Annotated in this window: 104 protein-coding genes and 7 tRNA genes (1 of these 111 cut by a window edge); 36 read left to right on the forward strand and 75 right to left on the reverse strand. The window is 57.1% G+C overall.

Annotation, left to right across the window (positions count from 1 at the left end):
• Positions 1-35 precede the first annotated feature (35 nt).
• Entirely contained in the window at positions 36-1,604 is a 1,569-nt protein-coding gene (locus tag B498_RS13085; RefSeq protein ID WP_008500967.1) for an ABC transporter substrate-binding protein, read from the reverse strand.
• A 201-nt stretch (positions 1,605-1,805) separates the two neighbouring features.
• Here B498_RS13085 and B498_RS13080 point away from each other — a divergent pair, with 201 nt between their 5' ends.
• Entirely contained in the window at positions 1,806-2,504 is a 699-nt protein-coding gene (locus B498_RS13080; protein WP_008500968.1) for a GNAT family N-acetyltransferase, read from the forward strand.
• A gap of 33 nt (positions 2,505-2,537) precedes the next feature.
• On the opposite strand, the gene B498_RS13075 is transcribed toward B498_RS13080, so the two are convergent.
• The 8 genes from B498_RS13075 to betI all read right to left on the reverse strand — a co-directional run bounded on the left by B498_RS13075 (position 2,538) and on the right by betI (position 10,982).
• Entirely contained in the window at positions 2,538-4,232 is a 1,695-nt protein-coding gene (locus B498_RS13075) for a thiamine pyrophosphate-binding protein (RefSeq protein ID WP_008500969.1), read from the reverse strand.
• Positions 4,233-4,265: 33 nt separating this feature from the next.
• Positions 4,266-5,006 (reverse strand): SDR family oxidoreductase, encoded by a 741-nt coding sequence (locus tag B498_RS13070; RefSeq protein WP_008500970.1) that lies wholly within the window; start codon positions 5,004-5,006, stop codon positions 4,266-4,268.
• Positions 5,007-5,281: 275 nt separating this feature from the next.
• On the reverse strand, positions 5,282-5,929 hold the full coding sequence (locus B498_RS13065; RefSeq protein WP_008500971.1) for an anti-sigma factor domain-containing protein: 648 nt from the start codon (positions 5,927-5,929) through the stop codon (positions 5,282-5,284).
• A complete protein-coding gene (locus B498_RS13060) occupies positions 5,926-6,480 on the reverse strand; it encodes an RNA polymerase sigma factor (protein WP_008500972.1) in 555 nt (184 codons plus the stop codon). The genes B498_RS13065 and B498_RS13060 overlap by 4 nt, the downstream gene beginning before the upstream one ends.
• A gap of 43 nt (positions 6,481-6,523) precedes the next feature.
• Positions 6,524-7,087, reverse strand: a complete 564-nt coding sequence (locus B498_RS13055; RefSeq protein WP_008500973.1) for a fasciclin domain-containing protein — start codon at positions 7,085-7,087, stop codon at positions 6,524-6,526.
• A 143-nt stretch (positions 7,088-7,230) separates the two neighbouring features.
• Entirely contained in the window at positions 7,231-8,895 is a 1,665-nt protein-coding gene (betA, locus tag B498_RS13050) for a choline dehydrogenase (protein ID WP_008500974.1), read from the reverse strand.
• 13 nt (positions 8,896-8,908) lie between these two features.
• Entirely contained in the window at positions 8,909-10,381 is a 1,473-nt protein-coding gene (betB, locus tag B498_RS13045; protein WP_008500976.1) for a betaine-aldehyde dehydrogenase, read from the reverse strand.
• A 13-nt stretch (positions 10,382-10,394) separates the two neighbouring features.
• Positions 10,395-10,982: a transcriptional regulator BetI gene (gene betI / locus B498_RS13040; RefSeq protein ID WP_008500977.1), complete on the reverse strand. Its 588-nt coding sequence runs from the start codon at positions 10,980-10,982 to the stop codon at positions 10,395-10,397.
• Positions 10,983-11,110: 128 nt separating this feature from the next.
• Between betI and betT the strand changes: the two genes are divergently transcribed.
• Positions 11,111-13,144, forward strand: a complete 2,034-nt coding sequence (gene betT, locus B498_RS13035; RefSeq protein WP_008500978.1) for a choline BCCT transporter BetT — start codon at positions 11,111-11,113, stop codon at positions 13,142-13,144.
• A 46-nt stretch (positions 13,145-13,190) separates the two neighbouring features.
• Here the strand turns inward: betT and B498_RS0121410 are convergent, their stop codons facing one another.
• The 3 genes from B498_RS0121410 to B498_RS13025 all read right to left on the reverse strand — a co-directional run bounded on the left by B498_RS0121410 (position 13,191) and on the right by B498_RS13025 (position 18,607).
• Positions 13,191-15,296: a prolyl oligopeptidase family serine peptidase gene (locus tag B498_RS0121410; protein WP_071530959.1), complete on the reverse strand. Its 2,106-nt coding sequence runs from the start codon at positions 15,294-15,296 to the stop codon at positions 13,191-13,193.
• Positions 15,297-15,618: 322 nt separating this feature from the next.
• On the reverse strand, positions 15,619-16,272 hold the full coding sequence (gene entD, locus B498_RS13030; RefSeq protein WP_008500980.1) for an enterobactin synthase subunit EntD: 654 nt from the start codon (positions 16,270-16,272) through the stop codon (positions 15,619-15,621).
• Between the two features lie 85 nt (positions 16,273-16,357).
• Positions 16,358-18,607, reverse strand: coding sequence for a TonB-dependent siderophore receptor (locus tag B498_RS13025; RefSeq protein WP_008500981.1), 2,250 nt, complete (start codon positions 18,605-18,607; stop codon positions 16,358-16,360).
• Positions 18,608-18,751: 144 nt separating this feature from the next.
• Between B498_RS13025 and fes the strand changes: the two genes are divergently transcribed.
• Genes fes through entF form a run of 3 tightly spaced genes read left to right on the forward strand, consistent with a single transcriptional unit; the run spans position 18,752 to position 24,028 of the window.
• Positions 18,752-19,951: an enterochelin esterase gene (gene fes / locus B498_RS13020; RefSeq protein ID WP_008500982.1), complete on the forward strand. Its 1,200-nt coding sequence runs from the start codon at positions 18,752-18,754 to the stop codon at positions 19,949-19,951.
• Positions 19,952-19,961: 10 nt separating this feature from the next.
• Positions 19,962-20,174 carry an MbtH family protein gene (locus B498_RS13015; protein ID WP_008500983.1) on the forward strand — a complete coding sequence of 71 codons (213 nt, stop codon included), beginning with the start codon at positions 19,962-19,964 and terminating at the stop codon, positions 20,172-20,174.
• Positions 20,171-24,028 carry an enterobactin non-ribosomal peptide synthetase EntF gene (entF, locus tag B498_RS13010; RefSeq protein WP_008500984.1) on the forward strand — a complete coding sequence of 1,286 codons (3,858 nt, stop codon included), beginning with the start codon at positions 20,171-20,173 and terminating at the stop codon, positions 24,026-24,028. The genes B498_RS13015 and entF overlap by 4 nt, the downstream gene beginning before the upstream one ends.
• 86 nt (positions 24,029-24,114) lie before the next feature.
• Here the strand turns inward: entF and fepC are convergent, their stop codons facing one another.
• From fepC to fepD, 3 genes are read right to left on the reverse strand one after another with little or no spacing between them, the layout of a single operon-like run.
• Positions 24,115-24,909 (reverse strand): iron-enterobactin ABC transporter ATP-binding protein, encoded by a 795-nt coding sequence (fepC, locus tag B498_RS13005; protein WP_008500985.1) that lies wholly within the window; start codon positions 24,907-24,909, stop codon positions 24,115-24,117.
• Positions 24,906-25,898, reverse strand: coding sequence for an iron-enterobactin ABC transporter permease (fepG, locus tag B498_RS13000; RefSeq protein WP_008500987.1), 993 nt, complete (start codon positions 25,896-25,898; stop codon positions 24,906-24,908). Before fepG ends, fepC begins: the two co-directional genes overlap by 4 nt.
• Entirely contained in the window at positions 25,895-26,899 is a 1,005-nt protein-coding gene (gene fepD, locus B498_RS12995; RefSeq protein ID WP_008500988.1) for a Fe(3+)-siderophore ABC transporter permease, read from the reverse strand. Before fepD ends, fepG begins: the two co-directional genes overlap by 4 nt.
• Before the next feature lie 108 nt (positions 26,900-27,007).
• Between fepD and entS the strand changes: the two genes are divergently transcribed.
• Positions 27,008-28,246 (forward strand): enterobactin transporter EntS, encoded by a 1,239-nt coding sequence (gene entS, locus B498_RS12990; RefSeq protein WP_008500989.1) that lies wholly within the window; start codon positions 27,008-27,010, stop codon positions 28,244-28,246.
• Positions 28,247-28,323: 77 nt separating this feature from the next.
• Here entS and fepB read toward each other — a convergent pair whose 3' ends face one another.
• The gene (gene fepB / locus B498_RS12985) at positions 28,324-29,283 is read right to left on the reverse strand and encodes a Fe2+-enterobactin ABC transporter substrate-binding protein (protein WP_008500990.1); all 960 of its coding nucleotides are present in this window, start codon (positions 29,281-29,283) and stop codon (positions 28,324-28,326) included.
• Positions 29,284-29,471: 188 nt separating this feature from the next.
• Here fepB and entC point away from each other — a divergent pair, with 188 nt between their 5' ends.
• From entC to B498_RS12950, 7 genes are all read left to right on the forward strand, one after another.
• On the forward strand, positions 29,472-30,647 hold the full coding sequence (gene entC / locus B498_RS12980; RefSeq protein WP_008500991.1) for an isochorismate synthase EntC: 1,176 nt from the start codon (positions 29,472-29,474) through the stop codon (positions 30,645-30,647).
• Between the two features lie 9 nt (positions 30,648-30,656).
• Positions 30,657-32,267, forward strand: coding sequence for a (2,3-dihydroxybenzoyl)adenylate synthase EntE (gene entE, locus B498_RS12975; RefSeq protein ID WP_008500992.1), 1,611 nt, complete (start codon positions 30,657-30,659; stop codon positions 32,265-32,267).
• Between the two features lie 10 nt (positions 32,268-32,277).
• Complete coding sequence (locus B498_RS12970; RefSeq protein WP_008500993.1) at positions 32,278-33,132, forward strand: isochorismatase; 855 nt, start codon at positions 32,278-32,280, stop codon at positions 33,130-33,132.
• Positions 33,132-33,884: a 2,3-dihydro-2,3-dihydroxybenzoate dehydrogenase EntA gene (gene entA / locus B498_RS12965; protein WP_008500994.1), complete on the forward strand. Its 753-nt coding sequence runs from the start codon at positions 33,132-33,134 to the stop codon at positions 33,882-33,884. Before B498_RS12970 ends, entA begins: the two co-directional genes overlap by 1 nt.
• On the forward strand, positions 33,885-34,298 hold the full coding sequence (entH, locus tag B498_RS12960) for a proofreading thioesterase EntH (protein ID WP_008500995.1): 414 nt from the start codon (positions 33,885-33,887) through the stop codon (positions 34,296-34,298).
• A gap of 145 nt (positions 34,299-34,443) precedes the next feature.
• Complete coding sequence (gene cstA, locus B498_RS12955) at positions 34,444-36,549, forward strand: pyruvate/proton symporter CstA (protein WP_008500996.1); 2,106 nt, start codon at positions 34,444-34,446, stop codon at positions 36,547-36,549.
• Between the two features lie 60 nt (positions 36,550-36,609).
• A complete protein-coding gene (locus B498_RS12950) occupies positions 36,610-36,807 on the forward strand; it encodes a YbdD/YjiX family protein (RefSeq protein WP_006809671.1) in 198 nt (65 codons plus the stop codon).
• Here the strand turns inward: B498_RS12950 and B498_RS12945 are convergent.
• From B498_RS12945 to B498_RS12930, 4 genes are all read right to left on the reverse strand, one after another.
• The gene (locus tag B498_RS12945; RefSeq protein WP_008500997.1) at positions 36,804-37,208 is read right to left on the reverse strand and encodes a helix-turn-helix domain-containing protein; all 405 of its coding nucleotides are present in this window, start codon (positions 37,206-37,208) and stop codon (positions 36,804-36,806) included. The two genes, B498_RS12950 and B498_RS12945, sit on opposite strands and share 4 nt — an antisense overlap.
• Positions 37,189-37,485 (reverse strand): type II toxin-antitoxin system RelE family toxin, encoded by a 297-nt coding sequence (locus B498_RS12940; RefSeq protein ID WP_008500998.1) that lies wholly within the window; start codon positions 37,483-37,485, stop codon positions 37,189-37,191. Before B498_RS12940 ends, B498_RS12945 begins: the two co-directional genes overlap by 20 nt.
• Before the next feature lie 183 nt (positions 37,486-37,668).
• Positions 37,669-38,412, reverse strand: coding sequence for an SDR family NAD(P)-dependent oxidoreductase (locus B498_RS12935; RefSeq protein WP_008500999.1), 744 nt, complete (start codon positions 38,410-38,412; stop codon positions 37,669-37,671).
• 57 nt (positions 38,413-38,469) lie between these two features.
• Positions 38,470-39,558, reverse strand: a complete 1,089-nt coding sequence (locus B498_RS12930) for an oxidoreductase (RefSeq protein ID WP_008501000.1) — start codon at positions 39,556-39,558, stop codon at positions 38,470-38,472.
• 159 nt (positions 39,559-39,717) lie between these two features.
• Between B498_RS12930 and B498_RS12925 the strand changes: the two genes are divergently transcribed.
• The 4 genes from B498_RS12925 to B498_RS12910 all read left to right on the forward strand — a co-directional run bounded on the left by B498_RS12925 (position 39,718) and on the right by B498_RS12910 (position 44,621).
• Positions 39,718-41,220, forward strand: a complete 1,503-nt coding sequence (locus B498_RS12925) for a sugar ABC transporter ATP-binding protein (RefSeq protein ID WP_008501001.1) — start codon at positions 39,718-39,720, stop codon at positions 41,218-41,220.
• Positions 41,217-42,212 carry an ABC transporter permease gene (locus tag B498_RS12920; protein ID WP_008501002.1) on the forward strand — a complete coding sequence of 332 codons (996 nt, stop codon included), beginning with the start codon at positions 41,217-41,219 and terminating at the stop codon, positions 42,210-42,212. The genes B498_RS12925 and B498_RS12920 overlap by 4 nt, the downstream gene beginning before the upstream one ends.
• A 19-nt stretch (positions 42,213-42,231) precedes the next feature.
• Positions 42,232-43,296: a sugar ABC transporter substrate-binding protein gene (locus B498_RS12915; RefSeq protein ID WP_008501003.1), complete on the forward strand. Its 1,065-nt coding sequence runs from the start codon at positions 42,232-42,234 to the stop codon at positions 43,294-43,296.
• Positions 43,297-43,379: 83 nt separating this feature from the next.
• On the forward strand, positions 43,380-44,621 hold the full coding sequence (locus tag B498_RS12910) for an LVIVD repeat-containing protein (protein WP_008501004.1): 1,242 nt from the start codon (positions 43,380-43,382) through the stop codon (positions 44,619-44,621).
• Positions 44,622-44,707: 86 nt separating this feature from the next.
• Here the strand turns inward: B498_RS12910 and mtnK are convergent, their stop codons facing one another.
• Positions 44,708-45,907, reverse strand: coding sequence for an S-methyl-5-thioribose kinase (gene mtnK / locus B498_RS12905; protein WP_008501005.1), 1,200 nt, complete (start codon positions 45,905-45,907; stop codon positions 44,708-44,710).
• Between the two features lie 104 nt (positions 45,908-46,011).
• Here mtnK and mtnA point away from each other — a divergent pair, with 104 nt between their 5' ends.
• Together mtnA and B498_RS12895 are read left to right on the forward strand one after the other, a co-directional pair.
• A complete protein-coding gene (gene mtnA / locus B498_RS12900) occupies positions 46,012-47,028 on the forward strand; it encodes an S-methyl-5-thioribose-1-phosphate isomerase (RefSeq protein ID WP_008501006.1) in 1,017 nt (338 codons plus the stop codon).
• A gap of 42 nt (positions 47,029-47,070) precedes the next feature.
• Positions 47,071-47,541 (forward strand): SRPBCC family protein, encoded by a 471-nt coding sequence (locus B498_RS12895; RefSeq protein ID WP_008501007.1) that lies wholly within the window; start codon positions 47,071-47,073, stop codon positions 47,539-47,541.
• Between the two features lie 53 nt (positions 47,542-47,594).
• Here B498_RS12895 and B498_RS12890 read toward each other — a convergent pair whose 3' ends face one another.
• The 3 genes from B498_RS12890 to B498_RS12880 are packed head-to-tail and all read right to left on the reverse strand — an operon-like array spanning position 47,595 to position 49,434.
• Positions 47,595-48,137, reverse strand: a complete 543-nt coding sequence (locus B498_RS12890; RefSeq protein ID WP_008501008.1) for a 1,2-dihydroxy-3-keto-5-methylthiopentene dioxygenase — start codon at positions 48,135-48,137, stop codon at positions 47,595-47,597.
• On the reverse strand, positions 48,134-48,823 hold the full coding sequence (mtnC, locus tag B498_RS12885) for an acireductone synthase (protein WP_008501009.1): 690 nt from the start codon (positions 48,821-48,823) through the stop codon (positions 48,134-48,136). Before mtnC ends, B498_RS12890 begins: the two co-directional genes overlap by 4 nt.
• Positions 48,820-49,434 carry a methylthioribulose 1-phosphate dehydratase gene (locus B498_RS12880; protein WP_008501010.1) on the reverse strand — a complete coding sequence of 205 codons (615 nt, stop codon included), beginning with the start codon at positions 49,432-49,434 and terminating at the stop codon, positions 48,820-48,822. The genes mtnC and B498_RS12880 overlap by 4 nt, the downstream gene beginning before the upstream one ends.
• A 123-nt stretch (positions 49,435-49,557) precedes the next feature.
• Between B498_RS12880 and B498_RS12875 the strand changes: the two genes are divergently transcribed.
• Positions 49,558-50,718, forward strand: coding sequence for a pyridoxal phosphate-dependent aminotransferase (locus tag B498_RS12875; RefSeq protein WP_008501011.1), 1,161 nt, complete (start codon positions 49,558-49,560; stop codon positions 50,716-50,718).
• On the opposite strand, the gene B498_RS12870 is transcribed toward B498_RS12875, so the two are convergent.
• The 3 genes from B498_RS12870 to citR form a co-directional block, all read right to left on the reverse strand.
• Positions 50,719-51,345, reverse strand: coding sequence for an IbrB-like domain-containing protein (locus B498_RS12870; RefSeq protein WP_008501012.1), 627 nt, complete (start codon positions 51,343-51,345; stop codon positions 50,719-50,721).
• On the reverse strand, positions 51,330-52,553 hold the full coding sequence (locus tag B498_RS12865) for a phosphoadenosine phosphosulfate reductase (protein WP_008501013.1): 1,224 nt from the start codon (positions 52,551-52,553) through the stop codon (positions 51,330-51,332). The genes B498_RS12870 and B498_RS12865 overlap by 16 nt, the downstream gene beginning before the upstream one ends.
• Before the next feature lie 157 nt (positions 52,554-52,710).
• Positions 52,711-53,610 (reverse strand): DNA-binding transcriptional repressor CitR, encoded by a 900-nt coding sequence (citR, locus tag B498_RS12860; protein WP_008501014.1) that lies wholly within the window; start codon positions 53,608-53,610, stop codon positions 52,711-52,713.
• Positions 53,611-54,285: 675 nt separating this feature from the next.
• Here citR and ahpC point away from each other — a divergent pair.
• Positions 54,286-54,849 (forward strand): alkyl hydroperoxide reductase subunit C, encoded by a 564-nt coding sequence (gene ahpC, locus B498_RS12855; protein ID WP_008501015.1) that lies wholly within the window; start codon positions 54,286-54,288, stop codon positions 54,847-54,849.
• Between the two features lie 187 nt (positions 54,850-55,036).
• The gene (gene ahpF / locus B498_RS12850; protein ID WP_008501016.1) at positions 55,037-56,602 is read left to right on the forward strand and encodes an alkyl hydroperoxide reductase subunit F; all 1,566 of its coding nucleotides are present in this window, start codon (positions 55,037-55,039) and stop codon (positions 56,600-56,602) included.
• 61 nt (positions 56,603-56,663) lie between these two features.
• On the opposite strand, the gene uspG is transcribed toward ahpF, so the two are convergent.
• On the reverse strand, positions 56,664-57,092 hold the full coding sequence (gene uspG, locus B498_RS12845; RefSeq protein WP_008501017.1) for a universal stress protein UspG: 429 nt from the start codon (positions 57,090-57,092) through the stop codon (positions 56,664-56,666).
• A 179-nt stretch (positions 57,093-57,271) separates the two neighbouring features.
• Between uspG and B498_RS12840 the strand changes: the two genes are divergently transcribed.
• The gene (locus B498_RS12840) at positions 57,272-58,510 is read left to right on the forward strand and encodes a zinc-dependent alcohol dehydrogenase (RefSeq protein WP_008501018.1); all 1,239 of its coding nucleotides are present in this window, start codon (positions 57,272-57,274) and stop codon (positions 58,508-58,510) included.
• Positions 58,511-58,520: 10 nt separating this feature from the next.
• Here the strand turns inward: B498_RS12840 and yldA are convergent, their stop codons facing one another.
• Both yldA and rnk read right to left on the reverse strand, forming a co-directional pair.
• Positions 58,521-58,610 (reverse strand): small membrane protein YldA, encoded by a 90-nt coding sequence (gene yldA, locus B498_RS23505; protein ID WP_008501020.1) that lies wholly within the window; start codon positions 58,608-58,610, stop codon positions 58,521-58,523.
• 139 nt (positions 58,611-58,749) lie between these two features.
• Positions 58,750-59,160: a nucleoside diphosphate kinase regulator gene (gene rnk / locus B498_RS12835; protein WP_008501021.1), complete on the reverse strand. Its 411-nt coding sequence runs from the start codon at positions 59,158-59,160 to the stop codon at positions 58,750-58,752.
• Positions 59,161-59,406: 246 nt separating this feature from the next.
• On the opposite strand from rnk, the gene B498_RS12830 reads away from it, so the two are divergent.
• Positions 59,407-60,024 carry a flavin reductase family protein gene (locus B498_RS12830; RefSeq protein WP_008501022.1) on the forward strand — a complete coding sequence of 206 codons (618 nt, stop codon included), beginning with the start codon at positions 59,407-59,409 and terminating at the stop codon, positions 60,022-60,024.
• On the opposite strand, the gene rna is transcribed toward B498_RS12830, so the two are convergent.
• Both rna and dcuC read right to left on the reverse strand, forming a co-directional pair.
• Positions 60,018-60,827: a ribonuclease I gene (gene rna / locus B498_RS12825; protein WP_008501023.1), complete on the reverse strand. Its 810-nt coding sequence runs from the start codon at positions 60,825-60,827 to the stop codon at positions 60,018-60,020. The two genes, B498_RS12830 and rna, sit on opposite strands and share 7 nt — an antisense overlap.
• Before the next feature lie 94 nt (positions 60,828-60,921).
• On the reverse strand, positions 60,922-62,289 hold the full coding sequence (gene dcuC, locus B498_RS12820) for an anaerobic C4-dicarboxylate transporter DcuC (RefSeq protein WP_008501024.1): 1,368 nt from the start codon (positions 62,287-62,289) through the stop codon (positions 60,922-60,924).
• A 394-nt stretch (positions 62,290-62,683) separates the two neighbouring features.
• On the opposite strand from dcuC, the gene pagP reads away from it, so the two are divergent.
• Positions 62,684-63,301 (forward strand): lipid IV(A) palmitoyltransferase PagP, encoded by a 618-nt coding sequence (gene pagP, locus B498_RS12815; protein WP_008501026.1) that lies wholly within the window; start codon positions 62,684-62,686, stop codon positions 63,299-63,301.
• Positions 63,302-63,491: 190 nt separating this feature from the next.
• Positions 63,492-63,701 carry a transcription antiterminator/RNA stability regulator CspE gene (gene cspE / locus B498_RS12810; RefSeq protein WP_002439184.1) on the forward strand — a complete coding sequence of 70 codons (210 nt, stop codon included), beginning with the start codon at positions 63,492-63,494 and terminating at the stop codon, positions 63,699-63,701.
• 219 nt (positions 63,702-63,920) lie between these two features.
• On the opposite strand, the gene crcB is transcribed toward cspE, so the two are convergent.
• On the reverse strand, positions 63,921-64,304 hold the full coding sequence (crcB, locus tag B498_RS12805; protein WP_008501029.1) for a fluoride efflux transporter CrcB: 384 nt from the start codon (positions 64,302-64,304) through the stop codon (positions 63,921-63,923).
• Positions 64,305-64,371: 67 nt separating this feature from the next.
• On the opposite strand from crcB, the gene B498_RS12800 reads away from it, so the two are divergent.
• Positions 64,372-65,160: a deaminated glutathione amidase gene (locus tag B498_RS12800; protein ID WP_008501030.1), complete on the forward strand. Its 789-nt coding sequence runs from the start codon at positions 64,372-64,374 to the stop codon at positions 65,158-65,160.
• Positions 65,161-65,285: 125 nt separating this feature from the next.
• The gene (tatE, locus tag B498_RS12795; protein WP_008501031.1) at positions 65,286-65,489 is read left to right on the forward strand and encodes a twin-arginine translocase subunit TatE; all 204 of its coding nucleotides are present in this window, start codon (positions 65,286-65,288) and stop codon (positions 65,487-65,489) included.
• 81 nt (positions 65,490-65,570) lie between these two features.
• Here the strand turns inward: tatE and lipA are convergent, their stop codons facing one another.
• The 14 genes from lipA to leuS all read right to left on the reverse strand — a co-directional run bounded on the left by lipA (position 65,571) and on the right by leuS (position 80,533).
• Complete coding sequence (lipA, locus tag B498_RS12790) at positions 65,571-66,536, reverse strand: lipoyl synthase (protein ID WP_008501032.1); 966 nt, start codon at positions 66,534-66,536, stop codon at positions 65,571-65,573.
• Between the two features lie 207 nt (positions 66,537-66,743).
• Positions 66,744-67,697 (reverse strand): YbeF family transcriptional regulator, encoded by a 954-nt coding sequence (locus tag B498_RS12785; RefSeq protein ID WP_008501033.1) that lies wholly within the window; start codon positions 67,695-67,697, stop codon positions 66,744-66,746.
• Positions 67,698-67,988: 291 nt separating this feature from the next.
• Entirely contained in the window at positions 67,989-68,630 is a 642-nt protein-coding gene (lipB, locus tag B498_RS12780) for a lipoyl(octanoyl) transferase LipB (protein WP_008501034.1), read from the reverse strand.
• 94 nt (positions 68,631-68,724) lie between these two features.
• Positions 68,725-68,988, reverse strand: coding sequence for a DUF493 family protein YbeD (gene ybeD / locus B498_RS12775; RefSeq protein WP_003858718.1), 264 nt, complete (start codon positions 68,986-68,988; stop codon positions 68,725-68,727).
• A gap of 106 nt (positions 68,989-69,094) precedes the next feature.
• Positions 69,095-70,306 carry a D-alanyl-D-alanine carboxypeptidase DacA gene (gene dacA, locus B498_RS12770; RefSeq protein ID WP_008501035.1) on the reverse strand — a complete coding sequence of 404 codons (1,212 nt, stop codon included), beginning with the start codon at positions 70,304-70,306 and terminating at the stop codon, positions 69,095-69,097.
• 139 nt (positions 70,307-70,445) lie between these two features.
• Positions 70,446-71,558: an endolytic peptidoglycan transglycosylase RlpA gene (gene rlpA / locus B498_RS12765; RefSeq protein WP_008501036.1), complete on the reverse strand. Its 1,113-nt coding sequence runs from the start codon at positions 71,556-71,558 to the stop codon at positions 70,446-70,448.
• A 16-nt stretch (positions 71,559-71,574) separates the two neighbouring features.
• Positions 71,575-72,687: a peptidoglycan glycosyltransferase MrdB gene (mrdB, locus tag B498_RS12760; RefSeq protein WP_008501037.1), complete on the reverse strand. Its 1,113-nt coding sequence runs from the start codon at positions 72,685-72,687 to the stop codon at positions 71,575-71,577.
• Positions 72,688-72,689: 2 nt separating this feature from the next.
• On the reverse strand, positions 72,690-74,591 hold the full coding sequence (gene mrdA / locus B498_RS12755) for a peptidoglycan DD-transpeptidase MrdA (protein ID WP_008501038.1): 1,902 nt from the start codon (positions 74,589-74,591) through the stop codon (positions 72,690-72,692).
• A 28-nt stretch (positions 74,592-74,619) separates the two neighbouring features.
• Positions 74,620-75,087, reverse strand: a complete 468-nt coding sequence (gene rlmH, locus B498_RS12750; protein ID WP_003858701.1) for a 23S rRNA (pseudouridine(1915)-N(3))-methyltransferase RlmH — start codon at positions 75,085-75,087, stop codon at positions 74,620-74,622.
• A gap of 3 nt (positions 75,088-75,090) precedes the next feature.
• Positions 75,091-75,408, reverse strand: a complete 318-nt coding sequence (gene rsfS, locus B498_RS0121415; RefSeq protein ID WP_003858696.1) for a ribosome silencing factor — start codon at positions 75,406-75,408, stop codon at positions 75,091-75,093.
• Between the two features lie 269 nt (positions 75,409-75,677).
• On the reverse strand, positions 75,678-76,343 hold the full coding sequence (gene nadD, locus B498_RS12745; protein WP_032622886.1) for a nicotinate-nucleotide adenylyltransferase: 666 nt from the start codon (positions 76,341-76,343) through the stop codon (positions 75,678-75,680).
• Complete coding sequence (holA, locus tag B498_RS12740) at positions 76,336-77,367, reverse strand: DNA polymerase III subunit delta (RefSeq protein ID WP_032622888.1); 1,032 nt, start codon at positions 77,365-77,367, stop codon at positions 76,336-76,338. The genes nadD and holA overlap by 8 nt, the downstream gene beginning before the upstream one ends.
• Positions 77,367-77,936: an LPS assembly lipoprotein LptE gene (gene lptE / locus B498_RS12735; RefSeq protein ID WP_008501042.1), complete on the reverse strand. Its 570-nt coding sequence runs from the start codon at positions 77,934-77,936 to the stop codon at positions 77,367-77,369. The genes holA and lptE overlap by 1 nt, the downstream gene beginning before the upstream one ends.
• Before the next feature lie 14 nt (positions 77,937-77,950).
• On the reverse strand, positions 77,951-80,533 hold the full coding sequence (gene leuS / locus B498_RS12730) for a leucine--tRNA ligase (RefSeq protein ID WP_008501043.1): 2,583 nt from the start codon (positions 80,531-80,533) through the stop codon (positions 77,951-77,953).
• A 214-nt stretch (positions 80,534-80,747) separates the two neighbouring features.
• Here leuS and B498_RS12725 point away from each other — a divergent pair, with 214 nt between their 5' ends.
• Positions 80,748-81,230 (forward strand): zinc ribbon-containing protein, encoded by a 483-nt coding sequence (locus B498_RS12725; RefSeq protein WP_023617134.1) that lies wholly within the window; start codon positions 80,748-80,750, stop codon positions 81,228-81,230.
• A 64-nt stretch (positions 81,231-81,294) separates the two neighbouring features.
• Here B498_RS12725 and rihA read toward each other — a convergent pair whose 3' ends face one another.
• The 10 genes from rihA to miaB all read right to left on the reverse strand — a co-directional run bounded on the left by rihA (position 81,295) and on the right by miaB (position 91,565).
• On the reverse strand, positions 81,295-82,233 hold the full coding sequence (gene rihA / locus B498_RS12720) for a pyrimidine-specific ribonucleoside hydrolase RihA (RefSeq protein WP_008501045.1): 939 nt from the start codon (positions 82,231-82,233) through the stop codon (positions 81,295-81,297).
• A 120-nt stretch (positions 82,234-82,353) separates the two neighbouring features.
• Entirely contained in the window at positions 82,354-83,079 is a 726-nt protein-coding gene (locus B498_RS12715) for an amino acid ABC transporter ATP-binding protein (RefSeq protein ID WP_008501046.1), read from the reverse strand.
• Positions 83,076-83,753, reverse strand: a complete 678-nt coding sequence (gene gltK, locus B498_RS12710) for a glutamate/aspartate ABC transporter permease GltK (RefSeq protein ID WP_008501047.1) — start codon at positions 83,751-83,753, stop codon at positions 83,076-83,078. Before gltK ends, B498_RS12715 begins: the two co-directional genes overlap by 4 nt.
• A complete protein-coding gene (gltJ, locus tag B498_RS12705) occupies positions 83,753-84,493 on the reverse strand; it encodes a glutamate/aspartate ABC transporter permease GltJ (RefSeq protein WP_008501048.1) in 741 nt (246 codons plus the stop codon). The genes gltK and gltJ overlap by 1 nt, the downstream gene beginning before the upstream one ends.
• 155 nt (positions 84,494-84,648) lie before the next feature.
• A complete protein-coding gene (locus B498_RS12700; protein WP_008501049.1) occupies positions 84,649-85,554 on the reverse strand; it encodes an amino acid ABC transporter substrate-binding protein in 906 nt (301 codons plus the stop codon).
• Between the two features lie 400 nt (positions 85,555-85,954).
• Complete coding sequence (lnt, locus tag B498_RS12695) at positions 85,955-87,493, reverse strand: apolipoprotein N-acyltransferase (RefSeq protein WP_008501050.1); 1,539 nt, start codon at positions 87,491-87,493, stop codon at positions 85,955-85,957.
• 5 nt (positions 87,494-87,498) lie between these two features.
• Positions 87,499-88,377, reverse strand: coding sequence for a CNNM family magnesium/cobalt transport protein CorC (corC, locus tag B498_RS12690; RefSeq protein WP_021242574.1), 879 nt, complete (start codon positions 88,375-88,377; stop codon positions 87,499-87,501).
• 89 nt (positions 88,378-88,466) lie between these two features.
• A complete protein-coding gene (gene ybeY, locus B498_RS12685) occupies positions 88,467-88,934 on the reverse strand; it encodes an rRNA maturation RNase YbeY (protein WP_008501052.1) in 468 nt (155 codons plus the stop codon).
• Entirely contained in the window at positions 88,931-89,977 is a 1,047-nt protein-coding gene (locus B498_RS12680; RefSeq protein ID WP_008501053.1) for a PhoH family protein, read from the reverse strand. Before B498_RS12680 ends, ybeY begins: the two co-directional genes overlap by 4 nt.
• 163 nt (positions 89,978-90,140) lie before the next feature.
• Positions 90,141-91,565: a tRNA (N6-isopentenyl adenosine(37)-C2)-methylthiotransferase MiaB gene (gene miaB, locus B498_RS12675; protein ID WP_008501054.1), complete on the reverse strand. Its 1,425-nt coding sequence runs from the start codon at positions 91,563-91,565 to the stop codon at positions 90,141-90,143.
• A gap of 135 nt (positions 91,566-91,700) precedes the next feature.
• On the opposite strand from miaB, the gene ubiF reads away from it, so the two are divergent.
• Positions 91,701-92,876: a 3-demethoxyubiquinol 3-hydroxylase gene (ubiF, locus tag B498_RS12670; protein ID WP_008501055.1), complete on the forward strand. Its 1,176-nt coding sequence runs from the start codon at positions 91,701-91,703 to the stop codon at positions 92,874-92,876.
• Between the two features lie 104 nt (positions 92,877-92,980).
• On the opposite strand, the gene B498_RS12665 is transcribed toward ubiF, so the two are convergent.
• From B498_RS12665 to nagB, 12 genes are all read right to left on the reverse strand, one after another.
• Positions 92,981-93,055, reverse strand: a tRNA-Gln gene (locus tag B498_RS12665).
• Between the two features lie 36 nt (positions 93,056-93,091).
• A tRNA-Gln gene (locus B498_RS12660) sits at positions 93,092-93,166 on the reverse strand.
• A gap of 41 nt (positions 93,167-93,207) precedes the next feature.
• A tRNA-Met gene (locus tag B498_RS12655) sits at positions 93,208-93,284 on the reverse strand.
• A 17-nt stretch (positions 93,285-93,301) separates the two neighbouring features.
• Positions 93,302-93,376 (reverse strand) — tRNA-Gln (locus B498_RS12650).
• 32 nt (positions 93,377-93,408) lie between these two features.
• Positions 93,409-93,483: transfer RNA gene (locus B498_RS12645), tRNA-Gln, on the reverse strand.
• 23 nt (positions 93,484-93,506) lie between these two features.
• A tRNA-Leu gene (locus B498_RS12640) sits at positions 93,507-93,591 on the reverse strand.
• A gap of 9 nt (positions 93,592-93,600) precedes the next feature.
• A tRNA-Met gene (locus B498_RS12635) sits at positions 93,601-93,677 on the reverse strand.
• Between the two features lie 227 nt (positions 93,678-93,904).
• Entirely contained in the window at positions 93,905-95,569 is a 1,665-nt protein-coding gene (gene asnB / locus B498_RS12630; RefSeq protein ID WP_008501056.1) for an asparagine synthase B, read from the reverse strand.
• Between the two features lie 249 nt (positions 95,570-95,818).
• Positions 95,819-96,571: a ribonucleotide monophosphatase NagD gene (gene nagD, locus B498_RS12625; protein WP_008501057.1), complete on the reverse strand. Its 753-nt coding sequence runs from the start codon at positions 96,569-96,571 to the stop codon at positions 95,819-95,821.
• 46 nt (positions 96,572-96,617) lie between these two features.
• A complete protein-coding gene (nagC, locus tag B498_RS12620; protein ID WP_008501058.1) occupies positions 96,618-97,838 on the reverse strand; it encodes a DNA-binding transcriptional regulator NagC in 1,221 nt (406 codons plus the stop codon).
• Between the two features lie 8 nt (positions 97,839-97,846).
• Positions 97,847-98,995 carry an N-acetylglucosamine-6-phosphate deacetylase gene (gene nagA / locus B498_RS12615; protein ID WP_008501059.1) on the reverse strand — a complete coding sequence of 383 codons (1,149 nt, stop codon included), beginning with the start codon at positions 98,993-98,995 and terminating at the stop codon, positions 97,847-97,849.
• Between the two features lie 55 nt (positions 98,996-99,050).
• Positions 99,051-99,851 (reverse strand): glucosamine-6-phosphate deaminase, encoded by an 801-nt coding sequence (nagB, locus tag B498_RS12610; RefSeq protein WP_008501061.1) that lies wholly within the window; start codon positions 99,849-99,851, stop codon positions 99,051-99,053.
• Between the two features lie 326 nt (positions 99,852-100,177).
• Between nagB and nagE the strand changes: the two genes are divergently transcribed.
• From nagE to chiQ, 4 genes are all read left to right on the forward strand, one after another.
• Positions 100,178-102,130, forward strand: coding sequence for a PTS N-acetyl glucosamine transporter subunit IIABC (gene nagE / locus B498_RS12605; RefSeq protein WP_008501062.1), 1,953 nt, complete (start codon positions 100,178-100,180; stop codon positions 102,128-102,130).
• A 179-nt stretch (positions 102,131-102,309) separates the two neighbouring features.
• Positions 102,310-103,977, forward strand: a complete 1,668-nt coding sequence (gene glnS, locus B498_RS12600; RefSeq protein WP_008501063.1) for a glutamine--tRNA ligase — start codon at positions 102,310-102,312, stop codon at positions 103,975-103,977.
• A gap of 446 nt (positions 103,978-104,423) precedes the next feature.
• Entirely contained in the window at positions 104,424-105,821 is a 1,398-nt protein-coding gene (gene chiP / locus B498_RS12595) for a chitoporin ChiP (protein WP_008501064.1), read from the forward strand.
• Positions 105,822-105,868: 47 nt separating this feature from the next.
• Positions 105,869-106,195 (forward strand): ChiQ/YbfN family lipoprotein, encoded by a 327-nt coding sequence (gene chiQ, locus B498_RS12590; RefSeq protein ID WP_025912725.1) that lies wholly within the window; start codon positions 105,869-105,871, stop codon positions 106,193-106,195.
• A 91-nt stretch (positions 106,196-106,286) separates the two neighbouring features.
• On the opposite strand, the gene fur is transcribed toward chiQ, so the two are convergent.
• The 4 genes from fur to ybfF all read right to left on the reverse strand — a co-directional run bounded on the left by fur (position 106,287) and on the right by ybfF (position 108,900).
• Positions 106,287-106,733 (reverse strand): ferric iron uptake transcriptional regulator, encoded by a 447-nt coding sequence (gene fur, locus B498_RS12585; protein ID WP_008501066.1) that lies wholly within the window; start codon positions 106,731-106,733, stop codon positions 106,287-106,289.
• Between the two features lie 291 nt (positions 106,734-107,024).
• Complete coding sequence (fldA, locus tag B498_RS12580) at positions 107,025-107,555, reverse strand: flavodoxin FldA (protein ID WP_008501067.1); 531 nt, start codon at positions 107,553-107,555, stop codon at positions 107,025-107,027.
• Positions 107,556-107,710: 155 nt separating this feature from the next.
• A complete protein-coding gene (gene ybfE / locus B498_RS12575) occupies positions 107,711-107,998 on the reverse strand; it encodes a LexA regulated protein (RefSeq protein ID WP_008501068.1) in 288 nt (95 codons plus the stop codon).
• A 128-nt stretch (positions 107,999-108,126) separates the two neighbouring features.
• The gene (ybfF, locus tag B498_RS12570) at positions 108,127-108,900 is read right to left on the reverse strand and encodes an esterase (protein WP_008501069.1); all 774 of its coding nucleotides are present in this window, start codon (positions 108,898-108,900) and stop codon (positions 108,127-108,129) included.
• Between the two features lie 183 nt (positions 108,901-109,083).
• On the opposite strand from ybfF, the gene seqA reads away from it, so the two are divergent.
• Both seqA and pgm read left to right on the forward strand, forming a co-directional pair.
• Positions 109,084-109,632, forward strand: a complete 549-nt coding sequence (gene seqA / locus B498_RS12565; protein ID WP_008501070.1) for a replication initiation negative regulator SeqA — start codon at positions 109,084-109,086, stop codon at positions 109,630-109,632.
• Between the two features lie 24 nt (positions 109,633-109,656).
• On the forward strand, positions 109,657-111,297 hold the full coding sequence (pgm, locus tag B498_RS12560; RefSeq protein WP_008501071.1) for a phosphoglucomutase (alpha-D-glucose-1,6-bisphosphate-dependent): 1,641 nt from the start codon (positions 109,657-109,659) through the stop codon (positions 111,295-111,297).
• Positions 111,298-111,387: 90 nt separating this feature from the next.
• Here pgm and potE read toward each other — a convergent pair whose 3' ends face one another.
• Positions 111,388-112,701, reverse strand: coding sequence for a putrescine-ornithine antiporter (gene potE, locus B498_RS12555; RefSeq protein ID WP_008501072.1), 1,314 nt, complete (start codon positions 112,699-112,701; stop codon positions 111,388-111,390).
• Positions 112,698-114,877 carry the 3' portion of an ornithine decarboxylase SpeF gene (gene speF / locus B498_RS12550; RefSeq protein ID WP_008501073.1) on the reverse strand. The gene runs 19 nt beyond the window's last position, so the window shows 2,180 of its 2,199 coding nt (coding positions 20-2,199); the start codon falls outside the window, past its right edge — the gene reads right to left on this strand; the stop codon is at positions 112,698-112,700. The genes potE and speF overlap by 4 nt, the downstream gene beginning before the upstream one ends.

The raw sequence follows: 114,877 nt of genomic DNA on the forward strand, positions 1-114,877 counted from the left end.
GGCCGGGTAAGCGCAGCGCCTCCCGGCAACAAGGGCTACTTCGTGACGCGATCGTACCAGACCATATCCGCGTTCAGCCCCTGCTGATACCCCTTCACGTTATCGCGCACCACGATCTGGGTTTTGCCCTGATCGACGAAGACGTACGGCGAGCTTTGCTGCAGCTGTTCCTGCATTTTCTTGTACAGATCCAGACGCTTCGCCGGATCCGGCTCGGCTACCGCCGCCAGCGTGGCCTTGTTCAGCTCCGGGATTTTCCAGCCGTTCAGACCGGCCACGGTGCTGGACTTCCCGTCGTTCCACGCGAAGGCGCTGGCGTTGGAGTGCGCATCGAAGTAGTCCGGGATCCACAGACGGATCGCCGCCTGATGCTGCTTCGCGCGCACGCGGGCATAGACCTGGCTCCCGGCGGCAGGCAGCAGATCCACCTTCACGCCACCCTGCGCAAAGCTCGCCTGCATCGACTGGGCAATCGTGATAAACGGCGGCTTGTTCTCCACGTCCAGCGTGAAGTGCGCGTCCTTAATGCCCGCTTTGGCAAGAATGGCTTTCGCTTTTGCCGGGTCAAATTTAAACGGATTGTCTTCCAGCGCGCCCGGCAGGCCGACCGGCAGGAAGCTCTGGTGAACAAAATACTGGCCTTTCAGCAGGTTCTTCGTGATGCCGTCATAGTCGACCAGCCAGCGCGACGCTTCCCAGAACGCCGGGTTGTTCAGCAGCGGATTGGCGCTGTTGCCGGTGTTAAACACCAGGTAATTCTGCTCGGCGGACGGAATGCTCAGCACCTTCACGCCCGGCTTGCCGTCCAGGGCGCTAATCTGGTCTGCACCCAGATCGCGCGCCACGTCCGCATCCCCCTGCTGGATCAGCAGGCGGCGTGAAGCCGGATCGGGGACGTTTTTAATGATGATGCTTTTGAGCTTCGGCGCGCCGCCGGGGGCGGAATCGTTGGCTTCCAGCACGATGGCCTGGTGCGGCTGATAGACGCGCATTTTGAACGCGCCGCTGCCCGCCGAGTGCATTTTCAGCCAGGCGTTACCGAAGTCATTATCCTTGACGTTCGCGGCGACCTCTTTTTCATCGACGATAGAGGCAATCGGCGTGGAGAGAATATTCAGCGCCACCGACGGGCTGACGTCCGCCGTCCAGTGAAGCTGGAGGGTATGATCGTCCACCTTTTTCAGCTGGCTGGCGATGTTGCTCGCGTCCCAGCCCAGCACGTTGAGGATAAAGGCCGGGGATTTGTTCAGCGTCACGGCGCGGGTATAAGAGAAGATCACGTCTTCCGGGCGCAGCGGGTTGCCGGAGGCGAATGTCGCATCGGGTTTAAGCTTGATGGTCAGGGTTTTTGCTGCCGCGTCCGCGTCCCAGCTTTCTGCCAGAATCGGCGTGATTTTTTCCGGATTATCGCGGTCCGGCTGCACCAGACGCTGGTACAGGCTCGGCACGGTCTGGATGCTGGAGAGCTCGTTGGCTTCGGCCGGGTCGAGGCTCACGATGTCATCAAGCCCCTGGGCAACCACCAGCGTGTTGGGCGGCGTAGCGGCGTGAGCGGCGCCTGAGAGCGCAGCCAGCACCAGTAACGGCAACAGTTTTTTTGTCATAGCGATCCCTGAGAAGAATATATTGTGATTGTTTTATGCTCCGCTACGTTAGGGCGACTGTGACATTCCACAAAGTCGAAATTCAGCTTTACTTATGCCTTCCGGGAATATCGCATGCGCTCGGGCTATTAAAACACGCGGCTTTTCGCCTGCTTTTTAACCTGCTATAACAAATGCCTTACCTTTCAGGGAGTCACCGCCGTGCCCGAAATCAATCAACATGGTCAAACCGTTAACGATATCGTTCCCGACTGGAAGGGCGCGCGCGCGTTAACCCGCACGCCGCTGTTCGGCCAGTATTGTCGCCTGGAGCCGCTGGACGCCGATCGCCACGCGGCCGATCTCTTTGAGGCCTACGCGCTGGGAGACGACAGCGACTGGACGTGGCTTGCCAGCACGCAGCCCACGAGCGTGGAAGCCACCGCGCACTGGATCATGGCGAAGGTCATGGACGATGAGCTGGTGCCGTTTGCCGTCATTGACTTACGCACCGAACGAGCGGTGGGGCTGGTGAGCTATATGGCCAACGAGCGGCTGCTGGGGTCGGTGGAAATTGGTCACGTCACCTGGTCGCGCAAAATGAAAGGTTCCCGCATCGGCACCGAAACGGTGTGGCTGCTGCTGAAAAATGCGTTTGAGCACGGCTACCGGCGCCTCGAGTGGAAGTGCGATTCCATGAACGTGGCGTCGCGCAGGGCGGCGGAGCGGCTGGGGTTTGTCTGGGAGGGACGCCTGCGCCAGAAGCTGGTGCGTAAAGGGCGCAACCGCGACAGCGATATGCTTTCTATTATTGACGGCGAATGGCCGCAAAGAGACGCGGAGCTGCGCGCCTGGCTGGCGGCAGAGAATTTTGACGAGGAAGGGCGGCAGATAAAGCGGCTTGAGGCGTTTCGGTTATAAGTTTTTTATGTAGGGTACAGCGTAAACGCGCGGTTAATCCGCGGAAATCGCGATTTCAATCAGGTTGGTTTTTCCTGACTGCAGGCCGCGCGTTACCGCTTCGGCGATATCCGCAGCCTCGGTCACCCGGCAGCAGTGGACGCCCATGGCGGTGGCCAGCGACTGAAAATCGATATGCGGGTTCACCAGGTCCATCCCGATAAAACGCCCCAGCCGCGTTGAGCTGTAGTCAGCCTGGCTCTTCATAAAGTTTTTCAGGATGTTGTACTCCCTGTTATTCATGACGATAAAGGTGACCGGCAGATTTTCGTGTGCCGCCGTCCAGAGCGCCTGCGGCGAGTAGAGGGAGGCTCCGTCTCCAACTAAACACACTACCGGCTCGCGGCCCAGCCCCAGCGAGTGACCTACTGCTGCGGGCATCCCCCAGCCCAGTCCGCCGCCGCGCATAAAGTAGTAGCGCTGGTGCTGCTGGTCAGAGATGAACCGGCGGACATGCCTGGCGGTCGCTATCGCCTCATCCACGATGGTGGTACCCGCCGGAATGGATCGGATGACTTCCCAGGCTGCGACCATCGGCGAAAGGGCCGGGCGTAGCCGCTCGGCGGCGAGACGTTCTTCCTGCTGCTGCCACTCCTTCTCTCGTTCGTCGCGGGCCGCCACCAGCAGCCGCTGGTGGGCCAGCGTGCTGGCGATCAGGCGCTGCTTAAGCTTTGGCAGCAGTTCGTGCAGGGACAGTTTGATATCCCCCATCACCGAAAGGCGAGTGGCATAGGTGCGGCCAAGCTCGTGCATATCCGCCGAGAGCTGGTACACCGCGCAGGTCGCCGGAATGGCCTCGCCCTCGCTGTACAAAATGGTGATCAGGCTTCTGCCGCCGATGATGAATACGGCATCGTAGGCATTGATGATGCTGGCGATTTCGCTGGCGGTGGTGGGCATATTGCCCCGCCAGAGCGCGTGCTGAGTGGGAAAAGGCAAATTCAGCGGCCAGGAGGAGCCGTAGACGTGGGCGCTGAGCGCTTCCGCCAGCTCGACAATCTCCTGCGTCGAGCCGCTAGAGTGCACCTCATCGCCCGCCACAATCATGATCCTGCCCGGCGCGATCTCGCTGAGCGCCTCCGCCAGCTCGTCCAGCGAGCCCGCCACGGTGTGGTAGTTTACTCTCGACGCCGTCTGTATTCCGGCGTCGCTCAGCTCTTCCATCACGTTCATCGGCAGGGAGAGCAGCACCGGGCCGCCAGGAGGATAGCTGGCAGCGTGAAACGCGCGGCGCACCAGCACCGGGAGCTGGTCGGCGCTGGTGACCTCCTGCGCCCACTTCATGACCGGAGAGCCGATGGACACAATATCATCATACAGCAGCGGGTCGCGGACGTAGTGCCGCGTATCCTGCTGTCCAACGGTCACCACCAGCGGGGTTTTCATGATCCGCGAATTAATGAGATTCCCCATGCCGTGCCCCAGGCCGCTCGCGGTATGCAAATTGATAAAGCCCGTTTTGCCGGAGGCTTTCGCATAGCCGTCGGCAATCGCCACCACGGTGCTCTCCTGAAGCGCCAGAATATAGTGAATATTTTCATGGCGAAGCAGGGCATCAATCAGAGGAAGCTCGGTGGTGCCGGGGTTGCCAAAAATATATTCCACGCCTTCACTCTCCAGCACTTCAAGAAGAATATCGGCACCCGTTCGCATATTGAGATCTGATAAGGACGTTAATGATTTAATCATACTGACACCTCATTCAGTATTATTTAACCCAGGCTAAAATTCTTCCTGCGTCGGACGAACAACAATTTCATTAATATCAACGTCGCCAGGCTGTTCTATGGCAAATAAAACCGCGCGGGCAATTGCGTCAGCCGGAATAGCCTGCTTATAAAACTCATGGAGAAATTTTTTGCTCTCTTCGTCAGAACTGCCGAATTGCAGTTCGCTCTCGACGGCGCCGGGTGAAATAAGCGTCGTGCGGAGGGTTCTACCCGCCTCCTGACGTAAGCCTTCACTCAGCGCGCGGACGGCGAATTTCGTGGCGCTGTACACCACGCCGCCAGGCGCCAGCACCTTGATGCCCGCGACGGAGGCAACGTTAATAAAATGCCCGCTGCCCTGACGCTGGAACACCGGGAAAGCGGCAGCGATGCCGTACAGTACCCCTTTCAGATTGGTGTCAATCATCTTGTCCCATTCGTCGGTTTTCAGCTCGCTCAAGGGGGCGATAGCCATAAAGCCCGCGTTGTTGATTAGCACATCCACGCGCTGGTAGGCGGCAACGGCAGCGTCAATGGCGCGCTGAACCTCTTCCTGACGGGTGACATCGGCCTTCACGGCTATCGCCTTGCCGCCTTGCTGAATAATCTGATCCACCAGAGCATTAATTCTGTCCAAACGGCGCGCCACCAGCACCAGCGAAAACGCGTTATTCGCTAAATGGAGGGCAATCGCCTGACCAATACCGCTGCTGGCACCGGTAATGACAACAACCTTGTTTGCACTATTATTCATGATCTTATCTCGCTATTGAGTGATGCAAAAAATAAAAGGCAGAGAAGCATATAATGAATAATGAGAAATTCATTAATGCGGTTTTTTGATATATTGTGTATCGGAAATAAAATGATGTTCGTTTAAAACTTAATGGAGTACGCAAGAGTCTGTCAATGTCGTTTTTTAATAATTAAATTAATTACAGGCTTAATATTTAATTCTTATAGGTAACCGAGAATAGTATTTAAATGAAATGGGGTCACGATAGCGGCCCTGCGAACAGGGCCTGAGAATTACAATTTGCCACTGTAAAGGACCGGGCCTGTGGGGAGTCCAGTGGGCGATCCGCCCGCTGGTTCAAGGCTTATGGCTATCGTGGCGTCAGGAGGGAGCGTTGTGTTCCTGAGGGTGACGCGTGTCGGTATGTCGTTATGCAGCAGCCCCATGGAGACCGGCGCCTGCCCGCCTGGGATCAGCCAAAGCTGGAGGCTGTGTTGCGCCGCGACGGCCGTCGGCCGAAGAGGAGCAATGCTCAAGTGCTGGCGGCTGGCATCCGCGCTGACGACCCATTCCCCGTGCTGTTGGGCATCGTTGAGGACGATCAGCGGAACGAGTTCCGGTGTACGGGTGGCATACCAGGCAACGACCGACAGGGCGGCGAGGGAGGCCGCAACCATCCAGCCGAGATAAGGCCGACTTTGGCGTAAAGGCTTTTTGGGCGGCAGGTCGAGGGTGATTCTTTTCCACACCGTCTCGGGTGGAGGGACGGGCACAAGATGACTATCCAGCGTGCTGAACATGTCCTGCCAGTACGCCAGGCGGGCGGCCAGAGCGGGTTCACGGAGGACCCTTTTCTGGAACTGAAGCCGCGCCCCTCCGCGCAGGGTGCCGAGGGCATATTCCGCAGCCAGCATGTCGTCGCGTTTTTCTGCGTCATTCATAGCCCCACGCACTCCCGAAGATGATCCATTGCCCGACGTATCCAGCTTTTCACCGAGCCTACAGGCTGCTGGAGCCAGTCGGCAATGTCGCTGTGAGACATGCCTTGATAGTAGGCGAGCGTAATGCTCTGGCGCTGCTCGCTGCTCAAATGTTCGAGACAATGCCTGAGCCGCTCTGCCTGCGCATCGTCGTGCCAGTTATTCTGCTCATCGCTTTCGCTCAGCAGAATATCTTCCGAATACGACTCTTCACGGGCTGCAGCCCGGGTTTGCCCGCTGCGCAGCCAGTCAATACAGCGGTTGCGAACAATATGCGTAAGCCAGGTCATCGGGGAGCTCAGGGTAGCGTTATAGGTTTCGGCTTTACTCCAGACGGTGACAAAACAGTCGTGCAGGATCTCTTCTGCCCAGGCGCGGTCGCGCAGCATGCGCAGCGCAACGGCAAACAGGTGAGGCGATGTGAGTTGGTAAAGCTGTTCAAATGCGCGGCGATCGCCGTTAGCGATCGCCTGCATTAATTTCAACTGCTGTTCAGCCAGCGCGTTATCCATGTTTTTCCCGGAAGGCAACGTCACACTTCCGAAGTATAGACAACTACTTAGGCATCAGGACGGTATCAATCACATCGATCACGCCATTTTTCTGATGGACGTCGTAGGTGCTGATGTTCGCCACGTTACCTTTACCGTCCTTGAGCTGAATATTGTGCGGGCCGTTACTCATGATCCACAGCGGTTGACCGTTAACGGTCTTCAGCTCCGCGTGACCGCCGCCCTGTTTAATTTTCTGCTCCAGCGCTTTCATATCGTAATTACCGGCGACCACGTGATAGGTCAGAATGCTGGTGAGCGTGGCTTTGTTTTCGGGTTTGACCAGGTTCTCGACCGTGCCGGCAGGCAATTTCGCAAACGCCGCGTCGGTCGGCGCAAAGACGGTGAAGGGCCCTTTGCTCTGAAGCGTATCCACCAGCCCGGCCGCTTTGACGGCGGCCACCAGCGTAGTGTGATCTTTCGAGTTCACGGCGTTTTCAACGATATTTTTGCTCGGGAACATCGCCGCTCCGCCCACCATCACGGTGTCTGACGTCATGGCTGCTGATGCGCCTGCACAGAAGAGTATCGCGCTGGATACGAATGCAACACTGAGTAGCTTTTTCATCATTTATCCTCGGATTAAGGAGCAAAGGCGTTGCTCACATACTCATATACGAGGGGCGGGGGGAAACTGGATGCAGGGAAATGAAAATAAATTTGTGGCGGGGAAGTGAATTCCCTCTCCCCGGTGGGGAGAGGGCAAATGACTTAGCGTCTCACCGGTGCCCCGTTCGCCACATAATACGCCGCCGTGCTCTTCGCCAGCGGCTCGCGACCGCGAATGGCATCGGCAATCTTCTCGCCAATCATAATGGTGGTGGCGTTCAGGTTGCCGGTGATGATCTGCGGCATAATCGACGCATCCACCACGCGCAGCCCTTCCAGCCCGTGAACGCGGCCTTCACCGTCGACCACCGCCATCTCGTCATAGCCCATCTTGCAGGTGCCGCACGGGTGGAAGGCGGTTTCCGCGTGGTTGCGCACGAACTCGTCCAGCTGCTCGTCGGTCTGGCAGTCAATACCCGGACTGATTTCGCGGCCGCGGTACTTGTCCAGCGCGGGCTGGTGCATGATCTCGCGGGTGATGCGGATCGCGTCGCGAAATTCCTGCCAGTCCTGCTCGTGGGACATATAGTTGAACAGGATCGCCGGATGCTGGTGCGGATCGCGCGACTGGATGCGCACGTGTCCACGGCTCGGGGAGCGCATGGAGCCGACGTGGCACTGGAAGCCGTGCTCTTTCACCGCGTTCGAGCCGTTGTAGTTAATCGCCACCGGCAGGAAGTGGTACTGAATGTTTGGCCACTCAAACTCCTCGCGGCTGCGGATAAACCCGCCCGCTTCGAAGTGGTTGCTCGCGCCCACGCCGGTACCGCCAAACAGCCACTCGGCACCAATCTTCGGCTGGTTCCACCACTGCAGGGCAGGGTAGAGGGAGACCGGCTCTTTGCATTCGTACTGGAGGTACATCTCCAGGTGATCCTGCAGGTTTTCCCCCACGCCGGGCAGATCGTGCACCAGCGGGATATCGAACTGCTTCAGCAGGTCAGCGTTGCCCACGCCGGAGCGCTGGAGGATCTGCGGGGAGGCAATCGCCCCGGCGCTCAGCAGCACTTCTTTTTTTGCCGTCGCTTTGGAGGGGATGGTGCTTTCACCCTCCAGCCACTCGACGCCCACCGCGCGCTTGCCCTCAAAGAGGATGCGATCGGTCATGGCGTGGGTGCGGATGGTCAGGTTCGGACGCGGTTTCGCCTGATCCAGATAGCCGCGCGCGGTGCTGGCGCGTCGGCCCTGCGGCGTGACCGTGCGGTCCATCGGGCCGAAGCCCTCCTGCTGATAGCCGTTGAGATCGTCGGTGCGCGGATAGCCCGCCTGTACGCCCGCCTCCACCATCGCCTCGAACAGCGGGTTCACGCCCGGTTTCGAGGTGGTGACGCTCACCGGGCCGTCGCCGCCGTGGTAGTCGTTCGGCCCCACGTCGCGGGTCTCTGCCTTGCGGTAGTAGGGCAGGCAGTTGAGGTAGCTCCAGTGCTCCAGGCCCGGCTCTTTCGCCCAGTGGTCGAGGTCCATCGCGTTACCGCGGATGTAGCACATGCCGTTGATCAATGACGAGCCGCCCAGCCCTTTGCCGCGTCCACACTCCATGCGGCGGTTGTTCATGAAGGGCTCTGGCTCGGTTTCGTACGCCCAGTTGTAGCGCTTGCCCTGCAGCGGGAACGCCAGCGCGGCGGGCATCTGGGTGCGGAAGTCAAATCGGTAATCCGGTCCGCCTGCTTCAAGCAGCAGGACGGTGGTGTTCGGATCTTCAGTCAGTCGTGTAGCCAGCACGTTGCCGGCAGAGCCGGCCCCGATAATGATGTAGTCAAATTGCAAATAAACCTCCCGGTTAAAATATGGACTGGAATTTACCCATCTCAACCTGGATGGACTTCACCTGGGTGTAGCTCTGCAGCGTCATCACGCCGTTCTCGCGGCCAATGCCGGAGTGCTTGTAGCCGCCGACCGGCATCTCTGCGGCGGATTCACCCCAGGTGTTGATCCAGCAGATGCCCGCTTCGAGCTGATGAATGGCGCCGTGGGCGCGGTTCAGGTCGGCCGTGACGATGCCTGCCGCCAGCCCGTAGTCGGTGTCGTTGGCGCGGCGAATCGCTTCCTCAATGGACTCATAGGTGAGGATGGACATCACCGGGCCGAAGATCTCTTCGCGCACGATGGCCATTTCGTCAGTGCAGTCGGTGAACACGGTTGGGGCCACCCACGCGCCGTTATCGAAGCCTTCGCCCTTCAGCACGTCGCCGCCGCACAGCACGCGCGCGCCTTCCTCTTTGCCTTTGGCGATGTAGCGCATCACGCTGTCGCGGTGCGGGAAGCTGACCATCGGGCCAAAGTTGGTGCTTTCATCGAACAGATCGCCCGCGCGGATGCGGCCCACGCGCTCGACGATTTTCTGCTCAAACGCTGCTTTAAATTTCGCGGGCACGAACACGCGGGTGCCGTTGGTGCACACCTGGCCGGAGCTGAAGAAGTTGGCCATCATGGCGATGTCCGCCGCGAGATCCAGATCCGCATCGTCGAAAATAATCAGCGGCGATTTACCGCCCAGCTCCATCGTCACCTCTTTCAGGGACGAGGCCGCCGAGTTGGCCATCACTTTTTTGCCGCTGGCGACGCCGCCGGTAAAGGAGACTTTGGCGATGCCCGGATGCTCGGTCAGGTACTGGCCGGTCTCCGCGCCCACGCCCGGCAGGACGTTAAACACGCCGTCCGGCAGGCCCGCTTCGGTGTAGATCTCGGCAAGCTTCAGGGCGGTAAGCGGCGTCACTTCGCTCGGCTTGAAGATCATCGCGTTGCCCGCCGCCAGCGCCGGGGCCGATTTCCACAGGGCGATCTGGATCGGGTAGTTCCACGCGCCGATGCCCGCCACCACGCCCAGCGGCTCGCGGCGGGTGTAGACGAATGAGGTCTCACGCAGCGGGATCTGGCTGCCTTCCAGCGCCGGGATCAGCCCCGCGTAGTACTCCAGCACGTCCGCACCGGTGACGATATCCACGGTTGAGGTTTCGGAATACGCTTTACCGGTGTCGAGGGTTTCCAGCTTTGCCAGCTCGTCGTTGCGCTCGCGCAGGATGTCGACGGCGCGACGCAGAACGCGGGAGCGCTCCATGGCGGTCATCGCCGCCCAGATTTTTTGCCCGCGTTTTGCGCTTTCCACGGCGCGGTCGACGTCTTCACGCCCGGCGGCCTGTACGGTCGCCAGAACGTCACCGTTGGCCGGGTTGATGGTCTCGAAGGTGCGACCGCTGGTGGCCGATGTATAACCACCATTGATATAAAGCTGCTGTTCTGCCATTCGGGACATAAATTCTCCTCGGTTAGTCGGTCGGTAAATGCTGGCTGATAAAGTGGCTGGTGAGCGACTGCGCCAGGGTCTTATCCAGCGGCTTGCCGCTCAGCGCGGCGCGCAGCCACAGCCCGTCGATCAGCGCCGCCAGCCCGTAGCCCGCCTCCTGGGCCTGCTCGCGCGGAAGCTCGCGGCGGAACTCGTACACCAGGTTCGACAGCAGGCGGCGGCTACTCACCTGCTGCAGGCGGTAGAGCATGGGCTGATGCATGCTGCTTGCCCAGAAGGCCAGCCAGGCCTTCATCGCCGCGCTGCTCACCTGGGTTTCATCAAAGTTACCGCCGACAATCGCCTGCAGACGCTGCTCCGCGCTGCCGTTCGGCAGGGCGTGCAGGCGGCTTAATACCGCATCGCGCAGCTGGCCGGTGATGTCGCGCATGGTCGCTTCCAGCAGACCATTTTTGTCTTTGAAATAGTGACTGATGATCCCCGTGGAAACGCCCGCCCGACGGGCGATCTGCGCGATCGTCGCGTCATGCATTCCCACTTCATTTATTGCTTCCAGCGTGGCGTCGATAAGCTGCCTGCGCCGGATCGGCTGCATCCCCACTTTGGGCATTATTGCCACTCCATTCATCAGCGTTGGTTAACCATTAAAGCGGTTTTTGATTGGACGTTCAATATAAAATGTGTCTTAATTGTTGCAGATTTGGATTTTAATAGTTACAAAAACAGTGAGGATACTGGATGACAGACCTTTCACAGGACAGAGAAAAAGACAAAATCAACCCGGTCGTTTTTTATACGTCCGCCGGGCTGATTTTGTTGTTTTCCCTGACAACGATCTTCTTTCGCGATTTTTCTGCCGAGTGGATTGGGCGCACCCTGAACTGGGTGTCAAAGACCTTCGGCTGGTACTACCTGCTGGCGGCGACGCTCTATATCGTCTTTGTGGTCTGCATTGCCTGCTCGCGCTTCGGCTCCGTTAAGCTCGGTCCCGAGCAGTCCAAGCCCGAGTTCAGCCTGCTGAGCTGGGCCGCGATGCTGTTTGCCGCGGGCATCGGCATCGACCTGATGTTCTTCTCCGTGGCCGAACCGGTCACGCAGTATATGCAGCCCCCGGAAGGGGCAGGGCAGACAATGGAGGCCGCGCGCCAGGCGATGGTCTGGACGCTGTTCCACTACGGCCTGACCGGCTGGTCAATGTACGCCCTGATGGGGATGGCGCTGGGATACTTTAGCTATCGTTATAATTTGCCCCTCACCATCCGCTCCGCGCTGTACCCGATTTTCGGTAAAAAGATCAACGGCCCGATTGGCCACAGCGTCGACATTGCGGCGGTGATCGGCACCATCTTCGGTATCGCGACAACGCTCGGGATTGGCGTGGTGCAGCTCAACTACGGGCTGAGCGTGCTGTTTGAGATTCCGGATTCGATGGCGGCGAAAGCGGCGCTGATTGCGCTCTCCGTCATTATTGCCACCATTTCGGTGACGTCAGGCGTCGATAAAGGCATCCGCGTGCTCTCCGAACTGAACGTGGCGCTGGCGCTGGGCCTCATCCTGTTCGTGCTGTTTATGGGCGATACCTCGTTCCTGCTCAATGCGTTAGTGCTCAACGTGGGCGACTACGTGAACCGCTTTATGGGCATGACGCTGAACAGCTTCGCCTTTGACCGCCCGGTGGAGTGGATGAACAGCTGGACCCTGTTCTTCTGGGCGTGGTGGGTCGCATGGTCGCCGTTTGTTGGCCTGTTCCTGGCGCGTATTTCGCGCGGGCGCACCATCCGCCAGTTTGTGATGGGCACGCTGATTATCCCGTTCACCTTTACCCTGCTGTGGCTGTCGGTGTTCGGCAACAGCGCGCTGCATGAGATTATCCACGGCAACGCGACCTTTGCACAGGACGCGATGGCGCACCCGGAGCGCGGCTTCTACAGCCTGCTGGCGCAGTACCCGGCGTTTACCTTTAGCGCCTCCGTGGCGACCATTACCGGCCTGCTGTTTTACGTCACCTCGGCGGATTCCGGCGCGCTGGTGCTGGGTAACTTCACCTCGAAGCTGAAGGATATCAACAGCGATGCCCCGAACTGGCTGCGCATCTTCTGGTCCGTCGCCATTGGCCTGCTGACGCTCGGCATGCTGATGACCAACGGCATCTCGGCGCTACAGAACACCACGGTGATCATGGGGCTGCCGTTCAGCTTCGTTATCTTCTTTGTGATGGCCGGGCTGTATAAATCGCTCAAGGTGGAAGATTACCGCCGCGTCAGCGCCAGCCGCGATACCGCACCGCGTCCGATGGGCGCGCAGGACAGGCTGAGCTGGAAGAAACGCCTGTCGCGCCTGATGAACTACCCGGGCACGCGCTACACCAAACAGATGATGGAGACGGTCTGCTTCCCGGCAATGGAAGAGGTGGCGCAGGAGCTGAAGCTGCGCGGCGCCTACGTGGAGCTGAAAAACCTGCCGCCAGAGGAGGGTGAAACCCTGGGTCACCTGGATCTGCTGGTGCACATGGGCGACGAGCAGAACTTTGTCTACCAGATCTGGCCGCAGCAGTACTCGGTCCCCGGCTTTACCTACCGGGCGCGCAGCGGGAAATCGACCTACTACCGGCTGGAAACCTTCCTGCTTGAAGGAAGCCAGGGGAATGATTTGATGGACTACAGCAAGGAGCAGGTGATTACGGATATTCTGGACCAGTATGAACGGCACCTGAACTTTATCCATCTGCACAGGGAAGCGCCGGGGAATAGCGTGATGTTCCCGGATGTTTGAACCATTTCGTGTATGAATGACAGGGCACCCGTAACGGGTGCCGCTTTCACCTGTCCTGAACGTGAAGACCGGTTTTCCAGATAAAGAAACTTACCGTGTCGACTAATTTTGAATCGGCCTCGGCATAGGTTGCCGCACTGTGTCCTCCCTGACGGTAAGCCAGAACCAGCACGCTTCGCGGCGAGCCTGCCTCCTCTAACCGGGCGGCGAATTTTGCTGTTTGCCACGGGGAAACGCGCTGGTCATGCAGGCCCACGGTTAACAGAACGGGAGGATAACGTTTTTCAGGTACCAGATGTTGGTAGGCATCTATTTTCAATAAGTTTAGCCTGCCAGACGGCGTCAGCGGTGAACCCAGTTCGTCATAGTTCATCACGCCTATCGGAATGTTATCCAGTCGGCTGGTATTCAGTATCCCGGCGTCTATGGCCACTGCGGAAAACAGTTCCGGGCGACGGGTCATCGCCATACCCACGATAATTCCCCCCGCGCTTTCCCCCCCGATTGCCAGTTTTGACGGTGAGGTGTAGCGACTGTCGATAAGATATTCCGCGCAACGAATAAAATCGGTAATGGAATTTTCTTTCTTATCCGCTCTTCCTGCCTCGTGCCATTCAGGGCCCATTTCACCGCCTCCGCGTACATGCGCGATAGCGAGAATACCGCCTTGTTCCAGCCAGAGCAGACGGGTCAGATCGAATGAAGGAAACGTACTCACGCCGTACGCGCCATAAGCTGTCAACCAGGTAGGGACCGAACCATCGCGCGCAATGCCTTTACGGTATATGAGAGTCAGTGGGACGCGAACATTCTCAGCTGTAGTGACCCATTTTTCTTCCGTCACATAGTCTGTAAGGGGCTGGCTTAACGGCGGTATTAACTCTGTTTTCTGGATAATGTTATCCGCAGGTTGATAATGATAAATGACGGGGGGATGAAGCCAGCCCTGACGGGTGAAGAGAATGTCCTGACTATCGCTGCTGGCAAATATCGCACTCACGTCTTCATCTGCAGGGACCGGAATTGCCTGGTGGTTACGGATATCAGCAAACGGAATACGTATGAATTTACTGCTTCCGGCGTCATGATAAGCCACATAAAGTGAATCCCTACTCAGGCTTAATTGTGTTAATTCTCCGTTCGACCAGCTCATCACGGGTTCTTTGGTGGAGGCAGGAGCGGCCAGATTGATACGTGAAATATCGTAGCCTGAGGAGGCGTTATAGCTCGCCAGATAAATCCACTCCCCGGAATAAACAAAGGCAGAAACATTTTTATCGGTATCAACAATTTTGTTCCAGATGAGTGTGCCGTTGTCATCCGGGTCTTTTTTGGCGGCAAAAAGGTAGCCTCCATAACCACTGATAGATTTTGAAACGTTAACAATCAGATATTCAGAATCAGGAGTGGTGTACAGATTAACGTTTTCACAGGCTTTTTGTGCGAGTTCAGGGAGCGTGCGCCAGTCAAACGTCATAACGTCTCTGTCGTGCCCTATACGATGGAGGTAGACCTTGCCGCAGGTTTGTCGTCCTGAATCCTGAGTGATGGCATTGAGGCTATAATAAAAGGACTGGTTATCCGCGGCCCAGACAACGCTGGGATAGCGAACGTCGGGTATATGCGAATCTAATACGACATTATCCACAACCCGGATAACGGTAATTCTCGTGCTTTCAGTCCCGTTTCTTGAGAGCCCAAAAGCCACGTAGCGACCATCATGTGAAGGGCTAAAAAAATTAATCCCATAACCAACAGGCGGATCAATGAGCACCCGTTCCGGTTTTCCCTTCTGTCTTACAAACAGCCGCAGGTAGGGGTGTTCAACCGTTGAGCGTAGATAAAAGCGATTTTGTCCCGCATCATAAATATCAGAAATAGTGGGGGCCGTATTCTCCAGTTCGCTTAACCTTTTCGCCAGCGCGTTTCTCCATGGAAGGGCGTGGAGTGTCTTAACCGTCTGGTTTGAGCGTTGATTTAACCAGCGAGCAGTCTGTTGGGGGTGTGTTTCCATCCAATGATAAGGATCCATGCCATCCTCATAGGGATTTTCGTTAGCATGAGCAAAAAAGAGACAGCCGAAAAATGCGAGGATAGTAATAATTATCTGCTTGCTGATAGGTTTTATTCTCGGTATCAGGCAATGTTTCATTTCTGGCTGGGCTCATGTTGTTCTGTTAGTGGCGTTAGTTGAGTACGTTATGTTTCCTTAGTCACATCGAGATAATATAAAACAGCGAAGGCATAATGTTCCTGAAATTATAAAATTGAAATAATTTATTTTGTATTTATTGATTTTTTATTCTCGTGTTTTTGATCTGGTTCGAGGTTTTATGACTGAATTCTGTTATGAAAAAACTCGCCCGAATACTTTTAAATGCTTCAGGAAGATTTTGGTGGCTATTATAAATGGTAGGAAGCGAGAGTTTCGTTATTTTTAGTCTTTAATTGCTGGAGCAATAAACAGGGCAGCATTATTCCTGATCGACAATCAAGGTATATACCTCCCCATTAACCTGTTGCCAGGCGAGGCTATAGCATTTTCCCTGCTGATAACGGCCCGCCGGATGGCTGAGCGTCAATGCGATAGTTTTCTGATTCAATGCCGTGACCCGCGAAAAATCGAATCCCATGTAGCGCCTTGCCGTAGGGAACAGGGCTTTAAACAAACTTTCCTTTGCGCTGAATGCAAGCGTCAACGCCAGCGCAAAGGGGTAGCCCGAGCGCGTCAGGCACATCGCTTCCTGTGCATTAATGATGCCGTCCTGGATTTCTCGGGCTTCACGGTCAGGAAGAATGGCTTCGCAATCAATACCCACAAGCGCGTCTGGATAACGGACGGCAACCGCCATCGCCTGCGTGCCGCTGTGGGTGATGCTTCCTGAAACGCCTTCCGGCCAGAGCGGTTCACCGCTGGGGCCGATGCCGGGCACAGTGTGGTCAGGTAAGGCATGCGCGGCGGCGATGCGGCCTGCCAGATGCTCGGCTTTGCGTTTGCGCCCGGCGTTTGCAAGCTCAGCGTGGTGGGGGAGCCAGAGGAGATCGGCGTCGGTGAAGGTCGTAGGGTCGAAGGTGACGTGGTGTACGGTATGGCCGGCGAGAATGAACGTGCGGTGGGTGGTGTGCATGGTTTCCCCTCTATCAATAAATAGTCCGGCCTGATGCCCTCACCCAGCCCTCTCCCACAGGGAGAGGGCGGCGTTGTTGCCTTTATCAGAATCGCGTATTCACGCTCATATACCACGTGCGGCCTGGCTCATTATAGGTATAAGCCCCCGCGCCGTACATATACGCGCCGGTGGTGGCGTTCCCGGTCGTCTGGGCATTACCCGCACGCCACTGGCGCTTGTCGAAGACGTTATCCACGCCGCCGGTCAGGCTGACGTTTTTGGTCATGTCCCAGGTCGCGCTCAGGCCAACGATGCTGTACGGGCTGACCTCGTCTTTTTCAGACCCGGTCACAGGCTGACCTTTGTAGTTGTACTTCTTCGGCTGCTGCTTGCCGTACCAGGTAAAGGTCGACTGGAGCGACACGTCCTGATGAACCTGCCAGCTCAGTGTCGAGTTCAGCGTGTACTCCGGAATGATCGACAGACGGTCGCCGGTCTCCTTGTTCTTGCTCTGCAGCATGTAGGTGATGTTGTTGGTCCAGTTAATGGTGTCGCTGACCGGCACGTTCAGGGAGCCTTCCAGCCCTTCAACCACCGCTTTCGGCACGTTTTCCCACTGGTAGATATCCGTCTGCACTTTACCGGACGAGGTGTGGCCGATCGGCGCGTAGCCCGCTTCGATCTTGTTGCGGTAGTCGTTGCGGAACCAGGTCACGCCCGCCAGCCAGCCGTCGCGCTTCCACTCCAGACCAATCTCTTTGTTGATGCTGGTTTCGGCCTTAAGATCGTCGTTACCCATCATATAGCAGCCTACGCCGTCGGAGCTGGCGTAGCAGCCCTGACCTTTGCTGTAGAGCAGGTAGTTCGGGTTGGTCTGATACAGGCTTGGCGCCTTATAGGCGCGGGCGATACCCATCTTCAGCGTGAAGTCATCCCCCAGACCCTGCGACAGGTTCAGGGACGGGCTCCAGTTGTTGCCGACGATGGTGTGGTGGTCGAAGCGCAGGGCAGGGGTCAGCATGGTGCTGTCGGTCAGCTCCATGTTGTTTTCGGCGAACAGGGAGAAAATCTCTGCCGACGTGTACGGGCTCCGATCGTTACTCATGCCCGGAATAGTGCCGCCCTGCAGGGTTTGCGTGAAGGAGGTGGAATCTTTCATGCGCTGCTGGTTCCACTCGGTACCCAGCGTCAGGTTCTGGTTAACGAGGAAATCAATCGGCAGGTTGATTTCGCTGTGCAGCATCACGTCGGCCAGATCGGTGTCGGTGAATTTATTGCTGTTGAACAAGCCTTCCGTACCGCCCGCCAGCCCTTCACCCAGACGGGAGTTGCGGGTGTGCTCGTACTGCGCCCAGTTGCTGGTGGTAATGCCGTTATCCCAGCCGCCGTTCCAGGTCACCGCGAAGTTCTGGCGATAGATACGGTTGGTCTCTTTGCCGTAGTTCTTTTTCACCAGGCCGCTGGAGCTGTTGTCGTTGTTGGTGTTCTGGGTATCACCGGCGTAGAGGTTGTTCTGGCGGCTGTAGCCCGCCTCAAATTCCAGAGACTGCATCGGCGCAAAGTCCCAGCGCACCACGCCGTTAATGTCTTTATTTTCTACACCCTCGCGGCCAGCAGGCAGCGTGTCGGCGTAGGCGCCGGTACGGTCAGACTGGTGACCCTGGTTGATGTCCCACGCGTCGGCCTGGGTTTTGTCCAGGTTACCGAACATGCGGAAGCTGAAGTCGCCGCCCAGCGGGCCGCTCAGGCTGAAGTTGGTGCGTTTGGTGGAACCTTCATCCTTGTGCTCAGGCGCATTCAGGTAGGTGTTCCAGGAGCCGTGCCACTGGTCGTCGAATTTTTTGGTGATGATGTTCACCACGCCGCCTGCCGCGCCGTTGCCGTAGCGCGCGGCGGCAGGACCGCGGATCACTTCGATGCGCTCGATCATCTCCGGCGGCACCCAGCCGGTATCGCCGCGGGTGTCACGCTCGCCGCGCCAGCCCAGACGGATGGAGTTACGGCTGGTCACCGGCTTGCCGTCGATCAGGATCAGGGTGTTTTCTGGCCCCATGCCGCGGATATCAATCTGACGGTTATTCCCGCGCTGGCCGCTGGTGGAGTTACCGGTCAGGTTAACGCCCGGCATGGTGCGGATGATTTCCGCCACGTCGCGCGCGGGCGGGTTTTTCCGGATCTCATCGGCGGTGATGGTCGATACCCCCGGCGCCTGCAGATTCTGCTCGGCGGCGGTGATCACCATCGTGTCTTCGTGCTGCGCAGAGGCGGTGTTGTCGTCTGCCAGAGCAGGCAGCGCGACGCCATAAATCCCTAAATTGACCAGCAAGGCCAGAGAGTGAATCTTCTTATTCATTGTACGTCCTGCTTTTGTGGTTGTTTTATGAGCGCTTCCCACAGCGCGGGCACTACGCTATTGCAAATGCAAATAGTTATCAATAATATTATCAATAAAATTTGCTCTGAAACAAAAAAGACTGTTAAACATGAGGTTATAAGGGTGACGGCGTTAACAACGGGAAGTGAAGCGTGGTGGCAGTCGAAAAACGGGCCTGAATGGACGCCGGAAAAGGGAAACTATCGCGTCACGTTCTGGTGGCGTGACCCGGCAGGAACGCAAAGAACGTCACCGATCAAACGCGTCTGGCTCTACGTCACCGGCGTGACCGATCACCACCAAAATGCCCGCCCGCAGTCCCTCGAACGCATTCCCGATACCGACGTCTGGCAGTGGCAGGGCGAGTTCAGCCCCGAGTGGCGCGGAAGCTACTGTTTTATCCCTTCCGTGAATGAAAACGATTTTGCCAGCGTCGTGTTTGAAGGCGAGCAGCCGGAACGCATGGCGCTGCGTGAAGGCTGGCGCAAGCTGCTGCCGCACGCAGTTTCAGACCCGCTGAACCCGCAAAGCTGGCGCGGCGGGCGCGGCCATGCCGTCTCGGCGTTGGAAATGCCGGAAGCACCCGTTCAGCCGGGGTGGAATCATCCCGATACGCCGTATCAGCCGCCAGTCTGCATTGAGTGGGAAAGCGCGCGCCTGAAAAATCGCCGTCGCATCTGGATTTTCACCACCGGGAGCGACGACTCGGAACGCCCGCTGGCGGTCCTGCTCGACGGGCAGTTCTGGGCCGAAAGCATGCCGGTCTGGCCTGCGCTGGCGTCGCTCACCGCCGTGCGCAAATTACCGCCTGCGGTCTACGTCTTAATCGATGTTATCGACATGGCGCATCGCAACCGCGAGCTGCCGTGCAATCCCGACTTCTGGCTGGCGGTGCAGGAAGAACTTCTCCCCCTTGTTAAAAAACGCGCGCCGTTCAGCGACCGCGCCGACCGTACGGTGGTCGCAGGGCAAAGCTTTGGCGGTCTATCATCCCTTTATGCCGCACTGCACTGGCCGCAGCGTTTTGGCTGCGTGCTTAGCCAGTCCGGCTCCTACTGGTGGCCACACCGCGGCGGCCAGCAGGACGGGCTGTTAATCGAGCAACTTAAAACCGGCGAAATATCCCCTCGCGGGTTACGCATCCTTCTTGAGGCCGGGCGCAACGAGCCGCTCATCTTCCGCGCGAATCAGGCGATTTATGCCGAACTGCACACACACCAACCGGTTATCTGGCGTCAGGTTGACGGCGGACACGATGCGCTTTGCTGGCGCGGTGGGCTGACGCAGGGGCTTATCACCCTCTGGCAGCCGCTTATTCACTAACGGAGTCTGTATGGAATTCAGCAATCCTTTCGATAATCCGCTGGGACAGTTCGCCATTTTGCAAAACGACCAGGGGCAGTACAGCCTCTGGCCACAGCAGTGCGAACTGCCGGCAGGGTGGGGCGTGGTGTGCGAAGCACAGTCTCAGGAGGCGTGCCAGCAGTGGCTGGCGGAACGCTGGCAGACGCTTGAGCCATCTTATTTCGCGGGGGAGAACGCATGAACCGTCTTCCTCTCGTCGCCGCCCAGCCGGGTATCTGGATGGCGGAACAGCTGTCCACGCTGCCAAACGCCTGGAGCGTGGCGCACTACACCGAGCTGAAAGGCGATATCGATGCGCCGCTGCTGGCAAAAGCCGTTGCCGCGGGCATGATGCAGGCCGATACCCTGCGCATGCGCTTTGTGGAAGACAACGGTGAGGTGTGGCAGTGGGTGGATGACACCTTCATTCTGCCGGAACCGTCCATCGTTCGCGTTGATTCCCACGCCGCCGCCGTGGCGCTGATGGACGCCGATCTTAACCAGAACCTGCGCGTCGACAGCGGTCAGCCGCTCGCTTTCCATCAACTGATTCAGGTCGGTGAAAACCATTGGTACTGGTATCAGCGCTATCACCATCTGGTGGTGGATGGCTTCAGCTTCCCGGCCATAACCCGCCAGATCGCCGCGATTTATGCCGCGTGGAAAAAGGGCGAACCCACGCCGGAATCCCCGTTTACGCCATTCGCAGAGGTGGTGGACGAGTATCAGCGCTATCGCGACAGCGAGGCGTACCGGCGCGACGGCGCCTTCTGGGCCGGGCAGCGCAAAGAGCTGCCTTCTCCGGTCTCGCTCTCCTCCGCGCCGCTGCCGGGCCGCGCCGCCACGACCGACATTCTGCGTCTGAAAATTACCGCCGACGGCCGCGCTTTCAGCAAGCTTGCACAGGCGGCAGGGCAGGTACAGCGCACCGACCTGGCGCTTGCGCTGGTGGCGCTGTGGCTGGGGCGCCTCACCGGACGGCTGGACTACGCCGCCGGGTTTATCTTTATGCGCCGGATGGGATCCGCGGCGCTCACCGCGACCGGGCCGGTGCTTAACGTCCTGCCGCTGGCGGTCAATATCGATCCCCAGGAGAGCCTGCCCTCGCTGGCGCTGCGCCTGGCGAACCAGCTGAAAAAAATGCGCCGCCACCAGCGCTACGACGCCGAGCAGATCGTGCGCGACAGCGGGAAAGCGGCGGGTGATGAAGCGCTGTTTGGCCCGGTGCTGAACGTTAAAGTGTTCGACTACCAGCTGGATATCGACGGCGTGGAGGCCATCACCCACACGCTGGCGACCGGCCCGGTGAACGATCTGGAGCTGGCGCTGTTCCCGGACGAGCAGGGCGGGCTGAGCATGGAGATCCTCGCCAATAAGCAGCGCTACGATGAGGCGACGCTGACGCGTCACGTCGCGCGCCTGAACGCGATGCTGGTGCAGTTTGCGGCCAACCCGGACCTGCGCTGCGGCGAGGTGGAAACCGTTTCAGAGCAGGAATACGCAAAGCTCGCGCGCATCAACGATACCGGGCTGGCGCTGCCGTCCACCACGCTCGCGGATCTGGTGGCGGAACAGGCGAGCAAAACGCCGGATGCCCCGGCGCTGGTGGATGCGCACGTTGAACTCAGCTATCGTCAGATGCGCGAGCAGGTCGTCACGCTGGCAAACCTGCTGCGCGCGCGCGGTGTGAAGCCGGGCGACAGCGTGGCGGTGGCCCTGCCGCGCTCGGTATTCCTGACGTTAGCCTTGCACGGCATTGTGGAGGCGGGCGCCGCGTGGCTGCCGCTCGACACCGGCTATCCGGACGATCGCCTGCGGATGATGCTCGAGGACGCGAAACCGTCCCTGCTCATTACCACCGACGAACAGCTTCCGCGTTTTAGCGATCTGTCCGTCGAGACGTTTAGTTACAACACACTTTTACCGGCCACCGATGCTGAGCCGCTGCGTCTGGCAAAGCCGGAGCAGACGGCGTACATCATCTTTACCTCCGGCTCGACAGGGCGTCCAAAAGGGGTCATGGTCGGCCATACCGCCATCGTTAACCGCCTGAAGTGGATGCAGGACCATTATCTGCTGGGCGCGAACGATGTGGTGGCGCAGAAAACGCCGTGCAGCTTTGACGTGTCGGTGTGGGAGTTCTGGTGGCCGTTTATCGCCGGGGCGAAGCTGGTGATGGCGGAGCCGGACGCGCACCGCGACCCGCAAGCAATGCAGAGCTTCTTCGCGCACTACGGCGTGACCACTACCCACTTCGTGCCGTCGATGCTGGCGGCGTTTGTTGCCTCGCTGACGCCGGAAAATGTCGACTGCTGCAAAACGCTTAAGCAGGTGTTCTGCAGCGGCGAAGCGCTGCCGACGGCGCTGTGCCGCGAGTGGGAACAGCTGACGCACGTGCCGCTGCATAACCTTTACGGCCCGACGGAAGCGGCGGTGGATGTCAGCTGGTATCCGGCTTTTGGGCCCGAGCTGGCGGCGGTGGAAGGCAACAGCGTGCCGATCGGTTTCCCGGTGTGGAATACGGGGCTGCGCATTCTGGATGCGATGATGCGCCCGGTACCGTTCGGCGTGGCAGGGGATCTCTACCTCACCGGCATCCAGCTGGCGCAGGGGTATCTGGGACGCCCCGATCTCACCGCCAGCCGCTTTATCGCCGACCCGTTCGCGCCGGGCGAGCGGATGTACCGCACCGGAGACGTTGCCCGTTGGCTGGACAACGGCGCGGTGGAATATCTGGGCCGCAGCGACGACCAGCTGAAAATCCGCGGCCAGCGCATCGAGCTGGGTGAAATCGACCGGGCGATGCTGTCGCTGCCGGACGTGGCCCAGGCCGTGGCGCACGCCTGCGTGTTCAACCAGGCGGCGGCGACGGGCGGCGATGCGCGCCAGCTGGTGGGGTACGTGGTTTCTGAATCCGGCTTACCGCTGGACCGCGACGCGCTGCTGGACTCGCTCAGGGCACAGTTGCCGCCGCATATGGTGCCGGTGGTGCTGCTGCAAATCAGCGCGCTGCCGCTGAGCGCCAACGGCAAGCTGGATCGCAAGGCGCTGCCGCTGCCGGAGCTGACCGGTAAAACCTCCGGTCGCGCGCCGGAAAGCGAAACTGAAATCGCCGTGGCGCAGGCGTTTGCCGCGCTGCTGGGCTGTGAGATCAGCGACATTGAAGCGGATTTCTTCGCCCTCGGCGGCCACTCGCTGCTGGCGATGCGCCTCGCGGCGCAGCTCAGCCGTGCGTTTAGCCGCAAGGTCACGCCGGGGCAGATTATGGTCGCCTCCACGGTGAGTAAGCTTAGCGCGCTGCTGGACTCGCAAATGAGCGACGAGCAGGCGCAGCGTCTGGGGTTTGAAACGCTTCTGCCGCTGCGTGAGGGCGACGGCCCGACGCTATTCTGCTTCCATCCGGCGTCCGGCTTTGCCTGGCAGTTTAGCGTCCTGGCGCGCTATCTCAGCCCGCGCTGGTCAATCGTCGGCATTCAGTCGCCGCGCCCGGACGGCCCGATGCAGCAGTGCGCGGATCTCGATGGGGTGATCGATCATCACCTGAAAACGTTGCGTAAGCAGCAGCCGCAGGGGCCGTATTACCTGTTCGGCTATTCCCTCGGCGGCACGCTGGCGCAGGGCATTGCGGCCCGCCTGCGCGAGCAGGGTGAAGCGGTGGCGTTCCTCGGCCTGCTGGATACCTGGCCGCCGGAAACCCAGAACTGGGCGGAGAAAGAGGCCAACGGCCTCGACCCGGCGGTGCTGGCGGAGATCGAGCGCGAGCGTCAGGCGTTTATCGCCGCCCAGCAGGGACAGGGCTCCAGCGAGCTGTTTAACGCTATCGAAGGCAACTACGCCGATGCGGTGCGGCTGCTCACCACGGCGCACAGTTCACGCTTTGACGGTAAGGCGACGCTGTTTGTTGCCGAACGCACGCGCATGATGGATCCGCAGGCCGCCTGGGCACCGTGGGTGGGGGAACTGGAGGTGTACAGCCAGGACTGCGCCCACGTGGATATCATTTCACCGCAGGCGTTTGAGAAAATTGGGCCAGTGTTGAGGGAGATTTTGGGGTAACGTCAAAAGCGCCGGGTGGGGGCTACGCCTTACCCGGCCTACGGGAGCCGAGTGTAGGCCGGGTAAGGCGTGCCGCCACCCGGCAATTACCGCCGACCTAACGGCACCACCAGCGGCGTTCCCGCCACCGGATCGTCAATAATCATGCAGCGCATACCGTAGATCCGCGCGATCAGCTCCGGCGTGACAATCTCCTTCGGCGCACCCTGCGCCACAATCTCCCCGTCGCGCAAGGCAATCAGGTGCGTGGCGTAACGGCACGCCTGGTTTAAATCGTGCAGCACCGCCGCCAGAGTATAGCCCTGCGTGCGGTTCAGCTCGCTCAGCAGCTCCAGCAGATCAATCTGGTGGCTGATGTCCAGCCAGGTTGTCGGCTCGTCCAGCAGCATGATCGACGTTTCCTGCGCCAGCACCATCGCAATCCACGCCCGCTGACGCTGGCCGCCGGAGAGGGTGTCCACGCTCTGCTGGGCGAGATCGGTGATGCCCGTCGCCTGCATCGCGCGGTTCACCGCCTCGTCATCTTCCTTGCGCCAGCGGGTAAACAGCGGCTGGTGCGGGTAGCGCCCGCGCGAGACCAGCTCCTGCACCGTGATGTCCCCCGGCGTGGTGGCGTTTTGCGCCAGCAGCCCGATGCGCCTGGCCACCTCTTTGCTGGCGAAGCGCTGGATCTGCTCGCCGTCGAGAAGTACGCTCCCCGAAACCGGCGTCATCAGGCGGCTCAGGGTGCGCAGCAGAGTCGATTTCCCGCAGCCGTTCGGGCCGATAATCGCCGTGAAGTGGCCGTCCGGAATGGCGACGGATAAATCGCGGGCAACGATTTTGTTGCCGTAGCCGAGGGTGAGATGTTCGCCGCGCAAGCGGGTGGTTGTGTCTGTCATTTCTTGCGTGACTCCTGAACGAGCAAGACGATGAGGTAAATGCCGCCGAGGCTGACGGTCACCACGCCCACCGGCAGTTGATAAGGCATAAACAGCCGCTGGGCGCAGAGGTCGGCGGCCAGCAGCAGCATCGCACCGCACAGCGCCGCCTGGGTTAATCCCCAGCGCGCCGTCCCGCTAAGGCGGCGGGCGATATGCGGCGCGACAAGGGCGATAAACGAGATCGGCCCGGCGATGGCGGTGGAGGCTGCGGTCAGCAGTACCGCTACCAGCATCAGCATCAGGCGCGAGCGCTCGACGCTCACGCCCAGCGCGCAGGCGCTGTCGTCGCCCATCTCCAGCAGCCGCATGCGCCTGACCAGCAGCAACGCGCCGATAAACATCAGGATAATCAGCGGCGCGGCGGGCCAGGTTTTGCCCCACGTCAGGCCGTTGAGAGAACCTGCGTACCACAGCCCGGCGGAAAGCGCCGTTTCCAGCGAGGCCTGCAGCAGCAGCCAGGTATTGAAGGCCATCAGCATCGCACGGATGCCGATACCGATAATGATCAGCCGGAAGGTGTCGATGCCGTTGCGCCAGGCCAACAGCCAGATAACCAGCGACGTCAGAATGCCGCCCGCCATCGCCGTGAAGGTAATGGCCGTCAGGTGCTGGCCGAACAGCACCATCGCCACCAGCACGCCGCTCCAGGCCCCGGTATTGAGGCCCATCACGTCCGGGCTGCCGAGCGGGTTGCGCATCAGCGACTGGAATATCGCGCCGCTGACGCCGAGCGCCGCGCCGACCAGGATTGCCATCGCCACGCGCGGCAGCCGCCATTCGGTGACCACCATGGTGATGTTACGCGGCGCGTTGCCGGTGAGAGCGTGAAATACCTGCGCGAAATCAAGCGTTACGGCACCGCTTTGCAGGCTCCAGACCGCCAGCAGCAGACTGGCGACGACCAGCAGGGAGACGCTGGTGACTAAACGCCGGGACGGGGCCCTCATGCGCCACCTCCGCGTTTACGGCGCACCAGGAAAATCAGCACCGGCGCGCCGATAAAGGCGCTGACCACCGAGACGCGCAGTTCACCCGGCACCAGCAGGCGGCCCAGCACGTCGGCAAACAGCAGCAGGGCAGGCGTCGCCAGCAGCGTGACCGGCAGAGACCAGCGGTGATCCGCCCCTACCAGCCAGCGCGCCATGTGCGGCATCATCAGGCCGATAAAGGCGATTGGCCCGACCACGGCGGTCGCGCTGCCGCACAGGACGGTGATGGCCAGCAGGCCAGTCAGCTGCGTGCGCGCGACGCGGTTGCCGAGCGCGGTGGCGGTGTCGCTGCCGAGGCTCAGGCTGTTCAGCGCCCGGCTTAACGACAGCGCTACGGCGGCGGCAATCATCACCGGGATCGCCACCACTTTCAGCGTTTCAAGAGTGCGGATATCCAGCGAACCGGCCTGCCAGAAGCGCAGCTGGTCGTAAACGTCCGGGTTGAGCAGGGCGATGCCGTTGGACAAGCCTTCCAGCACCGCGGCAAGCGCCACGCCCGCCAGCGTCAGGCGTACCGGGCTCAGCTGTCCGCCGCCCTGGCTGCCGGTAAACGCGACCACCAGCGAGGCGGCCAGCGCGCCGCAGAAGGCCATTACCAGCTGCTCAGACGGAGAGGTGAAGCCGAACAGCGCCGCGCCCAGCACGATGGCAAAGCTGGCGCCAGAGTTAACGCCGAGAATGCCGGGGTCCGCCAGCGGGTTGCGGGTGAGGGTTTGCATCAGGGCACCGGCAAGACCGAGCGCGCCGCCGGCCAGCAGTCCAGCAAGGGTGCGGGGCAGGCGGGCGTCGAGCACGATAGTGCAGTCGGCGCTCTGACAGGTGCCGGAGAACGCATCGACAATAACGGACGCAGGCAGCGGCCTGGCGCCGACCAGCAGGCTGAGTGCAATCGCCAGGCTCAATAGCAGCAATAAAACGGGCAAGGCAACGGCGCGCACCGAAGAAGAGGAAAACGACATAGCAACATCCATGATTTGATAATGATAGTGATTATCGTTATCTATCTTGTTTGGCTATGTTAGCATGTGCGCCCATGGAATGGGTAGAATTACACTCAAGGCTTTGTCATGAATCAAAAATCCTGGCTGCTCAACCTCAGCCTGCTTAAAACGCACCCGGCGTATCGCGCCGTGTTTATTGCCCGCTTTATCTCCATTTTATCCCTCGGCCTGCTCGGCGTGGCCGTACCGGTCCAGATCCAGACGATGACCCACTCCAGCTGGCTGGTGGGGTTATCGGTGACGTTAACCGGCGGGGCGATGTTTATCGGTCTGATGGTCGGCGGCGTGCTGGCGGACCGCTACGAGCGCAAAAAGCTGATCCTGCTGGCGCGCGGCACCTGCGGCGTGGGCTTTATCGGGCTGTGTCTGAACGCCATGCTGCCGGAGCCGTCGCTGATCGCCATTTATGCCCTGGGACTGTGGGACGGTTTCTTCGCCTCGTTAGGCGTGACGGCGCTGCTGGCGGCGACGCCCGCGCTGGTCGGGCGCGAGAACCTGATGCAGGCGGGGGCGATCACCATGCTCACCGTGCGCCTCGGCTCGGTGATTTCGCCGATGGTGGGCGGCCTGCTGCTGGCAACCGGCAACGTGGCGTGGAACTACGGCCTGGCCGCGGCGGGGACCTTTATCACCACGCTGACGCTGCTGCGCCTGCCGCTGCTGCCTCCTCCGCCGCAGCCGCGCGAGCATCCGCTGAAATCGCTGATGGCCGCGATTCGTTTCCTGTTCAGCAACCCGCTGATTGGCGGGATTGCGCTGCTCGGCGGCCTGCTGACGATGGCGAGCGCCGTGCGCGTGCTCTACCCGGCGCTGGCGGGCGAGTGGCAGATGAGCGCCTCGGAAATAGGCATTCTCTACGCCGCCATTCCGCTCGGCGCGGCGTGCGGGGCGCTGACCAGCGGCAACCTGGCACAGAGCGCGCGGCCGGGGTTGATTATGCTGCTTGCCACGCTGGCCTCGTTTATCGCTATCGGCTTCTTTAGCCTGATGCCGGTCTGGGCGCTGGGGGTGATGTGTCTGGTGATCTTCGGCTGGCTGAGCGCCATCAGCTCGCTGCTGCAGTACACCCTGATCCAGACCCAGACGCCGGAAGGAATGCTCGGGCGCATTAACGGCCTGTGGACCGCGCAGAACGTCACGGGCGATGCCATTGGCGCGGCGATCCTCGGCGGGTTGGGGGCGATAATGAGCCCGGCGGCGTCCGCGAGCAGCAGCGGGTTTGTACTTGCGATAGTTGGCGGGATTTTGTTGATGGTATTAGCGGAATTGCGGCGGTTCAGGCAGGAGAGAGTGTTGACCCTGTAGGTCGGGTAAGGCGGAGCCGCCACCCGACAAAACGCCCGGCGGCGCTGCGCTTACCGGGCCTACGGGGAACGTGCCTCTTATTTAAACATCGCATTCAAACGCTGCAACACCAGCATCGCGCTGTAATAATCCAGGCGGAACGTCTCGGTTCCCAACGCCCACACGCGCTTGTTTTTCACCGACGGCAGGTGCGCCAGCAGCGGGTTAGCGTAAATCGCCGCCACGTCTTTCTCGTCACCGGCAAACACAAACAGCCCTTCGCCGTTCAGCCCCGTCGCCAGGTTTTCACCGCCCAGCTGGATAATGTCGTGGCGCTTGCCCTGGCTTGTTGAGGTCTGCAACCCGGCAGGCAGGTCCGCCAGCGTAAAGCCCAGCTGGTGCAGCAGCTTGCCCTGTGCCGATTCGGCGGTCCACAGGTTGGCGGAATGCGCGGCGGCGGTGTAGACGATGGCGTTCACCGGCTGCGGCGGCAGCGTCATCTTCTGTTTCACCTGCGCGAGCTGTTTATCAAACGCGGCAATGCGCTCTGCGGCCTGCTTTTCGTGTCCGGTGATCGCGCCCAGCTGAGTCAGCAGCGCCTGCCAGCTCTTGTCGTCGTAGTTGATGATAAGCGTCGGCGCAATGCCGGAAAGCTGATCGTACAGCGCCAGCGCGGAATCCCCGCCGGTGGCGCTGATCAAAATCAGGTCAGGCATTTGCGCGGCCACCGCTTCAGCGCTGGGCTCGCCGATATACAGCCGGGCAACTTTGCGCTGCTTCGCGATATCGCCCCACTGGCGCAGGAAACCCTGTCCATCCGCCACGCGGTTGTTCGGCGTGGTCGCGCCGCTGGCGACGACCGGTGCGTCAATGGTCAGCAGGGAGCCGGTTAAGGTCACGCTGGTGGAGACAATGCGCGTCGGTTTGCTCTCAAGCGTGTGAACGCCGCGGCTGTCGGTCACCTGACGGGGCCAGTCGGCGGCGGCAGCTGAGGTAAGTCCTAAAACAAAAAGTGATAATAAAAGCAGGGGATTACGGAAAACGGCAGGGAATTTCACAGCGCGGGATCCTGTTTTTGTTGGAGATAATGCTTCTCATTTTCATATTTGCCGCACCGGGATGCAAGCTTTTGTCGCACAAGTTATTTGCCCGACGGTTGACAGCGAAGCGATGTGGGATTAGGTTAGCCGACGAAAATATAAATGATAATCATTATTGCTTCTTTTATCATTTTGAGGAGGATGATATGGATACGTCCCTGGCTGAGGAAGTTCAGCACGCCGCAACCACGCTGGAATCAGACCGTTTTTTCTTTATGTCGCCTTACCGCAGCTTTACCACGTCCGGCTGCTTTGCCCGCTTCAGTGAACCCGCCGTCGGCGGTGACGATCCGGCGGGTCGCTTCCAGCAAAAATTAGCCCAGGCCTTCCGCACGGCAAAAGCCAGCGGTATTGCTCACCCGGTGATGGTGGGGGCGATCCCGTTCGACACCCGCAAGCCCTCGTCGCTGTTTATTCCGCAACGCTGGGAGACCTTTTCCCGTCCCGCACGTCAGCAGTCCGCACGCTATTTTTCCGGCGCGCAGGCCCTGAAGGTGGCACAACGCGCCGAGATCCCGCCGCAGCCCGTCTTCGAAGAGATGGTCGCTCGCGCCGCGTCGCTGACCGCGACGCCGCAGGTGAACAAGGTGGTCCTGTCGCGCCTGATTGATATCGCGACCGACAAACGCCTGGACAGCGGCGCCCTGATGGAGCGCCTGATCGCCCAGAACCCGGCGAGCTTCAACTTCCACGTGCCGCTGGAAGACGGCGGCGTGCTGCTGGGCGCCAGCCCGGAGCTGCTGCTGCGCAAAGAGGGGGCGTACTTTAGTTCGCTGCCGCTGGCGGGCTCCGCGCGCCGTCAGCCTGACGACGTGCTGGATCGCGAGGCGGGCAACAAGCTGCTGGCCTCCGAAAAGGACCGTCACGAGCACGATCTGGTCACCCAGGCGATGAAGACCATTCTGGCACCGCGCAGCCACCATCTCAGCATGCCTGATTCTCCTCAGCTGATTACCACGCCGACGCTGTGGCATCTGGCAACGCCGGTAGAAGGCGAGGCGCGTGAAAACGAGAACGCCCTGACGCTGGCCTGCCTGCTGCACCCGACCCCGGCGCTGAGCGGCTTCCCGCATCAGGCGGCGAAAGAGCTGATTGCCGAGCTGGAGCCGTTCGACCGCGAGCTGTTCGGCGGCATCGTTGGCTGGTGCGACAGCGAAGGCAACGGCGAGTGGGTGGTGACCATCCGCTGCGCGCGTCTTCGCGAAAATACCGTTCGCCTGTTTGCCGGTGCGGGCATTGTGCCTGCCTCCTCCCCGGTGGGCGAGTGGCGCGAGACGGGCGTGAAGCTCTCCACCATGCTTAACGTTTTTGGTTTGCACTAAGGAAGACTCATGACCATTCCCTTTACCCGCTGGCCTGAGGATTTTGCCCGCCGCTACCGTGAAAAAGGCTACTGGCAGGATCTGCCGTTGACCCACATCCTGACGGATCGGGCGGACAGCGATGCGGTGGCGATTATCGATGGCGATCGCCGCATTACCTACCGCGCGCTGAATCAGGCCGTAAGCAACCTGGCCTCAGCCCTTCAGGCGCGAGGATTGCAGCGCGGCGAGACGGCGCTGGTGCAGCTTGGCAACGTGGCCGAGTTCTACATGACCTTTTTCGCGCTGCTGCAAATCGGCGTCGCGCCGGTGAACGCGCTCTTTAGCCATCAGCGTAGCGAACTCAACGCCTACGCGGCGCAGATCAAACCCGCCGTGCTGATCGCCGATCGCGACCACGCGCTGTTTGCGGGCGATGACTTCCTCAACGCTTTCGTGGGGGAACACCGTTCGGTACGCGTCGTGCTGCTGTGCGGCGATAAGGGTGAACATGCCCTGGACGCGGCGATTGCGCGTCCCGCGGACAACTTCATCCCGAACCCGACGCCCGCCGACGAAGTGGCGTTCTTCCAGCTCTCCGGCGGCAGCACCGGCACGCCGAAGCTGATCCCGCGAACGCACAACGACTATGACTACAGCATTCGTCGCAGCAACGAGATCTGCGGCATTACCGCCGAAACGCGTTACCTGAACGCGCTCCCTGCGGCGCACAACTACGCCATGAGCTCGCCGGGGTCGTTAGGCGTCTTTACCGCGGGCGGCTGCGTGGTGCTGGCGAACGATCCGAGCGCCACGCTCTGCTTCCCGCTGATTGGACAGCATCAGGTTAACGTCACCTCGCTGGTGCCGCCTGCCGTCAGCCTCTGGCTTCAGGCGATTGCCGACGGGGCGGACAGCGCGCAGCTTAAATCACTGAAGCTGCTGCAGGTGGGCGGCGCGCGCCTTTCCGCCACGCTCGCGGCGCGTATTCCGGCAGAAATTGGCTGCCAGCTGCAGCAGGTGTTCGGCATGGCGGAAGGGCTGGTGAACTACACCGCGCTTGACGACGCCCCGGAACGCATCATCAACACCCAGGGCCGCCCGATGTGCCCGGACGACGAAGTGTGGGTGGCGGACGAGCACGGCAATCCGCTGCCGCGTGGGGAGGTCGGACGCCTGATGACGCGCGGCCCGTACACCTTCCGCGGCTATTTCAACAGCCCGGAACACAACGCCAGCGCCTTCGACGCCGACGGCTTTTACTGCTCCGGGGATCTGATCGCCATTGACGATCAGGGCTACATCACCGTGCAGGGGCGTGAGAAAGATCAGATCAACCGCGGCGGCGAGAAGATCGCCGCCGAGGAGATCGAGAACCTGCTGCTGCGCCATGAGTCGGTGATCCACGCCGCGCTGGTGAGCATGGAGGACAGCCTGCTGGGCGAGAAGAGCTGCGCGTATCTGGTGGTGAAACAGCCCCTGCGCGCGGTCGAGGTGCGTCGCTTCCTGCGCGAGCAGGGCGTCGCCGAATTTAAGCTGCCGGACCGCGTGGAGAGCGTGGATGCGCTCCCGCTGACGCCGGTCGGCAAAGTTGATAAGAAACAGTTGCGCCTGTGGCTTGCTGAACGCGCCCGGGGCTGAGGAAAAGAGTATGGCCATTCCAAAATTAACCGCTTACGCGCTGCCGACCGCCGCAGAGCTGCCGACCAGCAAGGTGAACTGGGCGTTTGAACCGGAGCGCGCGGCGCTGTTGATCCACGATATGCAGGAGTACTTCCTGAACTTCTGGGGCGAAAATAGCGACATGATGCAGCAGGTAGTCGCGAACATCGCCAGACTGCGCGCGTACTGCAAAGAACACAATATCCCGGTGTACTACACCGCGCAGCCGAAAGAGCAGAGCGATGAAGACCGCGCCCTGCTGAACGACATGTGGGGGCCGGGCCTGACCCGCTCGCCGGAGCAGCAGCGCATCGTGGCTGAACTGACGCCGGACGAAGCGGACACCGTGCTGGTGAAGTGGCGCTACAGCGCGTTTCACCGCTCGCCGCTGGAGCAGATGCTGAAAGAGACCGGCCGCAACCAGCTGCTGATTACCGGCGTTTACGCCCACATCGGCTGCATGACCACCGCCACAGATGCCTTTATGCGCGACATCAAGCCGTTCTTTATTGCCGATGCGCTGGCGGATTTCACCCGCGACGAGCACCTGATGTCGCTGAACTACGTGGCAGGACGCTCGGGCCGCGTGGTGATGACCGACGAGCTGTTGCCGTCCGTTCCGACCTCGAAGGCCGCGCTGCGCGCGCTGATCCTGCCGCTGCTGGACGAGTCCGACGAGCCGATGGATGACGAAAACTTGATCGACTACGGCCTGGATTCAGTGCGCATGATGGCGCTGGCCGCCCGCTGGCGCAAAGTACACGGCGATATCGATTTCGTGATGCTGGCAAAAAATCCGACCCTCGACGCCTGGTGGGCGCTGCTCTCCCGCGAGGTGAAGTGATGGTGTTTGATTTCACCGGCAAAACCGTCTGGGTCACGGGCGCGGGGAAGGGGATTGGCTACGCGACCGCACTGGCGTTTGCCGAAGCCGGCGCGCAGGTGACCGGCTTCGATCTGGCCTTCCCGCAGAATGACTATCCGTTTGCCACCGAAACGCTGGACGTGGCGGATGCCGGGCAGGTGCAGGAGGTGTGCGGGCGCGTGCTGGCATCGCTCGACCGCCTTGACGTGCTGGTCAACGCGGCGGGCATTCTGCGCATGGGGGCAACTGACCAGCTCTCGCAGGAAGACTGGCAGGATACCTTCGCGGTCAACGTCGGCGGCGCGTTCAATCTGTTCCAGCAGACCATGGGCCAGTTCCGCCTTCAGCAGGGCGGGGCGATTGTTACCGTGGCGTCCGACGCTGCGCACGCGCCGCGCATCGGCATGAGCGCCTACGGCGCATCGAAAGCGGCGCTGAAAAGCCTGGCCCTGACCGTCGGGCTGGAGCTGGCGGGCAGCGGCGTACGCTGTAACCTGGTGTCGCCGGGCTCAACGGACACCGACATGCAGCGCACCCTGTGGACCAGCGACGACGCGGAACAGCAGCGTATTCGCGGCTTTGGCGAGCAGTTCAAGCTCGGCATTCCGCTGGGCAAAATCGCCCGCCCGCAGGAGATAGCTGCGACCGTGCTGTTCCTTGCCTCCGATGCCGCCAGCCACATCACCCTGCAGGATATCGTGGTGGACGGCGGCTCCACGCTGGGGGCGTAAATGATCTGGAAACGTCATTTATCGCTTGAGGAGCTGAACGCCACCAGCGTGAATACCCTGGTGGCGAACCTGGGCATCGTCTATACCCGCCTCGGGGACGACGCGCTGGAAGCGGAGATGCCGGTGGATGCGCGTACCCATCAGCCGTTTGGCCTGCTGCACGGCGGGGCGTCGGCGGCGCTGGCGGAAACGCTCGGCTCAATGGCCGGATTTCTGATGACCCGCGACGGGCAGAGCGTGGTGGGCACGGAGCTGAACGCCACGCATCATCGGGCGGTATCCCACGGCAAGGTTCGCGGCGTGTGTCAGCCGCTGCATCTTGGGCGTTCGAGCCAGAGCTGGGAGATTGGGGTCTTCGACGAGCAGGGGCGGCGGTGCTGTACCTGCCGGTTAAGCACGATGGTGCTGGGCTAACTCAGATCAAAGTGATCGGCTTAACACTGTGGTGAAAATCTCTGGTTTGACCACGCATTATTGCGTTTCAAAGTTGTTAAATTTTTCCGGTTGTTCTAGAAACAAAATGTAACATCTCACTGTTTCACGACAACGGACAACAACTATGAACAACTCAGGGAAATACCTTACATGGGCAGGGCTCTCCGTTGTGGGAGCTTTTGCCCTGGGCTATATCGCCCTCAACCGGGGAGAGCAGATCAACGCGCTCTGGATCGTCGTTGCCTCGGTCTGCGTTTACCTGATCGCCTATCGTTTTTATGGCCGCTATATCGCCAAGAACGTCCTGGGCGTTGATGCAACGCGCATGACGCCTGCCGTCCGCCATAACGACGGTCTGGACTATGTGCCGACCGACAAGAAAGTGCTGTTCGGTCACCATTTTGCGGCGATTGCCGGGGCAGGCCCGCTGGTGGGGCCGGTGCTGGCGGCGCAGATGGGTTACCTGCCGGGTATGATCTGGATCCTCGCGGGCGTGGTGCTGGCGGGGGCGGTGCAGGACTTTATGGTGCTGTTCGTCTCTACCCGCCGCGACGGACGTTCGCTGGGTGAGCTGGTGAAAGAGGAGATGGGGGCCACTGCCGGGGTGATTGCGCTGGTGGCGACCTTTATGATCATGGTGATCATCCTCGCGGTGCTGGCGATGATTGTGGTGAAAGCGCTGACCCACAGCCCGTGGGGGACGTACACCGTTGCCTTTACCATTCCGCTGGCGCTGTTCATGGGGATCTACATCCGCTACCTGCGTCCGGGCCGCATTGGTGAAGTGTCGGTGATTGGCCTGGTATTCCTGGTGTTCGCCATTATCTCCGGCGGCTGGGTGGCGGAAAGCCCGACCTGGGCGCCGTTCTTTGACTTTACCGGCGTACAGCTGACCTGGATGCTGGTGGGCTACGGCTTTGTGGCGGCGGTGCTGCCGGTATGGCTCCTGCTGGCCCCGCGTGACTACCTCTCTACCTTCCTGAAAATCGGCACCATTGTCGGGCTGGCAATCGGTATTCTGATTATGCGCCCAACGCTGACCATGCCGGCGTTAACCAAATTTATCGACGGTACCGGCCCGGTCTGGACCGGCAATCTGTTCCCGTTCCTGTTTATTACCATCGCCTGCGGTGCGGTGTCGGGCTTCCACGCGCTGATCGCCTCCGGGACGACGCCGAAGATGCTGGCGAATGAAAATCAGGCCTGCCTGATTGGCTACGGCGGCATGCTGATGGAGTCCTTCGTGGCGATTATGGCGCTGGTATCCGCCTGTATTATCGACCCGGGCGTGTATTTCGCGATGAACAGCCCGATGGCGGTGCTGGCGCCTGCCGGAACCGTTGACGTGGTGGCATCCGCCGCGCAGGTGGTGAGCGGCTGGGGCTTTGCGATTACGCCTGAAACGTTGACGAGCATCGCCAGCGAAGTGGGCGAGCAGTCGATTATCTCCCGCGCGGGCGGGGCGCCGACGCTGGCGGTCGGCATGGCGTATATTCTCCACGGCGCGCTGGGCGGGCTGATGGACGTGTCGTTCTGGTATCACTTCGCCATTCTGTTCGAGGCGCTGTTTATCCTGACGGCGGTGGATGCAGGAACCCGTGCGGCGCGCTTTATGCTGCAGGATCTGCTGGGCGTCATCTCCCCGAACCTGAAGCGGACCGATTCGCTCCCGGCTAACCTGCTGGCGACGGCGCTGTGCGTGCTGGCGTGGGGCTATTTCCTGCATCAGGGCGTGGTCGATCCGCTGGGCGGGATCAACACCCTGTGGCCGCTGTTCGGCATCGCCAACCAGATGCTGGCGGGCATGGCGCTGATGCTCTGCGCGGTGGTGCTGTTCAAGATGAAGCGCCAGCGCTATGCGTGGGTGGCGCTGGTGCCGACCGCGTGGCTGCTGATCTGTACCCTGACGGCGGGCTGGCAGAAGGCCTTCAGCCCGGATAACAAGGTGGGCTTCCTGGCGATCGCCAACAAGTTCCAGGCGATGATCGACAGCGGCAAGATCCCGGCGCAGTACACCGAATCGCAGCTGTCGCAGCTGGTGTTTAACAACCGTCTGGACGCCGGGCTGACCATCTTCTTTATGGTGGTGGTCGTGGTGCTGGCGTTGTATTCTCTCAGGACCGCGCTGGCGGCATTGAAAGTCGACGCGCCAACGGCGAAAGAGACGCCGTATGAACCCATGCCTGAAAACCTGGAAGAGATTGTGACCCAGGCGAAAGGGGCGCACTAACCTTTGTGCCGGGTGGCGGCTTCGCCTTACCCGGCCTACATTCCCTGTGAGACCAAAACAATGTTCGACACCCTTTCCAAAGCAGGTAAGTACCTGGGCCAGGCCGCCAAAATGATGATTGGCGTGCCGGACTACGACAACTACGTCGAGCATATGCGCGTCAACCATCCGGACCAGACGCCAATGACCTACGAAGAATTTTTCCGTGACCGCCAGGACGCCCGCTACGGCGGCAAGGGCGGGGCGAAGTGCTGTTAACCCTCTTTCGGTAAATAGAGGCTGATTTGCTCCTGCTTGCAGCCATAAATTGCCGCCAGCTTTTCGCGGGTGCGCTTTTGCGGACGGGAGTCCAGCGCTTCAAGCTGTGATACGGCGGACTGGCTGATGCCGAGTTTCTCCGCCACCTCCTGCTGGGATAGCCCGCGCAGGATACGCCACGCGGCCTGCAGGCTGACGTTCTGCCAGGTCATGATGCTGCACACGTCTCCGGGCAACTCCACGTCATCCAGACTATCGTGTTCGACCTCAATATCCTCCAGATCGTCATCGGTTTCGTCGTCGATCTCTGCCATCTGTGAGCACATGCGGAAGTATTCGTGATAAGGAATAACCACATACTGCGTTTTACCGTTATCGTCCTTAATTAGCTGAACAGCCATAGGTGGCTTTCTCCTCATGCAGGTAAGTCGTTGAAGTTCTGCGCTTGATGGCTAAAACATAACAATGGTTATCGGGATCGTCCCGAAGCGTATAGATGATGCGGTAATCGCCAACGCGTAGCCGGAAATGATTTTCTGTCGCCGATATTTTTTTGATATCGGGCCGGGGTGCCGAGCGGTCATCCAGTTCGGCAAGCTTTACCTCAATGCGGCGTTGATACCGCTCGTCAATTCTGGAAAAAGCCTTTTTTGCACCATTAGACCAGACAATCTTCATCCGTACCTCCACTGTACGCCCGCACAAATTATAAGGAAATAATAAGACTATTAGATAAATTCCGAATTTCTTATGAGGTACTGTAGAGCGGACATAAAACGGAAGTAAGCGGTAAAAAGCGAAACATCGAGGCGGCTCGACAAGACCTCTGCCGGGCGACAGAGGCTTGCAGAAAAGGTGCGATCAGGCGTTCAACCCGCCGTCGACATCCAGCCCTGTGCCGGAGATCTGCCCGGCCGCCGGGCTGGCGAGGAAGGTGACCGCCGCCGCGATGTCTTCCGGCTGGCCGTAGTGGCCTACCGCGATCATCTGGCGCTGGGCTTCCGCCTGTTCGCCGTCCTCCGGGTTCATATCGCTGTTGGTCGGTCCGGGATGCACCAGGTTAACGGTTATGCCGCGCGGGCCCAGATCGCGCGCCAGGCCGCGGGTGAGGGAGTTAAGGGCAGACTTGGTCATCGAGTAAACGGCAATGCCCGGCATCGCCACGCGGTTTGCCAGACAGCTGCCGATGTTGATGATGCGCCCGCCGTCGGACATGTGCACCAGCGCTTCCTGAATGGCGATCACTACGCCGCGAATGTTGACGTTGATCAGCGCGTCGATGTCCGCCAGGGTCATGGACTCCAGCGGGCCGCCGCGCGCGATACCCGCGTTGTTGACCAGAATGTCCAGCCCGCCAAGGGAACGCGCTGCATGGGTGACGGCATCCTGAATCGCCTGCGCGCTGGCGCTGTCGGCCTGAATCGCTTCGCCGTGCCGCCCAAGCGCCTTAATTTCATCGGCGACCGCCTGGGCTTTATCGGCGGATTTTTCATACGTAATAACCACATCGGCACCGGCGCGTGCCAGCGACAGCGCGATAGCCCGACCCAATCCACGGCTGGCGCCGGTAACCAGCGCCTTTTTACCTGTTAAATCGATCTGCATGATGACCTCGTGACGAGAGTGGTGAGAATCATCATTAGGTATAGCCTGTCGGCGCGATTAACGGCTGAAGGATTCCACCTTCTCAAACGCGGCGCGCAGAACGTCGGGCGTTAACGTCACCGGCAGAGAGTGAATTGACTCCACCGGACGCAGGGTGTGGGCTATTACCTTATCCAGCTCGTCGCGGTTGTGAATATCGACGTCCAGCGCGCGAAGCGTGGTCGGCAGGTTAAAGCGCCGGTACGCCGCCACCAGCTGCGCCAGCACGTCGTCCTGGCCGAGCAGGGCGCTCTGAACCAGAATGCCGTAGGCCACCTTGGTGCCGTGCAGGTATTTTTCCGTCTGCGGCAGCACGGTTAAACCGTTGTGCACCGCATGCGCCGCCGCCACGCGGGTATAGCGCTCGCCCAGACCGCCGACCATCCCGCCGCCGGCGATAATCGCGTCCACCACGTCCCGGAACGCCTGCGTCTGTTCGCCGCGCTGCTGGTCGGCCAGCGCTTCCTCACTGTGCTCCAGCAGCACGTCGCGGATCGCCAGCGCGCCGTTAAGGCCAAGCCGCACGGTCAGCGGCAGGTTTTCAGGCTGCGGAGCAAGCACCACCGCTTCGTACCACTTCGCCAGCGTATCGCCGATACCCGCCAGCAGGTATTCCGCCGGGGCGTTGAGAACGATCTGCGGCTCCACCAGCACCAGGAAGTTGGCGTCATCGAAGATCTCAAACTGCAGCGCCTGACCGGCATCGTTGTACCAGACGGAGAGTGGCGTCCACGCCGCGCAGGTGGCGGCAATGGTGGGGATGCCCACGAACGGCACCCCCAGACGACGCGCCACGGCCTTGACCGTATCCAGCACCGCGCCGCCGCCGACGCCAATCACCACGCTGGCGTCGCTGCCGGATTCGTCCACCAGATGGGTGACGTCGCGCTCGCTGCAGTGGCCTTTAAAAAGCAGGCGTTTCGCCCCCGGCGCGTGAAAGCTCTCCGGCAGGAACGGGCGCGCGCCGTCGATAGCGCGCTCGCCGTAAATCCACACCGCGCGGGAAAGCTGCTCCGGGGTAAAGAAGTCATTCAGACGCGCAAGGCTTCCGGAATGGGAGAAGTAGTTCGCCGGGCCAGGCACGACGCGGATATCGGTGTTGCTCATGGTGTTGTCCTTTTTTAGCAAGCGCTAACCCGATGTTATGTCTGGACATCCGGATGGCTAATAATATTTCGCTTTAACTTATGCCTTTTCCGTCGTTGTCAGTCAACCGGAGCTGTGAAAAATTCGATAAATCAGAAGAGTTATGAAGGATTTACGCGGATGGTTTCCAGTCGCCTTGAGATGCGCGGTATCAGCCTGGCCTTTTCCGGCTTTCAGGCGCTGTCGCGCGTGAACTTCACCTTAACCGGCGGATCGGTACATGCGCTGACCGGCGCCAACGGCGCGGGGAAATCGACGCTGATGGCGGTGCTGTGCGGAACGCACGACCACTATGAGGGCGAAATCTGCATTAATAACCAGCCGGTAAGCATCCGCGAGCCGCTGGACGCCAAACGGCTGGGCATCCACCTCGTGCAGCAGGAGGTGGACGTGGCCCTGATCCCGGGATTAAGCATCGCCGAGAACATCATGCTCGACCAGCTGGCGCAGCCGGGGCATCGCTTCAGCTGGCGCGCCGTCCGCCAGCAGGCGAGACAGGCGCTGGCGCAGCTGGATGTTTCTCTGGACGTTCGCCGCTCCATCGACAGCTGCACGCTTGCCGAAAAGCAGCAGATTTTGCTGGCGCGCGCCCTGTCACACCACTGCCGTTTTCTCATTCTTGATGAGCCCACCGCGCCGCTGGACGCGCACGAGAGCGAGCGCCTGTTTGCGGTGGTGAGACGGTTAAAGCAGCAGGGCATCGGCGTGGTGTTTATCTCCCACCGCATTCACGAGCTGAAGGCCATCTGCGACACCCTGACGGTGCTCCGCGACGGCAAGCTGATTGAGTCCGGCCCGATGGCCGATCTGAGCGGCGAAGCGATCGTCGAGAAGATGCTCGGCCACGTGCTGAGCGATATCTATCCGCCCGCGCGGCCGCCGCACGGCGACGAAACGCTGCTGCGGGTAGAAGGGCTGCACGACGACGCGCTGCTGAAAGATATCTCTCTGCACCTGCGCAAGGGCGAAATTCTCGGCATTGCCGGGCTGGCGGGCGCGGGCAAAACAGAACTCTGTAAGGCGCTGTTTGGCGCCAGTAAAAGCCGCGTCGCGCGCGGTGAGCTGAATCAACAGCCCTGGCAGCCGCGCGACCCGGCGGACTCGGTGCTGCGCGGCCTGGCGCTGGTGCCGGAAGAGCGGCGCAAAGAGGGCATTTTTATCGACGAGCCGGTGAGCATGAACCTTGCCGTGTGCGCCGATAGCAGCTTCTCGCGCTGGAGCCTGTTCGGCCATCGTCAGGCGTGGCGCTGGGCGGAGGAGGTGATCGCTCGCGTCGGCGTGCGCGCCCGCGGACCCGGGCAGGTTTTGCGACGTCTCTCCGGCGGCAATCAGCAGAAGATCGCCATCGGCAAGTGGCTGCGAAATGACGCGAGCGTGCTGATCTTCGACGAGCCGACCAAAGGCGTGGACGTGAAGGCCAAAACCGATCTGTTCCAGCTGATCGACGGCCTGGCGCGCGAGGGCAAAGGGGTGATTTACGCCTCGGGCGAATTTGCCGAACTGGTCGGGCTGTGCGACCGCATCTGCGTCCTGTGGGACGGGCGCATCGTGGCGGAAATCGCCGGGGCCGAGGCCCGTGAAGAGACACTACTTTATTATTCAACCGGAGGAACGGCGTCGTGAGCAAGGCCCTTTCAGTAAACGCGACGGCGTCTGGCCGTCAGCAGATTTTCGATTTTCTCTACAAGTGGGGCATGTTGCTGACCGTCGTCGCGCTGGTGGCCGTCTTTGGCCTGGCGTCGGACAGCTTCCTCGATCCCAACAACATCATCAATATCCTGCGCTCGATTGCCATCGTGACGGTGATTGCCATCGGCGTGTCGATATCGCTGACCATTGGCGGGTTCGATCTCTCCGTAGGATCGACCGCGTCGCTGGCGAACGCGCTGGTGATTTCGCTTTTCGTCTGGCACGGCTTCGGCACCACCGAGTCGATTCTTATCACCCTTGCGCTCTGCACGCTGGTGGGGCTGTTTAACGCCTTTCTGATCGTTATCCTGCGCATTCCGGACATGCTCGCGACGCTGGCCAGCCTGTTTGTGATCCAGGGCGTGGCGATGACCTACAGCTACGGCGGGTCGATTACCGAGAACATGGTGCTGCCGAGCGGCGACATGGCGGAAGGCACCATCCCTGCGGCGTTCAGCCTGCTGGGGCAGGTGCCGACTATCGTGATCGTCATGCTGGTGGTGACGGTTCTGGCGCAGCTGGGGCTGTCGCTCACCACTCACGGTCGTCGGATGTACGCCATTGGCGGTAACCCGGAAGCGGCGCGCCTCTCGGGGATTCGCACCACCCGCTACAAGGTGGCGGCCTACGTGATTGCCTCCCTGCTGGCGGGACTGGGCGGGATTTTGCTGGCCTCGCGCATTGGCTCGTCGCAGGTGAACGCGGGCGGCGGTTATCTGATGGATGCGGTGGCGGCGGCGTGGATCGGCTTCTCGCTGGCCGGGTCCGGCAAGCCGAATGCGCTGGGGACCCTGGTCGGGGCGGTGATTCTCGGCGTGCTGTCGAACGGGCTGGTGATGCTCTCCGTGCCGTATTACGCCATGGACATTATAAAAGGGCTGGTGCTCGCGGTAGCGCTGGCGATTACCTACATACAAAAACGCTGACAACACAACGGGATAAAAAATGAAAAAGATTGCACTCTCTTTGGTGGCATTAGGGTTATTCACCGCTCTGCCTGGCTTCGCGGCCACGCCCGCACCGCTCCCGGCGGCCATTGCCAACCACGACGGCCCCATTCGCATCGCGGTGATCCGTAACCTCGGCTCAGACGACAACACCACGCAGTTTATTGCCGGGGCCATTCAGGAAGGGAAGAAGCTTGGCTTTAAGGTCAGCACCTTTTTAAGCAACGGGGACGACGCCAAATTCCAGGACTTCGTGAACCAGGCCATCAGCCAGAAGTACGACGGGATAATCCTGTCTCAGGGCCGCGATCCGTACTCCACCGCGCTGGTGAAGAAGGCGGTGGACGCCGGAATTAAGGTTGCCGTGTTTGATACCGCCGTCAACGGCGAGATTCCAGGCGTGACCGTTACCCAACAGGACGATGCCTCTCTGACGAATCTCTCCTTCGGCCAGCTGGCGAAAGATTTCAACGGCAAGGCCCATATCGTCAAGCTGTGGGTAGCGGGCTTCCCGCCGATGGAGCGTCGTCAGGCGGCGTATAAAGAGCTGCAAAAACAGTACCCGGACATCAAAGAACTGGAGTCTATCGGCGCGGTCTCCTCTGACGTGCAGGGCGACACCGCCAACAAGGTGGGGGCGATCCTGGCGAAATACCCGAAAGGTAAAATCGACGCCATCTGGGGAACCTGGGACGCCTTCAGCCAGGGCGCGTATAAGGCGCTGAAAGAGAACGGCCGTACCGAGATCAAGCTCTACAGCATCGACATCTCCAACCAGGATCTGCAGCTGATGCGCGAGCCGGGCAGCCCATGGAAGGTGAGTGTGGCGGTGGATACGAAGCTGATTGGCGCGACCAACGTGCGTCTGGTGGCGAACAAGATTGCCGGGGAAGCCACGCCTGCGACCTACGATTTTAAGGCTGCCGCTATTCCGCAGGCGCTGCTGACCGCCCAGCCGGGTGCGGTGAACGTGGCGTCGCTGGGGAAAATCATTCCGGGTTGGGGCCAGACGGAAGATTTTATCGCGCCGTGGTTTGCGACGCTGGAAGCCAGGTCAAAATAATGCCCGGTGGCGCTTCGCTTACCGGGCCTACGGTTTGGTAGGCCGGGTAAGGCGCAGCCGCCACCCGGCGAAAGGAGCTCAAGGTGACTCATTTACCCCCTCCCGAATACAGCCGCAACATGCGGCTGATTGGCCATAGCGATCAGGGTGGTCGCCCGGACGGCGTGCAACTGATGGTGCACCGCGGTTTCGCTTATATCGGCCATATGGTGTCGCAGGGCTTTTCGATTGTCGACGTGCGCGATCCGAAAAACCCGAAAGCGGCGGGCTACGTGCCCGCGCCGCCCGGCACCTGGAACGTGCATCTGCAGGCGCATGATGACCTGCTGCTGGTCATCAACGCCAGGGATCTTTTTGCCGATGCCCGCTTTGCCGACGAGAAGGTCTACTACACCCGCCAGGTGGGCGAGACTGTCCGCGACGTGCAGGACAAAGGCTGGAGCGCCGGGCTGCGCGTGTTTGATATCTCCACGCCGGACAGGCCGCGCGAAATCGGCTTTCTGTCGCTGAGCGGGATTGGCATTCACCGCATCTGGTACGTCGGTGGCCGCTGGGCGTACGTGTCGGCGCTGATCGACGGTTTTACCGACTACATCTTTCTGACGATTGATCTGGCCGACCCGCGTAAGCCTGAGGTGGCAGGGCGCTGGTGGCTGCCGGGGATGAACCAGGCCGAAGGTGAACAGCCGAACTGGCCGGAAGGGAAACGCTACGCGCTCCACCATGCGATTATTGCCGGCGATACCGCGTACGGCAGCTGGCGCGACGGCGGCCTGACGCTGCTGGACGTGAAGGATCGTACCCGTCCTAAGCTCATTAGCCACCGTAACTGGAGTCCGCCGTTTGGCGGCGGCACGCACACCGCGCTGCCGCTGCCGGACCGCGATCTGCTGGTGGTGCTGGATGAAGCGGTGCTCGACAACCAGGAGGACGGGGAGAAGCTCATCTGGCTGTTTGATATCCGCGAGCCGTCGAACCCGGTAAGCATCTCTACCTTCCCACAGCCGGACGAAACTGACTACGTGGCGAAAGGGGCGCATTTCGGGCCGCACAACCTGCACGAGAACCGGCCGGGGAGCTTTGTCAGCTCCACGCTGATTTTTGCCACGTATCAGAATGCGGGCGTGCGCGCGTATGACATTTCCAATCCGTATCGTCCGGTTGAAACGGGGGCGCTGGTGCCTGCCGCGCCGGCGAAAATGATGGATACCCGCCCGAATCGCCCGCAGGTGATCCAGTCGTGTGACGTGTTTGTGGATGCGCAGGGAATTATTTACAGCACGGACTATAACGGTGGGCTGTCGGTGATTGAGTATTTGGGGTGAGTTTTGCCGGGTGGCGGCTTCGCCTTACCCGGCCTACATTTTGCAGCCGTAGGCCCGGTAAGCGCAGCGCCACCGGGCAAACGTTCTCAACTGTACTGCCGCACCCGCGCCACCAGATCTTCCGCGCTGTCGATACGGTCGGCAATCACGATCAGCGCCTTGCCGAGCATTATCGCGTGGCGAAGGCATTCGTGGCGCATCGCCTCGTCCTGAATGGTGTCGATATCCGCGACGTGGGAAAGCCCAACGCTGCGGCGAATGAGTTCGGTGCCGCAGAAGCCGATGGCGTCATGCCAGACCTTTTTCAGGAACGCGGAGGCATAGCCCGGCGCGCTGAGCGCCGCGTCGCGCGTTTTCTCGTGCGCCAGCGCCTGGAAGCGTTCCGCGAAGGTGTTCCACAGCTCCTGAATATCGGTCAGGCGCTGCTCGCGCGCGGCGGCGGCATCGCGAATGCCCAGGTGCCCCGGCAGGCCGCAGAAGTTGAGCAGCAGGTTGCCGATGGCGGTGCCGATATCAAATCCCATCGGGCCAAAATAGCCGAACTCGGCGTCGATGGCCTTCAGGCTGCCGTCGGCCACAAAAATCGAGCCGCTGTGAATGTCTCCGTGCAGCAGGGCTTCAGCCTGAGAAAAGAAACGGTGCTTGAGGGCGGCCACGGCAATTTTCAGCTGGGCGTCGTCGCGCAGCGCGGCGACGTCATTTTCCAGCTCGGCAGGGTAGTTATTGCGCTCATGAACCTGGTACGGATCGTTGAAGAACAGATCTTCGGTGATCTCGCACATCTCCGGGTTGATAAATTTCGCCACCTGCGCTTTTTTCTCGTGCGGGTGCAGGTAGAAATCGCTGGTGTGGAACAGCGCGTGCGCGAGGTATTCACCCAGCTGACGCGCCGCCTGCTGGTAATAATTATTTTTGATCAGCTCGCCGCGCCAGATGCGATGGCTGGAGAGATCTTCCATCACCATTACCGCCAGTTCCGGGTCAAAGTGGTGGATTTTCACGGTGTGCTGCGGGCTGTGCCGGTAGTGCTCGACCAGCGTTTGCGCCTCCAGACGGGCGCGGTCCAGCGTCAGCGGCCAGGACTCGCCGACGCAGCGCACGTAGGGCAGCGCCTGCTTGACGATGATGCGGCTCACGCCCGCGCTGTCGAAAATTTTAAACACCAGATTGAGGTTGCCGTCGCCTACCTCCTGCGCCTCCACCAGCGATGAAGGATCGTCAAGGCCGCCAAACTGCCTGGCATATTCCACGGCGTCCTGAGCGGTAAAGGTTCGGTATTGCGACATGGCCTGCTCCTCACGGGTTTGCTAATAAAGACATGTAGACGTCTATACATCTGGATTTCATCCTGACACAATGTGCTACAACAACGCAACAGGGAATTAACGACATGCAGACATTACAGACGACCAGCCTGCGGGTAGCGGATAATCAGCTCTTTATTCTCGACCAGCAGGCCCTTCCGCAGGAGAAACGCTGGCTGGATGCCTCAACGGTAGAGGCGCTGGTGGGGCATATTCACGCCCTGCGGGTGCGCGGCGCGCCGCTGATCGGTCTCTCTGCAAGCCTGCTGCTGGCGCTGCTGGCCGAAAACGGCAAAAGCCGTGACGAGCTGGCGGTTGCGCTGGAAACCCTGCGCGCCTCCCGGCCGACGGCGGTGAACCTGATGAACAACCTCGACCGCATGAAGCGGGCGCTGTGGCAGGAAGATTTTGTTCCGGCGCTGGTGGCCGAAGCGCTGCGCCTGATTGACGAAGACAAACGACTTTGCGATGCGATTGCCAGCGCGGGCAGCGCGCTGGTGAAGCCCGGCAGCCGTCTGCTGACCCACTGCAACACCGGCGGGCTGGCAACGGCGGGGGTCGGTACGGCGCTGGGCGTGATTGCACGCGCGCACCAGGAAGGCAACGTCAGCAACGTCTGGGTGGATGAAACCCGTCCGCTGCTGCAGGGAGGCAGGCTGACCGCATGGGAACTTGGCGAACTGGGCGTGCCGTATCAGCTGATTACCGATTCCATGGCCGCCAGCCTGATGGCGAAAGGGCAGGTGGACGCCGTGTGGGTGGGCGCAGACCGCATTGCGGCCAACGGTGACGTGGCGAACAAAATCGGCACCTACTCTCTGGCGGTGCTGGCAAAATTCCACGGCATTCCGTTCTACGTGGCCGCCCCGCAAACGACCCTCGACCCGGACTGCCCGAACGGCGACGCGATCCCGATTGAGCAGCGCGCCGCCAGCGAGGTGACGGGCGTCGCCGGAAGCTTTGGCGCGGTGCAGTGGGCGCCGGAAAACGCGCAGGTCTATAATCCGGCGTTTGACGTGACCCCAGCCTCGCTGATTAGCGGCTGGGTGCTGGATACGGGAGTGGTCACGCCGGAAGAGGTTGCGGAAGGGAAATTTGCCTGAGTCCGGCTATCCTTTAAGGGGCTCCCTTAAGAGGACAACACCGTGACGCTCGACCCTGAAACAGACTTAAAACTGGAGCGCGTAGTGGACGCACCGCGCGACCTCCTGTGGCTCTGCTGGACTACGCCCGAACACATCAAACACTTCTTCATCCCTGCACCGCATAAGGTGCTCGACTGCGATCTCGATCTGCGCGTGGGCGGGCGGTTCAACACCGTGTTTGAGGTGGACGGCCAGCGGATGGATAACCGGGGCGTGTTTCTTGAAATCGACCCGGCGAAAAAGCTGGTCTTTACCGACGGCTATACCGAAGGCTGGAAACCGGCCGAGAAGCCGTTTATGACGGCAATTTTGCTGCTGGAAGACGTCGGGGAGGGCAAAACCCGCTATACGGCGATTGCGCGCCACCCCACGAAGGAAATCCGCGAGCAGCATGAACAGATGGGATTTCACGAAGGGTGGGGGATTGTGCTGGATCAGCTGGTGGGTTATGTGAAAAGGCTTAACGCTTAGTGCGGGCTGGTGCCCTCACCCCGACCCTCTCCCACAGGGAGAGGGAGAAAAGATCAGGCCAGGCGTGGATACGCATCCGCTATTGCGTCACCGGTAAACTGGGCCACCCAGCCTTCCGGGTTATCGAAAATACGAATGGCGGTAAAGTTCGGCTCTGAGCCCATATCAAACCAGTGCGGCGTGCCCGCGGGCACGGAGATCAGGTCGTTTTTCTCGCACAAGACCTGATATACCTCATCGCCGATGTGCAGGCAGAACAAGCCCGCGCCTTCCACGAAAAAGCGTACTTCGTCTTCGCCGTGGGTGTGTTCGTTCAGGAACTTCGCGCGCAGCGCGTCTTTCTGCGGATTGTCGGCGCGCAGGCTGATCACGTCCCAGCTCTGGTAACCCTTCTCTGCGACCAGCTTGTCGATCGCATGTTGATACGCCGCGATCACGGCTTCAGGTGCGGGATCGTGTCCTAAATCGCGATCCGCCGCCCAGCGTTCAAACCGTACGCCTTTCGCGTTGAGCTGTTGGGCGATCTCGGCGGCGTCGGTGCTGTGCCACTGGTGTTGACTGGCGTCTTTGTCGGAATAAATGGTCAATGCGCTCATGAAGGGATCTGCTCCGGGTTAATCTCGTCAAACTGGTGGACCTGATGGTGGTGGCTTGCGCCGTCATCATCGCCGCGAATCAGCTGCAGGGTACGAAAGCCTGCCTGTTCAGCCGCGTCCAGCTCCTGATGAATATCGGAGAGGAACAGGATCTGCGACGGGGCGATGCCCGTTTGTGCCGCAATGTTCTGATAAGACTGCACCTCGCGCTTGGCGCCGATGTGGGTGTCGAAATAGCCGCTGAACAGATGAGTAATATCACCTTCGTCGCTGTAGCCAAATAACAGTTTCTGCGCGGCGACGGAGCCAGAGGAATAAACATAGAGATCAATCCCTTGCGCTTTCCATTTTTCCAGCGCCGGGAGCACGTCCGGGTAGAGATGGCCGGTAAAGTCGCCGTTAACGTAGCCGTCGTGCCAGATGATCCCCTGCAGCGCTTTAAGTGCCGTGGATTTACGGTCTTCATCCATAAAGGCAAACAGGGCGTCGATAAGTTCGCTGACGCTGGCGTGTGGGTTAGCGATTTCATCACGCAGGTTGTCCAGAATGGATTTCACCGGCTCGGCGTACTGCTGCGCGGTCACGAAGGCCGCCAGCCGCTCACGCGCGTAGGGGAACAAAACATCATGGACAAAACGAATATCGCTGGTGGTCCCTTCAATATCCGTCACAATCGCGCGAATCATACTCTCTCCAGTTGTCGTAAACGCATTTCGCATTCAAATAAGAACTCTAATCCTTCCAGATGACGCCGGGCTTCGGCCACGTCGCGTCCCCAGCAGGTTAAGCCATGACCGCGCAGAAGAAAACCATAATTAAGCGGCCGTTCCTGGGCGTAATGAGCGATTCGTGAGGCGAGGGCGTCGATATCCTGGTCGTTATCAAAGACCGGGATTGCCACCGTATCCAGATGCGTGGTTTGTCCGGTGAGGGATTTTTGCATCTCAAAGCCGCTGATGGTGAGCTCGGCCTCTTTGACCAGACGCGACAGCACCGTGGCGTTAACCGTGTGAACGTGCAGCACGGCGTTGGCTTCCGGGAACAGGCGATAAATCAGCGTGTGCAGACCGGTCTCCGCCGACGGTTTGCGACCGGACGGCGCGCGGTTGGTGGCGATCTCCACCTGCAGAAAGTCATCGGTTGTGAGGCTACCTTTGTCTTTGCCGGATTCGCTGAGCCAGCAGAGATGTTCGTCCTGACGCACCGACATGTTACCGCCGGTAGCGGGCGCCCAGCCTTTGGCACCGATCCAGCGGCAGGCGTCGACCAGATGCGTGAGTTGCAGGTTGTCTGTCATTTTCCTTTTACCCTCTCGGCCAGGAATATTCATATGGTTTAGACGTCTAAGCGTCTTGATTGCCAAAGACTAACATCGTGTTATAGTGGCAGCAACATAAGTATTACAAGCAGGCACAACACAATGAGCATTAACGCCTTGATTCCGCGAAGTAAACTTCCTAACCTCGGTACTACCATCTTTACGCAGATGAGCGCCCTGGCGCAGCAGCACAACGCCATTAACCTTTCTCAGGGGTTCCCGGATTTCGACGGCCCGGCTTATCTGCAGGCGCGTCTGGCGTATCACGTGGCGCAGGGGGCGAATCAGTATGCGCCGATGACGGGCGTGCAGGCGCTGCGGGAAGCGATTGCCGACAAAACGGCGGAACTGTATGGCCATAAGCCCGATGCGAACACCGACATAACGGTGACGGCAGGGGCAACCGAAGCGCTGTATGCGGCCATCACCGCACTGGTGCGCGCGGGGGATGAAGTCATCTGCTTTGATCCGAGCTACGACAGCTATGCGCCTGCGGTTGAACTCTCCGGCGGCGTGATGAAACGCGTGGCGCTCCAGCCGCCGCATTTCCGCCCTGACTGGCAGGCGTTTGCTGCGCTGCTGAGTGACAAAACCCGTCTGGTGATCCTGAATACGCCGCATAACCCGTCGGCGACGGTGTGGCAAAAAGCCGATTTTGCCGCGCTGTGGCAGGCTATCGCCGAACGGGAAATTTACGTCCTGAGCGATGAAGTCTACGAGCACATCTGCTTTGCTGAGGAAGGGCATGTCAGCGTGCTGGCCCATCCGCAGCTTCGCGAGCGTGCAATCGCCGTCTCTTCGTTTGGTAAGACCTACCATATGACCGGCTGGAAGGTAGGGTACTGCGTGGCCCCGGCGGCCATCAGCGCTGAGCTGCGCAAAGTGCATCAGTACCTGACGTTTGCCGTGAACACGCCAGCTCAGCTGGCGCTGGCGGATATGCTGCGCGCGGAACCCGCGCATTACCGCGAGCTGCCGCACTTCTATCGTGAACGTCGGGATCTGTTTGTGGCGGCGCTGAGCCAAAGCCGCCTGGAAATTTTGCCGTCTGAAGGAACCTATTTCCTGCTCGCCGACTACAGCGCGATTTCCGATCTGGACGACGTTAGCTTTTGCCAGTGGCTGACGAAAGAGGTCGGCGTGGCCGCCATTCCATTGTCGGTGTTCTGCGCCGATCCCTTCCCGCACAAGCTGATCCGCCTGTGCTTTGCGAAGCAGGAATCGACGCTGCTGGCGGCGGCGGAGCGTTTGAACATGCTCTGATTATTTCACCGTCCACGCTTCTGAGTAACGGCGGTCTGCAAACAGCTCCAGCAGACCGTTGATTTGCTTGAGGCGCAGCACCTCATCGCTGTCCATGCCCAGCTCTTTGCCTATTCGCTCATCATTCCAGCCGAGCTGTGCCAGTTCGCGCACGATATCTGACATGGCGTTGATTTGATGCCGACCCCGCGCCCGATTGTGGCGAATCGTGGCGGCCATACGGTCATGTTTATCCTGCCGGTGCTGGCGCAGGCAGGTGACGGGGAGATATCCCCTGAGCTGACGCTTTAACGCCGCCCGACTTTTGCCGATTTCGTGGCGATGAAAGCCATCCACAATTTCGTAGTGATGGGCTTCACTTTCCGTCACAACAATAGGTTGGGTGAATCCATCGAGTTCGAGCGACTTGCTGAGCAGCCGTTTTTCCGGAGGGGCAACGTTATTGGGGTTGTAGTCGTTAGCGATAATCGCGTCCTGTTTGATCCAGAGAACGCAGTCTATCGGTTGCTCGCGAAAAGGGCTGTTTTTATGGATCGCTTCGCGAAAGGCATTGATGGCGTTAATCCTATCCTCCTCGGAAAGTGACTGAAGGTACGTTTCGATATCGGTAATTATTCTTTGTCGCATAAAATGCCCCACTCCTTGCGCTTCGCCTTCACTCGTTCGCTGTAGCGCTGATAATGTTTAGGTTTATTCGGGCTGAACGACAGCGCCCTGCACCAGTAGTCATTATTAAGTAAAACCTTACAAATACGGCGCCATGAGGGGATGTCTTTGGCGCCGATATCGCCGTCCTGCGTCTCGGGGATATCCGGCATGCCTCTCTTCTGATACCAGTGCAGATAGATCGCGATTTTATTGCGGTAATGCTCAGCCGTGTTTTGCGGCATGCTGTTCAGCAGGAGCATGGCGTAGTCGCGCCAGCCGAGGTGATCGGGTTTGAGGATTTTCCGGTGGCCATAAAAGTGGTTGTCCTGCCCGGCGTAGAAGCCGCCGCTGCGCACGCCGCTGACGCGCTCGCACATGGCGGCCCAGCGCTCGGGCTCGAGAACGTGATAGAGCCAGAGTCCCTGGCGCTGTTCCGGGCCGAAGGGCTCGCAGATGCGCATATAGCGCGGCGGGACGCCCGCCTGAAACATGAGGTTGTAGAGCGGGTTATAGCTGCTTCCGGATTTTGCAAACCATGTCCAGATGTCTGCGGTTTTCCAGTCGTAAAGAGGATAGACGTACCACGCGTGCCCGCCGGGCGCGGTGGTTGTCCAGGGCTTATCATCCGCGAAGCGATGCTTGCGGTTGTTGGCGATGGTCAAAAATCGGTTATAGGATTCATCGGCGCGAATGCCCACCAGCATGGCTGCCGGACGGTGCAGGGCAAACCAGTCGGAAAACGAGCGGACAAAGGCTTCAAAGGTCATTCCCGTCTGGTAAAAATCAAAATAATCCGCAGCGGTGATGGCGCCTTCCGGCGGCTGGCGCACCCAGCGCACGTCCGGCGCCCAGCATTGCCATTCAGGCTGATACTGTGAGAGGGAATTTTGCGTGGTTAGCGGAAGCGCCACCCAGTAAAAGTGCTCGATGACGTCCCGGTAGCCTTCGCGCAGCGCATTAACGTGCTCAATGGTGCAGGAGAACTGTGCTTCCCAGTCAATAAAAAGCACGCTGATTTTTCGTTTTTGCGCCCGGGCCATTTGCGCGGTGAGATGCAGCATGACGGTGGAGTTTTTGCCACCGGAGAAGGAGACGCAGATGCGGGAAAAGGTGGCGAACGTCCAGGCGATGCGCTCCTGCGCGGCCTCCAGCACGTTAAGCTGCAGGGGATATTTATACAGTGACATGTTCAATCTCTTCCTGAGTATGACTGTCGGGGGCTTTTATTTACGCTGATAAACCATGAATAGTAAAGATATTAAGGAGAAACCGGAAGAATAAGATCTTCCATTAAAGGATTTGTTGCCCGAATGTAATTAAAAAGTATTCAGGCGATATCGCAAGTTATTCCACTTCGATTTTTTCAATGAATTGCGTAAACACGCTGCTGTTTAACGCCGAGCGATTGTAAAGCATGTAAACATCTACTTGAGGAATCGCAAAAGGCAAGGAAATGCTCTTCAGGTTGAGATGGTCTTTATATCGTTCAAACAATATTGTTGGTACAAAGCCTATTAAATCACTCACGCCAATAATATTCATAATCGAAAGCAGTGAGTCACTGCGGAAACAGACGTTGCGTTCCGGAAGGAGAATGTTTGACTGCAGCTGGAACTCTTTTATGCCATTCTCCTGACTGCGCATCAGCGTGAATTTTTCCTGGCTGAGTTCCTCAATCGTTGCGCTATCGCCGAGGCGGGGGTGATCTTTGCTGCACGCCAACAGCATTGCTAACTTCATAAAGCGGGTACAGACGATAGAGCGACTGTTAACGGGAGCAAAGCTAAACACCAGGTCGGCCTTGCGGTAGGCGAGCAAATCCTCGGCTGACTCAGGAGATAAGAGCACATCATTATGTTCTATGTCGTAATTTTCGTCTGCAAGCAGAGAGCTTAGCAGGCTGCCGAAGCGCCCATGGGCCACAATCTGCGGGCAGTAGATGACAAAGCTCTTTTTGATCTGCGCGTTATTCAGGATATTAATGGTTTGCTCAATGCTATTAAGGTTTTCTTCCAGATGGTGATGCAAATTGATCCCCACCGTCGTCGGGGTAATGCCTTTACCCGAACGAATAAAAAGCGGGTCATTCAGTTGCGCGCGCAGGCGTTGCAGGGACTGGCTCACTGCTGAGGGCGTGATATAGAGTGTTTCCGCTGCCTTGCTAATGCTAAGGTGCTGATAAATGCACTCAAAAATGACTAACAGATTAAGATCGAATTTTTTAAGGTCGTAAAGATTTGCCATAAATCATCCTGAGTGTGTTGTTGTCATCACATTACTGATAACTATAGTTCGAAGTTAATCATTTACAATCCTTGTGATTAACCTACTTAATTTGTTTTAAATACGAGCTTAATATATCACGAGGCTGGATTATTGAAATAGAACTTCAGCCGTTATTAAGATATTTTTATCTTTAAAACTTGCGGCGTTGTTCTCAAATAACCATTATTGGTTATACATTCGCTGTGACTCATTATTGTCACTTTCGTTCTGGCCACCAGGCAGACCACTTATTGCAACTCATTCTCATTATTAAGCCTCTCGTTGAGTCAGGCAGACACGGAGGCTATTCGGTAAAACCTATCACAGCCATAGGGCGGAATGCCGGCGTGACGCATTGCCCAAACTGAAAACCGGTGCTGTAATCAAACCGCTGTTACGGCCTGAAATAAGGTATGTAGAGCGCAACGCAACGCCAGCCCAGGCTGGCACTGAAAGTTCCTGTGGAAAGTTCAGGTATCAGGGCCGCCCACCAGGGCGGCCTTTTTACGTTCAGGCTTTCCGTTAGTTCCGTTCACAAGGTTGTCTTGTTGGCGTTGTAAGGTTTGGCTGATTGATTTGATAAAGCATACGCATTAGCCCCGATGGATAAAGTTGGTTACCTTACATCTCAACGAAAACACGGAGGAAGTACAGATGTCTTTGATTAACACTAAAATTAAACCTTTCAAAAACCAGGCGTTCAAAAACGGTGAGTTCATCGAAGTAACCGAGAAAGATACCGAAGGTCGCTGGAGCGTCTTCTTCTTCTATCCGGCTGACTTCACCTTCGTTTGCCCGACCGAACTGGGCGACGTGGCTGACCATTACGACGAACTGCAGAAGCTGGGCGTAGACGTTTACTCTGTGTCTACCGATACCCACTTCACCCACAAAGCATGGCACAGCAGCTCTGAAACCATCGCCAAAATCAAATACGCGATGATCGGTGACCCGACTGGCGCCCTGACCCGTAACTTCGACAACATGCGTGAAGATGAAGGCCTGGCTGACCGTGCGACCTTCGTTGTTGATCCGCAGGGCATTATCCAGGCTATCGAAGTTACCGCTGAAGGTATCGGCCGTGATGCGTCTGACCTGCTGCGTAAAGTAAAAGCAGCGCAGTATGTTGCTTCTCACCCAGGCGAAGTGTGCCCGGCTAAATGGAAAGAAGGCGAAGCAACGCTGGCGCCATCTTTAGACCTGGTCGGCAAGATCTAAGTCTGTAAAGCCTGGCGGCGCTGCGTTTGCACGGGCCTACAGTATCGTAGGCCGGGTAAACGACGTGCCACCCGGCAATCAATGGGCGCACCCGCGCCCATTTCATTCCAGCACCATGATGCAAGTTGCATTCAGGCCGCCCGTATAAGGCAGCTTGCATGATGACGTTTTAAGAGAGGGAAGAACCATGCTCGACACCACGATGAAAACCCAGCTCAAGGCCTACCTTGAGAAACTGACCAAACCCGTTGAGCTGATTGCCACGCTGGACGACAGCGCGAAATCGGCAGAGATCAAGGAACTGCTGGCAGAGATCGCTGAACTGTCACCAAAAGTGACCTTCAAAGAGGATAACTCGCTTAACGTCCGTAAGCCGTCTTTCCTGATCACTAACCCAGGCTCTGAGCTGGGGCCGCGTTTTGCCGGCTCACCGCTGGGGCACGAGTTTACCTCGCTGGTGCTGGCGCTGCTGTGGACCGGCGGTCATCCGTCGAAAGAGGCGCAGGCGCTGCTGGAGCAGATCCGCGATATCGACGGTGATTTTGAGTTTGAAACCTATTACTCGCTCTCCTGCCACAACTGTCCTGACGTGGTGCAGGCGCTGAACCTGATGTCGGTCCTCAACCCGCGCATCAAACACACGGCAATTGATGGCGGTACCTTCCAGAATGAAATCACCGATCGCAACGTGATGGGCGTTCCGGCGGTGTATCTGAACGGTCAGGAATTCGGCCAGGGCCGTATGACGCTGACGGAAATCGTCGCCAAAGTGGATACCGGTGCCGAAAAACGTGCCGCAGAAGCGCTGAACAAACGCGATGCTTACGACGTGCTGATTGTCGGTTCCGGCCCTGCGGGGGCGGCGGCGGCAGTATACTCCGCACGTAAAGGTATCCGTACCGGCCTGATGGGTGAACGTTTTGGTGGCCAGGTACTGGATACCGTGGACATTGAAAACTATATCTCCGTGCCGAAAACCGAAGGCCAGAAGCTGGCCGGCGCGCTGAAGGCGCACGTCAGCGATTACGACGTGGATGTGATCGACAGCCAGAGCGCCAGCAGGCTGGTACCTGCTGCGGTTGAGGGTGGTTTACACCAGATTGAAACCGCCTCCGGCGCGGTGCTGAAAGCGCGCAGCATCATCATTGCCACCGGTGCGAAATGGCGCAACATGAACGTGCCGGGCGAAGATCAGTATCGCACCAAAGGCGTGACCTATTGCCCGCACTGCGACGGCCCGCTGTTTAAAGGTAAGCGCGTGGCGGTGATCGGCGGCGGAAACTCCGGCGTGGAAGCGGCGATCGACCTGGCGGGGATTGTTGAACACGTAACCCTGCTGGAGTTCGCGCCAGACATGAAGGCCGACCAGGTTCTGCAGGATAAAGTGCGCAGCCTGAAAAACGTCGACATCGTGCTGAACGCGCAGACCACGGAAGTGAAGGGCGACGGCAGCAAGGTCACCGGTCTGGAATACCGCGACCGCGTGAGCGGCGACGTGCACAGCGTGCAGCTTTCAGGGATCTTCGTGCAGATTGGTCTGCTGCCAAATACCACCTGGCTGGAAGGGGCGATTGAGCGCAACCGCATGGGCGAAATCATCATCGATGCCAAGTGTGAAACCAGCGTGAAAGGCGTGTTTGCGGCCGGCGACTGCACCACCGTGCCGTACAAACAGATTATTATCGCCACGGGCGAAGGGGCGAAGGCGTCTCTGAGTTCGTTCGACTACCTGATTCGCACCAAAACCGCATAAGAAAAGAAAGTAAGGCTACACCTGCAATAGCGAGAGGCCACCGAAAGGTGGCCTCTTTTTTTTATCTGACGACCATCACCGGTATATGGGTGTGGCGGATGACGCTGGAGGCGTTAGAGCCCAGCAGATGCGTGGTAATGGACGGGTTACGCGAACCGATAACCACCACGTCTGCCTTCAGTTCGGTCGCCAGTTCATTTACCGCATCGCGTACGCTGCCGAATCTGACGTGTGTTTTGATCCGTGAAGGGTCGATGCTGAAGTGGCTGACCATGGTTTGCAGGCGATTTTCCGCTTCGTGCTGCAAATGTTCCTCGAAGCGACGCACATCGGCGGCAAAGCGGTGCAGGCTCAGGCTGGCGGAGCCTGGCAGCACGTGTAGCAGATGGATGACACCGTCCTGCTGCGCCAGAAACTCCGCGTGGCGTACGGCCTTGTCGCTCAGCTCCATTTCAAAAACATCAACCGGCATAATGATTCTCTGATACATACCCGTTTCTCCTTGTTTATAACGCTGTACTCATTCAACCACAAAATAGTCATGGTTTCTGTAAGCGCTCCGTCAGTTTTCTTATCTTGCCAGGATAAATCTCAAAAGACCCGTATTCACAGGCAGACCTTCAGGGGTAGCTACCCTTATACACTTACCCGGAACCTTTCGGAGGTCGCATGAAAGCACTTACGTATCACGGTCCACACCATGTTCGCGTCGAGAATGTCCCCGACCCCATCATCGAACAGCCCGACGATATTATTCTGCGCGTCACGGCCACGGCTATCTGCGGCTCCGATTTGCATCTCTACCGCGGAAAGATACCGAAGGTGCAGCACGGCGATATTTTTGGCCATGAGTTTATGGGGGAAATCGTCGAGTGCGGCGCAGAGGTGAAGAATTTGCAAAAGGGCGATCGCGTGGTGATCCCCTTTGTTATCGCCTGCGGGGACTGTTTCTTCTGTCGCCTCCAGCAGTATGCGGCCTGTGAGAATACCAACGCCGGGCAGGGTGCCGCACTGAACAAAAAGCAAATTCCCGCACCTGCGGCGCTGTTTGGCTATAGCCACCTCTACGGCGGCGTGCCGGGCGGGCAGGCGGAATACGTTCGCGTGCCGAAGGGTAACGTCGGACCGTTTAAAGTCCCGCAGCTTCTTTCTGATGATAAAGCGCTGTTCCTGTCCGACATTTTGCCCACGGCCTGGCAGGCGGCAAAAAATGCGCAGATTGAAAAAGGCTCAAGCGTAGCCGTTTTCGGCGCCGGGCCGGTGGGGCTACTGACCATTGCCTGTGCGCGGCTGCTGGGGGCTGAGCAGATTTTTGTTATCGATCACCATCCCTACCGGTTGCGATTTGCCGAGGCGCGCTATGGCGCTATCCCCATCAACTTTGATGATGACAACGACGCGGCGGAAAAAATCATCGAACAGACCGCGGGCCAGCGCGGCGTTGACGCCGTGATTGATGCGGTCGGGTTTGAAGCGAAAGGCAGCACCACGGAAACGATCCTCAGCAATCTTAAAATCGAAGGCAGCAGCGGCAAAGCGTTGCGTCAGTGCATTGCTGCCGTGCGTCGCGGCGGGGTGGTCAGCGTACCCGGCGTATACGCAGGGTTTATCCATGGCTTCCTGTTTGGCGATGCCTTTGATAAGGGGCTGACGTTTAAGATGGGCCAGACGCACGTCCATGCCTGGCTGGGTGAACTGTTACCGCTGATCGAAAAAGGGCTGCTTACGCCGGAAGAGATCGTGACCCATTATCTCCCCCTTGCGGATGCGGAACGCGCCTATAAGATTTTCGAAAAACGGGAGGAGGAGTGCCGGAAGGTGATTCTGGTCCCGGGCGCAGAGACCCCCGAAGCCGCAGAGCAGACCGTTAAAGGGCTGGTGAATGCCTTCCCGGGCGGGGTTGCCTGAGAATATTCGCTTACCAGTGGCGTTCAAGATAGAGCACGGCCGTGACTATAATCGCCACAAAAATCAGAAAGATAAGTGTGATAACGCCTATCTCACTCATGACCGTCCCCGCGGCACCAAAACAGGTTAAGCGTGGATTAAGGCCATTTTGCGCGGTATAGGAAAATTGGGTGAATTTGCGGAAAGAGGATGCGGCTGCATCCTCTGTGCAAAGCGGGTAGGCGCTTATTCAGAAGAGATTAACGCAGGTAATCGCCCGCGGCTTCTGGCTGGTAGAGCAGCTCCAGCACTTCCAGATGGGTCGAGGCGCCACCCGGTAATTCCCAGTGGATCGTATCCCCCGTACGCAGTCCCAGCAGTGCGGCACCCACAGGGGCCAGAACAGAAAGCTGTGTGCTGCTGTCGGTCATCTGAGCCGGGTATACCAGCGTACGGGTCAACTCTTCACCGGTGGTCAGGTTGCGGAATTTCACCTGGCTGTTCATGGTGACCACGTCATGTGGCATTGTCTCAGGCGTGCACATCTGTGCCCGGTCGAGCTCCTCATTCAGGGCGTCGGCCACGGGGAGCGAGGCAAATTCCGCTTTTTCCAGCAGCCTGTCGATACGTTCTGCGTCGAGCTCATTGATGATAATGGTAGGTCTGGACATTTTTTACTCCATGTCGTTAATGCTGCGTCTAACGCAGAAACTGATCCAAAAGAAAACCCTCGCCGTCTGGCAGCGAGGGTTTAACTCTCCCGATGATACTGGCTGAGCGCGCAAGTTTGAAGTGATGAAAGTCACATTCATGGGCCATATGAATTTTCGCTGAAATTTATTCAGTCTTCATTCCTGACGGAATACGTTACGCTGAGTGTCCTGAACCCGGGCGTTGCCCACCAACGAGAGAGAATTATGTACTTCTATCAACCGTCTCAGGGGCACGGCCTGCCGCATGACCCGCTGAACGCCATTATTGGTCCACGTCCGATAGGCTGGATCTCCTCTTGCGACAAGGCCGGTCAGCTGAACCTTGCACCGTACAGTTTCTTCAACTGCTTTAACTACCGCCCGCCGATCATCGGCTTTTCCAGCAACGGCTGGAAGGACAGCGTGCGTAATATTACGGAAACCGGGGAGTTTGTCTGGAACCTGGCAACGCGCGATCTCGCACAGGCGATGAATCAAACCTCCGCGATGCTTCCCCACGATCGGGATGAATTTAGCTTTGCCGGACTCACGCCAGCGGCCAGCCAGCTGGTTAACGCCCCCCGCGTTGCAGAAAGCCCGGTGAATTTTGAATGTCGACTGTCCCAGTGCATTCAGCTTACCGGAGCCGACGGTACGCCGGTGGACACGTGGCTGGTGCTGGGGGAAGTGGTCGGTATCCATATTGCCGAAACGCTGCTGGAAGAGGGGATATACCAGACGGCGAAAGCGCAGCCCATCCTGCGTGCGGGTGGGCCGACGGCATACTATGGCATCAGCGATGAAAACCGGTTTGATATGGTGCGCCCGGGCGCGGATCAGTAACCGGCTTTATCAATCACGAATTGTTTTCCGCAGTTACCCGGATGTGGCTGCGGGGCAAATGAGGCCGCAGAAAGCGGGTTGTTAATGGCGTCAGCCTTCAGCGAAATCTGCATCTCGGTCAGATAAGCCGGATTGCCGTTGCAGGTCAGCTTGAACGCTCTGACGTTCTCCTTGCCCCAGCTTTTGGCTACGGCACTGTCAAAGTCGCTGCGATTGACGGGTTTTCCGTAGTTATTGGCAAGGAATTTACCGACCGCACTGTTTTTAACTTCCTGATTCATCCGCACCATCGTGCCGAAATAGGCATCCGGATCGAAACCAAAGCAGACGCCATGTTTGGCGTATTCGTAGCGTTCCAGGCAGGAATTACCGCCCGCACCCGGCATCACGTCGTTGAGCTTTGCGGCAGCGGAAAGCGACAGTCCGGTTTCGGCGGCATCGCATTTGCGGCTGGCCTTCACTTCCGGCATGTTCGGAATGGGGCGCGTGGCGCAGCCAAAACGCATCCATCGACGTTCATCCACCCCGCGTGCGGCAATGGATTTCGGCAGGCCGGGCCATAGCCCGTGAACGGTCAGAAAATCGGCTTTATTTTCGCGCTCTTTTTGCAGGCGACATTCGTCAGGTTCATTGCGGTTGCGCTCGACCATGCTCTGGCAAAACCCGGTTTGCCAGGACAGAGCCAAAACATAGCGATCGAAATCGCCATACTGGGTTGCCTTGAGCGGTTCTGCCTGTGTGGAGAAAACACAGAGGGCAAGCGCGATTGCCCCAGACGGGATAACGATATCCTTCCTGAACATATGATTTCCTGATCGAATGAGCGTGATTGATTTCTGGGGGTTATTAAAGCACAAAAAGCGCCCGCAGGCGCTTTCTGGATATCAGGAATTTAGCTTAGGCTGCGCCGGGCACCAGCACTTCCGTGGCGATAATCACGATAATCAGCCCAACCATAACGGGCACTGAGGTGCGTTTTACCACTTCAAATGGCGAGATTTTTGCCATCCCGGCAACGGCGACGACCACGCCCGATACCGGGGAAATGGTACGGCCCAGGTTTGACGCCTGCAGCATGGGAATGGATAGATAGGCCGGGTTAATACCGGAGGAGTGGGCCAGTTTCGGGATCATCTCCACGAAAGCGTAGAAAGGCGCATTGCCGGAACCGGTGGTCATGGCCGCCAGCATGGTGAGTACCACCAGGACCAGCATCAGGATAATACTGGCCGAGCCGAACGAGGTGGCGATAGAGATCAGGCTCTGGATAAAGCCGATGGTGCTCAGACCCTGAGCAAAAACGCCCGCTGCCACCAGCAGCATCACCACGCCAGCGAAGGCATCCGCCATACCGCGATAGGCGACTTCCAGACCCGAGAACACCTTTTGCGTGTTGAAACCGCGCACAAACTCCAGCACGGCAGCCAGCAGCATGCAGATCACCAGAATGGTGATGATGTGCAGCTGCGGGCCCCATTTGCCGTCAAAAATCAGCACTCCGATAATCGGCGTGAAGGGCAGAATGGCATAAAACGCGGGGGCGGTGGTGGTGATCTCACTCACGTCCATCATCTCGTGACTGATGTTTTCTTTCTTATCCAGATAGCGCTGCCAGAAGAAATGCGCGATTCCCATTCCCACAATGGCGACAATAGAGATTGGCAGCGTGGTTTTAAAGGCGAAGTCGATGAGCGACATCTCCGCAGCCTTTGCCGCCAGCACAACGTCGCCGGAGGTCGGGGAGAGAATAATGGCTGCCGGAGACGCGCAAATGGCTGCTGCCGCGCCGCGGCTGATACCGACGTTCACCATGACCGGGAACAGCGTGGCCATGAGCAGTACGCCAAGTCCGGTTGCCGACGACACGGCCAGCGACATCAGGCAGGCGAGGAAATAGGCGGCGACCATCAGCAGATAGGGTGAGTTGATGTATTGCAGCGGTTTTGAGGCAAGCTTAACGACCATGTCGTTGGCACCGATATGGGTCATGTAGGCGGCAAAACCGCACAGCATCATGATCATCATACCCAGGTCGCCGCCGCGGCTCATGAGTAATATCTTAATGTATTCAACAATATCAGTGGCGGTGTAACCCGTAGTGGTTGCACTGGCAGGTAATACCTGATGTCCCATTATGGCGCTGATAATCAGCAGCGTTAAACCGCCGACAAATAATACGCCCGTGGCCGAATAGCCTTTAATGATGTAGCGTGCGACACCGACAATGACTACGACCCCAATAAGGAGTTCGAATAACGTAAGCATGATTTCCCCTGTATCTCTGTTGCAATGGAGCACAAAAAATCAATAAAAATAAGAAGGATGAAAATGTGCCGAATAAATGGCCTGTTCTTGCTGATTAAAATCAATAAACAGACGACTAGAGAGCAGAACAACCGTGTTTTTGCCATGGCTCTTACATTTACGCCATGAGAGTCTTGACCGTCAGAAATAGCGCAATATGTCCTTACAATGATAACAGATTGTTAATATTTTGTGTAATTCAGCATGTTGCTGATATAGAAGGCTAAACAGGTTAAAGGCTCACTCTGAATGTGCTTATTCAAACTTGCGGTCCAGTTTATTGAGAATATTCCCGGAAAAAAGCCGAATAATTAGGAATAACGCTGATGTCGTTAAGCCTTGATTCAACTACTTTATGGTAAACTTTGCCTCGAATACTAAGAATGGTAATTGCATTGTGATCGTACGTAATACATTTTTCTCAATTTTATTGTTTATTTTTGGGCAGTTAACGTTTTCTTCTGTTGCACAGGCAGAGGACAACGCGACGGATAAAGGGTGGTTCTCAACCTTTACGGATAATGTCTCTCAGACCTGGACGGCGCCCGAACATTATGATCTCTATGTTCCGGCAATAACGTGGCATGCGCGTTTTGCTTACGACAAAGAGAAAACCGATAAATATAACGAGCGTCCGTGGGGCGCTGGTTTCGGTCAGTCGCGCTGGGATGATAAGGGAAACTGGCATGGCATCTATCTGATGGCCTTTAAAGACTCCTTTAATAAATGGGAGCCGATTGGGGGCTACGGCTGGGAGAAAACCTGGCGCCCGCTAGCCGACGAGAACTTCCATGTCGGGTTGGGCTATACCGCGGGGGTCACCGCGCGTGACAACTGGAACTACATTCCGATCCCGGTACTGCTGCCGTTGGCCTCTATCGGTTACGGCCCCGCAACGTTCCAGATGACCTACATCCCGGGCACGTACAACAACGGTAACGTTTACTTCGCCTGGATGCGTTTTCAGTTTTAACTGAAAAAACGTTACCTGTTGGTGATAAAACGCGCAGCCGTTGATTCATAAACGATAAAAATCTGCCAGTGAAAATTAACGCGACTTTAGTCACTTTTTATCAAAGATCCGCTGGACAAAAGGTCTCACAATTGATGTACTGGTAACCGACACAGCATTTGTGTCGTTTTTTAATGTAAAGGTAATTTTGATGTCTAAGATTAAAGGTAACGTTAAGTGGTTTAATGAGTCCAAAGGATTCGGTTTCATTACTCCTGAAGATGGCAGCAAAGACGTGTTCGTACACTTCTCTGCAATCCAGTCTAATGGTTTCAAAACTCTGGCTGAAGGTCAGCGTGTAGAGTTCGAAATCACTAACGGTGCCAAAGGCCCTTCTGCTGCTAACGTAATCGCTCTGTAATCCAGACGCGTCAGCAAGAATTTCAAAACCCGCTCACTGAGCGGGTTTTTTTCGTTTTGAATCAGCCAAGCAGATACATTTTCAGGAAGCTGGCCACGATCAGCACGCTTAACAACACCATGCCTGCGCTCATCAGACTCTGTTTCATTCTGTCACCCTCGTTCAGTACTGCATCCAGAGTGACAGAGAAAAATTAAGCCAACATTAACGGTTCGGCTGTTAATGCGCGCTTGCGGAAGAAAATAGCCAAAATGCGATCCCCGTCATCGCAAAGGAGCCGAGCATATTGATCGCCATATTCATCAGCGCCCAGCCGATACGGCCTTCCTGAAAGAGAAAAACCGTTTCCGCAGAAAAGGTTGAGAAGGTGGTTAACCCGCCGCAGAATCCGGTGGTAATCAGGACTTTCCACATTGGGTCAATGTGTGTCATTCGGTTAAACCAGGCCAATCCCATGCCAATGATAAAGGCACCTATCAGGTTTGCAGCCAGCGTCCCCATGGGAATCGCCTGATGCAGGGGGTTAAACCGCATACTGAGAAACCATCGCGCAACGCTACCCGTTCCCCCACCAATAAAAACGGCTAAAAGTAGTTGTAACACGCTAAATACCTGCTATTTGATGTGTAAGAGAAGCGAGTTTAACGCCGTTTATGATGAGGGGACAAATATGTATGTTGCGGTAGGGCAATTTGCGGTCACGCCTGACTGGCAGGCTAACGCGATAAAATGCGTCAATCTGATGATGCAGGCCCAACAGAAAGGCGCGTCGCTGCTGGTGCTTCCTGAGGCGCTGCTGGCAAGGGATGATAATGACCCGGATTTATCCGTGAAGTCCGCGCAGCCGCTGGACGGTGAATTTTTACAGCAATTGCTCGCCCAGAGCGTGGGCAATACGATGACGACGATCTTAACAATCCATTTTCCCTCTACGCCGGGTCGGGCGGTGAATACGCTGGTGGCGATTCGCGGCGGAGCCATAGTCGCACGTTACGCCAAGCTTCATCTTTATGATGCCTTCAGCATTCAGGAATCACGGCGCGTCGACCCAGGAGACCGTGTTCCGCCGCTGCTGGAGATTGACGGATTAAAGGTTGGGCTGATGACCTGCTATGACCTGCGTTTTCCGGAGCTGGCACTCCATCTGGCGCTACAGGGGGCGGACGTGCTGGTTCTGCCTGCCGCGTGGGTTAAAGGGCCGTTAAAAGAACATCACTGGGCAACGCTGCTGGCGGCACGCGCGCTGGATACCACCTGCTATGTCGTTGCTGCAGGAGAATGCGGAACGAAGAACATCGGGCAAAGCAGGGTGGTCGATCCGCTGGGTGTGACGATTGCCGCCGCTGCGGAAGCCCCGGATTTGCTGGTGGCGGAGATAAACATAGACAGAATTGCGCTTGCACGTCAGCAATTACCCGTTCTTCGCAATCGTCGGTTTGCGCCACCGCAATTATTGTGATGTTTTTTTCAACAATGCTTGATTCACCTTGTTACAGATTGCTATTGTGTGCACGCGCTAAATGACCGTTAATACAGTCAGGTTTTGGCGCTGAATGCAGCCTGTTTTAAGTAAAGAAGGTATCTATGGGTGAGATTAGTATTACCAAACTGCTGGTGGTTGCCGCACTGGTCGTCCTGCTGTTTGGTACCAAGAAGTTACGCACGCTGGGTGGTGACCTGGGGGCTGCCATCAAAGGCTTTAAGAAAGCGATGAACGACGATGATACAGCCGCGAAGAAAAGCGCTGAGGATGACGTCCCGGCAGACAAGCTTTCTCACAAAGAGTGACGGCAACGCCTGAGGGCTTGCGAAAAAAAACCGGCTCATGAGGCCGGTTTTTTTGTATTACTGTAAATGAATATTACAGCATTATTTAACTTCTTCGCCTTTTGCCTGCATATCTGCATGGTAGGAGGAGCGAACAAACGGGCCGCATGCGGCGTGAGTAAAGCCCATCGCCAGCGCTTCGGCTTTCATTTCATCAAACTCGTCCGGGCTCACGTAGCGCTGTACCGGCAGGTGGTGACGGCTTGGCTGCAGATACTGGCCCAGAGTCAGCATGGTTACACCGTGGCGGCGAAGATCGCGCATCACCTCGATGATTTCATCGTTAGTTTCACCCAGACCTACCATCAGACCTGACTTGGTCGGAATATGCGGATGCGCTTCTTTGAAGCGTTCCAGCAGTTTCAGAGACCAGTTATAGTCAGCGCCCGGGCGGACCTGACGATAGAGACGCGGTACGTTTTCCAGGTTGTGGTTAAACACATCTGGCGGCGTCGCGGTCAGGATATCCAGCGCGCGGTCCATACGGCCGCGGAAGTCTGGCACCAGCGTCTCGATTTTGATGTTTGGGCTTTTCTCGCGAATGGCCGTAATACAGTCAGCGAAGTGCTGCGCTCCGCCGTCGCGCAGATCGTCACGGTCAACGGACGTGATAACCACATAGCGCAGCGCCATGTCGGCGATGGTCTGCGCCAGCTTCTGGGGTTCGTTAGCATCAGGTGCGACCGGACGGCCATGAGCAACATCGCAGAACGGGCAGCGGCGGGTACAGATAGCACCCAGAATCATAAACGTCGCGGTACCGTGATTGAAACATTCAGCAAGGTTCGGACAAGAGGCTTCTTCACAAACGGAGTGAAGGCCATTCTTGCGCATCGCCGCTTTGATCCCCTGGATACGCGAAGAGTCGGCCGGAAGTTTGATTTTCATCCATTCCGGTTTTCTTAACAGCGCCTCGCGCTCTGTAGCCACGTTTTTAACCGGGATAAGGGCCATTTTATCGGCATCGCGGTATTTAACACCGCGTTCCATCACAATGGGTTTACTCATAGCGTGCGTGTTCCAGTTGCGAATATCGAAGGAAAGCGTTTCAATTCAAGGGAATGTTGTATTTATCAACTATTTTTGAACGAACGACAGGCAGTATATCATTGAAACGGTCGTTAAAGCAGCCTGCCAGATCGCCAATTTGTAAAATAGTTGTTGTTTTGTGCCTTTTGCCCTGCCTGTCGCAGGGGCTTATGCTGGCTCAACCTGTCAGAAGGCCTGACGGATAATGCGGATGACGTTTTCCAGAACCGGATCGCGCAAGCTCAGCTTGTTGTAATGCAGTGAAATTTCAACAGATTCCGCATTAAGCTGGCTGAGGGGGATACTGTCCAGCGGCCAGCATTTCCGGAGCAGGCTGTACAGGCGCGATGGCATGATGCACAGCATATCGCTGCTGCCTATCAGGGATGCGGTGGTGAACATATTGTAACTGCTGAAGCTGATCTGACGTTCCGGGAAAATTTCATCAATACGCTGACGAAGGCCATGGTTGGACTGCCCTTCGGTCATGAAAGACGAGTGGTCGTAGTTGCGCAGGTTTTCGATGGTCAGCGGCTCGCTGAGGGCAGGATGCTGCTGACGGCAAACCAGCACCAGGTTATCCGCATAGAGCACATTTTGCCCCAGCGCTCTGGCACTGAAGCTGCCGCTTTCAATAATCAGGTCCGTCTGGAACTGGGCAAGCTGAACGTCAGGTTCATGGAGAGGCACATTGCGAAGCAGGAGCTGCGGAGCATGCTCTTTTACGGCCTGGAAGATCGCTGGCATCACCAGCACACCCACAGAAGGAGAACAGCCGATGGTGATGGTTCTCTGCTTATCATAGCTCCCGGTTAAATCCAGTGCGCCCAGAATCGACTCCAGCCCCTGGCTGATGTACTCATGAAGATGCGTGGCGTAAGCCGTCGGCGTTACCCCCTGGCCCTTACGGATAAATAACGGGTCAGGAAATATAGCGCGTAGCTTTTGGATGGACTGGCTTATTGCTGATGGCGTGAGATTAAGAATTTTCGCAGCGTTAACGATACCCTTATGGACATATACTGCCTCAAAAATAGTCAGTAAATTGAGATCAATATTACGTAAAGTCCGAAAAATTTGCGGCTTGTCTTCGCCACCAGGTTCATTCAGTCGTTTGGCTGGTAAATTATTATACTCCACGCTTTCACTCCGTATACATTCACAATATGAATGATAGTTGAATTTATTTATTATGCTTGTAGAGATTCGTAAAGTGTTGGTTTTGTTTCATTTGTTTATCAAAAGCAAACACTTGTGTGATAATTGCTCACGTTACTTATGCCGTGTTTGCCGTGCATGCTGGAGGCTAAATAATATGTAGCGGTAATATTCGGGCGCTTCGAAAATATAGAATCTATGGATTATTGTAAAGTGCAAAAACGGTAAATAGACAGTGGCCCGTCAAATTAGCGAGCCCTGTTGTACGATATATTAAGCAGGGATATATTCGTGCGGGGGATTGTTAAGTAGTGCTAACACGTTCTTCAAAAGCACGGGACGAATCGTGTCTGGCGTAGCGGTTTCTACCCACTGGCGCATTTGCGTCATTTCCATGCCGGCGTAGCCGCAGGGGTTTATGCGCTGGAAAGGCGCGAGATCCATATTAATATTCAAGGCCAGGCCATGGAATGAGCAGCCTTTACGAATACGCAGCCCCAGAGAGCAGATCTTCATTTCCCCAACGTAGACCCCAGGCGCATCGGCCCGCGGATGCGCGTCAATCCCGTATTCCGCCAGCGTATTGACGACTGTCTGTTCCAGTAAGGTAACCAGTTCACGCACGCCGAGCTTTCTGCGCTTCAGATTGAGCAGGACGTACATTACCTGCTGCCCGGGACCATGGTACGTGACCTGACCGCCGCGATCGCTCTGGATAACCGGAATATCGCCCGTCATTAATAAATGTTCTGCTTTTCCCGCCTGACCCTGCGTAAAGACCGGCAGGTGTTCGACCAGCCAGATCTCATCGGGGGTTGTGTCATCGCGTGAATCGGTGAAGTCATGCATAGCCTGGGAGACAGGCTCGTAAGGTTGCAGCCCGAGGTGACGGACCAGAATTTTATCCTGATACAAAACTGCGTCTCCGAAGACGAGGGACAAAAGGTATGCGGGAGTATATCACAGTGGGGAGAAGGGTTACCCGGCAAACCGGGTAACCGCAAAGGGACTACAGCACCATACGAACGATTTCGATATTGCCGAGCTCTTCGTACAGCGTCTCAACCTGCTCAATGTGTGTCGCAGTGATGGTAATAGAAACCGAGTGGTAGTTGCCCTTGCTGCTTGGTTTTACTGACGGAGAGTAGTCACCCGGCGCATGGCGCTGTACCACTTCAACCACCTGATCAACCAGCTCAGGTTTCGCCAGACCCATTACTTTGTAGGTAAATGGGGTAGGGAATTCAAGCAGTTCGTTAAGTTTGGTTTTCATGTCAGCTCCGGCGTAACGTCAAAAAATAATAACTCCCACGTCAGGTGGGAGTTATCAGGATACTTAGTATATGGGGATCAAAATCACACTTTCAAGTGTTCGATTTTTAACCAAACCAGTGGTGGAACATCAATTTAATATAATCAATGATTTTGCCGAAGAAATTGCCTTCAGGAATTTCTTGCAGGACCACCAGCGGGCGCTGATCGATCGTTTTGCCATCCAGCTGGAAGTTGATTGTGCCCACGACCTGATTTTTCTGCAGCGGGGCGTGCAGCTCGGTGCTGTTCAGGACGTAGCTGGCTTTCAGATCCTTCATACGACCGCGCGGAATGGTCAGGTAGAGGTCTTTATCAACGCCGAGAGAAGCACGGTCGTTGTCGCCGAACCAGACCGGTTCAGACGCAAACTCTTTGCCTGCTTTCAGTGGATTCACGGTTTCGAAGAAACGGAAGCCCCAGGTCAGCAGCTTCTTGCTTTCTGTTTCACGGCCTTTAAAGGTGCGGCCACCCATCACGGCAGAGATCAGACGCATCTGGCCTTCAGTGGCGGAGGCGACCAGGTTGTAGCCCGCTTTGTCGGTGTGACCGGTTTTGATGCCGTCAACGTTCAGGCTGTTATCCCACAGCAGGCCGTTACGGTTGGTCTGACGGATACCGTTGAAGGTGAACTCTTTCTCTTTATAGATAGAGTACTCATTAGGAACATCGCGGATCAGCGCCTGACCAATCAACGCCATGTCACGTGCCGAGCTGTACTGACCGTCTGCGTCCAGGCCGTGTACGGTCTGGAAATGGCTGTTTTTCAGACCCAGCGCGTTCACGTAGCTGTTCATCAGGCCTACGAAGGCATCCTGGCTACCGGCGGCGAAATCGGCCATCGCTACGCAGGCATCGTTACCCGACTGCAGGTTGATACCGCGAATCAGCTGGGAAACAGGAACCTGCATACCCGGTTTCAGGAACATCAGAGAGGAGCCCTTAAAGACCGGGTTCCCGGTTGCCCACGCATCGTTACCGATGGTGACCAGATCCGTTTCTTTGAATTTACCTGCCTTCATCGCCTGGCCGATAACGTAGCTGGTCATCATTTTGGTCAGGCTGGCCGGGTCACGGCGGGCATCGGCATTCTGTTCTGCCAGCACTTTGCCAGAGTTGTAATCGATCAGGATGTAGGATTCCGCGTCGATTTGCGGAACGCCAGGGATCATGGTCTTGATATTCAGGTCATCGGCGTGAGCTGCAGAGAGCGCAGCCGCGCAAAGGGCCGTGGTCAGCGCCATGCGCTGCACAAAACGAGCAGAAAAAGTGGTCTTCATGGTCAGAACTACGACATCCGTGATGGAATTAAAAAAAGTGCCTTACTATAGCAAATGCTATTCAGGCAGGCATCCGACTTTAAGCATGAGTTTGTGAATGTGTTTTACACAAACTGACAATTCGGATACCGCCGGTTAATTATTTCGCAACAGCGATAAATGACTGAAGCTGAGCTTCATTCTGCAGACGCTGCTGCAGGGAGGCTGCCTGCGATTTGCTGGCAAACGGCCCCATCTGAATGCGCCAGACCGCACCGTTCTGCTCAACGCGTCCTGGTACGCCAAACTGCTGGCTCAGGCGCTGCTGATACTGTTTAGCCCGGGCCTGATCGCTCACAGCACCGACCTGAACCACATAGCTGCCGCTGGCCGCTGTTGGAGCCGCCACCGCGGCACTTTGCGTGGCCGCGGGCGCCGTTACGGGAGCTTGCTGGGTCGCTGGTGCAGCAACGGGAGCGGGGGCTGGGGTAGGTTCACTGCCTTCCAGCACGCCCGAGGCTAAGGTCGTCGGTGCGCCAAGAAAACCGCTGCTCTTTACCGGTGCGCCCGTTGAATCGTCGCTTTGCAGCGTGTCGTTGCTGATTGGGCGTATTTCTCCCCCCGGCTGAGCAGGCTCGGCCGGAGAAGAGACGCTGCCCATTCCGCCGTCAAGATTGGGGCGGTCGGGCAGGGCATAGGTCTGTTTCGCCACCGTCGTACACGCGGTACCTGGCCCGGAGAGGGAGCCATCCTGCGCCACAATAATCGGGTCAATACGGACTTTGGTGTTGTTCGAGGTATTCAGGCGATCGGCAGACGCGCGCGACAGGGAGATCACCCGGTCATTTCCGTAAGGGCCGCGGTCGTTGATACGCACGACAATCATACGGCCGTTTGCCTGGTTGGTGATACGGGCGTAGCTCGGGATCGGCAGCGTTGGGTGTGCTGCCGTCAGCTGCATCGGGTCGAACGTCTCCCCGGAGGCCGTCAGGTTACTGCCTGGCTCGGCATCGTAAATGGCGGCAAAGCCCGCCTGACTGAAACGGGAAGGATCCTGAACAATTTTATAGCTTTTGCCGTCGCGCTCGTAATCCTGATTGGCACTGGCATTCAGCGGTTCATAAACGGGATCGGCACCGCTGATTTCAACGATTGGGCCATTACACACCGCAGGCTGCGGCGGCGCGACGGTTGCCTGTTGCTGACCATCATCACTTGTGCAGGCCGCAAGTAAACTTGCCGCAATGCAGATCCCCAGCCACTGCTTACGCATTCCGATCCCCTTATTTTTATACGCTTTTTGACAACATTTTTCTGTGGGTATGGATCGACATCACGATACCAAACCCGGCCATCAACACGATCAGTGCCGAGCCCCCGTAACTCACCAGCGGCAGCGGTACGCCTACCACCGGCAGAATACCACTCACCATACCAATATTTACGAAGACATAAACGAATAAAATCAGCATCAACCCGCCAGCCATGACGCGACCAAAGGTCGTTTGCGCGCGTGCTGCAATCCACAATCCCCGCATGATCAGCAGAACGTATAGCGCCAGGAGTATTAAGATGCCCACCAGCCCCAGCTCTTCCGCGAGTACCGCAAAGATAAAGTCGGTGTGGCGTTCCGGTAAAAATTCCAGCTGCGACTGCGTACCGTGCAGCCAGCCTTTCCCGCGCAGGCCGCCGGAGCCAATCGCAATCTTGGACTGAATAATATGATAGCCCGCGCCTAGCGGATCGGTTTCCGGATCGAGCAGCATCATGACGCGCTGGCGCTGGTAATCGTGCATCAGGAAGAACCAGAGAATAGGGATGAACGCCGCTATCAGCACCACCGCGATACCAATCAGGCGCCAGCTCAGGCCCGACAGAAAGAGGACAAACAGACCGGAGAGCGCGATAAGGATTGAGGTGCCAAGGTCAGGCTGTGCCGCAACCAGCAGCGTTGGCAGGAAAATCAGCACCAGCGCGATGGCGGTATTCTTCAGAGACGGCGGACAGACGTCGCGGTTGATAAAGCGTGCCACCATCAGTGGCACGGCGATTTTGGCAATCTCCGAGGGCTGGAAGCGGACAATACCCAAATCCAGCCAGCGCTGCGCCCCTTTTGAAATGGCGCCAAACGCATCGACCGCAACCAGCAAAATAATACAGAAGATGTAGAGATAGGGCGCCCAGCCTTCGTAAACGCGCGGCGGGATCTGCGCCATCACCACCATAATGATCAGGCCCATGGCGATCTGGCCGATTTTGCGCTCCATCATCCCGATGTCCTGGCCGCTGGCGCTCCAGATAACAAGCGCACTGTAAACCAGCAGAGCCAGTAGGATCAGCAGCATGGCTGGGTCGATGTGGATTTTGTCCCACAGCGATTTTTTATTTGGATTATCCGTCATGATTATTGGTCCTCCGCCGCAGCGGCGGCCGGGTTTTCAGCCGGCAGTTCGGTGTTGTTATCACCCAGCATGATGTGGTCAAGGATCTGGCGCATGATGGTCCCTACTGCAGGCCCGGCACCGCCGTTCTCCAGAATCATTGCCACCGCGACCTGCGGGTTGTCATAAGGGGCAAACGCCGTCATCAGCTTATGGTCACGCAGACGTTCGGCAATGCGGTGCGCGTTATAGGTTTCGTTGGCTTTCAGACCAAATACCTGCGCAGTACCGGACTTCGCCGCCACTTTGTACGGCGTCCCGGCGAAATACTTATGTGCGGTACCGTTCGGGCGGTTTGCCACGCCGTACATACCGTCTTTCGCGATTTCCCAGAAGCCGGAATGAATGTCACCCACCGGGGCTTCGTGCGGCTGGTTCCACGGCACTTTTTTGCCGTCTTCAACCGTACTCTGCAGCAGATGCGGCACTTTCACCACGCCGTCATTGATGAGGATCATCATGGCTTTGTTCATCTGAAGCGGCGTTGCCGTCCAGTAGCCCTGACCGATACCCACCGGAATGGTGTCGCCCTGATACCACGGCTTTTTAAAGCGCTTCAGCTTCCATTCGCGCGTCGGCATGTTGCCGGAGCGTTCCTCCGCAAGGTCAACGCCGGTGTAGTGTCCGTAGCCGAATTTGCTCATCCACTCTGACAGGCGGTCGATCCCCATGTCATAGGCCACCTGATAGAAGAAGGTATCCGCAGACTCCTCCAGCGATTTGGTGACGTTCAGATGACCGTGACCCCATTTTTTCCAGTCGCGATAGCGCTTATCTGAACCCGGCAGCTGCCACCAGCCCGGGTCAAACAGGCTGGTATTGCGGTTGATGACGCCAGCACTCAGAGCAGAGACCGCCACGTACGGTTTAACCGTTGATGCCGGTGGGTAAACCCCTTGCGTCGCGCGGTTCACCAGCGGCGTGTTGGGGTCATTCAGCAGACCGGAGTAGTCTTTACTGGAAATGCCGTCAACAAACAGGTTCGGGTCATAGCTTGGCATTGACACCATCGCCAGGATGCCGCCGGTTCGAGGATCGGTGACCACAACGGCTGCACGACTGCCCGCCAGCAGGGTTTCAATATACTGCTGTAGCTTAAGGTCGAGGGTCAGATAGACGTCATGCCCGGCCTGAGGCGGCACTTCTTTAAGCTGGCGAATCACGCGGCCGCGGTTGTTAACCTCCACCTCTTCATAGCCGGTTTGCCCGTGCAGGACATCTTCGTAGTAGCGTTCAATGCCCAGCTTACCGATGTCGTGCGTTGCGGCGTAGTTCGCCAGCTTGCCGTCTTTATCAAGGCGGTCGACGTCTTTGTCGTTAATCTTGGAGACGTAGCCAATCACATGCGTCAGCGCGGAGCCGTAAGGGTAGTAGCGACGCTTGTAGCCCTTTACTTCCACGCCGGGGAAACGGTACTGGTTCACCGCAAAGCGGGCCACCTGGACTTCCGTCAGGTTGGTTTTAACCGGGATGGAGGTGAATCGGTGTGAGCGGGCGCGCTCTTTTTTGAAGGCGGCGATATCGTCGTCGTTAAGGTCGACAACGCTTTTCAGCGCTTCCAGCGTATCCTGAACATTATCGACTTTTTCCGGCATCATCTCGATTTGATAGATGGTGCGGTTTAACGCCAGCGGGGTGCCGTTGCGATCGTAAATAATGCCGCGGCTGGGCGCGATAGGCACCAGCTTGATACGGTTTTCGTTGGAACGCGTCTGGTAGTCGGTAAAACGGACAATTTGCAGATTATAAAGGTTGGCGATCAGCACGCCGGTAAGCAGCAAAATCCCGGTGAAGGCGACCAGCGCCCGGCGCACAAACAGCGCGGACTCAGCCGTATAGTCGCGAAAAGAATTCTGTAGTTTCATCCGCTGCTTAATCTACCCTGGTCAGTCATTACTCGCGGTGATAGGGGTGGTTGGTAGTAATGCTCCACGCGCGATACAGGCTTTCTGCCACCAGTACCCGAACGAGCGGGTGGGGAAGCGTCAGCGCGGAGAGGGACCAACTTTGTTCTGCTGCCGCTTTGCAGGCAGGGGATAACCCTTCGGGTCCGCCAATCAACAGACTGACGTCACGGCCATCCTGCTTCCAGCGCTCCAGTTCGTGCGCCAGCTGCGGCGTATCCCAGGGTTTTCCTGGAATATCGAGGGTGACGATGCGGTTTTTGCCAGCGGCAGCCAGCATCAGTTCGCCCTCTTTATCGAGAATACGTTTGATATCGGCGTTCTTGCCGCGCTTACCGGCGGGGATTTCCACCAGTTCGAACGGCATGTCTTTTGGAAAACGACGCAGATATTCAGTAAAACCGGTTTGTACCCAGTCCGGCATTTTGGTGCCGACGGCGACCAGCTGCAACTTCACGCATTAACCCCAGAGTTTTTCCAGCTCATACAGGCGACGGCTCTCTTCCTGCATGACGTGGACAATCACATCGCCGAGATCGACAACCACCCAGTCAGCCGTCGCTTCACCTTCAACGCCGAGCGGCAACAGCCCTGCAGCACGTGATTCCTGTACCACGTGATCGGCAATTGAAACAACATGACGTGTGGACGTACCGGTGCAGATGATCATGCAGTCGGTAATACTGGATTTACCCTTAACGTCGATAGCGATGATGTCCTGACCTTTCAGGTCATCAATTTTGTCAATAACAAAATCCTGGAGTGCTTTACCCTGCAAGTTTTCCCCCTGGGGTGAATGAGATTGTAAAACGTTGAATTCGTAGCCAGACAGTATACCTGAACTCATGCCTGTGTCGGGACAAAAGTCTCCGGTCGGGCTTTTGAAGGCGGGTATCATCCCACCCTCTGCCTGAGATTGCATCGCCATTTTTGTAAAACAATTTCTGTAAAGCAATCATCGGCGGGAAAGTCTGGCAGCGGAGAATAACAGTATGGCTTACCCTGTCAAGGCAGGATAAACAATAAGCCGCTTTTTATGCCCTCCGGCTATTCATCTGCGCTTTTCTGATACAAACCATGCGTATGGATATAGGCCAGCACCGGTGCGGGGAGCAGATCGTCACACGCTAAACCCTGCTGTAAGCGCTCGCGAATGAGGGTTGCAGAGATATCGAACCACGGCGTTTCGGCCAGATAAATCTTCCCGGCAGGCTGAGTGTGAAGATCTTCAACATTGGCGGTGAGATGATCTTCCAGCCACTGCTGGTACTGCGCTTCGCGCATGGTCAGCGGATAGCCAGGACGGCGGCAGACGAGCAGGTGGCTGTTCTCCAGGATGGTTTCATATTTATGCCATGTGGGGAAGTTCAGCAGGGAGTCCTGTCCGATGATAAAAGCCAGCGGCTGGTCTGGACCTTGTTCTGTGCGCCACTCCTGAAGCGTCTGTGAGGTCCAGGAGGGTGTGTCGCGACGCAGCTCACGCTCGTCAAGCCGGAAGAGCGGCTTATCTGCGATGGCCAGGGCAAGCATCTCTTTTCGCTGCTCGCTGGTCGCCTCAGGCTGTGGACGATGGGGCGGGACATTATTGGGCATGATGGTGACGCGCTGAAGGCCGATCAGATTCGCCAGAATTTCAACCGGCTTCAGATGCCCGTAGTGTACCGGGTCGAAGGTGCCGCCATACAGGGCCTGTAAAGAGTGCATACTATCCATCAATAAAAACGTCTGCCAGCGCCTTGTGGCAGAGCAGCAGGGAAAGGCTTTCCAGCTCCGCCCAGACCGACTGGCCGTAATCTTGCTTTAGCGTAAGCTCGGCGCGCATCAGAAGCTGTACCGCCTGGCGAAGCTGTTCATGACTCAGGCGGTTGATGGCCTCGGTGGTCAAAGCCCGGCGATTTTGCCACACCCGGTGTTTATCAAACAGCGAACGCAAAGGCGTATGGGCAGACTGACGCTTGAGCGTAATCAGCAGCAGCAGTTCGCGCTGCAGGGTTCGCAGCAGAATAACCGGTTCGCTGCCTTCGAGGCGCAGCTGCTGCAGAATATGCAGGGCGCGTTTACTTTTTGCCGACAGCAGCGCGTCCACCCAGTGGAACGGCGTGAAGTGCGCCGCGTCGTTAACGGCCTGCTCGACGCGCGGCAAGGTCAGCTTGCCGTCCGGCCAGAGCAGGGAGAGTCTGTCCAGCGCCTGCGCCAGGGCCAGCAGGTTACCTTCATAGCAGTAGCAGAGCAGCTGGTTCGCCGCGTCATCCAGCTGAAGGTTGTGCTGCTTCGCTCTCGCGGCGACCCATTTAGGCAGATGCGCCTGCTCAGGCGTCTGACAGGTGACCAACACCGCGTGGGGCGCGAGTTGGGTAAACCATGCCGCGTTTTCCTGCGCTTTGGTCAGCTTGTTGCCACGCACAATCAGGATCAGATCGCTGTGTAAGAGGCTGACCAGCGTAGCGAGCTGCTCGTTCATCGCCGCGTTAGGCCCGTTTTCCGGCAGCAGGATCTGAATCGTCTGGCGCGATGCGAACAGGCTCATCGCCTGACAGAGCGAGAAGAGGGCGTTCCAGTCGGTATTGTTATCCAACTGGACGGTGTGGTGTTCATCAAAGCCCTGCTCGGCGGCGGCATGCCGCACGGCATCCAGGCTTTCCTGAAGTAATAACGGATCGTTTCCAAGAAGCAGATACGCCGCGCGCAGCCCTTCATTGAGCTGCGCGCGGAGTTGTTCAGGATACAGCCTGATCATCATTTACCCAGAGAGTTAGCAGCAGGAAGCGTGCCATCAACCGGTTTATCAACAATGTCAGATCCTTGTTTGGTTGACGCTGCAATACTTGGCAGTTTACGGATCAGCTGTTCCGCCGCCTTGTCGTACATTTCGTTGATGATAATCTGCTGTTCGGCATCTTTTGCCAGCGCCGTCTGCGGGTTATCGAAGAACGAACGGTACACTTTCGTGCTGATCGGATAGATGTCTTTACCCGGGATCAGAACTGCCGCGTTGACCGTCAACACCATTTGATACTCTGCGGTACGGCCATCCTGGAAGATAGACGCAGTGTCTCTCGACAGACCACTTCCTGTCACACGCAGAGACGGTACATCCTGACGCAGCGTCTGTTTCTCAACAAGCTCAACGCCGTTCAGACGCAGCTGATTGCGAATTGCCCGGCTGAGTGGACCGTTCGGATCTCCGGAATCAAAGATCATGGTTTTCATCTGAGCAGGCACCGCCGTGGTATTGCGCAGGTGCCAGCCGCAGCCAGCGGTGACAAGCACCGCCAGAGATAAGAGTATTGTTGCCAGTTGTCGCACGTTTCCTCCCGCGCTTAGCCAACGACCAGATTCAGCAGTTTACCAGGTACGTAGATCACTTTACGTACGGTAACGCCCTCAAGATATTTAGCGACCAGTGGTTCCTGGCCCGCGCGCTCGCGAACCTGTTCTTCGGTTGCATCGACCGCCACGGTAATTTTACCGCGGACTTTACCGTTCACCTGGACCACGACCAGCGTGGTGTTTTCCACCATCGCGGCTTCGTCAGCCTGCGGCCACGGCGCGTTGTCGATATCGCCTTCGCCTTTCAGCTCCTGCCACAGGGTAAAGCTAACGTGCGGCGTGAACGGGTTCAGCATGCGAACGACGGCCAGCAGCGCTTCACGCATTAAGGCACGATCCTGCTCGCCGTCCTGCGGGGCTTTCGCCAGCTTGTTCATCAGTTCCATAATAGCCGCAATTGCGGTATTGAAGGTCTGACGACGACCAATATCATCGGTCACTTTCGCAATGGTTTTATGAACATCACGACGCAGCGCCTGCTGTTCTTCAGTCAGGGCAGCAGCGTTCAGCGCCGGGGCATCGCCCAGTGAGGTGTGCTCGTAAACCAGCTTCCAGACGCGTTTCAGGAAGCGGTTTGCGCCTTCCACGCCAGACTCCTGCCATTCCAGCGTCATGTCTGCCGGAGAGGCAAACATCATGAACAGACGCACGGTATCCGCACCATAACGCTCAACCATCACCTGCGGGTCGATACCGTTGTTTTTCGACTTGGACATTTTGCTCATGCCGGTGTAGACCAGCTCGTGACCTTCAGCGTCTTTCGCCTTCACGATACGGCCCTTCTCGTCGCGCTCAACGATCGCGTCAACCGGAGATACCCAGTTACGCTCGCCGTTTGCCCCGACGTAATAGAAGGCATCCGCCAGCACCATGCCCTGACACAGCAGCTGTTTTGCAGGTTCGTCAGAGTTCACCATGCCCGCATCGCGCATCAGCTTGTGGAAGAAGCGGAAGTAGAGCAGGTGCATGATGGCGTGTTCGATACCACCGATGTAGATATCTACCGGCAGCCAGTAGTTCGCTGCTTTGGAATCCAGCATGCCGTCCTGATACTGAGGACAGGTGTAGCGAGCATAGTACCAGGATGACTCCATAAAGGTGTCAAAGGTGTCGGTTTCGCGCAGCGCGGGCTGACCGTTGACGGTGGTTTTTGCCCACTCAGGATCGGCTTTGATCGGGCTGGTGATACCGTCCATGACCACGTCTTCCGGCAGGATCACCGGCAGCTGATCTTCCGGCGTTGGCATCACGGTGCCATCTTCCAGCGTCACCATTGGAATTGGCGCACCCCAGTAACGCTGACGGGAAACGCCCCAGTCGCGCAGACGGAAGTTAACTTTACGCTCGCCCACGCCAAGGGAGGCCAGCTTGTCGGCGATAGCGTTGAAGCCCTCTTCGAAGCTCAGACCGTTGAACTCGCCGGAGTTGAACAAGGTCCCTTTTTCGGTCAGCGCTTGTTCGGACAGGTCTGGTTCAGAACCGTCAGCCGTCAGAATAACAGGCTTGATGGTCAGGCCATATTTAGTGGCAAATTCATAGTCGCGCTGGTCGTGACCCGGAACGGCCATCACGGCGCCTGTGCCGTATTCCATCAGTACGAAGTTGGCGGCCCAGACAGGGATCGCTTCGCCCGTCAGCGGGTGAATGGCTTTAAAGCCGGTATCAACCCCTTTTTTCTCCATCGTTGCCATATCGGCTTCGGCCACTTTCGTGTTGCGGCACTCGTCGATGAAGGTAGCCAGTTCGGGATTGTTCTCTGCCGCTTTCTGCGCCAGCGGGTGACCTGCGGCCACGGCCAGGTAGGTCGCGCCCATGAAGGTGTCCGGACGGGTGGTGTAGACGGTCAGGGTCTGGTCGTAGTTCTCAACGTTGAAGGTAATTTCCACGCCTTCAGAACGGCCGATCCAGTTGCGCTGCATGGTCTTAACGGTATCTGGCCAGTGGTCCAGATTATCCAGATCGTTCAGCAGCTCATCAGCGTAAGCGGTGATTTTAATAAACCACTGCGGGATCTCTTTACGCTCTACTTTAGTATCACAGCGCCAGCAGCAGCCATCGATAACCTGTTCGTTCGCGAGAACGGTCTGGTCATTCGGGCACCAGTTAACGGCAGAGGTCTTCTTGTACACCAGGCCTTTTTTGTACAGCTCAGTGAAGAATTTCTGTTCCCAGCGGTAGTATTCCGGGGTACAGGTTGCCAGCTCGCGGCTCCAGTCATAGCCAAAGCCCAGCATTTTGAGCTGGTTTTTCATGTACGCGATGTTGTCGTACGTCCACGGTGCCGGCGCCGTATTGTTTTTGACCGCCGCGCCTTCCGCAGGCAGACCGAACGCATCCCAACCGATGGGTTGCAGAACGTTTTTGCCCAGCATGCGCTGGTAGCGCGCAATCACATCACCAATGGTGTAGTTACGCACGTGGCCCATGTGTAGTCGACCAGAAGGATAGGGAAGCATCGACAGGCAGTAATACTTCTCTTTGCTCTCGTCTTCGGTTACTTCAAAGGTGCGCTTCTCGTCCCAGTGTTGCTGGACTTTTGATTCTATCTCTTCCGGGCGGTATTGCTCTTGCATGGCAGCCAGTGGTCCTGTGTTCAATACAGCTACAAATGTAGCCAATGGATGTGGTAATTCAGATCCGCATAGCATAGCCCAAACGCCCGCGTCAAAACAGCCTTTCGCACAAATGCGCTTTGCAGGAATTTACCGGGTCTGTGCTTCACCTGACAAAGCGGCGCTGAAATAAGGTCTATTATTAGAAATAGTTACTGACCCGGGAGGCAAAATGATGAACAAGGTTGCTCAATTTTACCGCGAACTGGTGGCGACACTGACGGAACGGCTGCGTAACGGCGAGCGTGATATCGACGCGCTGGTGGAGCAGGCGCGTGCCCGCGTGTCGCAAACGGGTGAGTTAACGCGAACCGAAGTGGAAGAGGTGACCCGCGCCGTTCGTCGCGATCTGGAAGAGTTCGCGCGCAGCTACCAGGAAAGCCAGGAGGAGGTCACGGACAGCGTTTTCATGCGGGTGATCAAAGAGAGCCTGTGGCAGGAGCTGGCCGATATCACGGATAAAACGCAGCTGGAGTGGCGTGAAGTCTTTCAGGATTTAAACCACCACGGTGTGTACCACAGCGGTGAAGTGGTCGGGCTGGGAAATCTGGTGTGCGAGAATTGCCACCATCATATTGCGGTGTATACGCCGGAGGTCCTGTCGCTGTGTCCGAAATGCGGCCACGATCAGTTCCAGCGTCGGCCATTTGAGCCCTAGGTAAAAGCGCAGGTTTGCGCCCTCTCCCCGTGGGAGAGGGCCGGGGTGAGGGCATCAGGCCGCACTACGCACTATAGTAAGCCAGTCTCTCCGCCAGCAAATCCACAAACGCCTCACGGTCAATATCCACCATCACCGTGGTATTCGGTTTATTCCCCGTCAGCGAGTAGTAGTCCACCACCGTCATCCCCTGGGTGTATTTCCCCTGAGTTTCGACGCCAACCCACCTGTGGACTGTGGTAAACATCTCCGGTTTTAACAGCCAGGCAATGGTGCACGGATCGTGCAGCGGCGCGCCGTGGAATCCCCATTTCTCGGCTTTGTGATACTCCATAAAGAAGTCGAGCAGCTCAGCCACGGTTGTCGCGACCGGATTGCCCACGGAGCGGAAGCGCTCAATGTCGTCTGCCATAATCTGCGCGCGATGCGTCACATCCAGCCCTGCCATCACAACTGGCAGGCCCGACTGGAAGACGATTTCCGCTGCTTCCGGATCGACAAAAATGTTGAACTCTGCGGAAGGCGTCCAGTTTCCCAAGCCCATAGCCCCGCCCATGATGACGATACGAGCGATTTTGCTGTGCAGTTCAGGATGGCTGTTCAGCAGCAGCGCGACGTTGGTTTGCGGTCCCGTTGCCACCAGAGTGACGGGTTCCGCGCTCTCGCGCAGCACCTTTGCCATCAGCTCCACGGCGGTGCAGCTTTGCGGCGTGAAGCCAGGTTCCGGCAGCGCCGGACCGTCCAGCCCGCTTTCGCCATGCACGTTATCCGCAATAATTAATTCACGCATCAGGGGCTTGAGGGCGCCGCCGGCGACAGGAATATCCGTGCGCTTGAGCAGCGTCAGCATGCGCAAAACGTTACGCAGGGTTTTATCCGGCGTCTGGTTTCCGGCAGAAGAGGTGACGGCTTTGACGTCGAGCTCGGGGGAGGCAAGTGCAAGGACGAGCGCGATCGCGTCATCATGACCCGGGTCGCAATCGAAAATTATAGGTTGTGCCATAGCGTTCTCCATTCATAGCGTTATTTTGTGACAAGGTTAACGCTGCAATGGGGCACGGACGAGAAGAAGTGAGCGAAAGCGTGAGGCAGTGCGCAATCCGCAGATTGCGCACCGAGAAGGTTAGTGCAGGATTTTCGCGAGGAAATCTTTCGCACGTTCCGATTTCGGGTTGGCGAAGAACTCCTCTTTCGGGGAATCTTCGACAATTTTCCCTTCGTCCATGAAGATCACGCGGTTGGCCACCTTGCGGGCGAAGCCCATTTCATGGGTCACCACCATCATGGTCATCCCTTCGTGCGCCAGCTCGACCATCACGTCCAGCACTTCGTTGATCATCTCCGGATCGAGCGCCGACGTTGGCTCATCAAACAGCATGGCAACCGGATCCATGCACAGCGCGCGGGCGATCGCCACACGCTGCTGCTGGCCGCCGGAAAGCTGCGCCGGGAACTTATCGGCATGAGCCGCGAGCCCAACGCGTTCCAGGAGCTTCAGGCCTTTCTCGCGCGACGCTTTTTTATCACGCTTGAGCACTTTCACCTGGGCCAGGGTCAGGTTCTCAATAATGGAGAGGTGAGGGAACAGCTCAAAATGCTGGAACACCATGCCAACGTGAGAGCGAAGCTGGGCAAGATTGGTTTTCTTGTCGTTGACTTTGGTGCCGTTGACGACGATCTCACCCTGCTGGACCGGCTCCAGTCCGTTAACGGTTTTGATCAGCGTCGATTTACCGGAACCGGACGGTCCGCACACCACTACCACGTCGCCTTTTTTCACTTCGGTGGAGCAGTCGGTCAGCACCTGAAAGTGCCCATACCATTTAGAAACATTTTTCAGGGAAATCATTGTACCGTCCTTTTCTTCAGCCAGCTGACCAACAGCGACGCGCTTAAACTAATCACAAAATAGACCGCTCCCGCAAAGAGCACCATCTCAACCTGCGTACCATCACGCTCACCGATGGTGGACGCGGTACGGAAGAAGTCTGCCAGGCTCAGCACGTAGACCAGGGACGTATCCTGGAACAGCACAATTCCCTGGGTCAGCAGGAGCGGAACCATGGCGCGAAACGCCTGCGGCAGAATAATGAGCTGCATGGACTGCCAGTGCGTCATCCCCAGCGCCAGCGCGGCGCTGGATTGCCCGCGGGAGATACTCTGAATGCCTGCACGGATAATCTCCGAGTAGTAAGCGGCCTCAAACATTGAGAACGCCACCATCGCCGAGATCAGACGGATATCGGTTTTTGGCGACAGCCCCAGCACGTTTTGCAGGAAGCCGGGCACGATCAGGTAAAACCACAGCAGCACCATTACCAGCGGGATGGAACGGAACACGTTAACGTAGGCGGTCGCAAACCAGGCGAGCGGCTTAAAGCTCGACAGGCGCATGACGGCCAGCAGGGTGCCCCAGACGATACCGACGATAATGGCAATGACGGTGATTTTTAAGGTAATCATCAGTCCATCAAGCAGGTAAGGCATGGATGGAACGATAGAACTCCAGTCAAATTCGTACATTATTTGCCCCCCATGTTGCCCGGCAGGCGAATTTTGCGTTCAACCAGGTTCATCACCAGCATGATGAAAGCGTTAATCAGAACGTAGGCGAGCGTGATCGCGGTGAAGGATTCCCACGCGTGAGCGGAGTAATCCAGCAGCTTGCCCGCCTGCGCGGCCATATCAACCAGGCCGATGGTCGAGGCGATGGCCGAGTTTTTCACCAGGTTCATCATCTCGGAGGTCATCGGCGGAACGATGACGCGGTAGGCGTTAGGCAGCAGCACGTAGCGGTAGGTCTGTGGCAGGGTTAACCCCATCGCCAGACCCGCATTTTTTTGTCCGCGGGGTAATGACTGAATGGCGGCACGCACCTGCTCGCAAACGCGCGCAGCGGTAAACAGTCCCAGACACATCATGGAGGAGACAAAGAACTGCACATTCGGATCCAGTTCCGACTTGAACCACATGCCAATATTTTCCGGCAGCAGTTCCGGGATAACCAGATACCAGGTAAAGAATTGCACGATCAGCGGAACGTTACGGAACAGTTCCACGTACAGGGTGCCGAGTGTTGAAAGAAAACGGTTAGGGACGGTGCGCAGAATACCGAACAGAGAACCGACAAGAAACGCGATGATCCACGCCGTTATCGATAATGCCACGGTGACCTGAAAGCCGCTCCACAGCCAGCCAAGATAGGTGGTGTTGCCGAACGGGGCTTGTTGCAGGAATATGCCCCAGTTCCAGTCGATTGACATAATAAACTCCAGAAAAAAAAGGGTAGCAGCGCTACCCTCGAAGATTGGTGAGAAGCTCATTTTTCGCGCTGAGTGGGGAACGACCACTCAACGTATAGTCTGTCCATGCTTCCCGACAATCGAGAGGGCAGGAGATCCCGCCCCTGTTGTTCTAATTAGTTAAGAGCCTTGTCATTTGGAGATTTGAACAGCGCTTTCATGTCGTCTGACAGTTCAAAATTCATGTTCAGGTTTTTTGGTGGAATCGGGTTCTTGAACCATTTGTCGAACCATTTTTCCGCTTCGCCTGAGGTCTGCACCTGGGCGATGGTGTCATCGATCAGCTTTTTGAACTGCGGATCGTCTTTACGCAGCATACAGCCGTAGGCTTCTTTCGACTGCGCGGTACCGACGATATCCCAGTTGTCTGGTTTCTTCGCTTTCGCACGCTCGCCTGCCAGCAGGGCGTCGTCCATCATAAACGCGACGGCACGACCGCTTTCCAGGGTACGGAAGGAGTCGCCATGGTCTTTCGCGCTGATGATGCGCATATCCATTTTCTTCTCGTCGTTCAGCTTGTGCAGCAGCACTTCAGACGTGGTCCCGGAGGTGACAACGACCGCTTTCCCTTTCAGGTCAGCGAAGTCTTTGATCTCACCACCTTTCTTCGTCAGCAGGCGGGTGCCCACAACAAAGATGGTGTCGGAGAAGGCAGCCTGCTTCTGACGCTCGAGGTTGTTGGTGGTGGAGCCACACTCGAAGTCAAAGGTGCCGTTTTGCAGCAGCGGAATACGGTTCTGTGAAGTGATGGGGATCAGCTTCACCTGCAGGTCAGGTTTGTTCAGCTTTTTCTTCACAGCTTCAACGATGGCGTTGGAGTAATCCTGTGAATAGCCCACGACTTTTTGCGTGTTGTCGTAGTAAGAGAACGGGACAGAAGATTCACGGTGGCCGACCACGATAACGCCGTTTTTGGCAATCTTGTCGAGAGTGCTGCCTGCTGCCGGAGCGTCTTCAGCGTGAACCACGCCTGCGGACATCCCCATAACCAGCATTGCTGTGGCCAGTTTACGTAATTGCATACCCAACTCCTTTTTTATCAGCGCCAGCGACGCATTGATACCCATTGTGATGTTGTTATATCTCGCGCAATGCGAGTGCAGTGTTATGCAAGCTTGTTAACATTTAGTCTGGCTTAATGTAAAGATTTTGCTGCGTTATTGTTTATTTTTGCGAAGCACGCCGCACCATTCAGAGGCAAATATCTCCCGTTGCACCGTTTCGGTGCTACCGATGATCTACGCTGGTGCGACAAAGTTGCACAGTAAGCCAAACTGCGTTTACCTGAATAAACAAAGCAATAGGCGTGCCAGAATTGAAGTCCGGAGGGAATTGTCGGGTGGCGCTGACGCTTACCCGACCTACAAAAGCGAAACAGTAGGCCGGGTAAGCGTCAGCGCCACCCGGCAGGAAGAGGAGGGATTATCGACGACGCTGGCGCAGACTCATCAGCACCGCGCCAAAGCCGAACAGCGCGGTCAGGATCCACAGCGGCCAGTTGCCGGTGCGGGCGTACGGCGTCAGCCCGGTGGTAGGTGTGACGCTGGTGGTCAGCACTTCTCGGGTGAACTGCGGGATCATGGCCTGGATTTCACCCTGCGGACCAATCACGGCGGTGATGCCGTTGTTGGTGCTGCGCAGCAGGGGACGTGCCAGCTCCAGGGAGCGCATGCGTGCCATCTGGAAGTGCTGCCACGGGCCGATTGATTTACCAAACCAGGCATCGTTAGAGATGGTCAGCAAATAGTCCGTATTCGGGCGGAAGTTATCGCGCACCTGCTCGCCTAAGATAATTTCGTAGCAGATGGCCGCCGTCAGGGCTGCGCCGTGCGCGTGCAGCTGAGGCTGAACGTACGGTCCGCGGCTGAAGGAGGACATCGGCAGATCGAAGAACGGGGCCAGCGGGCGAAGAATTGACTCCAGCGGCACAAATTCACCAAACGGCACCAGGTGGTTCTTGTTGTACCGATCGGTGGAGTGGTAGCTGTATTCGCTGTCTTTGCCGAGCGTAATGATGGTGTTGTAGGTGTCGTAGCGGTTCTGCTGATTCAGACGCGCATCGACAATGCCGGTGATCAGCGTACTGCCACGCGAGAGCAGCAGGTCGTTCATCATGTTGAGGAACGGCTGCTGGTTGATCTCAAGATCGGGAATAGCAGACTCCGGCCAGATAATCAGCTGCGATTTACCCATCACCTCTTCGGTGGCGTTGGCGTAGATCTTCAGCGTATTCAGCAGCTCTTTCTCGTCCCACTTCATCGACTGCGGGATATTCCCCTGCACCATGGAGACCTGCATGGCGCGCGCGGGCTCCGGCGTGAACCACTGGATATAGCGCAGCGGGAAGGGCAGGGCGAACAGCACCAGCGCCACAGCCAGCGGTTTCCAGCATCGTGAAACCAGCGCTAATACCAGCAGGCCGCTAACGACCATCAGCAGGAAGTTAATGGCCTCAACGCCCATGACCGGCGCCAGGCCTTTCAGCGGGCCGTCAATCTGACTGTAGCCGAACTGCAGCCACGGGAAGCCGGTCAGCACCCAGCCGCGCAGGAATTCCGTGATCTGCCAGACCACCGGCGCGGCAATGGCAACGCGCAGCCAGGTGGCTTTGGGCCACAGGCGAGAAAGGATGCCGGCGAACAGACCGGTATAGAGCGAGAGATACGCGGCGAGCAGTACCACCAGGAAGACGTTTACCGGGCCCGGCATACCGCCAAACTGGGCGATGCTGACGTAGACCCAGTTAATCCCTGAGCCAAACAGCCCCAGTCCCCAGAAGTAGCCAATAGCGGCAGCCTGTACCGGACGACGGTTCAGGGTCAAACCCTGAAGCCCCATCAGGGAGAGAATGGCCGCAGGCCAGATGTCGTAAGGAGAAAAAGCCAGCGTACCGCTGGCTCCGAGTAACAGCGCCAGCAGCAAACGGACGCGCTGGCGTTCAAGCAATGGGGCAAATGCCATTTACATTAATCTTCCAGTTTTGGCACCGGTGAGTCGTCCGGCGTTCTGACGTGAACCTGTATAATACGTCGGCTGTCGGCCATGGCTACTTTGAACTGGTAACCGTCGATGTCAACGGTCTCTCCGCGCGCCGGGAGGTGGCCAAAGGCCTGCATCACCAGCCCGCCAATGGTATCGACCTCTTCATCGCTGAAGTGGGTCCCGAAGGCGTCGTTGAAGTCCTCAATGGAGGCCAGCGCCCGCACGGTCCAGGTGTGGCGGCTGAGCTGACGGAAGTCGATATCCTCTTCTTCGTCATACTCGTCTTCGATTTCGCCCACGATCAGCTCAAGGATATCCTCGATCGTGACCAGACCGGAGACGCCACCAAATTCATCAATAACAATCGCCATGTGGTAACGCTGAGAGCGAAACTCTTTCAGCATCCGATCCACACGTTTACTTTCCGGCACAACCACGGCCTGGCGTAACACTTTTTCCATGCTGAAGGCTTCGGCATCGCTGCGCATAAACGGCAGCAGATCTTTCGCCATCAAAATCCCTTCGATGTGATCTTTGTCTTCGCTGATGACCGGGAAACGCGAGTGGGCGGATTCGATGATGACATCGAGACACTCGTCCAGCGTCTGGTTACGTTTCAGGGTGATCATCTGCGAGCGGGGGATCATGATATCGCGAACGCGCTGGTCGGCGATGTCCATAACCCCTTCGAGCATTTCGCGCGTATCTTCGTCGATAAGGTCGTTTTGCCCGGAATCACGAATCAGCTCCAGCAGTTCATCACGGTTTTTCGGTTCGCCGTGGAAAAGCTGGTTCAGAATGAGGGAGAAAAATCCCTTTTTACTGGTTGTCGTGTCGCTACTGTGTGAATTGTCGTCGCTCATGGCGTTTGTTAAGGGTTCTCTTGTTAGTTCAATGTTTACCGCCACGCGATGTCCTTTCGTGGCGGCAGGGGAGTCAGTCCGGTGACTGACTATTCTTTCTCGGCAATGTACGGATCCTCATAGCCCAGAGCAAGCATTATCTCTGTCTCGAGGGACTCCATCTCTTCCGCTTCGTCGTCTTCAATATGATCGTAGCCGAGCAGATGCAGGCTGCCGTGTACCACCATGTGCGCCCAGTGGGCTTCAAGGGGTTTCTGCTGCTCTTTGGCTTCCTGTTCAACCACCTGGCGGCAGATGATCAGATCGCCCAACAGCGGCATCTCGATGCCCGGCGGGGCTTCGAACGGGAAAGAGAGCACGTTGGTCGGCTTATCTTTCCCGCGATAGGTCAGGTTAAGCTCATGGCTTTCTGCTTCATCCACCAGGCGAATCGTGACTTCTGATTCTTCCTGAAACTGGGGGATAACGGCATCCAGCCATTTCTGAAACTGTGCCTCATCTGGCATGCCGGAATTGTCTTCACAGGCCAGCTGTAAATCGAGGATCACCTGACTCATTTCTGTTCTTGCTCCTGCGCTTCGCGCTTACGTTCTGCGGCCAGTTCGGCCTTACGCTTCTGATCTGCCTCTTCCCAGGCTTCATAAGCGTTAACGATACGCGCGACCACCGGGTGGCGTACCACGTCTTCACTGTGAAAGAAGTTAAAGCTGATTTCATCGACCTCGGCCAGCACTTCGATGGCGTGGCGCAGGCCCGATTTGGTGCTGCGCGGCAGATCGATCTGCGTGACGTCGCCGGTAATCACCGCTTTCGAGTTAAAGCCAATACGCGTCAGGAACATTTTCATCTGTTCGATGGTGGTGTTCTGGCTCTCATCGAGAATGATGAACGCATCGTTCAGCGTACGGCCGCGCATGTAGGCGAGCGGGGCCACTTCGATCACGTTACGCTCAATGAGCTTCTCGACCTTCTCAAAGCCCAGCATTTCGAACAGCGCATCGTATAAAGGACGGAGATACGGGTCGACCTTCTGGCTCAGATCGCCAGGCAGGAAGCCCAGTTTTTCACCGGCTTCAACGGCAGGGCGGGTCAGCAGGATACGCCGGATTTCCTGACGCTCCAGCGCATCGACCGCCGCGGCAACGGCCAGATAGGTTTTACCCGTACCCGCCGGCCCCACGCCGAAGGTGATGTCGTGGTCGAGAATATTGGCGATATATTGCGCCTGGTTTGGCGTACGCGGCTTGATGACGCCACGCTTGGTCTTAATGTTGATCGCCTTGCCATAGTCCGGCACGCTCTCTGCGCTCTGCTCAAGCACGCGCGCCTCTTTAATGGCGAGGTGAATCTGCTCCGGTTCGATATCCTGAATTTCGCCGCGCATGGGGGAGGTGTCGACATACAGGCTACGCAGAATGTCCGCAGCGGCGTTGACGCAGATAGGGCGTCCGGTGAGTTTGAAATGATTATCGCGACGATTGATTTCGATACCCAGACGTCGCTCCAGTTGTTTGATGTTGTCATCAAACGGCCCGCACAGGCTCAGCAGGCGAGCGTTGTCTGCTGGCTCAAGGCTAATTTCACGCGTATCTATGTTCAAACTGTTCCTCTTTGATTGATTAACTGACCCGCTGCCACACGGCGCAATAAAACGGTCATTACCGAAATTATTCACGCCACAGAATAAAGGCGCAAGCGTTGCGGAAGATATTGGGGGCGATGAGAGGAAATACAAGGCCTGCCAAAGAGGCAGGCCTGAAGGATTATGGCTGGTAAATCCCAACGCCAGAATCGTTTTCTTTGCGGGTACGCGAGATCACGGATTCCGGTGACTCTGCAATACGCAGGCCCATTTCGTCTTCGGTGCGGACCACTTTCGCGCGCAGCGAGTTGGTCAGCACCTCGACAATCTCGACGTCCACAAACTTACCGATCATATCCGGGGTGCCTTCAAAGTTCACCACGCGGTTATTTTCCGTACGACCGGAGAGTTCCATAATGCTCTTGCGGGAAGTGCCTTCCACCAGAATGCGCTGTACGGTACCGAGCATGCGGCGGCTCCAGGCGTTAGCCTGCTGGTTGATGCGCTCCTGCAGAATATACAGACGCTGCTTTTTCTCTTCTTCCGGTACATCGTCAACCATATCGGCCGCCGGTGTTCCTGGACGTGCAGAGAAGATGAAGCTGTAGCTGACGTCAAAGTTCACTTCGCCGATGAGCTTCATGGTGCGCTCGAAGTCTTCTGCGGTTTCGCCAGGGAAGCCGACGATAAAGTCGGAGCTAATCTGGATATCCGGACGTGCTTCACGCAGCTTGCGGATGGTGGATTTGTACTCCAGCACCGTATGGGGACGGCCCATCAGGTTCAGCACGCGGTCAGAGCCACACTGAATCGGCAGGTGCAGGAAGCTCACCAGCTCTGGCGTATCGCGATAAACGTCAATGATGTCATCGGTAAATTCCATCGGATGGCTGGTGGTAAAGCGAATGCGGTCGATGCCGTCAATCGCGGCCACCAGACGCAGCAGCTCAGCAAAGCTGCCGGTCGTGCCGTCGTAGTTCTCACCGCGCCAGGCGTTAACGTTCTGGCCCAGCAGGTTCACTTCGCGCACACCCTGCGCGGCAAGCTGCGCGATTTCAAACAGAATGTCATCTGCCGGGCGGCTGACCTCTTCACCACGGGTGAACGGCACCACGCAGTACGTGCAGTATTTGTTGCAGCCTTCCATGATGGAGACGAAGGCGGTCGGGCCATCGGCACGTGGCTCAGGCAGACGGTCAAATTTTTCGATTTCCGGGAAGCTGACGTCAACGACCGGGCTACGGTTACCGCGAACCTGATTGATCATCTCAGGCAGACGGTGCAGGGTCTGAGGGCCAAAGACAATGTCCACATACGGGGCTCTCTGGCGGATCAGCTTGCCTTCCTGCGACGCGACGCAGCCGCCCACGCCGATGATCAGGTCCGGATTTTTTCGTTTGAGAAGTTTCCAGCGGCCTAACACGTGAAAGACTTTTTCCTGCGCTTTTTCACGAATTGAACAGGTGTTCAGCAGCAGCACATCGGCTTCTTTCGCATTTTCAGTCAGCTGGTATCCGTGGGTGGTATCCAGCAGATCGGCCATCTTGGATGAATCGTATTCGTTCATCTGACAGCCCCAGGTTTTTATATGGAGTTTTTTAGTCATCGACTTGCTCAGCTCAGGATTGCAAGCCGCGTATTGTAATGCTTTGGTGGGGTTGTGACCAGTATGAAGGTTATGTGTCTCAGGACCGCAAAAATCCGGTAAACTTAAGGGATTCTCCAATAAGGAAAATTGACCATGACACTCCAACACACCGAAGTTGCCGTTGTCGGCGGCGGTATGGTCGGCGGCGCGCTGGCGCTGGGGCTGGCACAGCAGGGATTTGAGGTAACGGTAATCGAACAGGCGGCTCCGCCAGCCTACGATCCCACCAGCAAACCGGACGTGCGCATTTCTGCGATCAGCGCGGCATCCGTCGATCTGCTTCGCGGGCTGGGCGTCTGGGAGGCAGTGCAGGCGATGCGCGCGCACCCTTACAGCCGCCTCGAAACCTGGGAGTGGGAAAATGCCCACGTCGCGTTTGATGCCGCAGAGCTGAAGCTGCCGCGCCTGGGGTATATGGTGGAAAACAACGTGCTCCAGCGGGCGCTCTGGCAGGCGCTGGAGGCGCATCCGAAGGTGACGCTGCGCGTGCCTGCCTCGCTTAAGGCGCTGCATCCTCACGAGCGTGGCTATCTACTGACGCTCGACAATGGCGATGAGCTGGCCGTGAAGCTGGTCATCGGGGCGGACGGCGCTAACTCGCAGGTCAGACAGATGGCGGGGATCGGGGTTCATGCCTGGCAGTATGAACAGTCCTGTATGCTGATTACCGCCGAGTGCGAGAATGCGCCGGGCGAAAGCACCTGGCAGCACTTTACGCCGAACGGCCCGCATGCCTTTTTACCGCTGTTTGATAACTGGGCGTCGCTGGTGTGGTACGACAAACCGGCGCGCATTCGTCAGCTGCAGGGGATGAACATGGAACAGCTGCAGCGCGAGATCCTGCTGCACTTCCCGAGCCGTCTGGGGCACGTCACGCCGGTCGCCGCCGGGGCGTTCCCACTCACGCGTCGTCATGCGTTGCAGTATGCCCGCGCAGGCTTAGCGCTGGTGGGGGATGCGGCACACACTATTCATCCGCTGGCCGGGCAGGGCGTGAACCTGGGATATCGTGACGTCGATGCCCTGCTGGATGTGCTGGGCAACGCCCGCGGACACGCGGAAAACTGGGCCAGCCATCAAGTGCTGAAGCGTTATCAGACGCGACGTATGGCGGATAACTTCATCATGCAGTCGGGGATGGATCTGTTCTATGCGGGGTTCAGCAATGACGTAGCGCCAGTGCGTATTCTGCGTAATATAGGCCTGATGGCCGCGGAACGTGCCGGTGGCCTGAAGCGTCAGGCCCTGAAGTACGCTCTCGGACTCTAAACTTTTTCCCTCTCCCCGTGGGAGAGGGCCAGGGTGAGGGCATCAGGCAGCACAATTCTGTATAAAAACAAAAAAGCCCGCAGAGCGGGCTATTTTGTTTTAAGTGGCTGGGGTGCAGGGATTCGAACCCCGGAATGCTGGTATCAGAAACCAGAGCCTTACCGCTTGGCGACACCCCAATTGCGTTAAACAAGCTGCTTAACGACTTTGTAAATTGGCTGGGGTACGAGGATTCGAACCTCGGAATGCCGGAATCAGAATCCGGTGCCTTACCGCTTGGCGATACCCCAACAATTTTTTTCATTACCGAAATCGATCGATAATCTCAATTTGGTGGCTACGACGGGATTCGAACCTGTGACCCCATCATTATGAGTGATGTGCTCTAACCAACTGAGCTACGTAGCCAGTACTGCAATCTTCGATGGCTGGGGTACCTGGATTCGAACCAGGGAATGCCGGTATCAAAAACCGGTGCCTTACCGCTTGGCGATACCCCAATACCGCGGAGAACCGCAAAATCGAAGAAATATGGCTGGGGTACCTGGATTCGAACCAGGGAATGCCGGTATCAAAAACCGGTGCCTTACCGCTTGGCGATACCCCATCCGTGCAACGCTTACCCGGGAATGGTGCGGGAGGCGAGACTTGAACTCGCACACCTTGCGGCGCCAGAACCTAAATCTGGTGCGTCTACCAATTTCGCCACTCCCGCAAAAAAAGATGGTGGCTACGACGGGATTCGAACCTGTGACCCCATCATTATGAGTGATGTGCTCTAACCAACTGAGCTACGTAGCCATCTTTTTTTCGCGTTACCTTATCGGCGTTGCGGGGCGCATTATGCGTATAGACCCTTGCAGCGTCAACACCTTTTTCAACGAAAATAGCCGGAATGTGACTGTTTGGTTAGGTTGCGAACAGCGTGACCGAATATTCGGCAATTATTAGTTATTAATCGGTTTTAGCTGTGCAAAAGCGGGGCAAAAAAAATCAGGCCCCGCAGGGCCTGATGATGAAATGCGTGATTATTTGTAGGCTGACTGGTGAACGCCTACAGCACGTCCTGACGGATCGTTCATGGATTTGAACGATTCATCCCATTCAATCGCTTTGGCAGACGAGCAGGCGACGGATGGACCACCCGGCACACACTCTGCAGCGCTCGGTACCGGGAACAGTTCTTCAAAAATTTCACGGTAGAGGTACGCTTCTTTCGAGCCCGGCGTGTTGTACGGGAAGCGGAAGCTTGCGGTTTCCAGCTGTTGGTCAGAAACCTGTTTCGCCGCCACCTCTTTCAGGGTGTCGATCCAGCTGTAGCCTACGCCATCGGAGAACTGCTCTTTCTGACGCCATGCCACGCTCGCCGGCAGGTAGGATTCAAAACATTCACGCAGGATATGTTTTTCCATTTTACCGTTGCCGCACATTTTATCCTGCGGGTTGATGCGCATCGCCACGTCGAGGAATTTCTTATCCAGGAACGGTACACGCGCTTCGACACCCCATGCCGACATCGCTTTGTTGGCACGCGCGCAGTCAAACATATGCAGCGCCTGGAGTTTACGCACGGTCTCTTCGTGCAGCTCTTTGGCATTTGGCGCTTTGTGGAAGTACAGGTAGCCGCCAAACACTTCGTCAGAACCTTCACCGGAGAGCACCATTTTGATGCCCATCGCCTTGATCTTACGCGACATCAGGTACATCGGCGTGGAGGCGCGAATTGTCGTAACGTCATAGGTTTCAATGTGATAGATCACATCGCGGATCGCATCCAGGCCTTCCTGCACGGTGAAGTGAATTTCATGGTGCACGGTGCCGAGGTGGTTTGCCACTTCCTGCGCGGCTTTCAGATCCGGCGCGCCTTCCAGGCCCACGGCAAAGGAGTGCAGCTGTGGCCACCAGGCTTCTGAGCGCTCCTGATCTTCCACGCGACGAGCCGCGAATTTCTTGGTGATCGCGGAGATCACGGAGGAGTCCAGACCGCCGGAGAGCAGCACGCCGTAAGGTACGTCTGACATCAGGTGGCTTTTCACGGAATCTTCCAGCGCCTGACGCAGCTCGGCTTTGTCCGTCACGTTGTCTTTTACCGCGTCGTAGTCGAACCAGTCACGCCGGTAGTACGGACGGATCTCGCCGTCTTTGCTCCACAGGTAGCTGCCTGCCGGGAACTCTTTGATGGTGCGGCAGACCGGCACCAGGGCTTTCATTTCAGACGCAACGTAGAAGTTGCCGTGTTCATCGTGGCCCATGTACAGCGGGATAATACCGATGTGGTCGCGGCCAATCAGGTAAGCGTCTTTTTCGCTGTCGTACAGGGCAAAGGCAAACATACCCTGCAGGTCGTCCAGGAACTCGGGGCCTTTCTCCTGATACAGCGCCAGGATCACTTCACAGTCGGACCCGGTCTGGAACGCGTAGCGGTCGCCGTACTCGGCGCGCAGCGCCTGATGGTTGTAGATCTCACCGTTGACAGCCAGCGCGTGCGTTTTTTTCTCGTTATACAGCGGCTGTGCACCGGCGTTGACGTCAACAATAGACAGACGTTCGTGAGCCAGAATCGCTTTGTCACTGGCGTAAACGCCTGACCAGTCCGGTCCGCGATGGCGCATCAGGCGGGACAGTTCGAGTGCCTTTTTACGCAGTTCGCCCGCGTCAGTTTTAATATCCAGTACGCCAAAAATTGAACACATAACCTTCTCCGTTAACCCTGTTGCTTTGTAATGTTGCTTGCTTATGAAAATGCCGCAAAGGGGCAGGGCGCGCAAGCGTTTTACGGGCGAAAACGGAAATAGTGCAATGGTGGTTGCGGATCGGTGAAAAACGCGTATGCCATGAGCGCTTTTATTGAAGATTATGCAATAAAAGTGCTTTTTCGTTAGATGTGGTCGTGTTTTGCAGGCGAGAAAATAAAAAACCACGCCCTGAGGCGTGGTTCGGTATCAGATGATGTCAATTTCATCGACGGAGGGGTAAATCCAGCTTGGGCGGAACGGCATTGAGTCAATGTCATCAAGCTGAGAGACGCCTGACAGGACCAGAATCGTCTCCAGACCGGCCTGGAAACCGGCCAGAATATCGGTGCGCAGGTTGTCGCCGACAATCACGGTTTCTTCTGAGTGGGCCTGCATCTTGTTGAGCGCGGCACGGATGATCCACGGGCTGGGCTTGCCGACATAGAACGGCTTGCGCCCGGAGATCTTCTCGATACCGGCACACAGCGCGCCGCAGGCCGGATAAAAACCGCGACCGTGGGTATCCGGGTTGGTCGCAATAAAGCGCGCGCCGTTAGCCACAAAGAAGGATGCCTTATGCATCATCTCCCAGTTGTAGGAACGCGTTTCACCCACAATCACAAAGTCCGGGTTGACGTCGGTGATGGTAAAGCCCGCTTTATACAGCTCATGGATCAGCGCGCCTTCACCGACCACATAGGCTTTTTTTCCTTCCTGACGCTTCAGAAAATCCGCCGTGGCCATCGCCGAGGTATAAAACACGCTGTCCGGGACGTCGACCCCCGCCGTGGCAAAGCGGTTTGCCAGATCCTGACCGGTCTGAGAAGGGTAGTTCGTGAGAAGAACCAGAGGCATTCCTTTGTCGATGATGCGGTGAAGAAACTCCGCAGCACCCGGCACGGCAACGTTGTCGTGCATCAGCACGCCGTCGATATCACAAATTACATTCTTAATGGTCATGGACAGTCCGACATTAAAAAAAAGAAGGCGTTACTATAAGGTCCGATCAACTTTCCAGCAAATGCTGCAGCAGAATTCCGTTGAGCATGGCGCGTTTGACCAGCGCGAACGCCCCAATCGCCGAACGATGGTCAAGCTTTGAACGAACCACCGGAAGATTCTGGCGGAATGCTTTCAGCGCCTGGGTGTTAATACAGCCTTCAATCGCGGGGAGCAGCACCTTTTCCGCTTCCACAATTTCACCGGCGATCACCACTTTTTGTGGGTTAAACAGGTTAATGGCGATGGCGATGGTTTTCCCCAGATGGCGCCCCACCTGCTCGATCACTTCATAGGCCAGCGCGTCGCCTTTATTAGCGGCTTTGCAGATGGTGCCTATCTTGCAGTCGTCCAGCGTGACGCGGCTTTGGTAACCCTGTTCAAGCAGATGGCGAACGCGCTGCTCGATGGCGGTGTTGGCGGCAATGGTTTCAAGGCAGCCAAAGTTGCCGCAGTGGCAGCGCTCCCCGAGCGGTTCAACCTGAATGTGGCCGATCTCACCGACGTTACCGTTGCGACCGATAAAAATTCGGCCGTTAGAGATAATGCCTGCGCCCGTACCGCGGTGAACGCGCACCAGAATAGAGTCTTCACAGTCCTGGCTCGCACCAAAGTAGTGCTCTGCCAGCGCCAGAGAGCGAATGTCATGGCCCACAAAGCAGGTCACTTTAAAGCGCTTTTCCAGCGCGTCGACCAGCCCCCAGTTTTCAACCTGAATGTGCGGCATATAGCGGATCACGCCGCTTTCCGGGTCGACCAGACCGGGCAGGATCACCGAGATGGCGATGAGTTCGCGGATCTTGCGCTGACAGCTTTCAATAAACTGCGCGATGGTATTCAGCAGCGCATGCTCCAGCGTCTCCTGGGTGCGTTCCGGAAGGGGATAGTGCTCTTCCGCAATGGCTTTGCTGCTCAGATCGTACAGCGTGAGCGTGGTGTCATGACGGCCCAGACGGACGCCAATTGCCTGAAAATTGCGGGTTTCGGTAATAATGGAGATAGCGCGGCGGCCCCCGGTGGAGGCCTGCTGATCGACTTCTTTGATCAAACCGCGCTCAATGAGCTGGCGGGTAATTTTTGTCACGCTGGCGGGAGCAAGCTGGCTTTGTTCGGCTATCTGAATACGTGAGATTGGCCCGTGTTGGTCAATCAGGCGATATACCGCCGCGCTGTTAAGCTGTTTAACGAGATCGACATTACCGATTTGAGCTTGTCCGCCAGGTGTCATACTTTTACTTACTCAGTGACGACCTCGTTACCATTAACGATGGTCTTAATAATTTTATAATCGTGTGTGAATGCCGTCAGGTTTGCAACCATACCTGGTGCAATTCCGCCAAGCTGTTTATCCACGCCGATAGCGCGCGCAGGATAAAGGGTGGCCATGCGCAGGACTTCATCAAGCGCAATTCCGCAATGCTCAACCAGGTTACGCACCCCTTCAATCATGGTCAAAGAGGAACCGCTCAGCGTACCGTTTTCATCCACACACAGTCCATTGCGGTAGTATATTGTTTTACCGGCAAAAATGAACTGCTCAATATTTGCACCTGCCGGTGCGGTAGCGTCCGTTACCAGGCAGAGCTTGTCACCTTTCAGCCGCTTGGCGTTGCGAATGTTGGTGTAATCAACGTGTAAGCCGTCCGCGATAATGCCGCAGTAAACGTCTGGCTCATCCAGAATCGCGCCAACCAGACCCGGTTCACGACCTGTGATGTATGGCATGGCGTTATAAAGGTGCGTCGCAAAGGTAATGCCCGCGCGGAAACCGGCTTTCGCTTCTTTCAGCGTGGCATTTGAGTGGCCCGCTGAAACCACAATTCCGGCGGCGGCCAGCTTGCTGATGACGTCCGTGCCGGTCATTTCCGGTGCCAGCGTCACCTTGGTGATCACATCGGCGTTGGCACACATGTAGTCAACCAGCTCCGCATCAGGTTTACGCACGTAGTCCGGGTTATGCGTTCCTTTCTTGACCATGTTCAGCCATGGCCCTTCCAGGTGCAGACCGAGCGCCTGATTCGGATGTTTGGCCAGGTATTCGCGCATCACGCGGATACCCTGCTTCATCAGGTCATCACTGCTGGTGATGAGCGTTGGCAGATAGCTGGTGCAGCCCGATTTCTCGTTGGCTTTCTGCATGATCTCCAGCGTTTCGACCGTTACCGCATCGGCGGTATCATTGAATTGCACACCGCCGCAGCCGTTGAGCTGTACGTCGATGAAACCGGGGGAGATTACTGCTCCATTGAGTGAGCGCTGTTCAATCTCCGGCGGCAGTTCTGCCAGCGGACAAACACGTTCAATCAGGCCATTCGCGATAACAATCGCGTGGTCATCCAGAATTTCATGGCCGGTATAAATCCGACCGTGGGTTAAAGCGTACATAACGACCCCCGGTTAAAAAAAGCGGCCGCCTCTTGATAAAGAGGCGGTTATTCAATTACAGACCTTTGATGTTCTCGGCTTCTAACTCGTTGAAGTATTTCAGCGTTTTAACCTTCAGCTCCATCGTGGACGGTTCGTCGCAGACGATGACGGATTTAGGATGCAGCTGCAGACAGCTGATGGTCCACATATGGTTAACGTTGCCTTCAACAGCAGCCTGGAGCGCCTGCGCTTTCACGCCGCCCAGCACCAGAATCATCACTTCTTCAGCATCCAGCAGGGTGCCTACGCCTACGGTCAGGGCGTATTTTGGAACCTGGTTCACGTCACCGTCAAAGAAGCGGGAGTTTGCCACGCGCGTGTCATGGGTCAGCGTTTTAATACGGGTACGGGAAGCCAGAGAGGACGCCGGTTCGTTAAACGCGATATGACCATCATTACCTACACCACCCATGAACAGGTGGATTTTACCGTAGGAACGGATTTTTTCTTCATACTGACGGCATTCTGCGTCAATATCCGGCGCGTTTCCATTCAGCAGGTTAATATTTTCAGCTGGGATATCAACGTGATCAAAGAAATTGCGGTGCATAAAGCTATGGTAGCTTTCCGGGTGGTCTTTCGGTAAGCCAACGTATTCATCCATATTGAAGGTCACAACATGTTTGAAGCTAACCTGGCCTGCTTTATGCATCTCAACCAGCGCCTTGTAAGCGGTCAGCGGTGTGCCGCCGGTCGGAAGGCCCAGAACGAAAGGACGATCGGCGGTCGGTTTGAACGCGTTAATGCGGTTTACGATATGGCGAGCGGCCCATTTACCAACTTGTTCTGCAGTTGCCAGGGGAATCAGTCTCATTGTTCACCTCAAAGTTTAAGTAGAAGAGTGGGCGGATGGCTTCGGAACCTGATACTAAAGCGTAACCTGGAAACTTTCAGGCCGGATCAATCCGTCTTGATTTTTTGAATGATAAAATAAGTTTTCACTGTTAGCCAGTGTAAGGGAGGGCTGAATACGATATTTGGTGACAAAAATCACAAAAAATAGGTGTTTAATTTGCGATACGAATTAATTTTTCACACACTCAGACTGCCAGTGAATTATCAACGGTATCTATCGTTCGTGACACAATAAAAACATAGTTTATGCGCGAGCCTGAAAAAGGGTCTCGTAGGGGGAATAGGATGAATATTTTAGGTTTTTTCCAGCGCCTCGGTAGGGCTTTGCAGCTCCCTATCGCCGTGCTACCGGTTGCAGCGCTGCTGCTGCGATTCGGGCAACCCGATCTTCTTAACGTACCGTTTATTGCTCAGGCTGGCGGTGCCATTTTTGACAACCTGGCGCTGATTTTCGCCATCGGTGTTGCCTCTAGCTGGTCAAAAGACAGCGCGGGTGCCGCAGCGCTGGCAGGGGCAGTCGGTTATTTCATCCTGACGAAAGCGATGGTAACCATTAACCCAGAAATCAACATGGGCGTGCTGGCAGGTATCATTACCGGTCTGGTCGGTGGTACTGTGTACAACCGCTGGGCAAACATTAAGCTGCCAGACTTCCTGAGTTTCTTTGGCGGCAAACGTTTCGTGCCGATCGCGACAGGTTTCTTCTGTCTGGTTCTGGCCGCTATCTTTGGCTACGTCTGGCCACCGGTACAGCATGCGATCCATGCGGGTGGTGAGTGGATTGTATCAGCGGGTGCACTTGGCTCAGGTATCTTTGGTTTCATCAACCGTCTGCTGATCCCAACCGGTCTGCATCAGGTGCTGAACACTATCGCATGGTTCCAGATTGGTGAGTTCACCAATGCTGCGGGCACCGTATTCCACGGCGACATCAACCGCTTCTACGCGGGTGACGGCACCGCAGGCATGTTCATGTCTGGCTTCTTCCCAATCATGATGTTTGGTCTGCCGGGCGCTGCGCTGGCAATGTACCTGGCTGCGCCAAAAGCGCGTCGCCCAATGGTTGGCGGCATGCTGCTGTCCGTTGCGATTACCGCGTTCCTGACCGGCGTAACCGAGCCGCTGGAATTCCTGTTCATGTTCCTGGCGCCGGTGCTGTACCTCATGCATGCGGTCCTGACCGGTATCAGCCTGTTTGTGGCGACTCTGCTGGGTATCCATGCTGGCTTCTCCTTCTCTGCAGGCGCGATCGACTACGTGTTGATGTACAACCTGCCGGCGGCAAGCAAGAACGTCTGGATGCTGGTGGTAATGGGTCTGGTCTTCTTCGTCATCTACTTCGTGCTGTTCACTGCGGTTATTCGTATGTTTAACCTCAAAACGCCGGGCCGCGAAGACACCAAAGACGAAGTGGTCACCAGCGAAGCCAACAGCAACACCGAAGAGGGCCTGACCCAGCTGGCGACCAGCTATATCGCTGCCGTCGGGGGGACTGACAACCTGAAAGCCATTGATGCCTGCATCACCCGTCTGCGTCTGACGGTGGGTGACTCTGCACGCGTCAGCGACGCAATGTGTAAACGCCTTGGCGCATCGGGCGTGGTTAAACTGAACAAACAAACTATCCAGGTTATCGTGGGTGCCAAAGCGGAATCCATCGGTGACGAAATGAAGAAAGTGGTTGCCCGTGGACCGGTCGCGGCGGCATCAGCCGACAGCGCGCCTGCGTCGACGGCTGCCCCGGTAGCGAAGCCGCAGGCCGTGCCTAATGCTGTGACGGTGGCCGCGCTGGTCTCTCCGGTTACGGGTGACGTGGTTGACCTTGAGCAGGTACCTGATGAAGCGTTCGCCAGCAAAGCGGTCGGTGACGGTGTGGCGGTGAAACCAACGGATAAAACCGTGGTGTCTCCTGCTGCCGGTACCATCGTGAAAATCTTCAACACCAACCACGCGTTCTGCCTCGAAACCGAAAAGGGCGCGGAGATCGTTGTCCACATGGGTATCGATACCGTTGCGCTGAATGGTCAGGGCTTTACTCGCCTGGTGGAAGAGGGCGCTGAAGTGGTGGCCGGGCAGCCGATTCTGGAAATGGATCTGGACTTCCTGAATGCCAACGCGCGTTCCATGATAAGCCCGGTGGTTTGCAGCAACATTGACGACTTCAGCGGTCTGGTCATCCAGGCGAAAGGTCAGGTTGTTGCGGGTCAAACCCCGCTGTATGAGATTAAAGGCAAGTAATCGCTCCTGAGTAGAGTCATGCCTTAAGCGGCGGGGGATATCCTCCGCCGCTTTTTTTTGCAGCAAATGCCCCCATTATTTTCATCTGATACGTATTTTCCGTAACTAAGGGTTGTCACTACGTCCGGCTTATAAGATCATATGCCGTTATACGTTGTTTACGCTTTGAGGAATCCACGATGAGTGAGGCAGAAGCCCGCCCGAGTAACTTTATTCGTCAGATCATCGATGAAGATCTGGCCAGTGGTAAGCACACCACAATTCATACCCGTTTCCCGCCGGAGCCGAATGGCTACCTGCATATCGGGCATGCGAAGTCCATCTGCCTGAACTTTGGCATTGCGCAAGACTACCAGGGACAGTGCAACCTGCGTTTCGATGACACCAACCCAGTAAAAGAAGACATCGAATACGTTGAGTCCATCAAAAATGACGTGCAATGGCTGGGCTTCAACTGGTCTGGCGATATCTGCTACTCCTCTGACTATTTTGATCAGCTGTATGCCTACGCGGTAGAGCTCATCAACAAAGGTCTGGCGTATGTAGACGAACTGTCTGCAGATGAGATCCGTGAGTACCGCGGTACGCTGACCGCACCGGGTAAAAACAGCCCGTTCCGCGATCGCAGCGTGGAAGAGAACCTGGCGCTGTTTGAAAAAATGCGTGCCGGTGGCTTCGAAGAGGGCAAAGCGTGCCTGCGTGCCAAAATCGATATGGCGTCTCCGTTCATCGTGATGCGCGATCCGGTGCTGTACCGCATCAAGTTCGCAGAACACCACCAGACCGGCAACAAGTGGTGCATCTATCCGATGTACGACTTCACCCACTGCATCAGCGATGCGCTGGAAGGGATCACCCACTCGCTGTGTACGCTGGAGTTCCAGGACAACCGTCGTCTGTACGACTGGGTGCTGGATAACATCACCATTCCTGTGCATCCGCGTCAGTACGAGTTCTCTCGTCTGAATCTGGAATACACCGTGATGTCCAAGCGTAAGCTGAACCTGCTGGTCACCGACAAGCACGTTGAGGGCTGGGACGACCCGCGTATGCCAACCATCTCGGGTCTGCGCCGCCGTGGCTACACCGCTGCGTCAATCCGTGAGTTCTGCAAGCGTATCGGCGTGACCAAGCAGGACAACACCATTGAGATGGCGTCTCTGGAATCCTGCATTCGTGAAGACCTCAATGAAAATGCCCCGCGCGCGATGGCCGTTATCGACCCGGTGAAGCTGGTTATCGAAAACTATCCGCAGGGCGAGAGCGAGCTGGTCTCCATGCCCAACCATCCGAACAAACCGGAAATGGGAAGCCGTGACGTGCCGTTCAGCGGCGAGATCTGGATTGACCGCGCTGACTTCCGCGAAGAAGCTAACAAGCAGTACAAGCGTCTGGTGCTGGGTAAAGAAGTGCGTCTGCGTAATGCTTACGTCATCAAAGCCGAGCGCGTTGAAAAAGATGCGGAAGGAAATATCACCACCATCTTCTGTACTTATGACGCTGAGACGCTGAGTAAAGATCCGGCGGATGGCCGCAAGGTGAAAGGCGTTATCCACTGGGTGAGCGCATCCCACGCGCTGCCGGTAGAGATTCGTCTGTACGATCGCCTGTTCAGCGTGCCTAACCCAGGTGCGGCGGAAGACTTCCTGGCGACCATTAACCCGGAATCTTTGGTGATCAAGCAGGGTTATGCGGAGCCTTCTCTGAAAGCGGCTGAAGCAGGCAAAGCGTTCCAGTTCGAACGTGAAGGTTACTTCTGCCTGGACAGCCGTCACAGCACGGCGGAAAAACCGGTATTTAACCGTACCGTGGGCCTGCGTGATACCTGGACGAAGATCGGCGAATAATATTGCTGCTCTGGTCAATGAGAAACAAACGCCGCATTATGCGGCGTTTTTTTATTTAACGATCAGAGTATTAAGCCAGGGGTTAAAGTGGCGTCATGAAAATAACAGGTCAATGAGGTGCTACTTATTTTTTAAAAAAAAGTTTGTGTCATTACGAAAATCAAAAAGGTTATAAAAAAGGAAACCGATCGCACGCCTGGACACTGAAATAGCTGAGAATTCCCCGTCATTCCTCGCCTTCCTGTAAATGTTACAAAGCACTACCAATTATGTGCACTTCGTCATAATCCTGACTTTTGCCCGCTGAAAAGCATTGATAATTCGCGTCGCGAAAAATAACCTAAAGACGGTAGTTAATTCGAGGGTATTTAACACTACCCCTGACCATTTGGTCTTTTTTATTTACGCCGTTTCAGGCGTTTTAATTCGTCAAAGAGGAATAATCTATGCGTACGTTCAGTGGCAAACGTAGTGCGCTGGCGCTGGCTATTGCCGGTGTGACAGCAATGTCGGGCCTGGTGATTGCGCCAGAGGCAAAAGCAGCGGGTTTCATCGAAGATTCTACCCTCACGGGCGGTATTTATTACTGGCAGCGTGAGCGTGACCGTAAAGACGTCACTGAAGATAAATACAAAACCAACCTCTCGCACTCCACCTGGAACGCCAACCTGGACTTCCAGTCAGGCTACGCCGCGGATATGTTCGGTCTGGATATCGCCGCGTTCACCGCGATCGAAATGGCGGAAAACGGCGACAGCGGCCACCCGAACGAAATCGCCTTCTCCTCCAGCAACAAAGCCTATGATGAAGACTGGTCCGGGGATAAGAGCGGTATCAGCCTCTACAAAGCCGCAGCGAAATTTAAATACGGCCCGGTCTGGGCGCGTGGGGGCTATATTCAGCCAACCGGCCAGACGCTGTTAGCCCCACACTGGAGCTTTATGCCGGGTACCTATCAGGGTGCAGAAGCCGGGGCTAACTTTGACTACGGTGACGCAGGTGCGCTGAGCTTCTCCTATATGTGGACCAACGAGTACAAAGCACCGTGGCACATTGAAATGGACAAGTTCTACCAGAACGATAAGAAAACCAAAGTCGATTACCTCCACTCGCTGGGTGCGAAATACGACTTCAAAAACGATCTGGTTCTCGAAGCGGCATTCGGCCAGGCGCAAGGGTATATCGATCAATACTTTGCCAAGGCCAGCTATAAGTTTGATATTGCGGGTAGCCCGCTGAGTACCAGCTACCAGTTCTACGGTACGCGCGACAAAGTCAGTAACGGTGGCGTCAATGATATCTACGACGGCACCGCGTGGCTGCAGGCGTTAACCTTCGGCTACAAGATCGGTCAGGTTGATTTGCGTCTGGAAGGCACATGGGTGAAAGCGGAAGGGCAGCAGGGCTACTTCCTGCAGCGTATGACCCCGACCTATGCTTCCTCCAACGGTCGTCTTGATATCTGGTGGGATAACCGCTCCGACTTCAACGCCGACGGTGAGAAAGCGGTCTTCTTCGGCGCGATGTATGACCTGAAAAACTGGAACCTGCCGGGCTGGGCCGTGGGCGCTTCTTACGCTTACGCCTGGGATGCAAAACCTGCCGACATGGCAACACCGGATGCTTACTACGATCCAAACTATCGCCTGAAAGAGTCTTCCTACAGCCTGGATGCTATCTATACCCTGCAGGATGGCCGCGCGAAAGGCACGATGTTCAAACTGCACTTCACCCAGTACGACAACCACTCCGATATCCCGAGCTACGCGGGCGGTTACGGCAACATCTTCCAGGATGAACGTGACGTGAAATTCATGGTTATCGCACCGTTCACCATCTTCTGATGAATCGTCCGGCGGGTTAGATCCCGCCGGACCGGAGACTGCAAATGATGAAAAAAATCGTAATCGTCGCGCTGTTGGCATCGGGGCTGGTGGCGTGTGCCCAGACTCAGGCACCGAAAGAGGACTCCCGTCTCAAGGAGGCCTACAGCGCCTGTATTAATACAGCGGAAGGTTCGCCGGAGAAAATTGAAGCCTGCCAGAGCGTGCTGAACGTGCTGAAGAAAGAGAAAGCGCACGAGCAGTTCGCGACGCAGGAGAATGTCCGCGTGATGGATTACCAGGCCTGTATCCAGGCACGTAAAACCGGTAACGATCAGGAAGTGGCGAAGCGTTGCGATAAGATCTGGAACGAGATACGCAATAACAATAAATAAGTTGCTTTATGCCCGGTGGCACAGTGCCACCGGGCTTTTTTCTGGCAAAAAAAAGCCAACCTTACGGCTGGCTCAGAGTATGAACACTCACTTATTTTGCGTCATGCGCATGTTCATTTTCGCGGCAATCGCCTTCAGCGCAGTGACCATAAAGGTACAGGCTGTGGTTGGTCAGACGGATGCCGTGACGCGCGGCGATTTCACGCTGGCGCGCTTCGATAGAGTCATCGCTAAATTCAATGACCTTGCCACAGTCGAGGCAGATCAGGTGATCGTGGTGCTGCTGCTGGGTCAGTTCGAAGACAGATTTACCACCTTCGAAATTATGACGGGTGACAATGCCCGCGTCATCAAACTGGTTCAGCACGCGATAGACGGTAGCCAGCCCAATCTCTTCACCCATGTCGATAAGACGTTTATAAAGGTCTTCCGCACTGACATGGTGATTGTCTGGACCCTGAAGCACTTCGAGGATTTTTAACCGAGGAAGCGTAACTTTCAGGCCAGCCTTCTTTAATGCGGTATTGTTGTCAGTCATGCGGAATCTGTCCTGTTGCTAAACGATTCACTTCTGTAGGAAGTGACAGAAAATGCACCCGGGATAATGCGTCTCATTATAGAACTGCCATGGCTAAATGAAAACTGCAAGTCTCAGGCAAAATATGCTTATAAAAATGGGGTATCACCAACAAACTTGCTCGGTGGAAAACCACATTTTATCAGGGAGACATTGTACAGGTCTGGGCGAAAAAGTTAAAAGATTGTAGCAATTAATTTAATCGGTTTGACCTGGTGCGCGGGCGCAACCGCCGTTGCGCCGCGATAAAAATCAGGCGTTGAGAATATCGTCCAGGTGCAGTTCTTCACGGATCTGCTTAACCCATTTCTCGACGCGCTCTGCAGTCAGTTCTGGCTGACGGTCTTCGTCGATGGCCAGACCCACGAAGTGATCGTCATCGGCCAGACCTTTGGACGCTTCGAAGTGGTAACCGGCGGTTGGCCAGTGGCCGACGATCACAGCGCCATTCGGCTCAATGATGTCGCGGATGGTACCCAGCGCGTCACAGAAGTACTCGGCGTAGTCTTCCTGGTCGCCGCAGCCAAACAGGGCAACCAGCTTACCGTTGAAGTCCACTTCTTCCAGCGTCGGGAAGAAATCATCCCAGTCGCACTGGGCTTCGCCGTAGTACCAGGTCGGAATACCCAGCAGCAGAATGTCATAGCCTTCGAGATCTTCTTTGCTGCTCTTGGCGATGTCATGCACATCAGCAACGTCTTTACCGAGCTGTTTCTGAATGTTTTTCGCGATATTTTCGGTATTGCCGGTATCACTGCCAAAGAAAATGCCGATGATTGCCATGAGTAAAATAACCTCTTGAAACTTAATAGTATGGTGGCGCAATTCGGCCACGGATAAGGGCAATAATAGCAGAACTGGCAACCCTGCGGAAACAGCTATCGCGCAGGACTGCACTCTGTGCTACATGAAAAGGGTAATTAAGGGAATTTTCAGACTTATGCCTGGCTGCGCAGCATCTCAAGCTGGGCGATCAACATCTCTTCAATGAGCTCGCTGCGGCTAATATTTCGCGCGTCGGCCAGCTCGTTAAGCGCATCGACCGCGTCGGCGTTGAGCTTCAGTTCGACACGCTTAAGCCCACGATTTTTATCGCGTTTAAGCTGATTGCGTTTATTGATACGCAGCTGTTCATCGCGCGAAAGCGGATTCGTCTTCGGTCGTCCCGGGCGACGCTCATTCGCGAACAGATCTAGTGTCGTACGGTCCGTTTGTTCTTTGGCCATGATTCTGAGACTTCGGGGGAAACACGCCGCCCTGCTAATGCCCGGGCGATAAGCGCGCCATCATACATCACCAAAAACGGCGCGCCAACGACTGGAAGCCCGCAGCCTTCCAGTCGCTCTCTTTTTAATCAATTTGCAGTATCAGCAAGATAGCGGCGAATGGCGCGCAGCACGGCGTCAGGTTTTTCCGCATGAACCCAGTGTCCGGCTCCGGCAATGACGTGGGCGCGAGCCTGCGGGAATTGCGCCAGTATGGCGTCGCGGTACGCGTCGGTAACGTAAGGGGAATTACCGCCGCGAATAAAGAGGGTAGGGTGTGGCCAGGCGGGGACGGTTTCCCACCCCACGATATTGTTGTACTGGTTCCAGAGCACCGGCACGTTAAAACGCCACTTGCCGTCAACAAATGACTTCAGCAGGAACTGGACGACGCCTTCTTCATCAAGATGCTCACGCATGACGGCAGCCGCCTGCTGACGCGTCGCGACACCCGCTTCGGTGACCGCATTGATGGCGGCAAAAATTTCGTCGTGACGGCGGACGTCGTAATCCACGGGCGCAACATCAATCACCACCAGGCCGTTAATACGCTCCGGGGCCAGCGCCGTAAGGGCCATCACCGCTTTACCGCCCATTGAATGCCCGATGAGGGTCACCTTTTGCAAGTGGTTGGCATCCAGCGTATCCCGCAGATCCTGCGCCATCGCGGCGTAGGTCATCTCGTCGGAACGCCCGGAAAGACCGTGATTGCGCATATCAACCTGAAGAATATCGTGGTCGGTAACCAGATCGCGCGCCAGCACGCCCAGGTTATCCAGGCTGCCAAAAAGCCCGTGAACCAGTACGATGGGAGAATTATTGTTCGGCGATTGTGCAGTTTGCGCTCGGGTATTCAATTTCATGGCAAAGTTCTTTTTTTACGTATGTCAGGTTAGGGTATCATGTTGTCCATTCTGCCGCCCGGCTGCAAGGTTCCAGTTTAATCTGACTTTTGCCGCCAACCTGGTTTGACGCTATCCGCTGTTGGGATTTGACCTTATAATCCCAATGACTTGTATTCAGATAAGATATCGCACTGGATTAAGATGAAAACAATCGAAGTTGATGACGAACTCTATCAGTATATTGCCAGCCAGACGCGGCATATCGGGGAGAGCGCGTCCGACATTTTACGGCGCATGCTTAAAATTTCCGCCGCTTCACAGCCTGCTACCCCAGTCACCAAAGATGTCGTGTCTCAGCCAAGCGTTGTTGCACAAGCAAAACCTGCCGTGACACCGGCAAAAGATAAAGTGCGCGCGATGCGCGAGCTGCTGCTCTCCGATGAATATGCGGAGCAAAAAAAGGCGGTTAACCGCTTTATGCTGGTGCTGTCTACACTTTATTCACTGGATAACAAAGCGTTTGCTGAAGCGACCGAGTCGCTGCACGGTCGTACTCGCGTCTACTTCGCGGGCGACGAGCAGACGCTGCTGCAAAATGGCAATCAAACCAAACCCAAACATGTTCCTGGCACCCCGTACTGGGTGATCACCAATACCAATACGGGCCGCAAGTGCAGCATGATTGAACACATCATGCAGTCCATGCAGTTCCCGGCGGAATTGATTGAGAAGGTTTGCGGTACAATTTAACCCTTGCATCAGAAGGACCCGGTAATGGCAAATCACAGCCGTGCAGGCCAACCTGCACAACAAAGCGATTTGATTAACGTCGCTCAGCTGACCGCGCAGTATTACGTGCTGAAGCCGGTCGTGGGCAACGCAGAACACGCAGTGAAGTTTGGTACATCTGGTCACCGCGGCAGCGCGGCGCGCCACAGCTTTAACGAACCGCACATTCTGGCCATTGCTCAGGCCATTGCGGAAGAGCGCGCTAAAAACGGCGTTACCGGTCCGTGCTACGTGGGGAAAGATACCCATGCCCTGTCTGAACCGGCCTTTATTTCCGTGCTGGAAGTTCTGACAGCGAACGGCGTTGATGTGATTGTTCAGGAGAACAACGGCTTCACCCCAACGCCTGCGGTCTCTAACGCCATCCTGGTGCACAACAAAAAAGGTGGCGCGCTGGCTGACGGTATCGTGATCACGCCATCCCACAACCCGCCGGAAGACGGCGGCATCAAATACAACCCGCCTAACGGTGGCCCGGCAGACACCAACGTCACCAAAGTGGTGGAAGATCGTGCGAACGCCCTGCTGGCTGACGGCCTGAAAGGCGTGAAGCGTATTTCTCTGGATGCGGCCATGGCGTCCGGCCACGTGAAAGAGCAGGATCTGGTTCAGCCGTTCGTGGAAGGGCTGGCGGATATCGTCGATATGGCGGCCATCCAGAAAGCCGGCCTGAAGCTAGGTGTGGATCCGCTGGGCGGCTCCGGTATTGAATACTGGAAACGTATTGCCGAGCACTACAAGCTGGATCTGACCATCGTGAACGATCACGTCGATCAGACCTTCCGCTTTATGCACCTGGACAAAGACGGCGCGATCCGCATGGACTGCTCCTCCGAGTGCGCGATGGCGGGCCTGCTGGCGCTGCGTGATAAATTCGATCTGGCGTTTGCGAACGACCCGGATTACGACCGTCACGGTATCGTCACTCCTGCCGGGCTGATGAACCCGAACCACTATCTGGCTGTTGCGATCAACTACCTGTTCCAGCACCGTCCACAGTGGGGCAAAGAGGTGGCTGTCGGTAAAACGCTGGTGTCCTCCGCGATGATTGACCGCGTGGTCGAGGCGCTGGGCCGCAAGCTGGTGGAAGTACCTGTGGGCTTCAAATGGTTTGTTGACGGTCTGCACGACGGCAGCTTTGGCTTCGGTGGTGAAGAGAGCGCGGGGGCCTCTTTCCTGCGCTTCGACGGCACGCCGTGGTCAACCGATAAAGACGGCATCATCATGTGCCTGCTGGCGGCGGAAATCACCGCGGTCACCGGTAAGAACCCGCAGGAACATTACAACGAGCTGGCGGAACGTTTTGGTGCGCCAAGCTATAACCGTATTCAGGCCAGCGCAACGTCTGCCCAGAAAGCGGCCCTGTCCAAACTCTCTCCGGAGATGGTCAGTGCAAGCACCCTGGCGGGCGATCCGATCACCGCGCGTCTGACGGCGGCACCGGGTAACGGTGCGTCTATTGGTGGTCTGAAAGTAATGACCGAAAACGGCTGGTTCGCTGCGCGTCCATCCGGTACGGAAGATGCGTATAAAATCTATTGCGAAAGCTTCCTCGGCGCTGAGCATCGTCAGCAGATTGAGAAAGAAGCGGTAGAGATTGTCAGCGAAGTGCTGAAAAACGCGTAAGTGCGGTTTGTGTGCCGGGCGGCACTGCGTTTGCCCGGCCTACAACAACGATCGTAGGCCCGGTAAGCGCTAGCGCCACCGGGCTTTTTTTCAACTGTGCTTATTCTTCAATTCAAACCGTGGTGACACCAGACCGTACAGCGTCCAGCCCATAAAGGTCACCATCGCACCATACAGCATCGCTTCCTGTCCGGAGGAATAGAGCGCATAGAAGCTGTAGATTGCGCCAATCAGCGCCACGATATTGGCCGCACGCGCCTTGCGCGGATCCACCTTCGCAACCTTCTGAATAATCACCAGCGCCGCCATCGACAGAATATACGGAATGATGTTCGTCACCACCGCCAGGTTGACCAGCACGTTGAACTGGCTGTTCAGCGACGGACTAATGGTCATCAGCGACAATCCGCTCTGGAAGATAACAATCGCCAGCATGCCCTGCACCGGCGCATCGGCTTTGGTCACACGGGAGAAGATTTTTGGGAAGTAACCTTCATCAGCCGAAGATTTAAATACCTGTGCGATGGTGAATTGCCAGCCAAGCAGTGAACCGCAGCATGACATGACCATCAGACCCATAATCACTTTCCCGACTTCCGGCGTGAACATCTGCGCGAAGGCCAGCCCGAACGGCGCCGTGGAGTTGGCCAGATCCATGTTCGGAACGATGCCCGCAATGACGTTCGTCGAGACGATATAGATCACCGCCGCGCCCAGCGTACCGCCGAGGACCGCAATCGGCACGTTCTTTTCAGGGTTATCAACCACTTCTGCGTTCGCGCAGGCGGATTCCAGGCCCAGGAAGGCCCAGAGCGTCATGGCGATAGAAGAGCCGACTGCGCTGAAGAACGGCACATGGTGCGGGTTCCAGGAGTTAGCGTACAGGGTCGGGCTGAACCAGAACCAGCCGATGATGCACAGGCCGACAACCGGAATAATCACGCCCCAGACGGTGATGCTGGAGAGCTGTCCGGTGATACGCGCCCCGCCAAAGTTAGCCACGGTGCAGATCCACAGCACGCCGATGGTGGCCAGGCCAATCTGTACCGGGCTAAGCGTCGCGCCAAACAGCTCCGTACCGTAGCCCACGGCGGAGATGGCAATCGCCACGTTGGCGATCAGCAGTGACACCCCGTAGGTATAGTTGGCCATAAAGTTGCCAGACTTACCAAAGGCATACTCGGCGTAGCCCCCCATGCCGCCTGACTTGCGGCTGAACATCCCGCACTTGGCAAACGCCCATGCCAGCGCCATCGAGCCGACGGCGGTCACCAGCCAGGAGATAATTGAAATGGTTCCTACTTCGGCAAGCTTGGTGGGCAGCATAATGATCCCTGAACCCATCATGTTCACCATGGTGAGGATGGTCAGCTGCACCACGCCCATCTTATTGGACTTACTCATAATTTCTCTCCTTTCAGCAGCGCGGGCTGAGCGGCGGGTTGTTTGATGACGTTACAGCGAACCTGTTTGCGGCCCTCGCACTCTTCGACGTACACACCCTGCAGCTCCGGCGCGAAGCCCGGCAGCAGGTTGATGCCTTCTTCCAGCGCGGCGAAGTAGCGCAGCACGGAGCCGCCCCAGACCTCCCCTGGAACCACGCACAATACCCCCGGTGGATAAGGGAGGGCGCCTTCGGCGGCGATGCGGCCTTCCGCGTCGCGCAGGGAGACCAGTTCCACTTCTCCGCGCAGATAGGCGTAGTTCGCGTCCTGCGGGTTCATCATCACGCGCGGGAAGTGAGACTTGCGGAACATCTCTTTCTGCAGCTGTTTGACATTGTGACGGGCGTACAGGTCATGCATCTCCTGGCAGATCTGGCGCAGGGTGTAATCCGCGTAACGTTCCGGATGTTGTCTGCAGATGGAAGGCAGCACCTCTTTTAGTGGAGCATCGCTCTCGAGCAGTTTTTCGAAACGCACCAGCTGCGCCACCAGCTGCTGCAGCTTGCCCATATCTTCCGCAGGCGTGAGCAGGAACAGGATCGAGTTGAGATCGCATTTCTCCGGCACGATGCCGTTTTCACGCAGGAAGTTGGCGAGGATGGTGGCAGGCACGCCGAAGCCGTCATACTCCCCGGTGCGGGCGTTAATGCCCGGCGTGGTCAGCAGGAGCTTGCACGGGTCGATAAAATACTGATGCTCGGCGTAGCCTTCAAAAGCGTGCCAGTTTTCACCCGGTACGAAGTGGAAGAAGCGCAGATCGGTCGCAATCTCCGCCGTGTCCCAGCTTTCCCACGGACGGCCATCCACCGTCTCCGGCACGAACGGGCGCAGATACTGGCAGTTCTCCAGGATTAGTTTTCGCGCCTCAATACCGTTCACCACGCAGTCCATCCACATGTTGCGGCCGCTCTGGCCTTCATGCATACGGGCGTTGATGTCCAGCGCGGCAAACAGCGGATAGAACGGGCTGGTGGAGGCGTGCATCATAAAGGCATTATTCAGCCGCTTATGCGGGACATAGCGCTGCTGGCCTTTGATATGGCTGTCTTTCTTGTGGATTTGCGAGGTCTGCGAGAAGCCGGCCTGCTGTTTATGCACGGACTGGGTAACCAAAATCCCCGGGTCGTTTTCGTTCAGCTCCAGCAGCAGCGGCGAGCAGTCGGCCATCATTGGAATAAACTGCTCGTAACCCACCCAGGCCGAGTCAAACAGGATGTAATCACACAGGTGCCCAATCTTATCCACCACCTGGCGGGCGTTGTAGATGGTGCCATCGTAGGTGCCCAGCTGGATCACCGCCAGACGGAACGGACGCGCATCGCGTGCACGGCCGGGTGCGACTTCTGCCACCAGCTCGCGAAGATAGCTTTCTTCAAAACAGTGGGCGTCAATGCCGCCGATAAAGCCGTACGGGTTGCGCGCGGTTTCCAGATAGACCGGCGTTGCGCCTGCCTGGAGGAGGGCACCGTGATGGTTGGATTTGTGGTTATTACGGTCGAACAGCACCAGGTCGCCCGGGGTGAGCAGGGCGTTCAGCACCACTTTGTTGGATGACGAGGTACCGTTGAGCACGAAGTAGGTCTTATCGGCATTAAAGACCTTCGCCGCATGCTGCTGTGCGATGCACGGCGCGCCTTCGTGGATCAGCAGATCGCCCATTGCCACGTCGGCGTTGCACAGATCGGCGCGGAAAAGCGTCTCGCCAAAGAAATCAACGAACTGATTGCCGGCAGGATGGCGGCGGAAGAACTGGCCGCCCTGATGCCCCGGGCAGTCAAACGCGCTGTTGCCCTGTTTTACATAGTCGACAAGGGCGCGGAAAAACGGCGGGCACAGCTGGGTTTCATACTTCAGGGCAGCCGCCTCCAGCTGGCGTCCATAAAAGTCGTTGCTGGTGTCTGAATACTCAAATACGCCATGAATGCGCGATAAATAATCTGCCGGAATGAATTCTTCTTTATGCGTCGCGACAAAAACAGGAATGTCAAATCCGGTGGCTTCTATTTCTTCCAGTATGCCATCGGTAATATCACTGACCGCCAGCACAATAGCGGCAACGTCGATATAATCCGAGGCCCGGACATCCACCAGTTCACGCTGGGTGGTAAAGCAATCAGGACAGGCGCGGCTGGCTG

It is taken from the genome of Enterobacter sp. SST3 (assembly GCF_000286655.1).
Classification (GTDB): Bacteria; Pseudomonadota; Gammaproteobacteria; order Enterobacterales; family Enterobacteriaceae; genus Enterobacter; species Enterobacter roggenkampii.

What these genes read in the sequence shown, in the direction of transcription:
- B498_RS13085 (WP_008500967.1), bottom strand. Translation starts at nt 1,604, where the DNA reads ATGACAAAAAAACTGTTGCCGTTACTGGTGCTGGCTGCGCTCTCAGGC.
- B498_RS13075 (WP_008500969.1), bottom strand. Translation starts at nt 4,232, where the DNA reads ATGATTAAATCATTAACGTCCTTATCAGATCTCAATATGCGAACGGGT.
- B498_RS13070 (WP_008500970.1), bottom strand. Translation starts at nt 5,006, where the DNA reads ATGAATAATAGTGCAAACAAGGTTGTTGTCATTACCGGTGCCAGCAGC.
- B498_RS13065 (WP_008500971.1), bottom strand. Translation starts at nt 5,929, where the DNA reads ATGAATGACGCAGAAAAACGCGACGACATGCTGGCTGCGGAATATGCC.
- B498_RS13060 (WP_008500972.1), bottom strand. Translation starts at nt 6,480, where the DNA reads ATGGATAACGCGCTGGCTGAACAGCAGTTGAAATTAATGCAGGCGATC.
- B498_RS13055 (WP_008500973.1), bottom strand. Translation starts at nt 7,087, where the DNA reads ATGAAAAAGCTACTCAGTGTTGCATTCGTATCCAGCGCGATACTCTTC.
- betB (WP_008500976.1), bottom strand. Translation starts at nt 10,381, where the DNA reads ATGTCCCGAATGGCAGAACAGCAGCTTTATATCAATGGTGGTTATACA.
- betI (WP_008500977.1), bottom strand. Translation starts at nt 10,982, where the DNA reads ATGCCCAAAGTGGGGATGCAGCCGATCCGGCGCAGGCAGCTTATCGAC.
- betT (WP_008500978.1), top strand. Translation starts at nt 11,111, where the DNA reads ATGACAGACCTTTCACAGGACAGAGAAAAAGACAAAATCAACCCGGTC.
- B498_RS0121410 (WP_071530959.1), bottom strand. Translation starts at nt 15,296, where the DNA reads ATGAAACATTGCCTGATACCGAGAATAAAACCTATCAGCAAGCAGATA.
- entD (WP_008500980.1), bottom strand. Translation starts at nt 16,272, where the DNA reads ATGCACACCACCCACCGCACGTTCATTCTCGCCGGCCATACCGTACAC.
- B498_RS13025 (WP_008500981.1), bottom strand. Translation starts at nt 18,607, where the DNA reads ATGAATAAGAAGATTCACTCTCTGGCCTTGCTGGTCAATTTAGGGATT.
- B498_RS13015 (WP_008500983.1), top strand. Translation starts at nt 19,962, where the DNA reads ATGGAATTCAGCAATCCTTTCGATAATCCGCTGGGACAGTTCGCCATT.
- entF (WP_008500984.1), top strand. Translation starts at nt 20,171, where the DNA reads ATGAACCGTCTTCCTCTCGTCGCCGCCCAGCCGGGTATCTGGATGGCG.
- fepC (WP_008500985.1), bottom strand. Translation starts at nt 24,909, where the DNA reads ATGACAGACACAACCACCCGCTTGCGCGGCGAACATCTCACCCTCGGC.
- fepG (WP_008500987.1), bottom strand. Translation starts at nt 25,898, where the DNA reads ATGAGGGCCCCGTCCCGGCGTTTAGTCACCAGCGTCTCCCTGCTGGTC.
- fepD (WP_008500988.1), bottom strand. Translation starts at nt 26,899, where the DNA reads ATGTCGTTTTCCTCTTCTTCGGTGCGCGCCGTTGCCTTGCCCGTTTTA.
- entS (WP_008500989.1), top strand. Translation starts at nt 27,008, where the DNA reads ATGAATCAAAAATCCTGGCTGCTCAACCTCAGCCTGCTTAAAACGCAC.
- entC (WP_008500991.1), top strand. Translation starts at nt 29,472, where the DNA reads ATGGATACGTCCCTGGCTGAGGAAGTTCAGCACGCCGCAACCACGCTG.
- entE (WP_008500992.1), top strand. Translation starts at nt 30,657, where the DNA reads ATGACCATTCCCTTTACCCGCTGGCCTGAGGATTTTGCCCGCCGCTAC.
- B498_RS12970 (WP_008500993.1), top strand. Translation starts at nt 32,278, where the DNA reads ATGGCCATTCCAAAATTAACCGCTTACGCGCTGCCGACCGCCGCAGAG.
- entA (WP_008500994.1), top strand. Translation starts at nt 33,132, where the DNA reads ATGGTGTTTGATTTCACCGGCAAAACCGTCTGGGTCACGGGCGCGGGG.
- entH (WP_008500995.1), top strand. Translation starts at nt 33,885, where the DNA reads ATGATCTGGAAACGTCATTTATCGCTTGAGGAGCTGAACGCCACCAGC.
- cstA (WP_008500996.1), top strand. Translation starts at nt 34,444, where the DNA reads ATGAACAACTCAGGGAAATACCTTACATGGGCAGGGCTCTCCGTTGTG.
- B498_RS12950 (WP_006809671.1), top strand. Translation starts at nt 36,610, where the DNA reads ATGTTCGACACCCTTTCCAAAGCAGGTAAGTACCTGGGCCAGGCCGCC.
- B498_RS12945 (WP_008500997.1), bottom strand. Translation starts at nt 37,208, where the DNA reads ATGGCTGTTCAGCTAATTAAGGACGATAACGGTAAAACGCAGTATGTG.
- B498_RS12940 (WP_008500998.1), bottom strand. Translation starts at nt 37,485, where the DNA reads ATGAAGATTGTCTGGTCTAATGGTGCAAAAAAGGCTTTTTCCAGAATT.
- B498_RS12935 (WP_008500999.1), bottom strand. Translation starts at nt 38,412, where the DNA reads ATGCAGATCGATTTAACAGGTAAAAAGGCGCTGGTTACCGGCGCCAGC.
- B498_RS12930 (WP_008501000.1), bottom strand. Translation starts at nt 39,558, where the DNA reads ATGAGCAACACCGATATCCGCGTCGTGCCTGGCCCGGCGAACTACTTC.
- B498_RS12925 (WP_008501001.1), top strand. Translation starts at nt 39,718, where the DNA reads ATGGTTTCCAGTCGCCTTGAGATGCGCGGTATCAGCCTGGCCTTTTCC.
- B498_RS12915 (WP_008501003.1), top strand. Translation starts at nt 42,232, where the DNA reads ATGAAAAAGATTGCACTCTCTTTGGTGGCATTAGGGTTATTCACCGCT.
- mtnK (WP_008501005.1), bottom strand. Translation starts at nt 45,907, where the DNA reads ATGTCGCAATACCGAACCTTTACCGCTCAGGACGCCGTGGAATATGCC.
- mtnA (WP_008501006.1), top strand. Translation starts at nt 46,012, where the DNA reads ATGCAGACATTACAGACGACCAGCCTGCGGGTAGCGGATAATCAGCTC.
- B498_RS12890 (WP_008501008.1), bottom strand. Translation starts at nt 48,137, where the DNA reads ATGAGCGCATTGACCATTTATTCCGACAAAGACGCCAGTCAACACCAG.
- mtnC (WP_008501009.1), bottom strand. Translation starts at nt 48,823, where the DNA reads ATGATTCGCGCGATTGTGACGGATATTGAAGGGACCACCAGCGATATT.
- B498_RS12880 (WP_008501010.1), bottom strand. Translation starts at nt 49,434, where the DNA reads ATGACAGACAACCTGCAACTCACGCATCTGGTCGACGCCTGCCGCTGG.
- B498_RS12875 (WP_008501011.1), top strand. Translation starts at nt 49,558, where the DNA reads ATGAGCATTAACGCCTTGATTCCGCGAAGTAAACTTCCTAACCTCGGT.
- B498_RS12870 (WP_008501012.1), bottom strand. Translation starts at nt 51,345, where the DNA reads ATGCGACAAAGAATAATTACCGATATCGAAACGTACCTTCAGTCACTT.
- B498_RS12865 (WP_008501013.1), bottom strand. Translation starts at nt 52,553, where the DNA reads ATGTCACTGTATAAATATCCCCTGCAGCTTAACGTGCTGGAGGCCGCG.
- citR (WP_008501014.1), bottom strand. Translation starts at nt 53,610, where the DNA reads ATGGCAAATCTTTACGACCTTAAAAAATTCGATCTTAATCTGTTAGTC.
- ahpC (WP_008501015.1), top strand. Translation starts at nt 54,286, where the DNA reads ATGTCTTTGATTAACACTAAAATTAAACCTTTCAAAAACCAGGCGTTC.
- ahpF (WP_008501016.1), top strand. Translation starts at nt 55,037, where the DNA reads ATGCTCGACACCACGATGAAAACCCAGCTCAAGGCCTACCTTGAGAAA.
- uspG (WP_008501017.1), bottom strand. Translation starts at nt 57,092, where the DNA reads ATGTATCAGAGAATCATTATGCCGGTTGATGTTTTTGAAATGGAGCTG.
- B498_RS12840 (WP_008501018.1), top strand. Translation starts at nt 57,272, where the DNA reads ATGAAAGCACTTACGTATCACGGTCCACACCATGTTCGCGTCGAGAAT.
- yldA (WP_008501020.1), bottom strand. Translation starts at nt 58,610, where the DNA reads ATGAGTGAGATAGGCGTTATCACACTTATCTTTCTGATTTTTGTGGCG.
- rnk (WP_008501021.1), bottom strand. Translation starts at nt 59,160, where the DNA reads ATGTCCAGACCTACCATTATCATCAATGAGCTCGACGCAGAACGTATC.
- B498_RS12830 (WP_008501022.1), top strand. Translation starts at nt 59,407, where the DNA reads ATGTACTTCTATCAACCGTCTCAGGGGCACGGCCTGCCGCATGACCCG.
- rna (WP_008501023.1), bottom strand. Translation starts at nt 60,827, where the DNA reads ATGTTCAGGAAGGATATCGTTATCCCGTCTGGGGCAATCGCGCTTGCC.
- dcuC (WP_008501024.1), bottom strand. Translation starts at nt 62,289, where the DNA reads ATGCTTACGTTATTCGAACTCCTTATTGGGGTCGTAGTCATTGTCGGT.
- pagP (WP_008501026.1), top strand. Translation starts at nt 62,684, where the DNA reads ATGGTAAACTTTGCCTCGAATACTAAGAATGGTAATTGCATTGTGATC.
- cspE (WP_002439184.1), top strand. Translation starts at nt 63,492, where the DNA reads ATGTCTAAGATTAAAGGTAACGTTAAGTGGTTTAATGAGTCCAAAGGA.
- B498_RS12800 (WP_008501030.1), top strand. Translation starts at nt 64,372, where the DNA reads ATGTATGTTGCGGTAGGGCAATTTGCGGTCACGCCTGACTGGCAGGCT.
- tatE (WP_008501031.1), top strand. Translation starts at nt 65,286, where the DNA reads ATGGGTGAGATTAGTATTACCAAACTGCTGGTGGTTGCCGCACTGGTC.
- lipA (WP_008501032.1), bottom strand. Translation starts at nt 66,536, where the DNA reads ATGAGTAAACCCATTGTGATGGAACGCGGTGTTAAATACCGCGATGCC.
- ybeD (WP_003858718.1), bottom strand. Translation starts at nt 68,988, where the DNA reads ATGAAAACCAAACTTAACGAACTGCTTGAATTCCCTACCCCATTTACC.
- dacA (WP_008501035.1), bottom strand. Translation starts at nt 70,306, where the DNA reads ATGAAGACCACTTTTTCTGCTCGTTTTGTGCAGCGCATGGCGCTGACC.
- rlpA (WP_008501036.1), bottom strand. Translation starts at nt 71,558, where the DNA reads ATGCGTAAGCAGTGGCTGGGGATCTGCATTGCGGCAAGTTTACTTGCG.
- mrdB (WP_008501037.1), bottom strand. Translation starts at nt 72,687, where the DNA reads ATGACGGATAATCCAAATAAAAAATCGCTGTGGGACAAAATCCACATC.
- mrdA (WP_008501038.1), bottom strand. Translation starts at nt 74,591, where the DNA reads ATGAAACTACAGAATTCTTTTCGCGACTATACGGCTGAGTCCGCGCTG.
- nadD (WP_032622886.1), bottom strand. Translation starts at nt 76,343, where the DNA reads ATGGATAGTATGCACTCTTTACAGGCCCTGTATGGCGGCACCTTCGAC.
- holA (WP_032622888.1), bottom strand. Translation starts at nt 77,367, where the DNA reads ATGATCAGGCTGTATCCTGAACAACTCCGCGCGCAGCTCAATGAAGGG.
- leuS (WP_008501043.1), bottom strand. Translation starts at nt 80,533, where the DNA reads ATGCAAGAGCAATACCGCCCGGAAGAGATAGAATCAAAAGTCCAGCAA.
- B498_RS12725 (WP_023617134.1), top strand. Translation starts at nt 80,748, where the DNA reads ATGAACAAGGTTGCTCAATTTTACCGCGAACTGGTGGCGACACTGACG.
- rihA (WP_008501045.1), bottom strand. Translation starts at nt 82,233, where the DNA reads ATGGCACAACCTATAATTTTCGATTGCGACCCGGGTCATGATGACGCG.
- B498_RS12715 (WP_008501046.1), bottom strand. Translation starts at nt 83,079, where the DNA reads ATGATTTCCCTGAAAAATGTTTCTAAATGGTATGGGCACTTTCAGGTG.
- gltK (WP_008501047.1), bottom strand. Translation starts at nt 83,753, where the DNA reads ATGTACGAATTTGACTGGAGTTCTATCGTTCCATCCATGCCTTACCTG.
- gltJ (WP_008501048.1), bottom strand. Translation starts at nt 84,493, where the DNA reads ATGTCAATCGACTGGAACTGGGGCATATTCCTGCAACAAGCCCCGTTC.
- B498_RS12700 (WP_008501049.1), bottom strand. Translation starts at nt 85,554, where the DNA reads ATGCAATTACGTAAACTGGCCACAGCAATGCTGGTTATGGGGATGTCC.
- lnt (WP_008501050.1), bottom strand. Translation starts at nt 87,493, where the DNA reads ATGGCATTTGCCCCATTGCTTGAACGCCAGCGCGTCCGTTTGCTGCTG.
- corC (WP_021242574.1), bottom strand. Translation starts at nt 88,377, where the DNA reads ATGAGCGACGACAATTCACACAGTAGCGACACGACAACCAGTAAAAAG.
- ybeY (WP_008501052.1), bottom strand. Translation starts at nt 88,934, where the DNA reads ATGAGTCAGGTGATCCTCGATTTACAGCTGGCCTGTGAAGACAATTCC.
- miaB (WP_008501054.1), bottom strand. Translation starts at nt 91,565, where the DNA reads ATGACTAAAAAACTCCATATAAAAACCTGGGGCTGTCAGATGAACGAA.
- ubiF (WP_008501055.1), top strand. Translation starts at nt 91,701, where the DNA reads ATGACACTCCAACACACCGAAGTTGCCGTTGTCGGCGGCGGTATGGTC.
- asnB (WP_008501056.1), bottom strand. Translation starts at nt 95,569, where the DNA reads ATGTGTTCAATTTTTGGCGTACTGGATATTAAAACTGACGCGGGCGAA.
- nagD (WP_008501057.1), bottom strand. Translation starts at nt 96,571, where the DNA reads ATGACCATTAAGAATGTAATTTGTGATATCGACGGCGTGCTGATGCAC.
- nagC (WP_008501058.1), bottom strand. Translation starts at nt 97,838, where the DNA reads ATGACACCTGGCGGACAAGCTCAAATCGGTAATGTCGATCTCGTTAAA.
- nagA (WP_008501059.1), bottom strand. Translation starts at nt 98,995, where the DNA reads ATGTACGCTTTAACCCACGGTCGGATTTATACCGGCCATGAAATTCTG.
- nagB (WP_008501061.1), bottom strand. Translation starts at nt 99,851, where the DNA reads ATGAGACTGATTCCCCTGGCAACTGCAGAACAAGTTGGTAAATGGGCC.
- nagE (WP_008501062.1), top strand. Translation starts at nt 100,178, where the DNA reads ATGAATATTTTAGGTTTTTTCCAGCGCCTCGGTAGGGCTTTGCAGCTC.
- glnS (WP_008501063.1), top strand. Translation starts at nt 102,310, where the DNA reads ATGAGTGAGGCAGAAGCCCGCCCGAGTAACTTTATTCGTCAGATCATC.
- chiP (WP_008501064.1), top strand. Translation starts at nt 104,424, where the DNA reads ATGCGTACGTTCAGTGGCAAACGTAGTGCGCTGGCGCTGGCTATTGCC.
- chiQ (WP_025912725.1), top strand. Translation starts at nt 105,869, where the DNA reads ATGAAAAAAATCGTAATCGTCGCGCTGTTGGCATCGGGGCTGGTGGCG.
- fur (WP_008501066.1), bottom strand. Translation starts at nt 106,733, where the DNA reads ATGACTGACAACAATACCGCATTAAAGAAGGCTGGCCTGAAAGTTACG.
- fldA (WP_008501067.1), bottom strand. Translation starts at nt 107,555, where the DNA reads ATGGCAATCATCGGCATTTTCTTTGGCAGTGATACCGGCAATACCGAA.
- ybfE (WP_008501068.1), bottom strand. Translation starts at nt 107,998, where the DNA reads ATGGCCAAAGAACAAACGGACCGTACGACACTAGATCTGTTCGCGAAT.
- ybfF (WP_008501069.1), bottom strand. Translation starts at nt 108,900, where the DNA reads ATGAAATTGAATACCCGAGCGCAAACTGCACAATCGCCGAACAATAAT.
- seqA (WP_008501070.1), top strand. Translation starts at nt 109,084, where the DNA reads ATGAAAACAATCGAAGTTGATGACGAACTCTATCAGTATATTGCCAGC.
- pgm (WP_008501071.1), top strand. Translation starts at nt 109,657, where the DNA reads ATGGCAAATCACAGCCGTGCAGGCCAACCTGCACAACAAAGCGATTTG.
- potE (WP_008501072.1), bottom strand. Translation starts at nt 112,701, where the DNA reads ATGAGTAAGTCCAATAAGATGGGCGTGGTGCAGCTGACCATCCTCACC.